This window comes from Bradyrhizobium sp. Kon56, from assembly GCF_055807635.1.
This window is the reverse complement of the sequence record NZ_JBVVOU010000017.1, coordinates 1-113,132: the sequence shown is the minus strand read 5'-3', so window position 1 is coordinate 113,132 and position 113,132 is coordinate 1. Positions and strand designations below refer to the sequence as shown.

Here is a 113,132-nt window from a genome sequence, read left to right as displayed (position 1 = left end):
CGTGCTTGATGGCGTCGACCGTTGGGCGCGGCTCGCGGATTCGGCGTCATGGCCCGACCGCGCGGCACGGGCGCGCGCGGAGTTCGACCTTGCCATCGTCAGCGTGCTGCTCGACGCCGGCGCGGGTGCGGCGTGGCGATACCGCGACGCGGTGACGGGACAGAGCATCGGCCGATCCGAGGGACTCGCGATTGCGAGCCTCGACATGTTCGCAAGCGGCCTTTTTTCCCACGATCCCCCCGCGCCCTTCAGGACCGATGCCGACGTGCTCGCGCGACTGCCACTCGCCGCGCTCACTTCGGCCTTTCAGGTGAGCGATGCCAATCCGCTGCTCGGGGTCGAGGGGCGGACCGATCTGCTGCGCCGCTTGGGCAAGCTGGTGGCGGAGCGGGCGGACGTGTTCGGCGCGCACGACACCCCGCGGCCGGGCGGTCTGTTCGATCACATCGCGGCGCAGGCGAAGGGCGGCGCGGTTCCCGCGCCCGCGATTCTCTCGGCGGTGCTGAATCAGCTCGGACCGATCTGGCCGTCGCGGCTGGAGCTTGCCGGGATTCCGCTCGGCGATTGCTGGCGCCACCCGGCGATCAAGGCCGATGACGCTACCGCGGGCCTCGTGCCCCTGCACAAGCTGTCGCAATGGCTGAGCTATTCGCTGATCGAGCCGCTGCAGCGCGCCGGCTTCGACGTAACCGACATCGACAGCCTGACCGGGCTTGCCGAATATCGCAATGGCGGGCTGTTCGTCGATCACGAGGTGCTGCGGCTGCGCGACGCCGCCGATGCCGAGCGCGCGCATGCGGTGGATTCCCTGCTCGTCGTCGAGTGGCGCGCGCTGACCGTGGCGCTGCTGGACCGGCTCGCCGAACTGGTCCGCGCCAAACTCGGGCGCACTCCTGAGACATTGCCGCTCGCCAGCATTCTCGAAGGCGGCACCTGGGCCGCGGGCCGCGCCATCGCCTTGGCGCGCCGGCCCGACGGTTCGCCGCCGCTCAAGGTGATCAGCGACGGCACGGTGTTCTAGTCTCTCGTTCGAGTTCGCGGAAACAGACCCCTCATCCGGCGCTTCGCGCCACCTTCTCCCACAAGGGGGAAGGGAGAAAGCAAGAGCATCCCGTCATGCAAGGCGTCACGATCGTCGATCATCCGTTGGTGCAGCACAAGCTGACCCTGGTGCGGGACAAATCGATCTCGACCAAATCGTTTCGAGAGCTGATCAAGGAGATCGGCATGCTGCTGTGCTACGAGGTGACGCGCGACCTGCCGCTCGCCGATACCGTTATCGAAACGCCGCTGGCGACGATGCATTCGGCCAAGATCGCGGGCAAGAAGCTGGTGTTCGTGCCGATGCTGCGCGCCGGCACCACTTTCGTCGACGGCATGATGGATTTGGTGCCGACCGCGCGCGTCGCCCATATTGGCCTCTACCGCGAGCCGCACAGCTTTGCCGCGGTCGAGTACTTCTTCAAATCGCCGTCCGATCTCAGCGAGCGCCTGGCGATCGTGGTGACGCCGGTGGTTGCGACCGCCAACACGACTGTGGCCGCAATCGACCGGCTGAAGGAGCGCGGCGCCAAGGATATTCGCCTCGCCTGTCTGATCGCCGCCCCAGAAGGGCTCGAACGGCTGCGCGGACTGCATCCCGACGTCCCGATCTGGACCGCCGCCGTGGACGAGGGTCTCGATGAGAACGGCTTTATCCTGCCGGGCCTCGGCGACGCCGGCGACCGCGCCTACGGGACGAGATAGGCGCCGGCTTGCAAACCGCGTCACGTTAGGAACAGGTTCGCTCGCGCAAGGTTTTCCTGCTCTACGATGGAGAGCACGATGACCTATCAGGATGACCGCAGGGCAGACAGAGCACGCCGCAACAGCCCGGTGGGCTGGGCGATCGGCGCGATCTTCGTGATCGCCGTGGTCGCTGCCGTCTTCTTCTACAATGGACGCGACGTCGGCCCGCAGACCACGACCTCCAATCCGAACAACGCGCCGAGCGTCACCACCGGATCGAATCCACCTGCTGCGCCCGCGAAGTGATGCGCTGAGGGCGGGCCGTCACACCTTGCCGCTGCCGCAGATCCCCTTCAGCGCCTGCCACTCCGCATCCGTGAGCAGCGGCGGGCCGCTGGCGGGGCGGTCTTCTTTCGTCATGCGCGCGAGGCGGTCCTCGGTCAGCGGATGGCTCGCCAGGATCGACGTGAGGCCGCCGCCTTCCTTGCCGGTGATGCGGAACATCAATTCGGCTGCAGGCTTAGGCGAACGGCCGAGCTTGTGCATGATCTCGATGGCAAACGTATCCGCAGCGGTCTCGGCCTCGCGCGAATAGGAAGCCTCAACCACGCCGCGCGAGGCGAAGATCACGGCGCTCGAGCCAGTGACGTCGCCGAACAACAGGCCGATCAGGAACGAGGTGCCGCCGTTGTAGATCAGGCCGCGCATGTTGTCGTAATGCTTGAGATGACCGAGCTCGTGGGCGAGGATGCCGGCGATCTCGTCGGCATTTTCGGCCTTGTCGAGCAGGCCCTTCAGCACGAACACCTTGCCGCCCGGCAGCGCGAACGCGTTCGGCACCGGGGTCGGCAGCACGCCCGCGGTCATGGAATCGTCGTCGAGGCCGGCGGCATCGCGCAGCCGATTGACGAGCTTGACGAAGGCCGCTTTCCCCGCCCCATCCTGGCACTCGCTGCGCCCGAAGATCGTCTTCACCTGAACCTCCGCCGCATCTCCAATGCGCCGCTCGATCGGTTTCGGCACCAGCGGCGCGAGGCGGTCGGCAGCGAGCGGCACGCCGAACAGCACGACGCAGACAATGGAGACGGCGGCAGCCATCGACCAGCCGACGATTTTTGCGACCCCGCGGCGCGAGGTCTGGTGCTCGTCGAGCCGCATGCAGCGCGCAGTCACGTCTGACGCGAGCAGAGCGTCGCGGATTTCCAGCCGGGCCAGCGGCGGAGCGGAAGCGCAGGCGAGCCGCAAGATGCCGGGCGGGCTATCGGCGCGGCGGATGTCGGCATAGGCCCACCGAACGGGCGTCGCACCCTCTTCGAGGATCTCGAGCGCGTCACCGAGCGTCAGCGCCACCTGGCGCCTGCGGCTCGACACGCCGTCGAAGAAGATCGTCGGCTTTGCGGATTGCGCCGGGACCTCTGTGGACAACTCACTCACAGCTCAGAATCCCGCGACATCGAGTCCATCGGCAAAGCCTTCGCCGAGCGCGCTGGCGAGCTCGGCGCTGCCGCGCACATCCGCCGCGGCTCCGATGTTGTGCACCTCGACAGTTTCCAGCACCTTGGCCCAGAGATCGCGCTGGAGATAGACCCGCATGACGATGTTGAGGGCGAGAGCGAGTGCGAAGTAGCCGATCACCATCATCACCAGCGTCGGGATGCTCTTGGCGGCATTGCCCGGCCCCAACGCCTGCTCGACCGAAAGACCGCTCAGCTTGACGACGAGCATGGTCGCTCCGCCGATATAGGCGGCGAAGATGGCCGAGAGCAGCATCCACCAGCCGATCACTTTCCAGTACAACGCGTAGAATGCGTTGTGCGGCAATTGCGAGGACAGGCTGACGTCGCCGATGCGGATACCGTCGAGCCACCAGCGCCACTCGCGCGCCTTGAACTCGGCATAGAAGAACGGCGCGAGCGGGAAGATCACCATCGCGATCGGGCTCAGCAGCCACAGCCACCAGCCGCGCTTGAAGAATGTCCAGCCGTCGCCTTCGAAATCGCCGCGTAAATCGCCGTAATGGGTGTGCCGCATCTTGTAGCGTTCGAGCGAGGCCTCGCGCCACGGCAATGCGAGCCCGAGCGTCAGGAACACGAGCAAGCCCCACAGCATGGCGCGGAACGAATAGGCCCAGCCCGATCCGTCCATCCAGAACCGCACGCCGCGCCAGACCGTGCGCGTCAGGCGATAGCGCCGCGCGCGAAAGATCGCAAACTGACCAAAGGCGTAGAAGCTGATGAACAGCGGCGTCGAGGCAAAGCCCTGCCAGCGTTCGAACTCGATACCGACAAGGAAGTAAGCGAGGTAGATCGGCACCAGGATCGCGAGCGCGAACAGGAAGCCGACCAGCAGCTCCTTGGCCCGCCCGGTATATTCGGCGGCGTCGCCATCAACCGCGGTGTTCGCCCACAGATGACGGCGGATGTCGGTGACGAGCCAGAACCGGTAGAAGCCGAAGGTGACGAGCTCGAGCAGGGCACCCTTGGTGACCAATTTGCGAAACTCGGTACGGATGCCGGTGAAATCGACCCGCGTGGGCGGCAGCGGCGGGGGTAAGGGTTCGGAGCCGATGGGGGCCCATTGCATGTCGTTCACGGCGGCAACCTCGGGGTGCGGACCTGGTTCGATCAAACTTATAGATCAGAGATTAGTCGATCCCCAAGATGGGCGGGTTCGATTTAGCTCGATTCCGGTCGATTTCTGGCACGATTCCACGGCCGAGGGCGTGCGCGAGATCACGTTGTTGGATCAATGGCCTCGTAGTCCGGATGGAGCGCAGCGCAATCCGGGACAGCGGCAGTGGCGGACCGAATCCCGGATTTCGCTCCGCTCCATCCGGGCTACATCACACCCATGTGGCAAAACTCGCCCTTGCTCCGGCGCAGACAACCGGCTGTAATTGCAAATCAAATACCGCAGCGCAGAATTCAACGAGAACGCGCGGTTGATGTCAGGGAGAGCGGTCATGCATGGGACCATCGAAAACGCGGCGAAGCTCGACGCGTTACGCGCACGCGCTACGTCACTGCCGCTGGAGCAGTTCGATCCGGGCGACCCAGAGCTGTTCAGGACCGATACGTTCTGGCCCTATTTCGATCGCCTGCGCCGCGAAGATCCCGTGCACTATTGCAAGGACTCGATGTTCGGGCCGTATTGGTCGGTGACGCGCTACAACGACATCATGGAGATCGAGACCAATCATTCGGTATTCTCCTCGGCCTCCTCGCTCGGCGGCATCACCATCCGCGACATCGATCCGGAACTGCGCCGCGAGAGCTTCATCTCGATGGACCCGCCGCGCCATGCGGCGCAGCGCAAGACCGTGGCGCCGATGTTCACGCCGACGCATCTGGACAATCTCGCGCTCAGCATCCGCCAGCGCTCGGCCGAGTGCCTGGACAATCTGCCCCGCGGCGAGGTGTTCGACTGGGTCGACCATGTCTCGATCGAGCTCACCACGCAGATGCTCGCGGTGCTGTTCGACTTTCCCTGGGAGGATCGCCGCAAGCTGACGCGCTGGTCGGACATCGCGACCACCATTCCCGGCCCCGACGGCCTCGTCGCCACCGAAGACGAGCGTCAGGCCGAGCTGACGGAATGCGCGGGCTATTTCACGCGACTGTGGAAGGAACGCATCGAACAGCCGCCGAAGAGCGACCTGTTGTCAATGATGGCGCATGGCGCCGCGACGCGCGACATGGACGCGAAGAACTTCCTCGGCAATCTCATCCTTCTGATCGTCGGCGGCAACGACACCACCCGCAACACCATGTCGGGCTCGCTCCACGCGCTGAGCCAGCACCCGGAGCAATATCGCAAGCTGCGCGAAAACCCAGCGCTTCTCGACAGCTTCGTGCCGGAAGTGATCCGCTGGCAGACGCCGCTGGCCCATATGCGGCGCACAGCGCTTGCGGACTTCGAGTTCCGCGGCAAGCAGATCAAGAAAGGTGACAAGGTCGTGATGTGGTACGTCTCGGGCAACCGCGACGCCGATGCGATCGAAAAGCCTTACGAATTCATCATTGACCGCGCGCGGCCGCGCACGCATCTCTCGTTCGGCTTCGGCATCCACCGCTGCGTCGGCTTGCGGCTTGCCGAACTCCAGCTCAAGATTATTTGGGAAGAGATCCTCAAGCGATTCGACCATATCGAGGTGGTCGGCGAACCCAAGCGGGTCTATTCGAGTTTCGTGAAGGGTCTTGAAACCTTGCCGGTGAAGATCGCGGCTTAGATTCGCAAAGATGAGTTCGACACGTCCACAAGGAAGCTGTGCCCCCTCTCCCGCACGCGGGAGAGGTTAAGCAAGCAACTGGAGCAAACCACCATGAACATCCAAGCGCCGGTTCAAGTGGACAAGGCCGAACGCATGCGCAGGGCGCGCGAGGAGGCCTATGCGACGCCGCTGGCGCAATTCCACCCGGGCGCGCCCAGGCTGTTCCAGGACGACACCCTGTGGCCGTGGTTCGAGCGGCTGCGCAAGGAAGAGCCGGTGCATTACTGCACCAATGCGCCGATCGAGCCGTATTGGTCGGTGGTGAAGTACAACGACATCATGCATGTCGACACCAATCACGGCCTGTTCTCCTCGGATTCAACGCTCGGTGGCATCGGGATCCGCGACGTGCCGGAAGGCTATGACTGGCCGAGCTTCATCGCCATGGACCAGCCGCGTCATTCGTCGCAGCGCAAGACGGTGTCGCCGATGTTCACGCCGACGCATCTGGACGAACTGGCGAAACTGATCCGCCAGCGCTCGCAGACCGTGCTCGACAATCTGCCGCGCAACGAGACCTTCAATTTCGTCGAGCGCGTCTCGATCGAGCTGACGACGCAGATGCTAGCCACCCTGTTCGACTTCCCCTGGGAAGAACGGCGCAAGCTGACGCGCTGGTCCGATGTCGCGACCGCGCTGCCCAAGAGCGGCATCGTGGCCTCGGCCGAAGAGCGCCGCCGCGAGATGGACGAATGCTACGCCTACATGTCCAAGCTCTGGAACGAGCGCGTCAACTCCGCGCCGCGCAACGACCTGCTGTCGCTGATGGCGCACAACGACGCCACGCGCTTCATGGACCCCGACAATCTCATGGGCAACATCATCCTGCTCATCGTCGGCGGCAACGACACCACGCGCAACACCATGACCGGCTCGGTGCTGGCATTGAACGAGAATCCGGAGCAGTACGACAGGCTGCGCGCCAACCCGGAACTGATCGATTCCATGGTGCCCGAAGTGATCCGCTGGCAGACCCCGCTCGCGCACATGCGGCGCACCGCGCTGCAGGACACTGAAGTCGGCGGCAAGCACATCAAGAAGGGCGACCGCGTCGTGATGTGGTACGTCTCCGGCAACCGCGACGAGGAGATGTTCGAGAAGCCGAACGAGTTCATCATCGACCGCCCGCGGCCGCGCACCCATCTCTCCTTCGGCTTCGGCATCCACCGCTGCGTCGGCATGCGCCTCGCCGAACTCCAGCTCAAGATCGTCTGGGAAGAGATGCTGAAGCGCTTCGACCGCATCGAGGTGGTCGGCGAGCCCAAGCGGATCTATTCGAGCTTCATCAAGGGATATGAGTCGCTGCCGGTGCGGATTCCGGGGTAGAGTGCTCGCTATACGGCAGGTGTTTCTCAACCTCAGCTGTCATGCTCCGCGACCCGGCTACGCCAAGGCTTCGCCGGGCTGAGGTCCAGGGGCGCCGAAGCTTTAGCGTAGGCGGCAAGCGGGGCATCCAGTATGCCGCGGCTTCTCGGCTCAAGCACTGCGGGCTCTGGAATACCGGATTTGCCCGCCTTCGCGGGCAATGACACCGAGGGTGGATTGAGAGCGGGCGACTCCACCCCAGCTATAAAATTCCGGCATGACAGCTCGTGCAACATGCGATGGGTCGCATACGGCCTTCTGTCCTAAACCGCACCGGCACATCTAACTCAACTTGATGTCCCACACGCCGTCCTTGCGGCAGGCGGCGACTTCCTCGCGCAGGAGGGCGGTGACGGCAACCGAGGCCGTCGAGACCGGACGGTCGATCGGAGAGGCGAATATGAGCTCGCGCGTCAACGGCTTCGAGACGACAGCCGTTTCCAGCCGCCCGTCCGCGACCTCGGCGTGGACGGACGAGGGCGGCAGCAGCGCGAAGCCGAGGCCTTCCTCGACGAGGCTCGTGAGCACGCGGAACGAATCCGCTTCGAGCTGGACGTTGAGCTTGATCTTGCGCTGGGCCGCCGCATGCTCGATCAGCGCACGGAGACCGTGGGAATGACTGGGCAGCACCAGCCGTTGCCGCAGCAGCCAGCCGACATCGACGCTCTTCTTGCGCGCGAGGCCACAACCGTGCGGACCCACCGCGACGATGTTGTCGCGCCCCAAGCTCTCCACGTTGAGATGCAGATCGGCGGAGCGGCCGTAGAGGATGGCGAGATCCATCTCGCCGCGATGCAGCCATTCGACGAGATGGCCGCTGTAGCTCTCGACGATGCGCAGCGAAATGCCGGGAAATTTTTCAACACAGCGCCGCGCGAAGCGCGCCGACAGCACGCAGCTCACTGTCGGGACCAGGCCGAGCACGACCTGGCCCGATGGCGGTCCCTTGGACGACTGGATGTCGTCGCGGATCTGGTCGATCTGCCGCACGATGCCGGAGGTGCGCGCCAGCAAGAGGCGGCCGGCATCCGTGAGCACCATGCCGCGGCCGTTGCGGGTGAACAATTCCGTGCGCAGCTCGTGTTCCAGGAGCTTGATCTGCCGGGAGAGCGCCGGCTGCGCCACGCGCAACGTGTCGGATGCCTTGGAGAGGCTGCCGAGTTCCGCCACGCAACTGAAGGTCCTGAGCTGACGGAAATCCATGCTTGCCAATCCTGGAAGGCTACTCCATACGCTATAGCAAATGAGCATAGGGGGCTGGCGTTGTTTTCACAACGCCAGAGGATCGGCCGGCGTTATCTTAACTGCCGCACATACGGGAAACCCCATGAGTGAAGAACACCAAACCGAAGATCACGCCGACATCCGCGAAGCCGTCGCAAAGCTGTGCGCGCAGTTTCCCGGCGAATACTGGCGCAAGCTCGACCGTGAGATGGACTACCCCAAGGCCTTCGTCGACGCGCTGACCGAGGCCGGTTATCTCTCGGTGCTGATCCCCGAGGAATATGGCGGCGCGGGCTTGAAGCTTTCAGCGGCCGCGGCGATCCTCGAAGAGATCCAGCGCGCGGGCTGCAACGGCGGCGGCTGCCACGCCCAGATGTACACGATGGGCACCGTGCTGCGGCACGGCAATGACGAGCAGAAGGCAAAATATCTGCCGAAGGTCGCGAGCGGCGAATTGCGGCTGCAGGCCTTCGGCGTCACCGAGCCGACCAGCGGCACCGACACCACTTCGCTGAAGACCTTTGCGCGCAAGGACGGCAATGCCGGTTACGTGGTCAACGGCCAGAAGATCTGGACCAGCCGCGCCGAACATTCCGACCTGATGCTCCTGCTGGCGCGGACCACGCCGAAGGACCAGGTCAAGAAGCGCACCGACGGCCTTTCGGTGTTCATCGTCGACATGCGCGAGGCCAAGAACAACGGCCTCGAGATTCGCCCGATCCGCACCATGATGAACCATGCCACCACCGAAGTGTTCTTTACCGACATGAAGGTGCCGGCGGAAAATCTGATCGGCGAAGAGGGCAAGGGCTTTCGCTACATCCTCTCCGGCATGAATGCCGAGCGCATTTTGATTGCTGCCGAATGCGTCGGCGACGCCAAATGGTTCATCGCCAAGGCCACCAGCTACGCCAAGGAGCGCAGCGTTTTCGGCCGGCCGATTGGCCAGAACCAAGGCATCCAGTTCCCGATCGCCAAGGCCTACGCCGCGATGCGCGCGGCCGAACTGATGGTGAAGGAAGCGACGCGCAAATACGAGGCCGGGCTCGACTGCGGCGCGGAGGCCAACATGGCCAAGATGCTCGCGGCCGATGCGTCCTGGGAAGCGGCGAATGCCTGCGTCCAGACCCATGGCGGCTTCGGCTTCGCCGAGGAGTACGACGTCGAGCGCAAATTCCGTGAGACGCGGCTCTATCAGGTCGCGCCGATCTCGACCAATCTCGTGCTGTCCTTCATCGCCGAGCACGTCCTCGGCATGCCCCGCTCGTACTGAGGCAGCCATCATGGGAGCACTTGACGGGATCAGGGTGATTGCGGTCGAGCAGGCGGTGGCGGCACCGTTCTGCTCGTCGCGGCTGGCGGATGCCGGCGCGGAAGTCATCAAGATCGAGCGGCCTGAAGGCGATTTCGCGCGTGGCTATGACGCGGCGGCCAAGGGCCAGAGCAGCTACTTCGTGTGGCTCAACCGCGGCAAGCAATCCGCGGTGGTCGATCTCGCCACCAAGGAAGGTTGCGCCGAACTGGAGCGACTGATCGCGAGCGCCGACGTGCTGATCCAGAACCTCAAGCCGGGCTCGATGGACAAGCTCGGCTTTTCGCGGGAGCGGCTCTTGAAGGATTATCCCAGGCTGATTTCGTGCACGATCACCGGCTATGGCGACGACGGCCCCTATGCGCACCGCAAGGCCTATGATCTCCTGATCCAGGCCGAGAGCGGCCTTGCCTCTATCACCGGCAATCCCGACGGCGCCTCGCGCGTCGGCATGTCCATCGTCGACGTCGCGACCGGCGCCACCGCGCATGCGGCGATCCTGGAGGCGCTGATCGGGCGCGGACGCACCGGCAAGGGCGCCGACATCCGCATCTCCATGTTCGACGTGATGGCGGACTGGTGCACCGTGCCGCTGCTCAATTCCGAAGCCGGTAATCCGCCCAAGCGCATGGGGCTGCGCCATCCCTCGATCGCACCCTATGGCGTGTTCACGTCCAGCGACGGCAAGGACATCCTGATCTCGATCCAGAGCGAGCGCGAATGGAAGACGCTTTGCGCAAAAGTGCTGGACCAGCCCGATCTGCCCGCCGATCCGCGCGTGGCCAATATGGTCGAGCGCGTGCGCAACCGCGACTTCACCGACAAGACGGTCGCAGATGCGTTCGGCAAGATGACGCGCGATGAGCTGCTGAAGCGGCTGTCCGACGCCGACATCGCCTTTGCCGAGGTCAACACCATGGCGGACCTCACCAAGCATCCGCATCTGCGCCGCATCGAGGTCGACACGCCGCAAGGACGCGTCAGCTATCCCGCGCCTGCGCCGATCATTGTCGGCGAGACGCGCAGCTATGGTGCTGTACCGGCGATCGGCGAACGACCGGCCAAGAAATCGTAACAACAAGCGCGAGGCGTCATGACCGAGAAGCTCGACATCGACCATCTCAGGCAATGGATCGGCCGCAGCGAAGAGGCAACCGACACCGTCACCGCGCAGCTCGTGAAGGGCCTGCGCGCGACGCTGTTCCAGGAGGTCGGCGCGCCCAAGCCGGGCGACGCGGCGCCGTTCACGGTGCATTGGTGCCTGGCGCAGCCGGTGTTTCCGATGTCGATGCTCGGCCCCGACGGCCACCCCACCCGCGGCGGCTTCCTGCCGCCGGTGCCGCTGCCGCGCCGGATGTGGGCCGGCGGCGAGATCGAGTTCCTGCAGCCGCTGCGCGTCGGCGACGAATCGACGCGGAGCTCGCGCATCGCGGACGTACAGGTGAAGACCGGCTCGACCGGCACGCTGTGCTTCGTCTCGGTCGAGCACAGCATCTCCTCGCCGCGCGGCATCGCCATCCGCGAGCGGCAGGACATCGTCTATCGCGAGATGACGACGGCGTCCGCGCCGGCAAAGGCGCCGCCTCCGCCGCCGAAGGCGCAGCATCGCCAGACGCATGTCTCCGATCCCGTGCTGCTGTTTCGTTATTCCGCGCTGACCTTCAACGGCCACCGCATCCATTACGACCGCGACTACGTCACCAAGGTCGAGGGATATCCGGGCCTGATCTTCCACGGGCCGCTGCAGGCAACGTTCATCATCGAGATGGCGGCGAAGCTGCACGGCGGCAAGCCGCCGAAGAGGTTTACTTATCGCGGGGTGCAACCGCTGTTCGAGGGCAGCGAGTTTTCCATCAACGCCAACGAGACCGCTGATGGCATGGAGCTGTGGACCGCGAACGCGGAGGGGCAGCCGACGATGAAGGGGACCGCGGTGTGGTGATACACTGCTGCTAGACCCTCACCCTGAGGAGCGAGGCCACCAGCCGGGCCTTCATCCTTCGAGACGCGCGAAGACGCGCTCCTCAGGATGAGGAATTAGAGGAACGGAAACCATGGCGAAGAACGGCAAGACCGGCAGCAAATCCGTCACCGTCAAGCAGGCGACGCTCGACCTGCTGCGCTCCTTCGGCATCAAGAAGGTATTCGGCAATCCCGGCTCGACCGAGCTGCCGTTCCTGAGCGACTGGCCCGACGACATCGACTACGTGCTCGCGCTTCAGGAAGCCTCCGCCGTCGGCATGGCCGACGGCTATGCGCAGGCGACGCGCAATGCCGGCTTCGTCAATCTGCATTCGGCCGCCGGCGTCGGCAACGCGCTGGGCAACATCTATACCGCGCATCGCAACCAGACGCCGCTGGTGATCACCGCGGGCCAGCAGGCACGCTCGATCCTCCCCTTGCAGGCGTTCCTGTATGCGGAGCGTGCGTCCGAATTCCCGAGGCCTTATGTGAAGTACAGCGTGGAGCCGGCGCGGCCCGAGGACGTTCCGGCCGCCATCGCGCGCGCCTATTACACCGCGATGCAGCCGCCATGCGGGCCGACCTTCGTCTCGATCCCGGTCGACGACTGGGCGCATGCGACGGCTCCCGTCGAAGCACGCAAGGTTAGTCGCGAGATCGGGCCCGAGGCTGACGCGATGAAGGCGCTGGTCACCGCGCTCGGCTCGGCCAAGCACCCTGCCCTCGTCGTCGGCCCCGGCGTCGATCGCGCCGGCGCTGTCGACCTGATGGTGCGCGTGGCCGAGAAGGCCAGGGCCAGCGTCTGGGTCAGCCCGTTTTCGGCGCGCTGCTCGTTCCCGGAACGTCATCCCCAGTTCGCGGGTTTCCTGCATGCCTCGCCGGCGCAATTGTCGGACGCGCTGCGCGAGCACGACCTCGTCGTCGTGATCGGCGCGCCCGTATTCACCTTCCACGTCGAAGGCCACGCCGCGATCTTCGATGGCGGCGCGACGATCTTCCAGATCACCGATGACCCCGATGCCGCGGCGGTGACGCCGGTCGGCACCAGCATCATCGCGACGATGAAGCCGGCGCTCGCAATGCTGCTCGACCTCTTGCCGGAGAGCAAGCGCGCGGCACCGAAGGGGCGAACGCTGCCGCCGGCGCCGCAAGCCGCCGATCCGTTGCCGGTCGAATTCCTGCTGCATTCGCTGTCGCAGGCGATGCCGGACGGCGCGTCGCTGGTCGAGGAAATCCCCTCGCACCGGCCGGCCATGCAAAAGTTCATGCCGATGCGCGGCCAGGACAGTTTTTACACCATGGCGAGCGGCGGCCTCGGCTACTCGCTGCCGGCCGCGGTCGGCATGGCGCTCGGCAAGCCGACGAGCCGCACGGTGTGCCTGATCGGTGACGGCTCGGCGATGTATTCGATCCAGGCGCTGTGGACCGCCGCGCAGCGCAAGCTGCCGCTCACGATCATCGTCATCAACAATTCCGGCTACGGCGCGATGCGCTCGTTCAGCCAGGTGATGCAGGTGAGGAACGTGCCGGGACTCGAGTTGCCGGGGATCGATTTCGTGCGGCTGGCCGAGGGCATGGGCTGCCATGCGGTGCGGGTGAGCAAGGCGGCCGAACTGGGCGAGGCGCTCAAGCGCGGGATGGCATTCGAAGGGACGAGCCTGGTGGAGGTGGTCGTGGATTCGGCGGTGCCGGTGCTGTACGGGCAGAAGCATTGAGGGCCGACGGTCGTCCTGGCGAAAGCCAGGACGACACCGGAGGTCGTGGCAGGCCCCTTCCTACGTCCCGAAATCTTCCCGCATCTTAGCCTGGATCTTGGCCATGCCGCCGATCCAACGGTCGTAATTCTCGGTCTTCTTGCGCATGTAGCCGAGCACCTGCGGGTGCGGCAGGATCAGGAACGTCTCCTGATCGAGACCGGCGAGCACGTCCTTGGCGACCTGCTCGGGCGAGAGGTCGCCGTCGCCGGATTGCGGGCCTTTGGGGATCGAACGCAGCATGTTGGTGTCCACGCCCTGCGGGCAGAGGATCGAGACACGGATGTTGTGCGCCTTGTGCGAGATCGCGAGATTTTCGGCAAAGCCGACCGCGGCATGCTTGGTGGTGGAGTAAGCCGGGCTGCCGACCTGCGACAGCAGGCCGGCGGCCGAGATCGTGTTAAGGAAATAGCCGCCGCCGCGCGCCTTCATGCGCGGGATCAGATGCCGCGCCGCATAGACATGCGCCATGACGTGGATCGCCCAGCTACGCTGCCAGGGCTCATCCGAGGCGCCGCCGGCATTGACCGACATCGGGTCGAAGCCGCCGCCGATGCCGGCATTGGAGCAGAACAATTCGATCGGGCCGAACTGACGCTCGGTCTCCTCGATGACGTGGGAAATATCCTTTTCCTGCGCGACATCGCATTTGAAGGCCGCGCCATCCACCGTGGCCGCGACCGCCCGCGCGTTGTCCGCGTCCATGTCGGCGACGACGACCTTGGCCGCACCCGCCTTGTGAAAGGCTTCGCACAGCGCCTTGCCGATGCCGTTGGCGCCGCCCGTGACGACCACGACCTTGCCGGTCACCTGCATGCGACGTCTCCTCTTGTCTTATACCGTTTTGGCTTATTGCGCTTCGCGGAGCTTGCTCAGCTCAACACGAGGTCGAGCACCGCGGTATAATGGCACGCCGCGCCGGCCAAGACAAAGCCGTGCCAGATCGCATTCTGGAAGCGCAGCCGCCGCCAGGCATGAAAGATCACGCCGAAGCTGTAGAGCAGTCCACCCGCAAGGACGAAGCCCAGCACCAGCGCAGGCAGCGCCTTGACCACGGAATCGTAGAGCATGATGCCGCTCCAGCCCATCGCTAGGTAGATCCCGACCGCAACGCGGTCGAACCGGCCGGGGTAGAGAAGTTTCAGCACGATGCCGAGGAGCGCCACGCACCAGACGCCGGCGAGCAGCACCAGCGCGAACCCACTGTCCTTCACCTCCAGGATGAACGGCGTGTAGGTCGCCGCGATCAGGAGATAGATCGCCGAATGGTCGAAGCGCCGCAGCAGCCATTTGGCCGGCGAGACTGGCCACAGATTATAGGTCGCCGACAACACCAGCATCGAAAGCAGGCCGGCGACGTAGATCGAGACGCCGACGATGTCGGTCGCGTCGGCAAAGAGCACCGTCAGCACCACCAGCACGGTCGCGGCAATGATGCCGCAGAGCACGCCGATCGCGTGGATCACGCCGTCGGCGATCAACTCGGCGCGGTCGTAATGCCAGCCGACCGCGTCGGCGGCTGCGTGGACGGAGGAGGATGCGAGCTGTTTCAATTGGAAGACGGTCATGGCAATCCGCAAGGTGAGTTAATACCCTCTTGTATGGGTGTTTCGGGATCGGCGCGTCGTTCAAACGGCTGATTTGCCGACAAAGACGGTGGAAGTATGAAGCTTGATTTTCCTCAGGCAGTTGCCACTTTTGTGATTAGTCCTTTTTGCCTATCCGCCCTCGCCCGGGATTCCCAACGTTCATATGGCATTTAGTTTCCAGGATATGATCGAGGAGGCGCGCCTGTCGGCTCGGGCGCTGATCGACTACGGCGAGCATTTCTTCAATCCGACGGTACGATTGGGGGTTACCGGCCTGTCCCGGGCCGGCAAGACGGTGTTCATTACCGCGCTGATCCACGGCCTCACCCGTGGCGGCCGGTTTCCGGTGTTCGAGGCCTATTCATCCGGGCGGATCGCGCGGGCGCATCTGGCGCCGCAGCCGGACGACGCGGTGCCGCGCTTTGCCTATGAGAGCCATCTGCGCGCGCTGATCGAGGAGCGGCGCTGGCCGAACTCGACTGTCGACATCAGCGAGCTCAGGCTCCTCATCGACTACCAGCGCCAGAACGGCGCCGACCGCACGCTGACGCTCGACATCGTCGACTATCCCGGCGAGTGGCTGCTCGACCTGCCGCTGCTTCAGAAGAGTTTTGAGCAATGGTCGGCCGAAAGTCTCGCCTTGTCACGCGAGGCGCCGCGCGTCCATCTTGCCGCGGATTGGCACGCGCATCTCGCAACGCTCAAGCCCGAGGCGCGCGAGGACGAGCAGGCGACGCTGACGGCCGCAAAGCTCTTCAGGGGCTATTTGCAAGGCTGCCGCGATGAGCGGTTTGCGATGAGCCTGCTGCCGCCCGGCCGCTTCCTGATGCCGGGCAATCTCGCCGACACACCGGCGCTGACCTTTGCGCCGCTCGACGTACCCGCGGGTGGCCAGGCGCCGGAGGGATCGCTGTGGGCGATGATGGTGCGCCGCTATGAGGCCTACAAGGACGTCGTGGTGCGGCCGTTCTTCCGCGATCATTTTGCCCGGCTCGATCGCCAGATCGTACTGGCCGACGCGCTCGCCGCGTTCAACGCCGGCCCCGAAGCGCTGCACGATCTCGAAGCCGCACTCGCGGGCATTCTCGACTGCTTCAACATCGGCCGCAGCACATTCCTCTCCGGCCTGTTCCGGCCGCGGATCGACCGCGTGCTGTTCGCGGCGACCAAGGCGGATCATCTGCATCATTCCAGCCATGACCGGCTCGAGGCCGTGCTGCGCCGCGCGGTCACCCGCGCCGTTGCGCGCGCGGAAAATACCGGTGCGGCGATCGACGTCGTCGCGCTCGCCGCCGTCCGCGCCACGCGCGAGGCGCAGGTCGCGCATGGCCGTGACAAATTGCCGTCGATCTTGGGAACGCCCGCCGCGGGCGAAAGCGCCGGCGGCGAATTCTTCGACGGCAGCACCGAGGTGGCAACCTTTCCGGGCGACCTGCCCTTGGATCCCGAGCCGTTGTTCAACGGCACCGACGCATTCCGCGGCCTCTCGACCGAGGCCGCCGGGAAGAGCGATTTTCGCTTCCTGCGCTTCCGTCCGCCGAAGCTCGAACGTGAGGGGGCCGACCACCCGGCGCTGCCTCACATCCGCCTCGACCGTGCCTTGCAGTTCCTGATCGGAGACAAATTGTCATGAACGACCGATCGAAGCCACGGCGACCGGCGACGTTCCGGCTCGACGACCCCGGCGTCGTCGTCACCGAGGCCGACGAGACGACCCGGCTCGGCCGTACCACCATCCAGATCACGCCGGAGCCCGATCCGGCGAATTTGCCGGTGCCAATCGCAGCGACGCTTCCGGCGCGGCGCGGCTTTCCCTGGGGCGCAATGTTCTGGTCCGGCGTTGCCGGGCTGACGCTGCTCGGGGTCGGGCTCGGCGTCGTCCGTCTGATCGAGGATCTGTTTGCGCGCAGCGACAGCCTCGGCTTCGTCGGACTGGCGCTTGCCTTCGTCACCGCGCTTGCGCTCGCGGTGGTGACCGGACGCGAGGCTTTCGGGCTGGCGCGGCTGGCAACGATCGAAAAGCTGCATCAGCGCGCAGCCGCTGTTCTTGCCAGCGACGATCGCAAGGAGAGCCGCATCATCGTGCAGGATCTGCTCAAGATCGCGCACCAGAACCCGCAGCTCGCGCGCGCCCGTGCCGCCCTGGAGAGCCACGCCGGCGAGATCATCGACGGCGCCGACATGATCCGGCTCGCCGAGCGCGAATTGATGTCGCCGCTGGACATCGAGGCGCGGCGGCTGGTGTCGTCAGCAGCGCAAAAAGTCTCGATCGTCACGGCGGTGAGCCCGCGAGCGGCGATCGACGTGATGTTCGTGTTCATCGTGTCGCTGCGCCTGATCCGCCAGCTCGCTTTCCTCTATGGCGGCCGGCCCGGCGCGCTCGGCATGATCCGCCTGCTCCGCCATGTCATCGCTCATCTCGCCATCACCGGCGGCATGGCGGCGAGCGACAGCCTGGTGCAGCAGATGCTCGGCCACGGCATTGCGGCGAAGCTGTCGCAGCGGCTGGGCGAAGGCATGCTAAATGGATTGCTGACGGCGCGGCTCGGCCTCGCCGCAATCGACGTCACACGACCGCTGCCGTTCGCCGCACTGCCGCCGCCGAAGCTGTCGGACCTCGCGACGGATCTGCTGCGGAAGAAGGACGAGGAAGAGTAGAACGCCATCTTGCGCGGCGGACTCGTTTTCCCCTCTCCCCTTGCGGGAGAGGGCGGCTCGCCGCAGAGCGGCGAGACGGGTGAGGGGTTCTCTCCGCGCGCGCCTCTCGCAGTCGTCTTAGCGGATAGAGACCCCTCATCCGGCGCTTCGCGCCACCTTCTCCCGCAAGGGGAGAAGGAAGAAGGCCGCCTTGCTAGGCGAGCGTACGCCGCTCAAACTCGCCCGCCAGCACGCGCCACCGGAACAGCGGCGAGTCTTTCGGCGGCGACAGCTCCGGGGTCCAGCCGGTGAGCTTTTCCAGCGTGTACGTGTCCATCACGAGACCGCGCCAGCGGCGCTCGACCTGACCGAGCGGCTCGCGCTTGGCGGGGATGTTCTCCCACAGTGATGAGCGATTGTCCGGCTCGCGCCCGACATAGATGCCGACGTGGCCCTTGATCCGGTCCATGCCCGGATCGCGAAAGTCCTGGAAGCGGCCGCGCTCGTTGATCTCGATCACCGGCACCCGGCCCCTGAACAGCCAGCGCATCATGGCATAGGTGCGGTAGTCCGTGGTGGCGATCCAGGTCGCGCCAGTCTCGTCCAATGCGGCCTGTGCGCGCGCGGCGACCTGCTCGTAACCGGACTCGGCACCGATCGGATCGATCTTGCCAAGTAAATTCCAGGGCGCGGCGACGTAGTAGAGGAACACGATGACGACAAAGGCGGTGCCGGAGACCACCGCCGTGTTGACCCAGAACAGCGACGATCTGATCATCCGCGCCGACCATTTTTCACGCGACAGCATGGTGAGGTTGACAGCGGCGGCGGCGAAACCGACCGGCCACATGAACATCGGCCAGGTGTCGCCGACGCGGAGGGTCAGCGATTTCCCCAGGAAATAGAGAAACGGCACCAGGACCGCGGTCGACAGCAAAATCGCGACCGGCTCGCGCGTGCTATAGCCGCGCCACGCCGTCAGCACCACCCCCGTCAGTACCACCGGCAGCATGACGAAGCCGACCAGTCCGAATTGCAGGCCGATGTAGTCGCCGAATGTGCGGAGCGAGATGCCGTAGCTGGTGGTGGCGCGCACACCCTGGAAGCGAATCGCGGCCCAGTCGTGCTGCACGTTCCAGATCAGGACCGGCGAGAACACGGCGATTGCGATCAGGACCGCGAGATAAGGATAGGGGCTGCGCAACCAGCGCCAGCGCCAATCCGGCACCAGCAGAAAGGCGGCAACCGCCGGTGCGAACATGATCACGGTAAATTTCGACAGCATCGCGAGCCCGGCGAACAGGCCGGCCGCGAGCCACCAGCGGCCGTCGCCGCCCTGCGCGAGCCGCACCAGGCACCACATCATTGCCACCGCAAACGGGATCATGGCGACATCGGGCGCGACCTTGGCCATCAGCAGTCCGTAATAGAGCGCGGCCTCCGGCATCAGCACCGCGAGCACGACGGCGCGCACATCATGAGTGAGGCGGCGGACGATGTCCGCGAGCAGGAGCTGCGTCACCAGCATCGCGACGATGCCGCCGAAGCGCACACCGAGTGTGGTGTCGCCGAAGATCGCAGTACCGAACCGGATCAGCCAGGCGATGCCGGGGGGATGATCCAGGAAGCTGAGCGCCGTCTCCTGCGACCAGGTCCAGTAATAGGCCTCGTCCGTGCGCAGCTCGATGGCCGAGGCGTAGACGATGCGCAGCAGCGTCATCGCGGCGATGATCGCCGCGGCCATGACGAGCGGCCGGCGCGCCGCGCCGGCGGGAAGCATCGTGATGTCGGGAGCTGTCCTCACGGCGGCGCTTTTCGCCAACCTGAGAGGGGGAGTCAATGTTGGGTACCGTCGTCCCGGATCCGCGTGCGCCCCCGGGGGTGCTTGTCCAGGACGACACGGAGATTGCGGCAGCTTGCCGCGCATGTGATCGGGCGCGCTATCCACCCCCGGAATTAAACGCGACGCTGGCTGTTCTCCTTCATGAACTGATACAACAGAATCATGGCCGCAACCGCATCCACACGATTTTCCGATCTTTCCCGCGCCATCAGCGTACGCCAGGTGCGGCTGGTTTGCGGTGTCATCCTGTTCGCCTATGTGGTCAGCCATTTCCTCAACCATGCGCTCGGCAACATCTCGGTCGATGCGATGGAGATCGGGGTCTACTACCACATGCTGTTCTGGCAGTTCCTGCCGGTTGCGATCGTGTTCTACACGGCGGCGCTCACGCATATGGGGCTCGGCATCTACGCGTTGTATCAGCGCCGGCAGTTCCGTTGGCGGACGGTCGAGCCGCTGCAGCTCGTGCTGGGCTTGAGCATCCCCGCGCTGGTCATGGCGCATGTGATCGGGGTGCGGCTCGGTCAGACGCTTTACGGACACCAAAAACTCTATCCGCAGGAACTCTATCTGTTCTTCGTCGCGTCGAACCGTATCTGGACCATGACGATCCTGCTGCTCATCGCCTGGGTGCACGGCTGCATCGGCATCTATTTCTGGCTTCGCCTCAAACCGTTCTTCACGCGCGCGGCGCCCTATCTGCTCGCGGCTGCCGTGCTGATCCCGACGCTGTCGCTGCTGGGTGTCTACCAGGGTGGCCGCAGCGTCGAGGTCGAGGCCGACGACGGGGAATGGCGGACGCACAATCTCACGCGCCGCCAGCTGGGCACCACGGCAGAGGCCGCGATGCTCGACCGCATCACCGGCGGCCTCACCGCCGGCTATCTCGGACTGCTCGCTTTGGCGCTGCTGGCGCGTGGCGCGCGCGCCCTGCGCGAGCGGCGCGGCGGCATGATCGCGCTGTCCTACGGCAACGGCAAGACGGTGCGCGTCCCCAAGGGCCTCTCCGTGCTGGAAGCGAGCCTGCGCCACAATGTGCCGCATGCCAGCGTCTGCGGCGGCCGCGCCCGCTGCTCGACCTGCCGCATCCGCATCATCGGCGATCATGGCGCCCTGCCCGAGCCGTCGCAGCGCGAGGCGTTCGTGCTCACCCGTGTCGGCACCAGTGACCCCTCGATCAGGCTGGCCTGCCAGCTGCGGCCGACGTCGGATCTCTCCTTCTTCCAGCTCTTCACCGCGCATACCCTTTCGGCGAACACAAAGGCCTCGACGCCTGCCAGAATCGGCCAGGAGCGCTATCTCGTCAGCCTGTTCGTGGATATGCGCGGCTCGACGCAGCTGGCCGAGAAGCGGCTGCCGTTCGACACCGTGTTCATCGTCAACCGCTTCCTCGGCGCCGTCTCGCAGGCTGTGATCGAGAATGGCGGCCAGCCGAACCAATTTGTCGGCGACGGCATGCTGGCGCTGTTCGGACTGAGCGCCGATCCGCAAACCGCCTGCCGGCAGGCGCTGAAGGCCGCCGCCGGCATCGCCAGGCATATCGATGAGCTCAACGAGCTCCTGTCCCACGATCTACGCCAGCCGATCCGCTTCGGCATCGGCATCCATGGCGGCGAGGTCATCATCGGTGACATCGGCTATCGCGATCACATCGTCTTCACGGCGCTGGGCGATGCTGTCAACGTCGCGGCCCGCCTCCAGGACATGACCAAGACGCTGGCCTGCGAAGCGATCGTCTCGGAGGAAGTCCGCCGGACCGCCGGCCTTTCCGACGATGCGCTGCCGCAGCAGGAGGTCGCGATCCGCGGCCGCGACGAACCGATGGCCGTGCGTGTGGTTGCGGACGCGAGGGAGCTGTCCGCGCTCGTCGATCGCGGCGAACGCGTCGCGGCGTAACACCGGCTTGCTGCAACGCAGCGGCATGGGCCTGCTGCGAAAGCACGAATTGACTTCATCTGAGTCGTTGCGACAGATGAGTGAGAGATCGCGGTGATGACCGTGATCCAACGAAAAGCTCCGGGAGGAGACCACATGTTCGATCGACGCGACCTGCTCAAAGGAGCGGGCCTTGCCGCTGTTGCGACTGCACTGAACTCGACCAAAGCGCTGGCACTCGACACCGTCGCCCTGCCCTTTGCCAATGGCGAACGGCCTTTGGTGAAATATCCGCAGAAGCGGCCGATGATCGGCCTGACCAGCCGCCCGCCGCAGCTCGAGACGCCCTTCGCGGTGTTCAACGACGGCCCGATCACGCCGAATAACGCGTTCTTCGTGCGCTATCACCTTTCCGACCTGCCCTACAATCTCGACCCCGACAAGTTCACCCTCGAGGTCAAGGGCAAGGTCGACAAGCCGCTCAAGCTGTCGCTGAAGGACATCCGGAAGATGAAGGCGACCGAGATCGTCGCCGTCAACCAGTGCTCCGGCAACAGCCGCGGCTTCCTGGATCCGCGCGTGGCCGGCGGCCAGCTCGCCAACGGCGCGATGGGCAATGCGCGCTGGCGCGGCGTGCCGCTGAAGGCCGTGCTGGCGATGGCGGGCGTGCAGAGCAGCGCCAAGCAGGTCACCTTCAACGGCATGGACGGTCCGGTCAGCGACAAAACGCCCGATTTCGTCAAGGCGCTCGATATCGATCACGCCAACGACGGCGAGGTGATGCTGGCCTATGGCATGAACGGCGAAGACCTGCCGTTCCTCAACGGCTTTCCGCTGCGCCTGATCGTGCCCGGCTATTTCGGCACCTATTGGGTCAAGCACCTCAACGAGATCACCGTCGTCGACAATGTCTATGACGGGTTCTGGATGAAGTCGGCCTATCGCATTCCGGACACGCCGAACAATGCGGTCGAGCCGGGCACCGCGCCGAAGGCGACGATCCCGATCAACCGCTTCACCATCCGTTCCTTCATCACCAGCGTCCCCGACGGAGCCAAGCTGAAAGCAGGCGGCACGACGCTGCGCGGCATCGCCTTCGACGGCGGCAAGGGTATCAAGGAGGTCGCGGTCTCCACCGACGGCGGCAAGACCTGGACCAACGCCAGGCTCGGCAAGGATCTTGGCAAATACTCATTCCGTGAATGGACGCTGCCGGTGAAGCTCGCGGCGGGCTCCTACGAGCTCAAGGTGCGCGCCACCGGCAATGGCGGCGAAACCCAGCCGGATACGCCGCGCTGGAATCCGGCGGGTTACTTGCGCAACGTCGTCGAAACCGTCCGCGTCACCGTGGCTTGAGGGGAATGATCATGCAGCGCACCGTTTTCCTCGCCATCACGCTCGCCCTCGCCGCCGTGGTGGGTTCGGCACTTGCAGCACCGGTCAATTACAAGACCCCCGATGAGGTCGCGGCGTTCAAGCCCGGGCCCAATCTCGAAGTCGTGCAGGGCAATTGCAGCGCCTGCCACTCCGCCGACTACATCAACACGCAGCCGCCGATGAAGGACAAGAAAGGTTTCTGGCAGGCCGAGGTGACCAAGATGATCAAGGTCTATGGCGCCCCCATCGACGATGCCGATGTCAGCAAGATCGTCGATTATCTGGCCGCGACTTATTGACGGATGGCGCGCGGCGCGCCGACCAAGTGACCGCGAAAAGGGCAAATCCGGCAAAAACGCCGCGAAGTTGAGCGGAATTCGCCGAAATGCCGATGTGGTTTGAGCTACCAAGCCAGCCACATTCCGCGTATCGTATTAGGACCGAACCGGCCGGTTGGCGGGGACTGGCGGTTCGAGATCTCGGAGGAAGACCCGCGGAGAAGTCGTGATGGCTAAAGGTACGGTCAAGTGGTTCAACCCGACGAAGGGTTATGGATTTATCCAGCCTGCGTCGGGCGGCAAGGATGTGTTCGTGCATATCTCGGCAGTGCAGAAAGCCGGTCTGTCGTCCCTGAACGAAGGACAGACGGTGGAATATGAAGAGATCGCAAACCGAGGCAAAAGCTCCGCAGAGAACCTCAAAGTATAAGCCCGCCGGCTTTTGCTAACTCCCGGATCAATCCGGGAGCCGGGCCAAGAAATTTTAGAAGACGGTCAGTGCACTCGACGACAGGCGTTGCGATTGCACACGGCAAGCTATTTGCCCGCGAAGACCGCCCATTGGACGCCACAGCAATGACAATCGCGACGGCACTTCGTTAGTCCACCGGCAATGGTGCGTCGCGCTTGATCTCCTCCATCACCGCATAGGTTCGCGTTTCGCGCACGCCGGGCATCGACAACAAGGTCTCGCCGAGGAAACGTCGATACGCAGCCATGTCTGCCAGCCGCGCCTTCACAAGATAGTCGAAGCCGCCGGCGACCATGTGACACTCCAGCACCTCGGGCGCGAGCTTCACCGCGCGGGCAAAACGCTCGAAATTGTCGGGCGTGGTCTTGTCGAGCAGCACTTCGACAAACACCAGGAGGCCGAGGCCGAGCCGGTGCGGGTTGAGCCGCGCGCCATAGCCCTCGATAAAGCCCTCTCGCTGCAAACGCTTCAGCCGTTCGCCGATCGAGGTCGGCGACAGCCCAATGCGCTCCGCGAGCTCGACATTGGCGATTCGCCCGTCCTGCTGCAAAATCGAGAGGATCTTCCGGTCGGTTCGATCTAATTCCATATTCCGTAAGGTCAAATGACTGGGCGGCTTCATTTTCTAAGCCGAATGAGCTAAATTGTCTATCGAGCTAAGGTAGCGTGGGCATTATCCTGAATTGAAGCCACAGGACACGCCATGCCGAACATTCCGCCTCCCTTCTCCGCCGCCTACGCGCCCGATGACGCCGATATCGCCGCGCGCCTTTTGCCGTCTGTGCATCTCGGCCCGCCGCAGGAGGCGCGGATCGATCGCACCGCGACGCGGCTGATCGAAGCCATCCGCAAGCGCGACGACCGGCTTGGTGGAGTCGAGGATATGCTGCGGGAATTTGCGCTCTCGACCAAGGAAGGGCTGGCCTTGATGGTGCTGGCCGAGGCCCTGTTGCGCGTGCCGGACGCGCGCACCGCCGACCAGTTCATCGAGGACAAGCTCGGCGAGGGCGACTTCATCCACCACGAGACCAAGTCCACCGCCTTCCTGGTCAACGCCTCGGCCTGGGCATTGGGCCTCTCGGCGCGGGTGATCCAGCCCGGCGAGACGCCCGACGGCACCATCGGCCGGCTGGTGAAGCGGCTGGGCGCACCCGCCGTGCGCACCGCCACGCGCCAGGCGATGCGGCTGATGGGCAATCATTTCGTGCTGGGGGAGACCATCGCGCAGGCCCTGGAGCGGGCCCAGCCGCGCTCCGGCGAGAGGGCGCGCTATTCCTTCGACATGCTCGGCGAAGGCGCCCGCACCGCCACCGATGCCAGGCGCTATTTCGACGCCTATGCCAGTGCCATCGAGACGATCGGCAAGGCGGCGGGTCACCATCCCCTGCCCGACCGGCCCGGCATCTCCGTCAAGCTCTCGGCGCTGCATCCGCGCTTCGAGGCGATCAGCCGCGACCGCGTGATGGCTGAGCTGGTGCCGCAATTGCTGGACCTGGCGCAACGCGCCAAGGCCCATGACCTCAATTTCACCGTCGATGCCGAGGAAGCCGATCGTCTGGAGTTGTCCCTCGACGTGATCGCGGCAACGCTCGCCGATCCCTCGCTTGCCGGTTGGGACGGATTTGGCCTCGCGATCCAGGCCTATCAGAAGCGCGCCGGCGACGTGATCGACTATGTCGATGCGCTCGCCCGGGCGCATGACCGCAAGCTGATGGTGCGGCTGGTCAAGGGCGCCTATTGGGACACCGAGATCAAGCGCGCGCAGGAGCGCGGGCTCGACGGCTATCCCGTGTTCACCCGCAAGGCGATGACGGATCTGAACTACGTCGCCTGCGCTCAAAAGCTTTTGAGTCTGCGGCCACGCATCTTCCCGCAATTCGCCACCCATAACGCGCTGAGCGTCGCGACCGTGCTGGAGCTTGCCGGTGCGAACGGCGGCTTCGAATTCCAGCGCCTGCACGGCATGGGCGAGGCGCTCTACGAGCAGCTCGCCAAGGATCACCCGGAGATCGCCTACCGCACCTACGCCCCGGTCGGCAGCCATCGCGACCTGCTCGCCTATCTGGTGCGGCGACTGTTGGAGAACGGTGCCAACTCCTCCTTCGTGGCGCAAGCGTCCGATTATCGCGTGCCGGTTACGGCGCTGTTGCAGCGCCCGGCGGATGCCATCGTCCGGCCGCAGCACGCGGCCCATCCCAAGATTCCGTTGCCGGCCGACCTGTTCGCGCCGGAGCGGCGCAATTCGCGCGGCGTCGAATTCGGCGCGCGCGCCGCGCTCGACCGGTTGCTGACGGAGGTCAAAGCCGAGACGATCGACCTCAAGCCGATCGCGGACGCAACGCCGGATCAGGCCAATGCGGCAGTGGCTGCGGCGCGCGCCGGCTTTGCCGCCTGGAGCCGGACACCCGCAGCCACGCGCGCGGCGGCGCTGGAGCAGGCCGCGCATCTTCTGGAGAACCGCGCGCCCCATTTCATAGCGCTGCTGCAACGCGAGGGCGGCAAGACGCTCGACGATGCGCTGTCGGAGCTGCGCGAGGCCACCGACTTCTGCCGCTATTATGCCGCGCAGGGTCGCAAGCTGTTCGGCAACGATGTGGCGATGCCGGGCCCGACCGGCGAGAGCAATGCGCTGGCCATGCGCGGCCGCGGCGTCTTCGTGGCGATCTCGCCATGGAATTTTCCGCTGGCGATCTTCCTCGGCCAGGTCACGGCGGCGCTGATGGCCGGCAACAGCGTGGTGGCCAAGCCCGCAGAGCAGACCCCGCGCATCGCGGTCGAGGCGGTGCGGCTGCTGCACGAGGCCGGCATCCCCGCAAGCGCGTTGCACCTCGTCACTGGCGACGGCCGCATCGGCGCCGCACTGGCCGCGCACCCCGATATCGGTGGAATCGTCTTCACCGGATCGACCGAGGTCGCGCGCAGCATCAACCGGGCGCTGGCAGCCAAGGACGGGCCGATCGTGCCGCTGATCGCGGAGACCGGCGGCATCAACACCATGATCGCGGATGCGACCGCGTTGCCAGAGCAGGTCGCGGACGACGTCGTCACCTCGGCGTTTCGTTCCGCCGGCCAGCGCTGCTCGGCGCTGCGGCTGCTGTTCGTGCAGGAGGACGTAGCCGACCGCATGATCGAGATGATCGCGGGCGCGGCGCGCGAGTTGAAGATCGGCGATCCAAGCGACGTCGCGACCCATATCGGGCCGGTGATCGATGTCGAGGCCAAGCAGCGCCTCGATGCGCACATCGCACGCATGAAGAGAGAGGCGCGGCTGCACTTTGCCGGCACCGCGCCGGAGGGCTGCTTCGTGGCGCCGCACATCTTCGAGCTTGGGGATGCCGGCCAGCTCACCGAGGAGGTGTTCGGCCCGATCCTCCACGTCGTGCGCTATCGTGCGGAAAATCTCGAACGCGTCCTGCAAGCGATCGAGCGCACCGGCTACGGGCTGACGCTCGGCATCCACTCCCGCATTGACGATACGATCGAGGCGATCGTCGACCGCGTCCAGATCGGCAACATCTACGTCAACCGCAACATGATCGGTGCCGTGGTTGGCGTGCAGCCGTTCGGCGGCAACGGCCTGTCCGGAACCGGCCCGAAAGCCGGCGGCCCGCACTACCTCGCGCGCTTTGCGACCGAGCAGACCGTGACGATCAACACCGCAGCAGCCGGCGGCAATGCTGCCCTGCTCGCAGGGGATGAGTGAGGCGCGGCGAGGAGCGTTGCATCCCGCCGAAACATCGGTCTAATGCTGCCGTGACGTGGCCCTCGCCAATTCCAGCGCGCGGGATACAACACGAGTGAGGGAGCAACGCCGCAATGGAAAAGGGCATTTTTGCAGGGCTCAAGGTGCTGGATTGCGCGAGTTTCATCGCAGCACCAGCGGCCGCGACCGTGCTGTCGGATTTCGGCGCCGATGTCGTCAAGATCGAGCCGCCCGGCGCCGGCGATCCCTACCGCAATCTGCCCAACATTCCGGGCTATCCGACCAGCGAGCACAATTTCGCCTGGCTGCTGGAGGCCCGCAACAAGAAGAGCATCGCGCTCGACCTCGCAAAGCCCGAGGCGCAGGCCGTGCTCTACAAGCTGGTCGAAGAGGCCGACGTCTTCATCACCAACATGCCGCCGCCGGTGCGCACCAAGCTCGGCATCACCTATGACCATCTCGCCCATCTCAATGATCGCCTGATCTACGCCTCGTTCACCGGTTATGGCGAGAAAGGCGAAGAGGCCAACAAGCCCGGCTTCGACAGCAACGCCTATTGGGCGCGCTCCGGCCTGATGGACCTCGTCCGCGCCGACACCGACACGACGCCAGCCCGCTCGGTCGCCGGCATGGGCGACCATCCCTGCGCCATGGCATTCTACGGCGCGATCGTCACCGCGCTGTACCAGCGCGAGAAGACCGGCAAGGGCTCGCACGTCGCCTCCAATCTGATGGCGAACGGCGTGTGGGCTGCGAGCGTGCTGGCGCAGGCAAAGCTCTGCGGCGCAAAATTCGCCGAGCGGCGGCCGCGCGAACGCGCATTGAACGCGGTCGCCAACCACTACCAGTGCAAGGACGGCCGCTGGCTGATCCTGTCGCTGCTGAGCGAGGAGAAACAGTTTCCAACGCTGGCCAGGTGTCTCGGCCGCGAAGATCTCATCACCGACCCGCGCTTTGCCACCAAACCCGACCGCCACGCGCGCTCCGTCGAGCTGATCAAGATCTTTGACGAGACCTTCGCGACCAGGGATCTCGCCGAATGGCGCAAGATCCTCGACGGCAACGGACTGGTGTTTGGCATTGTCGGCATTTTGGACGACATCCCGAACGACAAGCAGATGCTCGATAACGATGTGCTAGTGCCGTTCGAGAACGACACCATGCTCACCATCTCCAGCCCGATCTGGATCGACGGCGCCAAGAAAGTGCAGCCGCGCAAGCCGCCCGGCGTCGGCGAGCACAGTGACGAAATTTTGCGTGGCGCGGGATACGACGACGCCGCGATCAAGCAGCTGCGGTCGCAGGGGGCTGTGGGGTAAGAGAGGCGGCGGTGCTACATCCCACGCTGTCGTCCCTGCGAAGGCTGGGACCCATATCCCAGAGTGAGAGTTGTCGCGCAAAGCCGACAACTCCGAGTCCTCGCCAAACCACATTCGGTGGTTATGGGTCCCGGCCTTCGCCGGGACGACGACGTAGATCGTTTCAACAATCACAGTCATCGCGAGGTCCCATGCCCAGCTACCGCCTGCACTACTTCCCCGAATCCGGCAACAGCTACAAGCTGGCGCTGATGCTGACACTTTGCGGCGAGAGATTCGAGCCGGTCTGGACCGACTTTGTCGGCGGCGTCACGCGCACGCCGGAATGGCGCAAGAGCGTGAACGAGATGGGCGAGATTCCCGTGCTCGAAATCGACGGTGTGAAGATGACGCAGACCGCGCCGCTCCTGCTCAAGCTTGCCGAGCAGTTCGGGCGTTTCGGTGCCGAGACCGAGGAGGAAAAGTTCGAGCTGCTGCGCTGGCTGTTCTGGGACAACCACAAGCTCACCGGCTACATGGCGACCTACCGCTTCATGCGCGCCTTCACACAAAACAACGATCCGCAGGTGCTGAAACATTTTCGCCGGCGCCTCGAGGATTTTCTCGGCATTCTCGACGGTCATCTCCAGCACAATCAATTCGCGATCGGAACCAGGCCGACCGTCGCCGATATCTCGATGATGGCCTATCTGCACTATCCGAGCGACGAGCACGGCTTTGATTTCGCGGAAAGCTATCCCGCCATTCACGCCTGGCTTGGCCGCATGGCCGCGCTGCCCGGCTGGAGGCCGGCCTACGAGCTGCTGCCCGGCAAGCGGATGACGAATTACGCGAAGTGAGGGCGCCGACTACTTCAGCGCCAGCCAGCCGAGCGTGAACAGGATTCCGCCGATGATGACGACGACCGCGACCGCCCAGGTGCTGACGCGGATGCTGCCGGTAACCTGCTTGGCCTCTTCATTCTGCGCGATCTCGCGATTGCGCTCCTTGTTGGCTTCGCTGGAGTCCGTCATGGGTCATCCAAACCGGTTCGAGACAGCCTAACGCGTCTTGATGAAGCACATGCCGATGCGGCGCGAAGCCGCGGCAGCTTGACAGGTCAATCCTTTAGCACAGCTCCATGACGTAAAACTCCTGTCGGTCGATCGCGATCCCGCATTTTCCAGGGAACAATGCGCGCCCCAGCCGTCCTGATATTCGGTCCCCGCCAGCTCAGTGCTGCCGCGGGTCTGCGGCCGGCTGGCAAATCCACGTGAGAAATCAGGACGTTTGCCTGCGGCCATCGCGGTCAGGATGTCACGGCGGCGGACCTGGTCGCCAAGAAAATGCGGCGAGGCCGGCACGGTGGTCGAGTTGGACGGCTTGTCCGCAAGCCAATCAACGCCCGGGAAGTGAAAGCCGCCGATGCCGCGGGTCTGGTGGCAGCCGGCGCAGGTGACGTCATTGAGGCGGCGCTGGAAGCCCGCGACCGAGCGGACGTTCTGCATGTCCCCGCGCGCGGCAGCTTGCTTCAACGCACCAACAACGTCGTTGTCGGAGAAGACCGGCTCGCCCTGTCCCTCTCCGTTGCCCTCCCCTTGCACCATCCCGAACTCCGGCTGCAACGGAGAAGCATCGAGGCCGGCTGGCGTCGGCACGATTGCAGCCTTGGCCAGGAATTTCTCGGGGATCAGCACCGTACCGCGATCGAAGTCGCGAAGATGATCGGGCGCGAGCAGCCAATCCCTGAAGTCGCGCCGGAGATCATTGTCAGCGAGAATGCGGTCGCGGTCGATCTGGTTCTCCAGCGTCGATTCCTCAAACGTCTTCGAGGCGGCGTCGTACTTGAACACCTTGAGCAGATAGTCGGAGCGGAAATCGTGCAGCGCCGATTTCGCCGCAACTGAGATCTGAATGTTGGTCTCGATGCGATCGAGCATCGCATCGTAAGGGAAGAAGTCGCTGCCGATCAGCCCCTGCCAGTCGCCATTGCCGAGCCAGCGTCGCGCGACCTCGGCGCAGGTGATCGGCTTGCCGTTCCCGTCCATCTGGCGCACGTCGCGCGCCTTCATCACCAGATTGAGCGTCATCGGCAGCCGCGTGGCTGTCCTGCCGCCATCCGGTTTGGTCTCGAAACGCACAAGACGATAGATCAGCCTGATCTCGCCGCAGGAGTCTTCCGAGACATAGGCCCGGTCCATGCGGTTGACGATGCCGGCCAGCACGAAACGGGTGTCGCGGGATTTCAGATTGGCGCGATCGAACAATTGTACGTCGAAGCCCTCGCCGACGCCGATGGTCTCGGTCGGATATGCCGCCTTCTGCTGGGCGACGTAGCGATCGATCTCCGCCTCGATCGCGGGAGGAATCTCCTTGAGCTGCGACAACCACGAAAACATCAGATCGGTCGTCAGCGGAAAGTTCGCGTTCCGCTCCGGCCACAACAGGCGCGAGATCGTGAGCGCATCGTGCTGGTCGAGCTCGCGCAGGAGATCGGGATCGGTGATCGCCGTGCCGCGTGCCAGTTGCGCGTTCTCCGCGGCCAACAACGACACGATGCCGCCGAAAAATACGGCGGCGGCAACGAGAATTCGCAAGGCGCGGCTCATGCCTCAGGTAACACCGCGCAGGGACGGCTATTCAAGCAAAAAGGCGCTTCACATCGTGGTGAAGCGCCTTTTCGGAAATCGGATATGGGCCGCTCAGCGCGCGACGATCAGCCCCTTGCTGGTGACGACGACCCAGCGGCCGTCCTGACGGCGGATCGCATCGACACGGCCAACCCCTGGGATGGGGTCACCGGCATACACCTCGTAGAGGCCACCGCGGCCCTCGACCAGTGCGCCGCCGTTGGAGACGTCGCGCAGCACCCAGCCTTCGACCGTCGGCAACCGGCCGACCTCGGTCTTGGGTGCGACGGGAGCCGGCGCAGCTGCGGCGGTTGCAACCTGGGTCGGTGCGATCGAACCAGTGGTCTCCTTGGCGGGCACGGCGGCTGCGGCCTGGACGGGCGCCGCGGGCGGGGTGGCGCGGAGCTTGTCGACCGTCTCGGACAGCTTTGCGATCTTGGCCATTGGCTCGGCCTGCGCCTTCTCGAGCTTGTCGAGGCGGTCGTTGGTCCGGTTGAACTGGCCGAGGCCGGTCTTGGAGGTATGCTCGACGTTGGCTTTGAGCGCGACGACATCGGCATCAATCCGGGCGACCGAGGATTCCAGCGCGCTGGTGTCGGCAACCTGTGCCGGCGCGGAGCTTGCGAAGTGCATCATCCCTGCGGTCGCGAGCGCGCCGCTGATGGCGCCGACACTGGCTGCAATCGCCACTACCGCGGCCATCGCCGACAGGCGGCGCGCGCCGCCGCTCTCGCGCGGCTCGTCCGCCTTCACATGCGGCGCAAACTCCTCACGGTCCCAGGACCGCTCTGCGGGTGCCATGACGATGAGCTTGCCGGGCTTTGGCTCGGACTTGGTCTCGGCTTTGGGCTCAACCTGGGCCTCGAACTTCGGCACCTCGATCCGCGGCGGCTCAATCTCGATCGGATCAGGCTTGGGCGGCGCCTCGTGGTCAGGGGCAATCGAAGGGGCCTCGATTCCCGCAGACTCGACGGCCTGCGGCGCGGTCGCGGCGGCTTCGACGACGCTCGTCTGCTCACCGGTCGTTTGGGCAGCCTGCTCAGCCATTGGTTCGCTCACAGCTCAAATACTCCACTCTGGATTGACCTTTTGGTAACTTTCATTGCTTGCGAAATCCTTACTTCGGGACCCGCTTACCGAAATTTTAGGGAGTCATCCGGGGCCGAATTGGGCCGGGAACGTGGAACCGGTGTGGCGGGTATGAAGCAATTTGTAACCGGGCGAAGATGAACGGCCGCGCAACGGACAGGGTCTGCCGCCCCCACGTGGTCAACGACGGGCGTGGATGACGCCCGCTCTGTCCACATCACTGTCCGTCACATCAGCACCGGTGCATCCGGCAGCTCGTTGGGGTGCGGGCCGCTTGACGGAAAGTGCTTTGTCAGCTCCCGGGACACCGCCTCGATGCCGCCGATCACGCCGCGCTCGAACTGCCCCGACCTGAACTCGACTTCCATGGCGCGGCAGATGCTCTCCCAACGCTCGCCACCAACCTTCGCATCGATACCGCGGTCGGCGATGATCTCGACATCGCGGTCGGCGAGCAGGAGATAGATCAGGACACCATTGTTGTGCGCGGTGTCCCAGATGCGCAGTTGCGAGAACACGTCAAGCGCGCGCTCGCGCGCCGGCTGGTTGCGAAACAGCGGGCCGCCGTCGAGCGCGCCTTCCACCACGAAGCGGAGCTGGCCGGAATGGCTGGCTTCGCCGCGCTTGATCGCCTGCTCGATGCGGCCGAGCACGCCCTTCGGGAACACCTGCTTGGCACGCCAATGGTGCTGGAGCAGATGCCGGGTGATGCGCCTGATGCTCATGACCTACCAGCTCCCCGAGGCGCCGCCGCCGCCAAAACTGCCGCCACCACCGCTGAAGCCGCCGCTCGACGACGACCCGCTGCTCCAGCCGCCGGATGACGAGCCGCTCGACCACGAGCCACGACGCGAGGACCCCGTGCCCGATCCCGCCCCAAACAGATCGGCGATAAACGTCAGGACAGCGCCGAGCACACCGACGCCCAGTCCGATGACCGCTGAGCCGATCACGAACCAGGCGAGGACACCAACGATCGCTCCCGTTATTCCCGAACCGAACAGCCGCCCGAACATGGAGCGCAGGATGCCTCCGATGACCAGCGGGCCGAACAGCAGGAAGTAGAAAAGCGGCTCGACGTCGTTCCAATCGCCGAAATTCACGCTGCGCGAGGGCGTCGGCAGCGGCTCGCCGTCGATGACGCGGATCATGCGGTCGACGCCCGCCGTGATGCCGCCGGCGAAATCGCCGCTCCTGAATTTCGGCCTGATGGCTTCATCGATGATGCGCCGCGACGTGACGTCGGTGAGCGCGCCCTCGAGGCCGTAACCGACCTCGATGCGCAAATGCCGGTCGTTCTTGGCCACAACGAGGATGGCGCCGTCGTCGACCTTCTTGCGTCCGATCTTCCAGGCCTCCGCGACGCGGATCGCGAATTGCTCGATGGTCTCCGGGTCCGTCGTCGGCACGATCAGGACGGCGATCTGGCTGCCCTTGCGCATCTCGAAGTCCTGCAGCTTTTGCGACAGCGCGGCGATGTCGCCGCTGGAGAGCGTGCCGGTCTGATCGACCACGCGGCCGGTCAGTTGCGGCACGGCGACATCGGCTGAGGCGGGGAGCGCAAAGGTGAACAGGAGCGCGAAGACGAGGACGAATGCTGAGAAGCCCAAAACGGCACGCCACAACATCGTTGTCATCGCCCGCGAAGGCGGGCGATCCAGTATTCCAGAGGCAGCAGTGATTGAACCGTGAAGCCGCGGCGTACTGGATTCCCCGCTTTCGCGGGGAATGACGGTGGTGGGTGGGGCATGCATCGGGGTCGAAGGCACTTACTTCGACGGCGCGGGCGCCGGATTGAAATCGACCTTCGGCGCGGTCGAGATTTCCTTCTCGTTCGCGACCGTGAAGTTCGGCTTTTCCTTGTAGCCGAACATCATCGCCGTGACGTTGCTCGGGAACGAACGGATGGTGACGTTATAGTCCTGCACCGCCTTGATGTAGCGGTTGCGCGCCACCGTGATGCGGTTCTCGGTGCCTTCGAGCTGCGACATCAAATCCTTGAACAGCGCATCCGACTTGAGCTGGGGGTAGTTCTCGGTGACCACGAGCAGCCGCGACAGCGCGCCGGAGAGTTCGCCCTGGGCGGCCTGGAATTTCTGGAATGCGGCGGGATCGTTCAGCACCTCGGGCGTCGCCTGGATGCTGCCGACCTTGGCGCGGGCATTGGTGACGCCGAGCAGCACGTCCTTCTCCTGCTGCGCAAAACCCTTCACCGAGTTGACGAGGTTGGGCACGAGATCGGCGCGACGCTGATACTGGTTCACGACCTCGGACCAATTGGCCTTGATCTGCTCGTCCTCGCTCTGGATCGCGTTATAGCCGCAATTGGTGAGGCTCAACGAGGCCAGCGCCGCCAGCACGGTCAGGATCTTGCGCATCAAATTTCTCCCGGTGGAATCGGGCGCAAGCTACCAGATTGCGCGCGCGAGATGCCAGACATCTTGCGTCCCGGCCGTGGCCTGTGAAAAGCAGCCGATGTACGCAAGCCTCTTGCTTAATCCTGGCTGTAATAGTCAACTTGAGGGAACAATAATGCCAGGTCGGGAACGCCAGGGGAACGCGATGAGCTCGTTCGAGACCATCCTCGTGGAGAGGCCGGAGCCGGCGATTGCCCGGGTCGTGATGAACCGGCCCGACGCGCGCAACGCGCAGAACCTGCAAATGACCTACGATCTCAACGCCGCCTTCGACGAGGCGGTGCAGGACGACGCGGTCAAGGTGATCATTCTCGCCGGCAATGGTCCGCACTTCTCCTCAGGCCATGACCTGCGACCCGGCAGCAAGAATGAAGCGGGCGTGGATTTTCCGCCAATCGGAAATTGGGGCGGCTTCGCTGAATCAAATGCTCATGGCCGCTTCGCGCGCGAGCAGGAAATCTATCTCCAGATCACGCGGCGCTGGCGCAACCTCGCCAAGCCGACCATTGCAGAGGTGCACGGCAAATGCATCGCGGGCGGCCTGATGCTGGCCTGGGCCTGCGATCTCATCGTCGCCAGCGACGACGCGCAGTTCTGCGATCCCGTGGTCACCATGGGTGTCTGCGGCGTCGAATGGTTCGTGCATCCCTGGGAGCTCGGCCCGCGCAAGGCCAAGGAATTTCTGTTCACCGCCGATAGCTGGAGCGCGCAGGAGGCGCATCAACTCGGGATGGTCAACCGGGTCGTGCCGCGCGCAGAGCTGTCATCCGCCGTGCTGGCGCTGGCGCGCAAAATCGCGTCAAAACCGTCCTTTGCGCTGAAGCTGACCAAGGAAGCCGTGAATCGTTCGGTTGACGTGATGGGCCAACCGGCTGCAATCGACCAGGCCTTTGCGCTGCATCAGCTCTGTCACGCGCATAATCTTCAGGAATTCGGCATGATCGTCGATCCATCGGGCCTACACCCCTCCATCCGCAAGCCGCCGGCCGCCGCGGAGTAGACAGGATGGATCTCAATCTCAGCGACGAGCAACGCCTGCTGCGCGAAAGCGCGGAGCGCTTCGTGGCCGAAAGCTACGATGCCGATCACCGCCGCAAGATGGCGAACGATCCGCTCGGCTTCAGTCCGGCGGTGTGGAAACAATTCGCAGAACTGGGCTGGCTGGCGCTGCCGATCGCGGAGGAGTGTGGCGGGCTCGGCGGCAGCGCGGTCGAGATCGGCATTTTGATGGAAGCCTTCGGCCGCGGGCTTGTGTCGGAGCCGTATATCGCGTCGGTCGTGCTTGGCGCCGCGTTGATCGAGCGATGCGGCAGCATGGCGCAGAAGCAGGCCATCCTGCCGAAGATCGCGGACGGATCGTTGAAGCTCGCGCTCGCGCATTCCGAGCGCCCGGCGCGGTTCGATCTTGCTAGGGTCGCGACGACCGCGACCAAGACGGGCCAAGGTTGGCGCCTTGCCGGCAGCAAGATTGCCGTGCTCGATGGCCACGCCGCCGACGAGATCATCGTCTCCGCGCATATCCATGATCATCAGGGCTCCTCCGGCCGCATCGGCCTGTTCCTGGTGCCGGCGACAACTCCGAGTGTTGCGATCTCCGACTACGAGCGCCTCGGCGGCGGGCGGGCCTGCAACATCGAGCTGTCGGACGTGCAACTGCCGGAGGATGCCTTGCTCGGCAACGGGCATGACGCGCTGCCGGCAATCGAATGGGCTGTTGATCGCGCCATGGCTGCGCTTGGCGCCGAGGCCGTCGGCATCATGCAGGTACTGCTGGATACTACGCTGGAGTACACAAAAATCCGGAAGCAATTCGGCCGGCCGCTCGCCGCCAACCAGGTGATCCGCCACCGCCTTGCCGACATGGCGGTGCAGGTCGACGAAGCGCGCTCGATGGCGCTGCGCGCCGCGCTGAAGCTCGACGCCGATCCGGTCGAGCGCGCGCGGGCCGCGTCGGGCGCGAAGGCGAAGATCGGCAGATCTGCGCGCTTCGTCGGCGAGCAGTCGATCCAGCTTCACGGCGGCATGGGCGTCACCGAGGAGCTCGAGGTCGGCGCCTATTTCAAGCGGCTGGTCGCGTTCGACACGCTGTTCGGCGGCAGCGCCCACCATTATGGCCGCCACGCCCGGCTTGGCCGCGCCAGCGTGCCGGCCTGATACAAGGAGCGCATCATGGACCTGTCGTTCAATGCCGAGGAGCGCGCCTTCCAGGACGAGGTGCGCGGCTTCATTGCCAGAAACCTCACCGAGGAGATGAAGCGCGCGACGGCGCTGACGCCGTCGGTGTTCTCCGATCCCGATATCGGCATGGCCTGGCAGCGCACGCTGCACAAGCAAGGCTGGGGCGCGCCGGGCTGGCCGGTCGAGCATGGCGGGCCGGATTGGACCCCGGCGCAGCGCTGGATCTTCGAGACTGAAAGCGCGCGGGCCGGCGTGCCCAATGTCAATGTGATGGGCGTGAAGATGGTCGGGCCCGTCATCATCGGCTTCGGCTCGCCCGAGCAGAAGAACTTCTACCTGCCGCGCATTCTGTCCGGTGAGGATTATTGGTGCCAAGGCTATTCCGAGCCGGGCTCCGGCTCCGATCTCTCCTCGCTGAAGACGCGCGCGGTGCGCGATGGCGACGACTACGTCATCAACGGCACCAAGATCTGGACCACGCATGCCCACCACGCCAACCGCATGTTCGCGCTGGTGCGCACCAGCGACGGGCCACGGCAGCAGGACGGCATCAGCTTCATCCTGATCGACATGAAGACACCGGGCATCACGACGCGTCCTATCCTCACCATCGGCGGCGACCACGAGGTTAACCAGGTATTCTTCGACGACGTGCGCGTTCCCGTGGCGAACCGCGTCGGCGAGGAAGGCAAGGGCTGGACCTACGGCAAGTATCTGCTCGAGTTCGAGCGCGGCTCCGGCATCGCCTCGGCGAAGCTGCGCGAGGGGCTGAAGGCGATCGCGGAGCTTGCCGAGTCCGATCTGACGGGCCGCGCGATCGACAGTCCCGACATCGCGACGCGCATCTCCGAAGTCGAGGTCGACATCGACGCGCTGGAGATGACCGAGCTGCGCGTGCTGTCGGCGCTGCAGACCGGACAGAATCCCGGTGCGGTGTCGTCGATCCTGAAGCTGCGCAACAGCGAGATCCGCCAGGCCGTGACCCGGCTCGGCGCCGACGTGATCGGCCATGACGCCCTCGCGGTCGAGCCGATGCGCCCGCTCTACAAGCTCAACCACGAGCCGGCGATGCCGGAGGAGATGCTGACGGTGATGCCGGAATATCTCAACGGCCGCGCCTATACGATCTTCGGCGGCACCTCGGAGATCCAGCGCGATATTATTGCGAAGATGATGTTGGGGATCTGAGGGGCACTGGCGCTACATTCTCACTGTCGTCCCGGTCTCACTGTCGTCCCGGCGAAGGCCGGGACGACGAGTTGGATTTGTGGCGACAGCCAGCACGACAATGGCCGCTAACCGCCCACCTTCGCATCCCGGATCGCCTGCCAGATCTTCTGCGGCGTCAGGGGCGTGTTGAGCTGGGTGATGCCGAGCTCGGCGAGCGCATCCATCACGCCGTTGGTGACGCAAGGGGGGCCACCGATGGCGCCGGATTCGCCGCAGCCCTTGGCGCCGAGCGGATTGGTGCGACAGGGCGCGGAATCGTCGAGCGTCACCACGATCGGCGGAACGTCGTCGGCGCGCGGGATGCAGTAGTCCTGGTAGCTCGCGGTGAGCAGCTGTCCGTCGGCATCATAGGACACGCCCTCATACAGCGCCTGGCCGATACCCTGCGCCACACCGCCATGGATCTGTCCCGTCACCAGCATCGGGTTCACCGCGACACCGACGTCGTCGACCGTGGTGTAGCGCACGACCTTGGAGACGCCGGTCTCGGGATCGATTTCGACCTCGCAGATATGGGTGCCGTTCGGCCAGCTCGGACCGTCCACCTCGCCTTCGGAATCGACGCTGAGCTTTGCGCCGCCTTCTTTCTCGGCAATGTCGAACAGGCTGATGCGGCGGTCGGTGCCGACCACGGTGAGCATGCCGCCCTGATATTCAATGTCCTCGATCGAGGTCTCCAGCACGTTCGCCGCCTTCTCGCGCGCCTTCTGGATCAGATCGTTGGATGAGACCGCGACCGCCGTGCCGCCGACGAACAGCGAACGCGAGCCGACGCTGCCGAAGCCCGTCGCCAGATCGGTGTCGCCCTGGACCACGTCGATCTTGTCCATGGGGATGCCGAGCGTGTCGGAGATCATCTGGGTGTAGGTGGTCTGCAACCCCTGCCCCATCGCCATGGTGCCGGAATGCAGGACGACGCGGCCCTGCGCGGTCGCATGCAGGCTGACCTTCTCGGTGTGGGCGCGGCCGCCGGTCCATTCGATATAGGAGGTGAGCCCGCGGCCGTAGAGCAGGCCCTTCTTCTTCGCCGCCTTCTTGCGCGCGGCAAAGCCGTCCCAATCCGCAAGCTTCACGGCACGATCGAGCATGTGCGCGAAGGCGCCGGAATCGTAAACCTGCCCTGCAGCGTTGGTGTAGGGCAGTTGCGCCGGCTTGATGTAGTTGGCTTTCCGGATCGCGCGCGGGTCCATGCCGATTTTTCGCGCGGCCGCGTCGAACAGGCGCTCGACGATGAACACGGCCTCCGGGCGGCCCGCACCGCGATAAGCGCCGACCGGCGCGGTGTGGGTCATCACCGACTTCACCTCGAAATGTACCAGCGGCAAATCGTAGACGCCGGTCTGCACGAACGGCCCCAGCACCAGCGGGATGATGTTGGCCGCGCCTGAGGAATATGCGCCGGTGCAGCCGATCGAGCTGACGCGGTAGGCCAGCACCTTGCCCTTCTCGTCGAGCGCGAAGGAAGCTGTCGAGGTAAGATCGCGGCCGTGGGTGCCACCGACGAATTCGTCGGTGCGGTCGCCGCGCCAGCGGATCTTCCTGTTCAGCTTGGTTGCGGCATAGGCGACGATGCCGTCCTCGGGATAGAGGTTGGTCTTCTGGCCAAAGCCGCCGCCGATATCGCCGACCAGCACGCGAACGCTGTCCTTCGGACGCTTCAGCACGGCCTCGGCCAGCACGTCGCGGGTCGAGGCAGGCGTCTGCGACTGCACATGCAGCAGGAGGCGGCCGGACGTCTTGTCGATCTCGGCAATGGTCGAGCGCGGCTCCATCGCCGACGGCACCAGGCGCTGGCTGACGAGATCGAGCTCGACGGTATGCGCCGCCCTGGCAAAAGCCTCGTCCACCTTGGCGGCATCGCCGTAAGCCATCGCGCCGACGATGTTGTCGGGGGCCTCCGGCCACACCACGGGCGCGCCCGGCCTGACCGCCTCGACCGGATCGACCACCGCCGGCTGCACGTCATATTCGACCACGATCGCTTCGGCCGCGCCCTGCGCGTCGGCACGCGAGGAGGCCACCACGGCGGCCACGGCCTCGCCGGCATAGCGCACGACTTCGTGCGCCAGCAGGCGGCGTGGCGGCACCGTCATCGGCTTGCCGTCCGGGCGCTTGAAGATGCTCAAGGTCGGGATGACGCCGATGTCGTCCTTGACGAGGTCGGCGCCGGTATAGACCGCGGTCACGCCGGGCATCGCCGTGGCGGCGCTGGTGTCGATCGAGACGATCTTCGCGTGGGCATGCGGCGAGCGCAGCAGGTACAGCCACAGCGCGCCGTCTTCCGGCTTGTCGTCGATGAACTGCCCCTTCCCGGTGAGCAGTCGCTGGTCTTCCAAACGCTTGACGGGCTGCCCCGCTCCGAAACGCAAATTGCCGGGAAGAATGTTCATTCCACCATGTCCTTGAAACCTAGAAAACGACCGCGGCGGTTTTAGCCGATTTTGCAGTCGATACAACCGAGCCGCGGCGCATCTGCATTGCGTGCCACGCCCGCTTTGGCTGCAGATTGCCGGGTCAGGAGCGCTCGATGTCGATGATGCCCACATTGATGTCACGGGTGTCGGAGTCCCGCTTGACCGTGAGGCGAACGGTCTTACCGGCACCGGCCTGCTCGAGCGCATCAGTCAGGTCGGAGAGCCGCCGCACCGGCTTGCCTTCCACCGCGGTGATGATGTCTCCGACCGTTCCAGTCGACAAGTTGACACCGCGAATCCCCGCCTGTTCCGCAGGGCTGCCGGGGGCTGTCCGGACCACGATCACCCCTTGGACGCCAAGCCGCGTCGACACATCCTCGCTGGCGGCGACGATGCCGATGCCGGGCGTCGGCACGCGGCCATTGCGAATAAGCTCGGGGACAATCCGGTTCACGACGTCCACCGGCACCGCGAAACCGATGCCTGCATTCGAGCCGGACGGCGATATGATCGCAGTCGTGACGCCGATCAGCCGGCCGGCGGAGTCCAGCAGCGGCCCGCCTGAATTGCCCGGGTTGATTGCGGCATCCGTCTGGATGACATTGGCGATCTCCCGGCCGCCATGGGTCGGAAGCCTCCGCTTGAGGGCACTGATGATGCCGCTCGTCATCGACTGATCCAGCCCGAAAGGATTGCCGATCGCAAACGCGGATTGCCCGACTTTCAGGTCGGTCGAGCTGCCGAGAGCCACCTGCGGTGGAAGCTCGCGCACGCTGCGGATCCGCAGGACCGCAAGATCGTAATTGGGGGCGGTGCCGATCAGATCAACCCGAGCCACCTCTCCCGACGCAAAGCGCACCGCGATCTCGCCGCCATTGGCCACGACATGGTTGTTCGTGACGAGATGCCCGTCGCGGTCCCAGACAAATCCCGTGCCGGAAGCGCCGCCCTGCCCCTCCTCTCCCATGACAGGAGTAGCGGCCGATCTCACCGCAACCTGGACAACCGAGGGCGACACTCGTTCGAAGATGTCGATGGTGGCCCTTTCGGCCTCGGACAGCGGACCACGTTGCTCGACGGCGCGCGCGGAGGGGGTTGTCCATGGCGCATGCTGGACCTTCACGGCAGTTACCACGAGCAGCAGGGCGGCAAAAGCCGCCGCAATGATTGCGTAGCGACGATTCATCAGTGATCACCGTGTCGTATGCTGAAGACGATCTCTCGAATGCACATGCCGGGAGGTGACAGAGCCAGCTCACGCAGCAACGTCGAAAATGAATGGAAGTTTCTCGAATCGGGCAGCTAAGGACGGTTCCGCTGCCCGTGCCGGGGCCCATTGCCGCGTGACAAACCGCTACGCCAGCTCCCGCAATGCCGCTTCTACGACCTTGCGCGCATCGGCGGTGAGAGCGGCCTGCGGCGGGACAGGATCGCCGACGTCGTACCCCTGGATGGCCAAGCCGGCCTTGATGCAGGCCGCCAGGTTGAAGCGGGCAAAAGCTTCGTTGATGCGCCACAGCCTGCGCTGGAGCGCCATCGCCTCGTCCCAGCGGCCGGCCTTGCAGAGGTCGTAGAGCGCGACGCTCTGGCGCGGAATGATGCAGGCGGGGCCCGCCATCCAGCCGAGGCCGCCGATCAGCATCACCGCGGCCGGGATATGGGCGGAGGCGGAGAACACCCGCAAGGCATCGCCGCAGCGGTTCATGATCGAGAGCAGCCGGCCGGTGTTGGTCGAGGCGTCCTTGATGTAGCCGATGCGCGGATGTTCGGCGAGGCGCGCGATGATTTCGAGGGTGAGATCGGAGCGCTGGAATTGCGGATTGGTATAGATGACGACGGGGATGTCCACGGCATCCGCGATGGCGCGGAAATAGGATTCGATCTGGGCGTCGGCGAGCGGGAAATACGCTTCCAGGATCGCCAGAATGCCGTCGGCGCCGAGCTTCTGATACGCCTTCGCCTGCGCCACCGCATCTGCCGTCGAGGTGGAGGCGACGCCCGCGACAACAGGCACACGTCCCCTTGCCGCCTCGATCGTGGTTTGCACGACCGCGGTGCGTTGGGCGGCGTTGAGATAGGCGAACTCGCCGGTCGAGCCGAGCGGGGTCAGACCGTGGACGCCCGCGCCGATCAGATCGTCGCAGAGCTTTGCGAGGACGTTCGTCCGCACCGCGCCATCGGCAGCGACGGGAGAGACGAGATAAGGGAAGACGCCGCGAAAATCGGACATGTCAGGTGTGAATCCCGGAAACTGGCTAGCGCCTGACGGTCTTACCAACGCTCGTGCCGGCGATCAAATCCTGATCAGCCGCACCCGCGTGCCCCAGGGATCGATCGCCTCAACGCCGTCCGCTAGCGCCGTGACTTTCGCGCCGCCCTTGCGCAGGCGCTCTTCCTGTGCGGCGAGCAGATCCTGCTTAGCTGTCACCAGCGAGAACCAGGCGAGCCCCGTTGTCTGATCGTCGCGTTGGCCGGCGCCCTCGCTCTGCCATACGTTCATGCCGAGATGATGATGGTAGCGTCCCGACGACAGGAACGCGGCGCCGTTGCGGCTGCGGGTCGGGTCGAGTCCGATCGTGCCGTGGTAGAAATTCTGCGCCTGCGCGAGGTCGCCGACGCGCAGATGCATGTGGCCGATGCGCATTCCGTCCGGTGCCTTGGCATAATCAGGCACGCGCGTATTGGTCAGCGACAGCAGGTCGGGAATGTCGAGCTCGTCGGCCGCCATCTTCACGCTGCCTTCGCTCCACTGCCATTGCGAGGGATCGCGGTCGGCATAGACCTCGATGCCGTTGCCTTCGGGATCGTCGAGATAGACGGATTCGCTGACGAGATGATCGGCAAAGCCCGACAGCGGCACGCGATGCGAAGCGGCTGCTACCAGCCAGCGGGCCAAGTCCTTGCGGGTCGGCATCAGGAAGGCGGTGTGATAGAGGCCGGCGGCGTTGCGCGGCTCGATCTCGGCATCAGGACGGGCCTCCAGCACCAGCAGCGCGATGCCGGCCGTGCCGAGCTTGGCGGCGCTCGCCGAGCGTTCCATCACGGTGAGCCCGATCACGTCGCGGTAGTAGTTCGCAACCTTGTCGAGATTCTTCACCCGGAGCGTCACCATGCCGACGCGCATCGGCGTGCGGCTGGCATAGGTCGGACCGCGGCCCTGCGGTGTGCCCTCGGCGCGCGCCGCGCCCGCAGCCGCCATTGCGAGCGAGCTGGCGCCGGCGAGTTGAAGCAGGGTCCGGCGGGTAAGGTCGATGGTCATCAATCAGGGCTCGCAAAAAGGCTTGAGGCCGTACGGCACAAGGTCGAGCCGATTGCTACACGTTCCCGTGAGCGGCTCCAATCACATGTTCGTCGGCCGTGCTCTTACGGACCAGCTTCCCTGCTTATTTCCTGGCCATGCGGCCAGTTACGCGATCGCCCGCGACATCCCAGATTGAGGACAGCTTTACAGGAGCCTGCCATGACCGACTCAACTCCCCTGACTTCGCTGTCGTCCGCGCTCGCGGATATGGTGTCCCGCACCGCGCCGTCCGTCGTCGCCGTCCATTCGCATCGTTCCCGCGCCACCGGCTTCGTCTGGAAACCCGGCCTGATCGTCACCGCCGACGAGGCGCTGGCCGACGAGGGCGACGTCGAGATCGGCCTCCCCGACGGCAGCACCGCGGCCGCCACGATCGCCGGCCGCGACCATACGACGGATATCGCACTGCTGCGCGCCGATACGGCGATTGCCCCGGTCAAGCTGGCCACAATTGTGCCGCCCCTTGGCGCGTTGTCGGTCGTCGTCGCCACCAACCGCGATACGCCGAGCGCCGCGCTCGCGATGGTGTCGCAGTCCGGCAAGAGCTGGCGCTCCCTGCGCGGCGGCGACATCGACGCGCGGATCGAGCTCGACGTCCGCTTGCGCTCCAGCCAGCAGGGCGGCCTCGCGCTCGACGCATCGGGCGAAGCCTTCGGCATGGCCGTGCTCGGCCCGAGGCGTGTGCTGGTGATCCCGACAGCGACGATCGAGCGGGTCGCGGCCCAGTTAGAGGCGCGCGGCCGCATCGCACGCGGATATCTCGGCCTCGGGCTGCAGCCGGTCCGGCTCGACGACGGCGTCGGCGCGATGGTGATGAATGTCGACAAGGCCGGCCCTTCGGCGGCGGCCGGCATCCGCCAGGGCGACGTCATCGTCGCGGTCAACGACCAGAAGCTGTCCGGCGTGCGCGCGCTGTCGCGGACGCTGGGTCCGGCGAGCGTGGGCGCGGTGGTCGATATCGCGGCGCGCCGCGGCGGCGAGCCGGTCAGCTTCAAGGTCACGATCGGCGAGAGGCCGGCGGCGTGAGCGAGGACATCGCGCCCGAGATCGTGTTGGCTTTGGAGATCGACGATCCCGCCCTCGCCGATCGCCTGGCTGCTCTGCTCGGCAATATCGCCGGGCTTCGCCTCGCCGAACCCGGCGAGAAGGCCGCCGCGACGATTGTCACTCGCGATCCGCGCATCATGCCTGAGGACATTGCGCTGACGCAGCGTGAGCTCGACGTGCTGGCGTTGATGGCGGAAGGCGGCTCCAACAAGATGATCGCGCGTCAGCTCGGCATTTCCGTCCACACGGTGAAATTCCATGTCGGCTCGCTGCTCGACAAGCTTGACGCTACCGGCCGCACCGATGCGGTGGCACATGCGGCCCGCCGCGGCGTGATCGAGCTCTAGGTCGGGTGCGGCGGGAAGCTGAGCTGGACCGTCAGGCCCGGCGCGTTGTCGTGCAGGGCAATCTCGGCACCATGGAGGCGAGCGACCGCGGCGACCAGGCTTAAGCCAAGGCCGTTACCCGGGGTGTAGCGGCTCTGCTCGAGCCGGTAGAAGCGTTTGAACACGTGATCGCGCTGATCCGCCGGAATGCCCGGGCCGTCGTCGGCGATCGCGATCGTCGCACCGCCGTCGGTGCTGCTGCAGGTGACGGTCACCTGCCCGCCTTTGCAGCCGTGCTTGATCGCGTTGTCGACGAGATTGGCGATAGCGTCGAACAGCAGGTCGCGATCGCCAATAATCGCCACCTCGCGATCGCCGCCGAGGCTGAGCCGCGTCGCAACCTGTTCGGCGGCGGCATCGTAGAGCTCGACGACCTCGCCGGCGATTTCGGCGAGATTGAGGGTGCGAAACGCACTACGGCGGGCGCGGGTCTCGATCTCCGAGATGCGCGTGATGGAGGCGAACATGCCGAGCACGGCGTCGAGATCGGCGATGGTGTCACCGATCAGCGCCGCGTCGGCCTCGCCATTGCGCGAGGCGTGATAAGCCTTTTCCAGCCGACCCCGCATGCGCGTCAGCGGCGTACGCAAATCATGGGCGACGTTGTCGCTGACCTGCTTGACCTCTCCCATCAAAGTCTCGATGCGGTCGAGCATCTGGTTGAGGTTTTCGGCGACCCGGTCCCATTCGTCGTGACTGCCGCGCAAGGGAATGCGCTGGTCGAGGCCCGACATCATGATGGCGCGGCTGGTGGCGTTGATCTCCTCGATCCGCCCGACCGTGCGGCGCGTCACCAGCACCGCGGCGAGCCCGGCGAGCACCAGCATCAGCACGGCGACAGCGGCCATTGCGAGCTCGATCATCGCGGTGAAGCCGCTGTGGTCGCCGGCATCGCCGACACGGCTCTGCACATAGGCGATCGTGCCGAAATAGACATAGGCCATGATCGCCGCGACGATCAGCCCGAACGCCGCGATCGCGATCAGCGCAAGGCGGAAGGTCGAGGAGCGGAGCGTTTTAGCCAGGAGCACGGAGACAATATCCGATGCCGCGGATGGTGTGGATCAGCGGATAGGCCTGGGCATCATCGACCTTGCGACGGACGCGTCCGACATAGACGTCGATGATGTTGGTGGAGGGATCGAAATGCAGATCCCAGACATGCTGGAGCAGCATCGCACGCGAGACGACGCGGCCCTCGTTGCGGACCAGATATTCGAGTAATTGGAATTCCCGCGGCAACAGCGGAATCTTCCGGCCGCGGCGGCTCGCGCTGCGTGCGATCAGGTCGATGGCGAGATCGCCGACCCGCAGGATCGTCTCCTTGGCGACGGTGTCGCTGCGCCGGCCGAGTGCCTCCAGCCGCGCCAGCAATTCGGTGAAGGAGAACGGCTTGACGAGATAATCGTCGCCGCCGGCCCGCAAGCCGCGCACGCGGTCGTCGACCTCGCCAAGTGCGGAAATGATCAGGAACGGCGCGGCGATGCCGTCGTCGCGCAACTGGCGCATCACGCTGATGCCGTCGATATCGGGCAGCATGCGGTCGATGGTGATCACGGCATAGTCGCGCGCGGCGCCGTGGCTGAGCGCTTCGCGCCCGGTGGCGGCGAGATCGACGTCGTAGCCGGAAGTCGTCAGCTCCTCGACGAGCTGGCCTGCGGTTTCCGCGTCGTCCTCGACGACCAGAATGCGGCGGTGAGCTCCGGTCATGACAAACTCCGCGCGACGATCGCCACCAGACTATCCCGTTCCGGGGCTGAGCGGAACCGTCCGATGACGATCGCGACAATGGTGCGGTACGGCGATGCTAGTACCAAGAGTCTCCGCACACATTGACCCATTGCCACCCATAGGGCGTCAAGCTCCTGCGCCAGCAGCCGTCATAGTAGCCGGCATAGATGAAAGGTGCTCCGAAGAAGAAGCGATGGTGGTGCCGGAAGAAGGCATGGCGGCCGATGAAGGGCCTGCCGTGCCAGCCGGAGCCAGCGAAGCGCGGCCCGATCGCCGCATGCGCGAAACGTGCACCGCCAAAGCCCGGGCCGCCGAAACGGGCGCCGCCCATGCCGCCGACGCGCATACCACCGAAGCCACCGGTGTGCATGCCGCCGCCGAAGCCTCCCGTGTGCATGCCGCCGCCACCGAAATGCCCACCACCGCCGAATCCGCCATGACCGCCACCGCCACCGCCACCGCCTCTGGCAAGCACCGGTGAAGCGAGCGCCATCACCGCTGCGATCGTCACCGCGGTGAGGCCTTTGAGAATCCTGTTGTCCATCGAAGCATCCTCCGTGCTGCGCGACAATATTCTGCCGCGCGAGGAGGATCAGATGAGAGGAAGGGACAGGCGCCTTCAACTTACAAACGCGCCAGATTCTGACGCGGAAGTTAGGGAGACGCTGCTCTCTCACTCGCTCGCCCCGTTCTTGCGGGGAGAGGGTGGGGTGAGAGCGGGGAGAGGTTAGAAGCTACGCCCGCTTGCCGCCGTTTTTCTCGGCCGCGCGGCGCAGCGCTTCGGCGAGCGCACCGCCGCCGGAAGACTCCTGCTGGCGCGGGGCCGACGACGTCATGCGGGACGGGTTACGTGAGCTGTTATCCCGCTGCATGCCGGGCGCGTCCTTCTTGGCGCCGACCTCGTCGTCGAGCCGTAGTGTCAACGAGATACGCTTGCGCGCGACCTCGAAGTCTAGCACCTTCACTTTGACGATGTCGCCGGGCTTCACCACTTCACGCGGATCCTTGATGTAGGTCTTGGACATCGCCGAGATGTGCACGAGGCCGTCCTGGTGCACGCCGATATCGACGAAGGCGCCGAACGCCGCGACGTTGGTTACGGTGCCCTCGAGGATCATGCCCTTCTTGAGGTGCTTGATCTCCTCGACGCCGTCCATGAACACAGCTGCCTTGAAGGCCGGACGCGGGTCGCGACCGGGCTTCTCGAGCTCGCGCAGGATGTCGGTGACGGTCGGCAGACCAAACGTCTCGTCCACGAAGTCTTTCGGCTTCAGCGTGCGAACGATGTCGCTGCTGCCGATCAGCGCCTTGATGTCGCTCTTGGTGGCGCTGAGAATCCGGCGCACCACCGGATAGGCTTCCGGATGCACACCGGAGGCGTCGAGCGGGTCCTCGCCGCCGAGGATGCGCAGGAAGCCCGCGCACTGCTCGAACGCCTTGGGGCCGAGCCGCGGCACGTCCTTCAACGCCTTGCGCGACTTGAACGGCCCGTTGGCGTCGCGGTGTGCCACGATGCTCGAGGCGAGGCCGGAGCCGACGCCCGACACGCGCGCGAGCAGCGGAGCGGACGCGGTGTTGACGTCGACGCCGACGGCGTTCACGCAGTCTTCGACCACGGCGTCGAGGGATTTGGCGAGCTTGGCCTGGCCTAGGTCGTGCTGGTACTGGCCGACGCCGATCGCCTTGGGTTCGATCTTGACGAGCTCGGCGAGAGGATCCTGGAGCCGCCGCGCGATTGACACCGCGCCGCGCAGGGTGACGTCGAGGCCCGGCAACTCCTCCGAGGCGAACGCCGAGGCCGAATAAACCGACGCGCCGGCTTCCGACACCACGATCTTGGTCATCTTCAAGTCGGGCAGGCCCTTGACGAGGTCGGCCGCGAGCTTGTCGGTCTCGCGCGAGGCGGTGCCGTTGCCGATCGCGATCAGCTCGACACGATGTTTCAGCGCGAGCTTGCCGAGGATCGCAAGCGCCTCGTTCCACTGCCGCTGCGGCTCGTGCGGATAGATCACGGCGGTATCCACCACCTTGCCGGTCGCGTCGGTGACGGCGACCTTGACCCCGGTGCGGAAGCCGGGATCGAGACCCATGGTGACGCGGGTGCCGGCGGGCGCCGCGAGCAGCAAGTCGCGCAGATTCGAGGCGAACACGCGCACGGCTTCTGTCTCGGCCGCATTCCACAGCCGCATGCGCAGGTCGATGTTGAGATGCACCTGGATCTTGGTGCGCCAGGCCCAGCGCACGGTATCGATCATCCAGCGGTCGCCGGCGCGCTTAAGGTCGGCGATGCCGAACCGCTTCATGATCTTCAGTTCATAGACGCTCGGCACGCCGGGCGGCGATGGTTCGGCCTCGGCCTGGATCTGGAGATCGAGGATTTCTTCTTTCTCGCCGCGGAACATTGCGAGGATTCGGTGCGAGGGCAGCTTGGTCAGCGGCTCGGAGAACTCGAAATAGTCGGCAAACTTTTCGCCCTCGGTTTTCTTGCCGTCGCGCACCTTGGAGGTCATGCGCGCATTAGTCCACACCTCCTCGCGAAGCGCGCCGATCAGGTCGGCGTCTTCGTCGAATCGCTCGACCAGGATGGCGCGGGCGCCATCGAGTGCCGCAGCGGCATCGGCAACGCCCTTCTCGGGATTGACGAAGGCTTCAGCGACCACCTTCGGATCGTTGTTGGGCTCGGCCATGAGCTGAAAGGCGAGCGGCTCGAGCCCGGCTTCCTTGGCGATCTCGGCCTTGGTGCGGCGCTTCGGCTTAAACGGCAGATAGATGTCTTCGAGGCGCGCCTTGCTGTCGGCAGCGAGAATGGAGGCCTCCAGCGCGGCATCGAGCTTGCCCTGCTCGCGGACCGATTCGAGGATGGCCTTGCGGCGGTCCTCGAGCTCGCGCAGGTAACCCAGGCGCTCCTCCAGCGTGCGCAATTGCGCGTCGTCGAGCGCACCGGTCGCTTCCTTGCGGTAGCGGGCGATGAAGGGAACCGTGGCGCCGCCGTCGAGCAGCGCCACTGTCGCCTCGACCTGCTCCGCCCGAACCCCAAGCTCCTGCGCAATTTTCTGGTTGATATTTGCCACGCGAGAACCCCTCTATCCAAGCACGCATCGCGGAGGCGAACCACCGGCTGCGGGACGCCGCTTATGGACCAATCAGGGTTGATTCATCAAGGTGCGGCGGACGACCGTCGACAAGGGATTTTTTGTCGAAGCGATGCGATCTCGCCACAATCGTGGGTGCTACGCAGACGGCGCACGTCCTGCTGTCGTCCTGGCTTTCGCCAGGACGACAATGGGGATTGCCTCGACACCTTGACAGGCGCCCCGGTTCAGCGGCTGTTTTGTCTGCCGGACTCCTGAACTTCATGTGAGGATTATAATGCGGACGACATCGGTCGGCGTCTTCAAGGTCGCCACCAGAGGCCCCGGCGACGTCTCCGGATTGATGAGCATGATCGGCTCCGGCGCGATCGATCCGGCATCCATCCTGGCGATCCTCGGCAAGACCGAAGGCAATGGCGGCGTCAATGACTTTACCCGGGAATATGCCGTTGCCGCGCTGTGCACGGCGCTGGCGCCGCAGCTCGGGCTGTCGCCGCAGGAGGTCGAGCAACGCATCGCCTTCGTGATGTCGGGCGGCACCGAGGGCGTGCTCAGCCCGCACATCACGGTGTTCACGCGCCAGGACATTCTACAGCGCCCGGCAGGCCTCTCCGGCAAGCGCCTGAGCATCGGCATGGCGCACACGCGGGATTTTCTCCCTGAAGAGCTCGGCCGCTCCGCTCAGATCACGGAGACAGCCAAGGCCGTGAAGGCCGCGATGGCGGATGCCGGGATCGCCGATCCCGCCGACGTCCATTTCGTGCAGATCAAATGCCCGCTGCTCACCAGCGAGCGCGTCGAAGCGGCGAATGCGCGCGGTCACAAGACAGCGACGACCAGCGCCTACAGTTCGATGGCCTATTCGCGCGGCGCTTCCGCGCTCGGCGTTGCGGTCGCGCTCGGCGAGATCGCAACCGGCGTTCGTGATGAGGACGTGCTGCGACGCTACGATCTGTTCTCGAACGTCGCCTCGACCTCGTCCGGGATCGAGCTCATGTATAACGTCGTCATCGTGCTCGGCAATTCGATGTCCTCGACGAGCGAATTCGAGATCGGGCATGCCGTGATGAGCGATGCGATCGACGCCGCCGCGGTGCTTGCGGCGCTGGAGAGCGTTGGGCTCCGTGCCGGGCAACAGACGCCGACCGGCAGCAAGCTTGTCAACATCTTCGCTAAGGCCGAGGCCTCCCCTGATGGCAGCGTGCGCGGCTTCCGCCACACCATGCTCGAAGATACCGATATCAGCTCGACACGCCACGCCCGGGCTGCCGTTGGCGGGTTGATTGCCGGCCTCGCCGGCACTGGTGCGGTCTACGTCTCCGGCGGCGCCGAGCATCAGGGCCCAGCCGGCGGCGGGCCGGTCGCGGTGATCGCAAAGTTCTCCAATTGATGCGCGCGCATGCAATTCGGGATTACCTCTCCATCCGGCGCAACCCTGCCCTTCGCGCCGCTCAGTTGATTAAAGTGTTCCTGTGCGAAACTAAGATGGCGGCGCACGAAGAGGTTTGGATCGCATGACTTTCCCGATGAGCTGGAACGAATGGGCGCAGCACGATGGCGTGGGGCTGGCCGCGCGCGTCCGCAAGGGCGAGCTCACGGCAAAGGAGTTGGCGCGCCAGGCCGCCGCGGGCGTCGCCAAGGTCAATCCGGCACTGTCGGGCGTGGTCGAGCTGTTCGATGACGTGATCGCCGATCCGGCCAAGGACGGCGCCAATCTCGCCGGCCCGTTCGCAGGCCTGCCCTTCCTGGTGAAGGACCTCGGCCCGACCATGAAGGGCCGGCTCCAGGAGATGGGCTCGCTGTTAATGCGCGGCAATCGCGCCAGCGCCGACACGTTCCTGACCGGCAAATTCCGCCAGGCCGGACTGAACCTGATCGGACGCACCACGACACCGGAGTTCGGCGTCTGCAGCTCGGCCGACAATCCGGCCGTCTATGTCACGCGCAATCCCTGGGACACCGACTACACCACCTGCGGCTCGTCGGCCGGCAGCGCCGCAATGGTCGCGGCCGGCGTGGTGCCGATCGCACACGCGACTGACGGCGGCGGCTCGATCCGCATTCCCGCCGGCGTCAACGGCAATATCGGCTTGAAAGTCTCGCGCGGCGTGTTCTCGCTCGCACCGCACATGTCCGATCTCACCGGCCTCGTCTCGATCCAGGGCTGCCAGTCGCGCTCGGTGCGCGACACCGCCGCCTTCGTCGATCATGCAAGGGGAGCGGCGCCCGGCGAATTCATGCCGTTCTGGACCACAGCGCAGCCCTATTCCGAGATGATCAAGCGCGATCCGTCAAAGCTTCGTATCGCGCTGTCGCACACCTGGGGCGACTACACCGCGACGCCCGAGATCGCGGCCGAGCTGGCGAAGGCCGGCCGCTTCCTCGAAGGCCTCGGCCATCACGTCGACTACGCCCTGCCCGAACTCGACTTCCGCGCCGCGTTCGAGGCGCAGACCACCTGCTACATCTCGAATTTTGCCGTGGTGATCTCCAACATGCTCGCCGCGCGCGGACTGGAACGGCCGCCGGAAGATCTCATCGAACCCATGAATATCCGGATCTGGGAAGCCGGCCGGCATACGAGCTTCGCCGAGCGGGCGAAGATGCAAGGCGTGTTCAACACGACCTCGCGCGCCTTCGGCGCCTTCTTCGAGCAGTGGGACGTGATCCTGACCCCGGTCACGGCGCTGCCGACGCCGAAGGTCGGCACCCGGGAATATCTCACCATCTCCGACAACCCCGACGTGCTCGACTGGTTCGGCAATCTTTGGCGCTTCTTCGCCTTCACGCCGCTCGCCAATCTCTGCGGCATGCCGGCGATCTCGATGCCGATGGCCACGCAGGACCACGGCCTGCCGCTCGGCATCCAGGCGATTGCGAAACAGGCCAATGACGGCCTCCTGCTGCAACTCGCCGCCCAGATCGAGCGCGCGCTCGACGGCAAGTGGAACGACGGCAGGAAGCCGAAGGTGCATGTGAGCTGAGCGAGTTGATCGCATTAACTTGCGATCCGCGAACGGCCTCAGTTCTTCACCGAGGGAATTTCCTCCGACCGGGGCTGCTGCTGGCCCTGCTGGTACATTGCCAGCGCCTTTTCGAGCGCTTCGCGCAGAGCCAGCGCCGCGGCCACGCTGCAACGCAGATGCGCGGTCTGGACCACGTCAACCCTGACGGCGGCGCCGACCGGCATCAGAAGGTTCGCCGCAAGCTCGATTTGAATCGCGCCGTTGTGGTGGCCGAAGCAGGATGCACCGTCGAAATAGATGATCGGCGCCCGCTCCGAGCTCGATGTCGAAATGATGACGGGCCCCTGGCTGGTGGCGGGCGTTTCGGGATCGGCCATGGGCACTCCTTACGGCTGGTCGAACGAACGAGGCGCCCACCATCGTTGCTTCGGCCCGCCCTGTCGAGGCCAAACCGCCCCCGGCACCCGCCGTGGGACGCGCATCCGGGGTTTTGCGCCGCGCCCGCCACTGGTCTAGAACGTCCTCATGTCCAGCTCACCGACCACACTTTCGTTCGAGGACCTCGCCGAGGCGATCAAGGGTCGCCGCTCCGATTACGGCCAGATCAGCGGGCTCCAGCTCGACCGCTTCGCACCGCGCGAAGCCTGGTCCAGCCTGCCCTACCGGCCGGTCTTTGTCGGTGACACCGAGACCGGCGTCCTGCATGGCGGGGTCGTCACCGCGATGCTGGACGAGAGTTGCGGCATGGCCGTGCAACTCGCGTTGGACGGCACAAGCGCGATCGCGACGCTCGATCTGCGCATCGACTATCAGAAGCCGGCAACGCCGGGCCTCGACATCAAGGCGCATTCGGTCTGCTACCGCACCACGCGATCGATCGCCTTCGTGCGCTCCACCGCCTATCAGGAGTCCGAGGACGATCCGGTCGCAACCGCGACAGCATGTTTCATGATCGGCGCCAACCGCACCAACATGCTCGCGGACCGCAGGATGGACTCGCGCAACATTCCGACGCTGGAGACGCCGGACGATCCGGAAGGCCCGTTCGCCAACAGTCCGTTCGCGCGCTGCCTCGGCATTCGCGTCAACGACGACGGCACACTGACGATGCCGTTCTCGCCAAAGATCATCGGCAACCCGATTCTGCCTGCGATCCATGGCGGCATGACCGGCGCGTTTCTCGAAACCACCGCGATCTTCGGAGTGGCCCGTGAACTCGGCGCCACCGCACTGCCCAAGCCGATCGGACTGACCGTCAACTATCTGCGCTCCGGCCGCGCGCTCGACACGTTCGCCAACGTCTCGATCGTGAAACAGGGCCGGCGCATCGTCGCCTTCGAGGCACGGGCCTGGCAGGACGATGCGAACAAGCCGATCGCCACGGCCTTTGGCCATTTCATGCTGCGGCCGACGCCCGGAAACGACGAGGAATAGGCGCATTTTCCCTTGACGGCCAAGGTCTGGGCCACAACGATAGCATGTTCCCGCGAGAGGTATTGGGTTGCGGCATCCGCTCGACATCATCGCCATGTTCGCCGCGCTCTGGCTGCTGGCCGCGATGGTGCTCGACGCGCTGACGCCGAAGGAGCTGACGACGGTGATGATTGGCATCGCCATCGGACCCGCCGTCGTCATCACAGCCGTGTTCTACTATCTGCGCTGCCCGCGCACCGATTTCGCCGTGATGTTCGCCGCGCTCTGGCTGATCTCCGACATCGGCATTGCGTTCATCTCGCCGGCGCAGCTGCCGCATTTCGTGATCGCGCTCGGCTTCGTACCGGCGCTGCTGATCGGCATCGTGCTGCACTGGCAACGCTTCCAGCGCCGCCATGAGCGGCTGCCCGTGCCGTCGGTCAAGCGGGGTTAGCGCGGCAGCAAATTGGTCTTGGCGAGATCGACGACCTCGTCGCCGCGTCCGTTCATCACGGCGCGCAAGACCCAGAGGCTGAAGCCCTTGATCTGTTCGGGCGTGATGGTCGGCGGCATCGACAGCTCCTGCTTGGCGGTGACCACATCGAGCAGCGCCGGTCCGTTGTGAGCCAGCATGTCCTTCACCGCGCCCGGGAGCTCGCCGGGATCCTCGACCCGCCTTGCGAAGATACCCATCGCGCGCGCCATCGCCGCGAAGTCCGGATTCTCCAGATCGACATTGGTGTCGACGAAACCGGCCGCCTTCATCTCCAGTGCGACGAAGCCGAGCACGCCGTTGTTGAAGATGACCACCTTCACCGGCAGCTTCATCTGCGTCAGCGTGATCAGATCGCCCATCAGCATGGTGAAGCCGCCGTCGCCGGAGAGCGAGATCACCTGGCGGCCGGGCTGCGCGGCCTGCGCGCCGATCGCCTGCGGCATGGCGTTGGCCATCGAGCCGTGCACGAACGAGCCGATCAGCCGGCGGCGTCCGTTCATCTCGAGATAGCGCGCGGCCCACACCGTCGGCGTGCCGACATCGGCGGTGAACACCGCATCATCGCTCGCATGGTCGCTGATGACCTTTGCCAGGTATTGCGGATGGATTGGTTTGCTGCCCGGCGTGCCCTTGGCGAGCGAGTCGAGGCCTTCGCGCGCCTTCTTGTAATGCGCGATCGCATCGTCGAGGTGCTTGCGCTGCGTCTTGGATTTCAGAAGCGGCAGCAGCGCCTCGAGGGTGAGCTTGACGTCGCCGACGAGGCCGAGATCGATCTTGCAGCGGCGCCCGAGATTTTCCGGACGGATGTCGATCTGCGCGATCTTGGCATCGGTCGGGAAGAACTGCTTGTAGGGAAAATCGGTCCCGAGCATCACCAGCGCGTCGCAGGCGTGCATGGCAGCATAGCCGGAGGAGAAGCCGATGAAGCCGGTCATGCCGACGTCGTAGGGATTGTCGTATTCGACATGCTCCTTTCCGCCCAGCGCATGCACGATCGGGCTCTTCAAGGCTTCCGCAAGCTGCATCAGCGGCGCATGCGCGCCGGTGCAGCCGCGACCGCAAAACAGGGTGATGCGCTCGGCGCCGTTCAAGAGGTCCGCGAGTGCCTTCAGTTCATCGGCCTGCGGCATAACCTTCGGCGCCGACAGCGCAAGGCCACGCGCCGTCGACAGCGCGCGCTTGGGTGGGCTGCGGAACGCGACGTCGCCCGGCATGGCGACAACGGCGACGCCGCGCATGCCGACCGCCGCGCGGATCGCGTTTTCCAGCACGTAGGGAAGCTGACTCGGATCGGAGACCAGCTCGCAATAATGGCTGCACTCGCGGAACAGGTTTTGCGGATGCGTCTCCTGGAAATAGCCGCTGCCGATCTCGGCGGTCGGAATTTGCGCGGCGATCGCCAGCACGGGAACGCGGCTGCGATGGGCGTCGAACAGGCCGTTGATCAGATGCAGATTGCCGGGACCACACGAGCCCGCGCACACCGCAAGGCTGCCCGTCATTTCCGCTTCCCCGGCGGCGGCGAAGGCCGCGACCTCCTCGTGCCGGACATGGATCCATTCGATCGTGCCGCGCCGCCGCAGCGCTTCGGTCAGCGCATTCAGACTGTCGCCGACGATGCCGTAGATGCGCTTGACGCCAGCCTGTTCGAGCGTTGCCACGAACAGATCGGCTACATTGTTGATCGCCATGTCGGTCTCCTGATCTCGCTGGTGCAGCAAGATAGGATAACGTGCGACCGTGACGACATCACGGCTTGTTTATTGCCGCTTCAGTCTTTCGCAATCGCCCGATCGTAGGCCGCGATCGTCAATTTTGCGCGAGCCGCAACGTCCGTTACCGTCATGCCGGGCTTGTAGAGGTTGGAGCCCAGCCCGAACGCCGTCACGCCACCCTCGATGTACTCCGCGAAATTCTGGTCGGAGACGCCGCCGACGGCGGCGATCATCACGCCGGCCGGCAGCACGGCGCGGATCGCGGCGATGCCGGACGCGCCGAGCACGCTTGCCGGAAAGAACTTCAGGCCAGAGGCGCCGGAGCGCGCGGCCAGCAGCGCCTCGGTCGGCGAAAACACGCCCGGCAACGTGACCATGGCGTATTGGTGCGCACGCGTGAGCACCTGCGTATCGACATTCGGCGAGACCATCAGCTTGCCGCCGACATCGTTGAGCCGATCGACATCCGCTGTGGTCAGCACCGTGCCGGCGCCGATCAGCACGCCGGCCGGCGCGAGCTTGACGGCGGTGGCGATGGAGCGGAACGGATCGGGCGAGTTTAGCGGGATCTCGATCGCGGTCATGCCGGCCTCGATCAGCACGCCGACGATGGCCTGCGTTTCCTCGGGCTTCACGCCGCGCAGGATCGCAAGCAGTGGCCGCTTCATCGCCGGAAAGGGAACGCTCATTTCAACAGTCCTCTCATTTCGTCCAGATCGCGGCAGCCGCCATCGACAGACCGCGGCGGACCGCTTCATCGGCATCGACGGGGTTCACGGTGACCGACAACGCATCGAAAGCCAACGTGTACAGCATCGCGAGCCGCCCCGAGGCAATCAACGTAATGCCTGCTTTCGGCACGGCGCCGGAGAGCCCGGCGGCCAGCTCGATGCCGATCAAAGTGCCCGACAGCGTTTCGCGCGCCGCGGCCGGTGTGCTCCCGAACAGAAGCTGACGCGAGCGCGCGCCGAACAGAAAATTGGCCGCGAACGACGGCGCCTCATACGCAGCTCTCACCGCCGCCTTGAAGCTCGCGACGTCCTCGGCGTCTTCGGCGCCTGCGACCGCAAGCGACAAGATCGTCTCGCGCGACACAACGCTGAAGAGCTCGCCGGTCATGAAGGTGGAGAAATGCGCGATCGTATCGTCCTTCAGGCGTACCCATTTCGAATGCGTGCCGGGCATGCAGACCAGCGCCTCACCTGCGGCATCGAGACCAAGCGCGCCGAGCAGCTGTGTCTCCTCGCCGCGCATCACGTCCGGCGCTCTTGTATCGCGCTGCGCGATACCCGGCAGGATGCGGATATCGCGTGCTTCGCCCGGCACGTGCGCGGCCTGCTCCAGGACGGCCGCGAGCGGCGCGGGTGTATCGACATATCCGGCTTCGACCCAGCCCGTCTTGGCGCCGGCCATGCCGCAGACCAGAACCGGCAGATGAGCTGGTGCTTCGACGGCGGCAAGATGGGATTGCAGCACGGCCGCGAAGCCGGTCTTTGCCGCCGCCAGCATGCCCTCGCCGCTGCGGCGTTCGGCCAGCACTACGCCGGTACGATCGATCAACCAGAGCCGGAAGCTGCTGGTGCCCCAGTCCACCGCGACGTAAGCGGGTTCGGTCATCTCGGTTCTCGTCCTCGTCTCACCGGCAAGACGCCGTCTCGCGACAATGAGACGACGGCCCGCAAATTCGCCACGGGATATCGGCTATTGCCGCCGCAAACCAGCGTTTTCTCGCGGGACTGAGCCGCTGTAGCGCTGGCACACCGCTTGCGGAGCGGTGGCACACCGCTTGCTCAAGCAACCCTGCTCACGTCCGTGAACCGCGCAATAAGACGCGTCAACATCAGATGAGGAAACCCATGGAGATCGGCTATTTCACGATGCCTTCGCACCCGCCGGAGTGCGGCCTGAAGGAAGGGAACGACTGGGACCTGCAGGTCATGCGCTGGCTCGACGAGCTCGGCTATCAGGAGGCCTGGGTCGGCGAGCACCATACCGCGCCCTGGGAACCCAATCCCACGCCCGATCTGCTGATCGCGCAGGCGCTGATGCAGACCAAGAATATCCGTATCGGGCCGGGCGGCTTCCTGCTGCCCTATCACCACCCGGCCGAGCTCGCCAACCGCGTCGCCATGCTCGATCACCTCTCGGGAGGTCGGCTCAATTTCGGCGTCGCGGCGAGCGGCCTGCCGAGCGACTGGGCCATGTTCAATGTCGACGGCATGAGCGGACAGAACCGCGACATGACGCGCGAGGCGCTGGAGATCATTCTGAAGATGTGGAGCGATCCCGCGCCCTGGACCTACAAGGGCAAATTCTGGACGGTGACCAAGCCGGACACGATGTTCGACTTCTTGAAACCCCACATCAAGCCGTTGCAGACGCCGCACCCGCCGATCGGCGTCGCTGGGCTCTCGAAGAACTCGGACACGCTGAAGCTCGCCGGCGAGCGCGGCTTCATTCCAATGAGCCTCAACCTGAACCCGGCCTATGTCGGCAGTCATTGGGATTCGGTTGTAGCCGGTGCCGCCAAGACCGGGCGCAAGCCGGACCGGGCCGATTGGCGGCTGGTGCGCGAGGTGTTCGTCGCCGATACCGACGAGGAAGCGTGGCGGCTCTCGACCGGCGACATGATGGGCCGGATGATGGGCGAGTACTTCCTGCCGCTGCTCGGCCATTTCGGCTTCAAGGACTATCTGAAGCACGCGCCCGACGTGCCCGATAGCGACGTCACCGTCGAATATTGCGCCAAGCGGAACTGGATCGTCGGCTCGCCAGCGACCGTCGCCGAGAAAATCGAGAAGATCTACGAGGAGGTCGGCGGCTTCGGCGTGCTGCTGGTGTTCGGCTTCGACTACAAGCACAAGGCTGAAGCCTGGCATCACTCGCTGTCGCTGCTGAAGAACGAGGTGATGCCGCGCCTGAAGCATCTCGGCTCCGCGAAGAAGGCGGCTTGACCCGACGCGGGTGCGGCGCGATCGTGCCGCACCCACATCCATTTCGGAGATTTCCGCGTGACGGTGGACGCCAGTGCTTTCGACGCTAAGAATTTCAAGCAGGCGATGCGCCAGTGCGCCGGCGCGGTCGCGCTGGTGACGGTCGGCGCCGAGCACGGCAAGCGCACGGGGCTGACGGTGACCTCGGCCTGCTCACTGTCGGACTCGCCACCATCCCTGATCGTGTGCGTCAACCGCAACGCCAGTGCGCACGCGCGCATCCGCGAGGAAGGCGCGTTCGCGATCAACTTCCTGCACGAGGACCACGCCCTCCTGGCGCTTACCTTCAGTGGCCAGAAGGGCGTCAATGGCGACGACCGTTTTGCGTTCGGGGAGTGGACGCGTGGGGTGACCGGCGCGCCGGTGCTGAGCGATGCGGTCGCCGCATTCGACTGCGTGCTGGCGCAGGAATTCGAGACCAAGACGCATTCGATCTTCGTCGGCGAGGTGCGCGGCGCATCGCATTCCGACGGGGCGGCGCCGCTCGTGTATCTGCGCAGCAGCTTCCACGCCCCGCGCGAAATCCGCGGCACCGTGACAGTCGGCGACCTCGACTCGCGACATCTGAGCTGGAGCGATTTTTCGTAGAGAGCGGCGGCAGGCTCGCTGCCGCTCCCGTCTCCCCTTGCGGGAGAAGGTGGCGCGAAGCCCCGGATGAGGGGTATCTCTCCGCGGACTCAGAAGCAAGAGAGTCAAGTGCGGAGAGATACCCCTCGCCCGTCTCGCCGCGTTCGCGGCGAGCCGCCCTCTCCCGCAAGGGGAGAGGGAAGAAAGATCGCTACTGCGTCGTCTCGATCTTCAACTGCTTGATCTTGCGATACAGCGTGGCGCGGCTCAGCTTCAGCGCGCGCGCTGTTTCCGTCACGCGGCCGCCGTGTTTGCGCAAGGCTTCGACGATCGCCGCGCGCTCCGCCGCTGCGAGATCCGGCTCCGCCCTTCCACCAAACGGCGGCAGATCGAGGTCGGCATCGGTGATGACGTCGTCCTCCGCCGTGCAGCCGGCGAGCCGCAGCACATGCCGAAGCTGGCGCATGTTGCCGGGATAGGGATAGGCCGCGAGCCGCGCCCAGGCCTCGTCCGAGAGCGAGCAATTCGGCGCCTCCTCGTGAGCGATCTGGCGGATGACGTCGTCGCGGTCGGCGCGCTCGCGCAAGGCCGGCAGCCGCACCTCCATGCCGCGCAGACGGAAATATAGGTCGGTGCGGAAGGCGCCCTCCTCGGCCATGCGGCCGAGATCGCGATGGGTGGCGCTGATCAGGCGAATGTCGACCGGCACGGGCTTCAGCGCGCCGAGCGGCCAGACTTCGCGGTTCTCCAGCACCCGTAGCAGCCGCGTCTGCAGCGCGATCGGCATGTCGCCGATCTCGTCGAGGAACAGCGTGCCGCCGTCTGCCTGCACGATCAGGCCCTTCGAGCCGTCGCGGCGTGCGCCGGTGAAGGCGCCGGCCTCGTAGCCGAACAGCTCGGCATCGATCAGGCTTTCCGGCATCGCCGCGCAGTTCAGCGCGACATAGTTGTGGCGCGCGCGATTGCCGGCTGCGTGAATGGCACGGGCGAACACATCCTTGCCGACGCCGGTCTCGCCATGCAGCAGCACCGGCAGATTGCGATCGCCGATGCTTCTAAGTCGCTTCACGCTCCTGATCAGGCTGGGATCGCGTCCGGCGAGCCGCTGCAGCGCATCGAAGCGATCGACCGGTGCATCGCGGCGCGGCGCGAGCGGACGGGTCGAGGCCCTCGCCCGCAGCGGCGGCGCGACATGGCCGTGCCCTAGTGAACTGCCATCGGCCCGGCGCAGTTCGACGAGATCGTCTGCGTCGCGCGCGGCGGGATGGTCGAATTTGACATAGCGCGACAGATCGATGCCGGCTGCGATCAAGCCGTCGGTGAGACCCAGCAGTGCGCGCGCCGAACGGCAGGCGCCGACGATGCGGCGATCGTCGTCATAGGCGAGCAGGCCGCCGCCGCCGTCGCCCGGCACGGTCGCGATCCAGGCGTTGCGGAAATGACTGCGGAAGATCGCGCCCTCCATGCGCCGCGTTGCCTCCATCGTCACCGCGAGCGCAAGCTGATGCGCGGTGCGTTCGAGGTCCTCGCGGCAGGAGGTGATGTTCACGGCGCCTGCGAGCCGTCCCGCCTGGTCAAACAGCGGCGTCACGGCGCAGGAAAACATGTGCCACTGCGCGCGAAAATGCTCGTCGCGATGCACCAGGATCGGCTTCTGCTCGGCGAGCGCGGTGCCGAGCCCATTGGTGCCTTCGGAGGCCTCGGAAAAATTCGAGCCTGTGTAGATCTTCCAGTCCATGAATAGTCGTGCGTCGGCCTCGCCGGGCAGGCGGCTGAACAGCATGGTTGCGTTCACGTCTGCCAGGTTGACGCAATAACCGGCACCGCGCAGTACCCGGGCGAGGTCGTCGAGCTCCGGTGTTGCAAGCCGGATCGTCTCCTCCATGGGTTCGGCGACGTGACGGATCTCGGCTTCGGTGAGCGTCTGCGGCGGCCCCTGACGGCCGGGATCGAGCTTGTGGCTGACCAGGCAGCGCCGCCAGGAATTGGCAATGCGCGAAGAGGCATCGACGTCGGCCAAGCGGTCTATAACCTGATTGGCGACGGACAAGACACGGGCGACATGGTTCGAGGCCGAAAGGCTGGCCATCGCGGACGTCTCCACCCTGCATTATTGTGCAAAGTCTGGCACCGCAGGCGGGGATGTCAATCGGGAACCGGGAACGCGGCGAAGCGCAATCAGAATTGCTGCACCGCCCTCACCACGTATCAATACAGGGCCGCTTCTTCCCAGTCCGCGCCGGCGGCTTCGGCACCGAGCGCAGGCCCGCCATGATCCAGCGCCTGGTCTCGGCGGGGTCGATGACGTTGTCGATCTCGAACACGGAGGCGATCGAGACCGCCTTGCCGTTGGCATAGAGCTCGGCGACCTTGTTGCGATAGTAAGTCTCGCGCTCGACGGGGTCGGCGATCGCCTCCATCTCCTTGCGGAAGCCGAGGCGGACGTAACCCTCCAGGCCCATGCCGCCGAACTCGCCGGTCGGCCAGGCCGCGGTGAAGAATGAGGCGTGGAAGCCACCGCCAATCATCGACTGTGCACCCAGCCCATAGCCCTTGCGCAGCACGATGCCGAACAACGGCACAGTCAGGCTCGCGCCTGTCACGAACATGCGCGAGACGTGGCGCACGATTGCCGTCTTCTCGGCTTCCGGACCGACCATGAAGCCGGGCGTGTCGCACAGCGAGACGATCGGCAGATCGAAGGCGTCGCAGAGCTGGAGGAAGCGCGCGGCCTTGTCGCCGGCATCGGCGTCGATCGCACCGCCGAGATGCCGCGGATTGTTGGCGATCAGGCCGAACGGCTTGCCCTCGACACGGATCAACGCCGTGATCATGCCGACACCGTAGTCGCGGCGCAGCTCCAGCACGGACTCCTTGTCCGCGACGAGGTCGATCACGCTGCGGATGTCGTAGACGCGCAGGCGGTTCTCGGGGATCGCGCGGCGCAGCAGGCGCTGGTCGGCGGCCTGCCAGTCCGTCACCGCACCCTGGAAATAGGATAGGTATTTTTGCGCAACGGATGTTGCCTCTTCTTCGTCCTCGACGAGGATGTCGATCACGCCGTTCGGCGACTGGAACGTAACAGGACCGACCTCGGCCGGGTGATAGACACCGAGCCCGCCGCCTTCGATCATCGCGGGGCCCCCCATGCCGATCGAGGCGTTTTTGGTTGCGATGATGACATCGCAGCAGCCGAGCATCGCGGCATTACCGGCGAAGCAATAGCCGGAGACGATGCCGATAACCGGCACCAGACCCGAGAGCCTTGCGAACTGCACGAAGGACGGACCATCAAGCCCGGTCATGCCGAGCCGGTCGGTATCGCCGGGGCGGCCGCCGCCGCCCTCGGCATAGAACACCAGCGGCACGCGCCAGTCTTCCGCGAGCGTCAGCATGCGGTCGATCTTCTTGTGGTTCATGTGGCCTTGCGTGCCCGCGAGCACGGTGTAGTCGTAGGCCACGACGATGCAGCGCCCGCCTTCGGGACCGAACTTCTCGGCGTTCACGGTCGCGACGCCCATGACGAGGCCGTCGGCCGGCGTGTTCTTGACGAGATCGTCGAGCTTGCGCCGGCGCCGCTGCGCCGCAATCGCAAGGCTGCCGTACTCCATGAACGAGTCGTCGTCGACGAGCTGCGCGACATTCTCGCGCGCGGTGCGCTGATTGGTGTTGCGGCGGCGCTCGACGGAGGCAGGGCGATTTTCGTCGAGCGTGTTGGCCTGGCGGGCGATCAGTTCGGCGAGATCAGGACGGATGTGGTCGAGATCGACATCGGTTTCCGTTGCCGACGCGTCCGCCGCAACGTCGAGCGGCTCCAGATACATGATCGGCTCGCCATGCATCAGCGTGATACCGTCGCCGGCGAGTAGCTTCGTGACGCGGCCGCCCTGCTCGGCCATGACCAGATGTTCCATTTTCATGGATTCGATCACGGCGAGCTGCTGGCCCGGGCGCACGACCTCGCCTTCCTTCACCTGAATAGTGACAATGGTCCCCTGCAAGGGTGCCGCGACCATCACTGTGCCTTCGGGCACGGTCTGTGCCGTATGCGCCTCGGTGCCGGGACCGCCGTTTCGCTCCGTCGCTGCAAAATAAAGTGGTTTGGCCGCGCCATCCGCGGCTTCGACGAGCTTGCCCATGTTGCAATCGATGAAGTCGGTCGCGATGCGGTTGGACCTGAAGTCGGGATGCGCCAGCACCGCCTGGAGGAAGGCGATGTTGGTGATGACGCCGTCGATCCGAAACTCGCGCAAGGCGCGCGAAGCCTTGGCGACCACGTCGTGCCAGGCTTCACCGGGCGTATGCACGATGACCTTTGCCAGCAGCGAGTCGAAGGCGGCGCTGGTCTTGTAGCCGGCATAACCGAAACTATCGACGCGGACGCCGGGGCCCGACGGCGGTTCGAACACGGCGAGCACGCCGCCGGTCGGGTGCGTCGCGCCTAGCTCGTCCAGTGTCTCCATGTTGACGCGGAGCTGCATGGCATAGCCGCGCGGTTTCGGGATCGAGCCTTGCGCCAGGCCGAGCGAGGCAAGCGAGGCACCGGCGGCGACCGCGAGCTGGGCGCGGACGAGATCGAGGCCGAGCACCTCTTCCGTCACGGTGTGCTCGACCTGAAGCCGCGGGTTGGCCTCGATGAAGGCAAAACTGTCTTCGGCGGCACCGTCGACCAGGAACTCGAACGTGCCGAGATTGTCGTACGACGCGGCCACGGCGAGTTGCTTCGCCGCCGCGATGATACGGCCACGCAAGCCGTCGCTGAGCGACGGGCTCGGCGCCACCTCGATCAGCTTCTGGTGTCGGCGCTGAATGGTGCATTCGCGCTCCCAGAGGTGGGAGATCGCGCCGTCGCGATCGCCGATGATCTGCACCTCGATATGGCGCGCCTGCCGGATCAACCGCTCGGCATAGACGCCGTCGAAGCCGAACGCGGCCTTGGCCTCGGACTGGCAGCGCGCATAGGCCTCCGCGAGATCGGCAGCGCGCTCGACCACGCGCATGCCGCGCCCGCCGCCGCCGGCCATTGCCTTGATCACGATTGCCGCGTTGCTGCCGAGCGAGGTGAAGAACGCCGCGATGTCCTCCAGCGAGGACGGCCCGCTGGTGCCGGCGATGATCGGGACGCCGCAGCGCTTTGCCAGTTGCCGTGCCGCCACCTTGTCGCCGAACAACTCGAGCGCCGCGGCCCGGGGCCCGACGAAGGCGATGCCTGCATCGGCGCAGGCCTTCGCGAACGCAGCGTTCTCGCTGAGGAAGCCGTAGCCGGGATGCACGGCGTCGCAGCCTGCGCTCTTCGCCGCCTTGACCACGGCCTCGATGTCGAGATAGGCCCGCGCGCCGCGACCGGGGATTTCGACGGCCTCGTCGGCAACCCGCACATGCAGCGACATCGCATCGTCCGCGGGATGGATCGCGACCGTCGCGATGCCGGAATCGGCTGCGGCGCGCGCGATGCGGATGGCGATCTCGCCGCGATTGGCGATCAGGAGCTTCTTGAACGACATGCAGCGTCTCCATGCCCGCGTGCCCAAGCGCGGGTCGGCAGGTCCCATGGTTCTGCTTCGTCACTTTAACCGAGGCCGTCAAGGGCAAGAACGCGGTCCCGACGACCGTTCCCGCGGGCCGGAATTTCAATCGGTCGCGCGCGCCGTGATGAGGCGAATAATCCGCGCCACGGCAGACGGGATCGGCGCGATGATCGGCACGGTGAACATCGGCTGAAGCTCGCACGCAGCTTCGCCCAGCGGGCCGCCACCGATGATGACCGCCTCCGCGCCATCCTGTGCGATGCAGGCCTCGACCGCGCCGGCAAGCGCCGCACGCAATCGCGCCGGATCGCCCATCAGGTCTTGCGGATCGCCTTTGGCGAAGCGGGCGCCGGTATAACGCGATCGCAACCCCAGCGCGTCCGGCACGGCGTCGATCTTCGATTCCAGCAGCGGCGTCGTGGTCGCCACGCCGAAGCGACGGCCGTTCTCGGCGGCTGCCAGCATGGAGGACTGACCGATACCGACCGCGGGCCGTTTAACCGCGGCTTTGATCCCGGCCAACCCGGGATCGCCGAACGCCGCGACGATGATGCCGTCGCATGCATGCCGGTTCGACTGCGCGATCTCCAGAACTTCGATGGAAGCTGCATCCAGCGCATCCGGCGTCACGATCATTTGCGGCGCGCGCGTTGCGGTCGCGCCGTCGATGTCGAAGCCGTCCACGGCGGCCGACCTCGCGATGGCGACCATCATCTCAGTGGTCGCCACAGAACTGTTCGGATTGATCAGGAGAATGCGCGCGCTCATTCTCCTGCTATACTAGGCCGCCCGTACCCCCGCAACGAAAGCACTGACCTCGTCTTCCAGCGATTGCAGCTTCTGCGACAGCCGGCCGCTCGATTGCAGCACGAGGCCGGCGGCCTGGCCGGTCTCCGCCGTCGCGTCGGTCACACCCGAGATGTTCTGCGAAACCTGGTCGGTGCCGGAGGCGGCCTCCCGTACGCTGTGCGCGATCGCCGCCGTCGCGGCGCCCTGCTCCTCGACGGCTGCGGCGATCGACGAGGAAATTTCGTTGACCTCCATGATGGTCTTGCGAATGCTGTCGATGTTGCCGACCACCTGGTTGGTCTCGGCCTGGATCGCCGATATCTGCGCGCCGATCTCGTCGGTCGCCTTCGCGGTCTGGCTCGCCAGCGACTTCACTTCGCTTGCCACCACTGCAAAACCCTTGCCGGCCTCGCCGGCGCGCGCCGCCTCGATGGTGGCGTTGAGCGCGAGCAGATTGGTCTGCGAGGCGATCTGGTTGATGAGGTCGATGACCTCGCCGATCTTGTGCGCGGCTGCAGCAAGTCCCTGCACGGTGTCGTTGGTGCGTTGACCGTCGGCGGCGGCCTTGTCGGCCACGCTTGCAGCCTGCGCGACGCGCTGGCTGATCTCGGCGATCGAGGACGACAGCTGCCCGGCGGCGGAGGCCACCGTCTGCACGTTGCTCGAGGCCTGCTGGCAGGCGGTGGCGACGAGGCTCGCACGGTCGGTCGCCTTGTCGGCGGTCTCGGACATGCCCTGCGCGGCCTGCTGCATCGCGCGCGCCTCCTTGAACACGTCGCGGACGACGGCTTGAACGTTCGCTTCGAACTTGCCGGCGAGGTCGGTCATCGTCTTGCGCTTCTCCTCGTCGGCCTTCTGCTTCGTCTCCTGCTGTTCGGCGTGCATGCGGCCGACCGCCGACGCATTGTCCTTGAACACGGCGAGCGCCTTGGCGAGCCCGCCGATCTCGTCGCGACGATCGGTATGGGGCACGTCGAACGCGCTGTCGCCGGCGGCGAGGCGGTCGGTCAGTGCCGTGATCTTCGCCAGCGGCCGGGTCACGCTGCGGCCGATCACGAAGGAGGCGCCGAGCACGAGCACGAACACGACCAGGCACACCAGGGCGAAGGTCATCGCATTCTGGCGGAAAACGGCGTCGACGTCGTCGAGATAGATCCCGGTGCCGATGATCCAGCCCCAGGGCGCAAAGCCCTTCACATAGGAGATTTTCCCGACCGGCTGGTCGAAGCCGGGCTTCGGCCAGAGGTAGCTGTAGAAGCCCGCGCCCTGCTTTTTGACGACGTCGACGAAGCCGACGAACAGCGCGTTGCCGGACGGATCCTTCATCCCGGAGAGATCCTTGCCGTCGAGTTCGGGCTTGATCGGATGCATGACCATCTTGGGGGTCATGTCGTTCAGCCAGAAATACTCGACCTTGTCGTAGCGCAGGCTCTTGATCTCCGCGATCGCGCCGGCCTGGGCCTGCTCGCGCGGGAGTTTTCCTTCGCTCTCGAGCTTCTGGTAGTGCGCCAGGATGCCGTAGCCGACGTCGACCAAGTGCTGCGTCTTGGCCTGACGATCGGCGATCATCTGCGCGCGCAAGGTCGAAAGCGCGATCGGCGCCAGCGCGATCATGCCAAGGAGGCTGATGCCGACAATCAGGACCAGCTTGAAACTGATGCGGGAGAAAAACATTGGTGCTCGCAAGATTTGGAAGGCTGATATGCCAGTTTATCCCGCGCCCCTTAGCAAAGCTTTAAGCATTCGGGTTCCCCCACCCCGCAAAACTCCATGCATCCTACCGGCATGCCGCAGACGGCTCGCAGGCTCGCGAGGCTGGCTGCATCCGAGATGCGAACTCTTCAAAACTAGAAGACCTCGACATCGCCCCTCCGAGCGTTGACTTGCAGGGGGCTCTGACGGAACGATCGGCGCAGATCATCGGCGCCAGCCGGGGCATGGGCGCAGCCGGAGGCCAGAGGCTCAATGCACCAATCGACATCGACAGGGTCTCTCGACCTTCCGGCGCTGAGCGCAGCGGAGCGGCTCTTCATTTGGGGATTTCGGGCCAAGGCGCGCAGCGGAAGCGCCGTTCCGACCGCGGCCGACATCCAGCAAGTGACGACCATTTTGGCGTGGGCGACGCCGTGCCTTCGCTGGAATCCATCATCGAGATCTTTGCCTGCACGGCGCATACGGCCATCGCGGTGCACTGCCCGACCTGCCCCCGCATGTCCGACAGCGAGCACAGCATGTTACGGGCGATCGCGGCCGCGCAGAAAGAGCGCGACGATATCGCGCGCGAGCAGTTCGAATGCTGGCTGCCGCCAGTCGGCGCCGATTGGGCTCTCGCACCCGTGCGGGGGCTTGCAACGATCTTCCGCATGGCGGGTCTCATCCTGCCCGACCGGCACGTTCCGTCTTTGGACCATGACCAGACGATGGCGATGAAGAGCTGGCTGGTCGGAAGCCCCACGTTGCACTGACCGGGATCGCGCATGATGCAGGATAGTTGCGGCTCTGTGCCTGCCACGGAAGCCGGCGAGGCGCGGCTCTGTCCGCTTCAGGCCGCGCTTGCGACGCGGCCTGACGTCGAGAGCTACGATGATTTTGGCCGCGTCACGCTCTCGCTGTTCCGGTTCATCGCTGCCGCCTATACGACCGGCGCGTCCGATTGCTGGGAGGCGGCCTATCGCTTTGCCGACGAGGCGCCTGGCATCACCGACAGCCCGCTGCTGGTCGCACGCGTTGCCGCGCTCGTCAGAATCCTGCGCAGCGGCCGGCCCTGCCAATTGTGCTTCATGCCGCCGTCGTGCCGACGCCTGTCGAAGGACGAGGCGGAATTGATGCGACTGCTGGCGGTGGCACGCGGCAAGCAGCCGGGCGAGCTCCAAACTGTCGTCTGCCAGTTCGTCGGCAACGAGAACGAGACCGTGACGACGCGGGCGGTCAACGCGCTCGCGGTCTGCTGACACCTAGCCGCCCTTCCTGCCGAGCACGAGATCGATGGTGTGGGACGCGATCTTGCGCAGCTGCGCCTCGTCGCCGAAGGCACGTTCGAGCACGGCGAGGCCGCGCGTCACCGTGATGATGTGCAGCGCCGCGGCCGCGGAATTGCCGTTGAATTCACCGCGCGCCGCACCTGCCGACAACGTCTCCTGAACCAGAACGGTGATGCGCGAGATGAGGTTCGCGAAGGCCTGCCGCGCCTCCTCGTCCAGCCCCTCGCCTTCGGCCGCGCCGAGCTCCATCAGCCCGCGCGTCGTCGGGCATCCGCGCGGCGGCGTGCCGGCGCGGAAGTTGCTGATGGTCAGGTCGAAGAACGCGGTGAGGCGCTTTCGCAATGAGCCCGCGCCGAGCGCCTTTTGCAGCGCAAGGAGATAATCGGCCGCATAGCGCTCATAGGCCTGCAGGAACAGCGCCTCCTTGGTGCCGAAGGCGTTGTAGAGGCTGCCGCGCTGGACACCGGCGTCGCGCGCGATGTCCGACAGCGAGGTGCCGCGCACGCCCTTGCGCCAGAACTGGTCGAAGGCGATACGCAGGACATCGTCGTGGTCGAACTCGCGCGGCCTCAAGCTTTGCCCCTATCAAGCATATTTGACACGATGTCAAAAACATGATTTCTTGACGCCGCGTCAAAAACAAACTGGGGCCGATGCGCCCTTTCGTCAATGAGGATTTCGCGATGCCTCTCCTCCACATCTCGATGCGCGCCGGAAAGCCGGAAGCTTACCGGAAGGCAATCCTCGACGGCCTCTACCGCGCCATGCGTGAGGCCCTGAACGTCCCTGAAGGCGACGAGTTCATGACCATCAGCGAGCATTCGCCCGCGAACTTCCGCTGCGGCAATGCCTACAGCGTCACGCGCAGCGACGATGCCGTGCTGATCCAGATCACCGTGTTCGCCTCGCGCACCCCCGAGCAGAAGAAGGCCCTGTACCGGCGGATCGCGGACCTGCTCGGCGAAAACCCGGGCCTCCGCCCCGAGGACGTGTTCGTCAACGTCCTCGATGCGCCCGCGGAGAACTGGTCCGTTGGAAATGGCATCGCGCAATTCGCCTGAAGCGGCAGCTTCACCGATCCGCAACGCAGGTCTCCATGATCCCGTCGAGCTCCGCCTTCGAGAGCACGCCTAGCTCGACGATGAAGACAATCCGCGCGCACGGCACGCCCGGCGTCGGCGCTTCGCCTGGGGCCAGCGTGGCGCGGCCGGCGGCGAATTGAAACACCATCTGGCGCCCCGGCTGCTCGACGGTCTCGAACAGGCCTTTTGCCCGCGCGAGTTTTGGCGCCAGTCGGCCGATCGCCTGCTGCAGGCGGGCCAGCGAAAGTGGCTGGTTCGAGGTCCAGCTCAGCGTTTCGAAGCGTTGCTCTGCCGGACGTTTCGGTCCGGATTTGCGCGGCGCGGGCGCACGATCGACGGTCGCGGGAAACAGCAGCGCGGACGGAATTTCGCCTTGCTGCGCATCGACGACCACGGCAGGAACGCGCTGCGCGCGGATTGCCTCGCGCATCCGCCCGCCCGCACCCTCATCCGCCAGATCCAGCTTGCTCAGCGCCACGATGTCGGCGACGCGCAGCTGCGAACGGTGCAGCGCGTCGTCGAGAGCGGCCGGCGGTGTCGCCGTGTCCATCACGCAGAGCACCGTTTCCAACGGCGCTTCGCGCAGGATCACGGGATCCATCAAATTGCGGACGATCTCGGCGGGATCGGCGACGCCGCTGGTCTCGATGACGATGTATTCCGGCTTCGGATCACGCCGCAGCAGCGTCGCAAGCGTGCGCAGCAGGTCGCCTTCGAGCGAGCAGCAGATGCAGCCATTGGCGAGGCTGACCACGCCGTCGCTCGCGCCCGCGATCAGCTCGGCATCGATGTTGATCGCACCGAAATCGTTGACCACAGCGGCGATCCGCCGCCCCTCCGCATGCGCCAGCAGATGGTTCACGACAGTGGTCTTGCCGGCCCCCAGAAAGCCCGTCACCAGGAGAATGGGGACCGGCATGTCTCAGCTCCCGACGACGGGACGGCGCACGGGACGGCCGGGCCGCACCGCGACGTCCAGCACACCATCTGTGATTAACGGCTGGCCGCTGACGATCAGATGCCGCACGCCTTCGGAGGGACGGTTCATCGCCGTGAAGGTCGCGCGGTCCGAGAGCTTCTCGTAGTCGAACACGACGATGTCGGCATCGGCATCCTTCGCGAGCCGACCTTTTGCGCGCATCGCGGGCGTGCTCTGCGACAGGATCTCCGCCGGGATCAGCGCGCATTTGCGCACGCCTTCGAGCAGCGACACGGTCTTGCGCTCGCGCACCCATTCGCGGATGAATTTCGTGAAGCAGCCCGCCGAGCGCGGATGCGAGGTGGCGTCATCCGGCAGCGGCCAGGCATCGCCGGTGTAGGTCTTGCCGTCCGACGTCGTCCACGGCATCGCGTCGGAGGCGATCGCGCCGCCGGGATAGAGCACCGACATGTCGAGGAGGTCGCGGTGATGCGCATTGTTCTCGGTGTCGAGGATGTGCCACAGCACCAGCGAGGACGGCTCTTCCGCCTGCGCCTTCAGGAGCTCCTCGCGATCGCCGAAGCGATGGCCGTCGGTGACCCGCTGCACGGAATCGTAACCGGTGCCGTTGCGCTCGACGAATTCGGGGTCGCTGAAGAAGGCGGCCGCCAGCACGGTCGAGCCGGTGCCGTAGGGATAGGCCTCGACCGTGATGGGCAGGCCCTGCGCCTGCGCTTTCGCGATCAGCACGCGGCAGCGCTCGACGTCGGTCTTGCTCGACGAGTTGAAATGGCAGATGTGCATGTGCGCGCCGGTGGCTCCGGCATAGCCGATCAGGCGGATATAGGCTTCCGCCGCGCTCTCGGGATCGATGCGCGACATGTAGGCGACATGGGTGAAGGTCGGCACGTCCTGCGCGGCCGCGAGCTGGCAGACCGCGGTCAGCTCCTGCACGCCGGCGCCCGGCGCATAGGCGTTCAAGATCCCGATGCCGATGCCGCCCTCGTTCAGGCCGCGCGAAAGGCGCTCGAGGATGCCGGCAACCTCCGCATCGCTCGCCACGTTGTCCATCCAGCGGCGATCGCGCATGGCGTTGCCGAACGCCTCCAGCGAGCTCTCCGCATTGGAGCCCGTCATCGCGCCAATACGCGCGAAAGCCCAATTGGTGGCCGCGCCGTAGTTCAACACGCGCCCCTTCCGCGCCTGGCGCTCATACCAGGACCCGACCGGCAGCACGCCCGCTTCGAGATCGAGCGTCGTCGTGACGCCGTCGAACGCCTGCATCCGATCCGCGGGGAGCGACTGGCCATGCGCGTGCAGGTCGATGAAGCCGGGGGCGACCACGAGCCCGGTCGCGTCGATTGTCCGCTCGGCGCTTCCGAGCGAGGCGCCAACCGCGGCGATCCTGCCGTCCACGACCGCCACATCCCCGATGGCGTCCATTCCGCTGGCGGGATCCACCACCCGGCCGCCAGAGATCACCAAGCCGCTCATGTCAAAATTCCTCCGCGCTGAATTCGCATCAAGGCAGATTCCGGGAGGGACGACCACCTCCACCGATGCCGACGCATCATGCTCGCAAGGAAGCTCGAAAGGGAGGCTCGAAAGGGAGGTCAGTTTGCATGCGGGTCGCGGACACGCGCTCGCAGCCTCGCGGCATGTTTTGCCCGAGCTATGCTTCTCGCTTCACCCCCTCGAAAAGAAAGGGCGCAGGGAAGACCGGGCGCCGGCTGGCACCCATAAAAACCCCCATGCGAACTGATTGCACACGCAATGCACAGGGGAGACACAGGGCAGCCGAGACCAGGCCTTCCCTGCGCGATGGTTTGACGGCCTATGCCGCGCTCTCCCCGGAGACGAGTTCCTTCTTGCCTCCGTCACCTCCGCGAAATGCACGGCACCGCGCCGGTTGACGCGATGACGCCTTCGCAAAGGCTTGACCGTAGCAACGACGGCCAAGACCACACGGTTTCGCCGTACGCAGGCATCCTGCTTCGCCCAAGCTTCGCAGGACATGGCCCTGCTTCGCCAGAGGCTTCGCGAGGTTTGAGCGCCGTCCGTCGATGCGGTTCGTGCCATGCTCACGAGGTTCATCTCGCCCTGCACGCACAAGCCCGCCTTTAACGCCGCCCGCGTCCACCGCAACTCCCAACCCGCGTTCGTGACGACGTACGACCGCCCCTTTTGTGGGCTGGGATGGCCGACACATACGATATTTCCGAATTTCGGTAAACTGGAATATTTTTGCGGAGAGGGATTGACTTGCGTTTGCGGCTGTTTCGCTCTACCGGCGGAGACGATGGACTGCACGACCATGCAATGGACCGCAGAGCAGCTCCGCCGTCTTCTCGCCCCCATTGTCATTCAGAGATGTAGCGGGGCGCTACGGTGGGCAAAGTTCCCAAAGGTTTCGTGTGATCGCTCGACGTCTCCTGCAACGCGACCCTCGTCATTCTATTTCGCGCCGCGCTCTCCTCGGCGGATTTATGTCGGCGGGGACCGCCCTCGCGCTTGGCGGATGCGCCGGCTTGGGTGCGACCGGGGCGCGTTTCGACGCGTCATCGCTATCCCTTGACCCCACATTGCTCGTCACCACCACGCGCAAGCCGGTGAACGGCGGTCGCACGAAGCCATGGTTCGGGCCGGAGCGCGCGACGACCATGACAATCGCGCGGGCGAAGCTGGGGGCGCCGGACGAGAGCCGCCTTTCTCTGGCCTCGGTTGGACTTGGCGATTGGCGCCTTGACCGGGTCGAACCGGTGTCGGCCGACGTTGGCGATCTCGTTGCGCAGGCCGGCGGAGGAGACGTGCTGATCTATGTGCACGGCTTCAAGCAGACGTTCGAGACGGCGGTGCTGGATGGCGCCCATCTCTCCGATGGGATCAAGTTCCGCGGCCGGACCATGGTGTTCTCCTGGCCCTCCAAGGCAGGACTGTTCGACTATGCCTATGACCGCGACAGTGCGATGTGGTCCCGCGACGAGTTCGAGCGCGTGCTCTCCACACTCGTGTCGGCGCCAGGCACCGGCCGCGTGAACATCGTTGCGCACAGCATGGGAACCATGCTGTCGCTCGAAAGCCTGCGTCAGCTCTATGCGCGATACGGCGACACAGTGACGAGCAAGATCGGCGCCGTGGTGTTTGCCGCGCCCGATATCGACATGGACGTGTTCTCGTCAGCGATCCAGCGCATCGGTCCGCTTGCGGGCAAAATCACCGTGATCGCCGCGACGAACGATCGCGCACTGGCGTTGTCGGGACAGATCGCAGGTGGAATGACCAGGGTCGGCGCCGCCGAAAAAGCCGTCATCGCGCGCCTCGGCGTACGCGTGGTCGATGCGTCAGCGGAAGGCTGGGGCATCATCAACCACGATCTTTTTCTGTCGAATGCCGAAGTGCAGCGGGTGATCCGCCGCTCGATCGACGGCACGATCGCTTAGGAGAGCGCCTGCGCCAGGTCTCGCTAGAAGCTTGCTCGTGCGCACGAAATGGTTGGGTTTTGCAGTGTCGCACGCGAATGCCGCACCCTGGTTGATTTATATCGGCTGTGCGGCAGCACACTGGTGCGGTAGCTGTTCAATTTTAGATCGGCCGCCTCTGACTCGAACCGGCTTACGGAGGCCGGCGCCCGTTCAGCCAAATGAGCGAACGACTGAGTAACGATCCAGACTTCTTTGTCGTCAACAATGATCAGGCGATCGTGGAGTTGGCGAGGCGATGTTAGGCGCGTCTCTAGCGGCCGATTTTGAAATTGGCTCTGCCAACGCTCGACGGCCGGCTTGAGGGACGACTTCACATAGAACGGATCGGCGAGAACCTTAAGCAGAACATTTTCCGCCGCGAGCGGTGCAAAATCACGCAACAGCTTCTCGTCAGAATAAGGATCGACAATGAATAACTCAGTCTCGCTGAGCTGAAAACTCGAGCGATGGCCGCGAGTGCATCAAACGCGTTGCCGGCCGGAATATAGGCCCCTTGTAAGTTAGGAGGCGATTGTGACTCTACACGCGCAAACGTTCGAAAGAGAATGCTAGCCACTTTAGAGACCGCTTGTCCGTGCCTATAGGAGTTCGATTCCCCGATAACCGCATCCATCGCGAGTACGACGCCCGCTGCATCGAGCGACGATCCGGCGGCTTCAACATAGCCGCGGCTCGACCGAGCCACATTCGCCCTGCCGGGGTGTTGGATGCCGAACCGTGAAAGTTCGGCATGGTATCGATCAGGTTGCGTAGTTCGAAAATTACTCGCTCGATTTCCACTCGGCAAAATCCGGCAGGGGATGAACGGAGAACGTACGCTGTCCCACTCTATTCGGGGTGGCACGATGGCTTGAAAAAATCGAAGGAAATCAATGCAAAATTCGAAAAATGGCGCTCCCTAGGGGAATCGAACCCCTGTTTCAGCCTTGAGAGGGCCGCGTCCTAACCGCTAGACGAAGGGAGCGTTGAGGGAGAGGACATAGCCTCGAATTTTGCCGGCGGCAAGCGGGGATCGCGGGGTTTCAAACGCCCAATCGGCGTCGTCCTGGCGAAGGCCAGGACCCATTACCCCGTATGCGGATGGTTAAGGCATATCGGAACGACGATCTCGTTCGTGCAACCGGATTCGGTGGTTATGGGTCCTGGCCTTCGCCAGGACGACGATGGCGGCGAGTTCCGGGGCGCGCCTCACGGCTCATTGGCGAATTTCAGCTTTCCAGCCGGCTTCAACGTGTGGGCGTCGAAGGTGCGGATCTCGGTGACGCCGCCGATGTCGATCGTGATCACGAGCCGGTCGCCGGCGACGCCACTCGAGACGATTTTGGCGCCCTTCGGGAGAGTCGCGGTGACGTCGCCTGCCGGCTCTGGCGCCCTTCCCTCGGACTTGAAAAGGCGGTAGCCCACCGCGATCAGCACGGCGCAGATTGCCAGCGCCGTGGTCAACCCCGCGATCAGCATCATCCGCCGCACCCGCGCGAACAGCGCGGCCTGCTCGGGGCTCGGTTCGGGAACAACGGTATCAGACGTCGTCATGGAAAATTCTGGCTCTGCGCAAAGGTTGGAGGTTGTCGTCGAAGGCTCCGAGGGCTCGACCCGGCTCGACCGCGTGCTGGCGCTGCACCTTGCCGAGCTATCGCGATCGAGGCTGAAAGCCCTGATTTTGGCGGGCGCGGTGAGCCTCAGGGACGCCGCGATCCGGGACCCCGCTTATCACGTCGCCTCCGGCGATACGATCACAATCGACGTGCCGGAAGCGGCTGCGCCGGAGCCGAAAGGCGAGGATATCGCCCTCGACATCGTGTTCGAGGACGACGACATCGTCGTCCTCAACAAGCCGAAGGGGCTGGTGGTGCATCCCGCGGCGGGCCACGAGACCGGTACGCTGGTCAATGCGCTGATCGCCCATTGCGGCGGCTCGCTCTCCGGCATCGGCGGGGTGCGCCGGCCCGGCATCGTGCACCGGCTGGACAAGGACACCACCGGGTTGATGGTGGTCGCCAAGAACGACCTCGCGCATGCCTCGCTCACCGCGCAATTCGCCGATCACGGCCGTACCGGGCCGATGCGGCGCGGCTACATGGCCTTCGCCTGGGGGCTGCCGGGCCGCCATCGCGGCACCGTGGACGCGCCGATCGACCGTCACCCGCATGCGCGCGAGAAAATGGCGGTGCGCCAAGGCGGCCGCGAGGCCGTGACGCATTGGGAGCTTCTGGAGAGTTTTGCCGGACGCGACGGCAAGCCGATCGCGACGCTGCTCGCCTGCGAACTCGAGACCGGACGCACCCATCAGATCCGCGTCCACCTCGCCCATATCGGCCACCCCCTGATGGGCGACGCCGTCTACGGCCCGCATTTCAAGACCAAGGCGAACCAGCTGGGCCCCGAGTCGCAGGCCGCCCTCGCCGCGCTGGGGCGGCAGGCGCTGCACGCCTACCTGCTGGTATTGAAGCACCCGAGGACTGGAGAATTACTTCACTGGGAGACGCCTCTGCCGGAGGATTTGCTTCTCCTTCAGGGGGCCCTCAAAGCGGCGCTATGACGCAGGTCGCTTCAGAAATGCTTTACATTACAAAAAGTTATAGCTGCCACACGGGGACGTGACGTCAGCAATCCTTCCCTTTTTGCCTTCCGATGGAGTATATTGCGCTTGCGTTGAAGACCAACGCGGAACATCGCAGCACCGATCGGCTTTAACCAAGCGGTCGTCTGCCTGGCCCGCCGCTATCGGGGGCCTGAACCTGTTTGGAGGGCGCACTATGGCCCGTACAGCTACCCTGCCGGTCCTTAATGGCGAATCCGGCCTTTCCCGTTACCTCGGCGAAATCCGCAAGTTTCCGATGCTGGAACCCCAGCAGGAATACATGCTCGCCAAGCGTTGGCGCGAGCACGATGATCGCGACGCCGCGCACCAACTCGTCACCAGCCATCTCCGTCTCGTAGCCAAGATCGCCATGGGCTATCGCGGCTACGGCCTGCCGATCTCCGAGGTCGTCTCGGAAGGCAATGTCGGCCTGATGCAGGCGGTGAAGCGGTTCGAGCCCGAGAAGGGCTTCCGTCTCGCAACCTACGCGATGTGGTGGATCAAGGCGTCGATTCAAGAGTACATCCTGCGTTCGTGGTCGCTCGTGAAGATGGGCACCACCGCGAACCAGAAGAAGCTGTTCTTCAACTTGCGCAAGGCGAAGAGCAAGATTTCCGCTCTGGACGAAGGCGATCTCCGCCCCGACCAGGTGGCCATCATTGCCAAGCGTCTCGGCGTCACGGCTCAGGACGTGGTCGACATGAACCGCCGCCTCGGTGGCGACGCGTCGCTCAACGCTCCGATCCGCGACGACGGCGAAGCCGGCGAATGGCAGGACTGGCTGGTCGACAATTCGCCCAACCAGGAAGCCATGCTGGCCGAGCACGAGGAGTATGATCACCGTCGTGACGCCCTGAACGGCGCCATGGGCGTGCTTAACCCGCGCGAACGCCGCATCTTCGAGGCCCGCCGGCTCGCCGATGAGCCGATGACGCTGGAAGACCTTGCCGCCGAGTTCGGCGTGTCGCGCGAGCGCGTCCGCCAGATCGAGGTCCGCGCGTTCGAGAAGGTGCAGTCCGCGGTCAAGGGCACGATCGCAAAGGCCGAACAGGCCGCCCTGGAAGCCGCGCTCTAAGCGCGAGGTTTTGGCGCCAGAGATTGGCGGATCGACAAGAGACAGAAAGCCGGCGGCAACGCCGGCTTTTTTGTTTGCGTGTGAGGCGCAGCATGTTCGCGGGGACGCGGACCAGGCATCTTGAACCCGCGCTGCCGGTCGACCGACCAAAGGGATCGGGCCGACAGCATCAAGAGAACGGACACGCACCGTGTCGATCATCCTGCAATCCACCGTGGGCGGCTTCTCCGCCCAGTTCATGCGCAAGCTGCCGCTGGTCGAGCAGGCGATGCGCGAGCACGGGCTCGAGCCGTCAGAGTTCGTGATCTCGAAGGACTATGCCTCGACCGCGACGATCCCGCTGATGGGTCCGTTCTTCTTCAATTACAGCGTCTATTTCGGCGAGGAGACATTCACCGTCACCGAGCCGAACGACATGGTGTTCCTGGATTACTTCTTCAAACGGGTGCTGGCAGCGGACGGTCCGCCGGAGGTGCCGCGGCGGCCGGGCTTGATCCGGCGGCTGTTCGGGTGGATGTCGGAGCCGGTGTGATTGATCTTCCCCTCTCCCCTTGCGGGAGAGGGTGGCTCGCCGCGATAGCGGCGAGACGGGTGAGGGGTTGTCTCCGCGAGCACGTCTCTCACATCGTCATTCCCGGAGACAACCCCTCATCCGGCGCTTCGCGCCACCTTCTCCCGCAAGGGGAGAAGGGAAGAGCGCATCGTCGGCGCCTCGCTCACTCCCCCATGTCCGCGCCAGCGTCGCAAGCCAGCAGCCTTCGCAATAGCGGGCATCCTTGTAGTCGATCCAGTTGTGCGCATAGACGTGGTCGAGCGGGATGCCGTAGCGCGCGCGCAGGATTTGGACGAGGATCTTCCACGCCGCGACCTGCGCCGCGGTCGGTCCCGTGGTGACGTCGGGATAGTTGCCGGCGAACTCGACGCCGATCGAATTGTCGCGCACCACCTGGCGGTAGGTCGGCTTGTTGTCGATGTACTTGTTGTCGTTGCGGTTGGCGCCGTCGCCATGGGTCGGCACCAGGTTTTCCGCGACCGCCCAATAGACGGTGCCGTCGGTCTCGACCCACAATGTGACGCCGCGACGCGTGGGATTCTTCGTTTGCATCTGGGCGCCGCCGCGCGCCGAGCCTGCCGGTCCCTCGGTCTGGTGCACGATGATGTTGCGCCAGGCTTTTGCGTTGCCGACATCGCCCCATGGCGCCAGCCACACCATCTTCAGGCCGGGAATGTCGGGCGTGCCGGAGGCGCGCGCGAGCTTTGCGAGCTCGGCGTCGGTCGCAGCGGCAGGTGCGATCAGAATGAGGGCGGCGAGAACGGCCGCGAGCAGGCGAGAGATCATCATGCGGGTCCAATGCGGACCTGACGTTAGCACGCCCTTACGCGAATTTGCGCAAGGCCTCGCCTGAACCGATCGGGTCAGGCATCAGCGGTGGCGCCGGATCGTGGACGGCAAAGTCGTTCTTGCCGTTCTTCTTGGCCGCATAGAGGGCGTGGTCGGCATGCGCGATCAGGCGGTCCGGAAACTGGCCGACGCCGCGGTCCCACTGCGCCACCCCGATCGAGATCGCAATCGGAATGTCGATGCCGGTGCAGCTGACGGCATCTTGGCGGCAGACCTCGAGCACGCGGCGGGCGATCGCAGCCGCCTCGCGCAAGGTCGACGACGGCAGCACGACGCAGAATTCGTCGCCGCCGGTGCGGGCGAGCATGTCGCCGGGCCTCAAGCGCGTCTGCGCCATCAGGGTGAAGTGCTGGAGGCAGGCATCGCCCGCGGCATGGCCATGGGTGTCGTTGATGGTCTTGAAGCCGTCGAGATCGATGACCAGCAGCGAGAACGGCTCGCTGCTGCGCTCCGAGCGGGCGCATTCTTCGCTCAGCCGCTGCAACAGATGCCGCCGGTTGGCGACGCCGGTGAGATCGTCGAGTAGCGCGAGGTCGGCGACCTCGTTGCGCAAGCTGTCCATCGCCATCAGCAGGAAGCCGAAATTGAGCGTCATGGACAGGAACAAGAGACCCAGCACCATGACGCCATGAGCCTGGCCGCCGGCGCTTGCCGAGAAATCGCCGCCGAGCAGATTGCCCACCGTGCGGACGACGAGGATCGCGATAATGGCGAGGATGACGATGCCGGACAGCCGGGCGCCCGGACTGACGCGGCCTTCCGGCGGCGACAGCAACAGACGCAGCGCCAGCACCAGCGGCACGGCCTGACCGAGCGTGTAGCAGAGCATGCGCAGCTGCATGTTGTCGAAGCCGACCACGAAGAACACGACGCCGGCGAGGCTTAAGCCTGCTGTTGCGATCATGACGCGCCATGAGACGGGCCGGTGATAGAAGCGTTGAATGCCCATGGCGGCAAGGCAGCTCGCCGCGATGACGCCGGCGGCGCCAAGCAGGAGCGGCAACGGAGACGCGACGAACAGGCGCAGCAGGGCCGTCATCGCACCGGTCGCGCCGATAAAGGACGATGCCATCCAGAACCGCGCGGCCGCGAATTTCGGATAGGTGCGCATCACGTAGGCCCAGATCAGGCCGAGCGCCAGGAAGTTGACGACGAACACGGTCCAGAGTGTCGGCACGTTCAGCATGGCGCACGCGGCGCGCGCAGCGTCGCGCCCTCCGTCCCTGCCAGCTGACCGTCCATGATCCCGTCCCCGTTTTCTTGGGGGGACAATGCCGCCGCTGCGCTTAACGGAGTCTCACTGCGATCCGCGAAAGCATGACTTTGGTTTTGGATTCATGAACGGCTGGCGCATTGTCGGATCGTTAGGCATGCCGGCGACGCGGATTCGTGAGCCAAAATCACCCGAAAATGCATCTGAGCTGTGGATAACGCGATGACACGGATGTGACAGCGCGGGGCAGAAGCGCGCGAATCTGCTGAGCTTGTCATCGAGGATGTTGCGAGGCTGGCCCTCCGCCGAGCATCCCTCGTGTCGCGTTTCACCATTAACCCTGAAGAGGATCCTATGGCTAAGAAAGCGAAGAAGGCGAAGAAGGCGACGAAGAAGAAGGCCAAGAAGGCAGCGAAGAAGAAGTAGCGAGGCTTCTTATTCTTTGCCCGGGTGGAGCACGCTCCGCCCGGGCGTCGGGTGGGAGTTCTGAGTTGGAAGATGGCGGGCGCAAGGCCCGCTTTTTTATTGGCTGGAGAAGCTATCGCTCCGCGAACGCCAGCTTGGCGCCGAGCGCGGCGAAGCCGGCGGCAAAACTCCGGCGCAGCCAGGCCATGACAGGCGGGCGGGAGATGACGCGCTCGCGCACCGATGCCGCACAGAGGCCGTAGACCACGAACACCGCAAACGTCATTGCCATGAAGGCGCCGCTCAATTCCAGCATTCGCGCCAGCACATGGGCTTCGTCCGCGGCGATGAACTGCGGCAGGAAAGCCAGGAAGAAGATCGACAGTTTTGGATTGAGGATGTTGATCAGGAAGCCGGTCACGATCACCCGACCGACCGAACGCTCGCGGATCTCGCCGTCGACTGCCAGCGCCCCGGTCTCGCGCAGCGCCTGCCAGGACATGTAGAGCAGATAGGCGACACCGCACCATTTCAGCGCGGCGAAGGCGAGCGCGCTGGTGTGGAGCACGGCGGCGAGCCCCAGCATCGCGGCCGTCATGTGCGGCACGATTCCGAGGGTGCAGCCGAAGGCAGCGGCGATGCTCGCGCGCGAGCCGCGGGTCAGCGCGGCCGCCAGCGTGTAGAGCACGCCGGTGCCGGGCGAGGCGACGACGATCAGCGAGGTGAGCAGGAAGGACAAGGTCATGGACCGACCTTATCACCGCGCCGCGGACCACGAAAGCCGGCCTGCCGGATCGACCCTCAGGACAGCTGCGCGATCTCGGCCTCGCGGAGCACGTCGAGCGGCGCCCATGGCTTAGCCCAGAACTTCGCGCCGTTCGGCAAGGCCTGCATCAAGGGCCGGCCGGAGGTGACGACGACGTCGAGCTTCGGGTTGCGGTCCTTGGCGACATGCGCGAGCTCGACGCCGTTCATGCGGCCGGCAAGCTGAACGTCGGTCATCATCAGGCAGAGCGCGCCGGCGCTCTTCTCCAGCACAAGCTCGGCCGCCTCGGCGCTCTCGCATTGAATGACGTCGTAGCCGCTTTCTTCGAGAAGAAGACTGAGCATCTCCCTCTGCATGAGGTCGTCTTCCACGATCAGTGCGGTGGCTCGAAACGGCTTTGCTTGTCCCATCGGCGGCTCCCAATGCTGCCTGTCTTCATCAAGTAACGTAGGTTAAGGAGGGAACCGCCATGCGGTTCGGTTCCAATATGAAAAAATGTAAATCATAGTTCCGCTCAAGTGGCTCGACGGGGGATCATCATGACTGCAATCCGCGGCGCCGCCGCTATCACCGGAGCGGCAAGCGGCATCGGCCGCGCACTGGCGATCGAGCTTGCGCGGCGCGGCTGCGATCTCGCGCTCGCCGATCGCGACGAGCCCGGGCTGAAGACGCTCGCGGCCGAGATCGGCGCCGCAAGCAAGCTCAGCCTGCATCGCGTCGATGTCAGCGAGCCCGACGACATCGCGCAATTCGCGCGTGAGGCGGCCACCGCGCATCCCGCACTTGGCATCGTCGTCAACAATGCCGGCGTTGCACTGATGGGATCGTTCGAGGAGATCGACCAGGCGCAGATGGACTGGCTGTTCGACATCAATTTCTGGGGCGTGGTGCACGGCACGCGCGCCTTCCTGCCGCATCTGAAGACGTTGGGCGAGGCACACATCGTCAATTTGTCCTCGATCTTCGGCATCATCGCCCCGCCGGGACAGTCGGCCTATGCCGCGGCGAAATTCGCGGTGCGCGGCTTTTCCGAGAGCGTGCGGCACGAGCTGGCCATGGCGGGCAGCCCTGTCAGGCTGTCGGTCGTGCATCCTGGCGGCGTCGCCACCGCCATCGCCCGCAACTCGCGCACCGGGGTCGGCGTCACCGACAACGCACGCCGGTCGCAATCGATCGAGCGGTTCGAGAACGCGGCAAGGACCACGCCCCGGGACGCCGCGCTGCGCATCATCAAGGGCATCGAGAGAAACGAGCCGCGCATCCTGATCGGCAACGACGCCCGCTTCATGGATCTCCTGCAGCGCTTCCGCCCGGCAACGTACTGGGCGCCGTTGCAGCGCAAGCTGGAGAGGATGGCGAAGGGGACGGAGTGAGGGGCGCCGTCGAATTAAACCGTCGTCCTGGCGAGCGTTCACGGACCTCTCCGTTGTCACTCCCCGCGAAGGCGGGGAATCCAGTACGCAGCAGCCTCTCCGTATTCTCGCGCGGTCTCTGGAATACTGGATCGCCCGCCTTCGCGGGGCGATGACACCAAGTATGTGCGCGAGTGCTCCGTCTCTTTGGCTCCCCTCACTGCCCCGCCAGCCGATCGGCAAAATACCCGATCGTCTTGCGATAGATCACCGCCCTGTTCCATTCGCGCATGGCCTCGAAATTGGCGGTGCCTTCGCCGTAGGGCTGGCCCATCTTGAAGCCGCTGGTGTGGAGCAGGTTCGCGGTCGAGGCGAGCACGTCGGGGACGCTGTGGCGGAGATCGACGTGGCCGTCGCCGTCGAAATCGACGCCGTACTTGATGTAGGAGGACGGCAGGAACTGGGTCTGGCCGATCTCGCCGGCATAGGCGCCGATCAGGTCGCGCAGCGGCAGGTCACCGCGCTGCACGATCTTCAGCGCCGCGAGCAGCTCGCCCTGGAATAGCTCGGTGCGGCGGCAGTCATGCGCGAGCGTCGCCAGCGTGCGGACCACCGGCAGCTTGCCGATGTCGCCCTTGCCGAAATCGCTCTCCAGCCCCCAGATCGCAACCAGGATATAGCGGGGCACGCCGAACTGCTGCTCGATGCGTGAGAGCAGCGCGGCATGGCGCTGCAACAGCGCCTTGCCGCCATTGATGCGGCCGGGGCCGACGCGGGTCGAGACATACTGCTCGAAGCTCTTGTTGAAGGTGTAGCGCTGGCGCCGGTCGAAGGCGAGCACCGCGCCGTCCTGCTGCACGCCGCTGAGCGCCGCGCTGGTCACGCTCGCCGAGACGCCGGCGGCCTGCGCTTCCGAGGCCATGCTGGCGACAAAGCTGTTGAAGTCGCCGCCGCAGCGCGCGGCTTGCGCCGATCCGCCGGCCAGACAGGCGATGAAGGCGATGGCCAAGGCGTATTTCGACATTCGGATGAATCCTACAGGGAATGGGCGGGAGAGCGGCGCGCGATCATGCCCGGGAACCAGATTCGCGTCAAAGCGGCAAATCCTCACCAGAACCAATCGCATCCTGGCTCGACGAATGAAGTCCGATGTCGCGACCACTGCATATCTCATGCGCTCGCTGCGGCATCGCAGCGCCAACGATTTGCCTTGCCACGGCATGGCGCCGATATAATATTCTATTCTAGGTTGTCGCCCCGCCAGCCCCGGGCGACGCTGAAGACCAAAATAAACGGCGGGCTTCGCGGCCCGCCGTTTGTTGAGGCAAGGGTGAGGCAAGGATCTCCTAAGGAGCGCATCGGGTTTTACGAAGCGTTGGACGCTTCCGCCCGACATCGAGGCGCCTCGTAAATGGGTTCGTCGATCGATCGCGCAGCTGGTTCTGCCGCTGCAGGGCCCCGCGCCCAGCCACCGGAAACCTGCCAAAGTCATTTGACTATGGCCCCCTGATCGACGAAAAGCCGGCCATGGCCAAAAAACCCGGAACCAATCCCAAGGGCGAATTCGCCTTTTTCAACGTCTTCTATGAAGACGGCTCACAACGCTCCAACCGGCGCGTGCCCGCCGAATTGCTCGGCGGCCTCGACGGCGACGAGCCGGCCCGCGCCTATATCATGGAGCAGGACCGCGAGATCGCCGAAAAATCCGGCCGCCCGGCGCTTGAGATCAAGAACCTCGAGCGGGTCGGCGCGAAGAAGAAATAGGTCGACCCAGGCAGGCGCTCACCAGCGCCCGCTCCGCCTGTTCCAGGCAAACAGCAGATCGGCAAACCGATCATAGAAGAACCGGGTGAACGGCAGCGCCACGCGATTGCCGAACAACCCCGCAAGCCACCCCTCCCCCGGGGTCAGCGTCCACAGCGCAATCGCGACATCCGCACCGACGATGAGTTGGCCGGCCTCGTCGGTGGCATGCAGGCGGCGCCTGATGTCGTCGAGTGTGGCGCCAAAGCGCGCCAGCGCATCGGGTTGCTCGTTGATATCCCTGAATTCGATTGTGCCCGCGCGCACCAACGCCAACAGCTTGTTGCGCTGCCAGTCGATGCCGGCATCGCAGACGGGGCAGCGGGTGTTGTACCAGACGGTGAGGTGAGCCGGCATCATCGAAGCATAGATGTCGATCCTTGCGACGTCGAGGCTGGAGCCATCCACCCGGAATTCCAGAATCGATGCGCCTCTCTCGTCGGGTGTATATTCGATTGGAAAAGCATGAGCCTCTTTGGGCTGAACGCTGTCGAACTAGGCGTGAACGAAACCGGCGGGCTTTCGCCCGCCGTTCTTGTTTCAACAGCCAAGTGGCGGCGTTTGAACTAGTTATCCAGGAACGACCGCAGCTTCCGCGACCTTGACGGGTGCTTCAGCTTGCGCAGCGCCTTCGCTTCGATCTGACGAATACGCTCTCTCGTCACCGAGAACTGCTGGCCGACTTCTTCCAGCGTATGGTCGGTGTTCATGCCGATGCCGAAGCGCATGCGCAGCACGCGCTCTTCGCGCGGGGTGAGCGAGGCCAGCACGCGCGTGGTGGTTTCGCGCAGGTTCGACTGGATCGCGGCGTCGATCGGCAGGATCGCGTTCTTGTCCTCGATGAAATCGCCGAGGTGTGAATCCTCTTCGTCACCGACGGGCGTCTCCAGCGACAACGGCTCCTTGGCGATCTTGAGGACTTTTCGCACTTTCTCCAGCGGCATGCCGAGCTTTTCGGCCAATTCCTCAGGAGTGGGCTCGCGGCCGATCTCGTTGAGCATCTGCCGCGAGGTGCGCACGATCTTGTTGATCGTCTCGATCATGTGCACGGGGATGCGGATGGTGCGCGCCTGGTCGGCGATCGAGCGGGTGATCGCCTGCCGGATCCACCACGTGGCGTAGGTCGAGAACTTGTAGCCGCGGCGATACTCGAACTTGTCGACCGCCTTCATCAGACCGATGTTGCCTTCCTGGATCAGGTCGAGGAACTGCAGGCCGCGGTTGGTGTATTTCTTGGCGATCGAGATCACGAGACGGAGGTTGGCTTCCACCATCTCCTTCTTGGCCTGGCGGGCTTCGCGCTCGCCCTTCTGCACCGAGTGCACGATCTTGCGGAACTCGATGATCTCCAGGCCGGTCAGCGCAGCTAACTGATGCACCTCGTGGCGGAGGTCCTTGATGCGGTCCTTCTCGTGATGGACGAAGTTCTTCCAGCCCTTGGCCGACAGCTTCGAGACACGGTTGAGCCAGCGCGGATCGAGCTCCGAGCCGGTGTAGTTGCGCAGGAAGTCTTCGCGCGCGACGCCATGGCTGTCGGCAAGGCGCATCAGGCGGCCCTCATGGGAGACGAGGCGCTTGTTGATGTCGTAGAGCTGCTCGACGAGACTGTCGATACGCGCCTGGTTCAGGCGCAGCGACTTCACCTCGACGATGATCTCGTCCTTGAGCTTGCGGTATTTGCGCTCCTGGTGCGGCGAGAGCGAGGGCCCGTGCGAGGTGCTCTCGAGCTGGTTCTGGATGTCCTGCTCTTGCAGCTTGCGCAGCTTCTTGTAGCTGTCGGCGATCTTGTCGAAGATCTCGACGACCTTCGGCTTGAGCTCGGCCTCGATCGCCGCAAGCGACATCTGGTTCTCGAACTCGTCGTCCTCGTCCATGTCGGCTTCGGCGGCGGATTCCGCCGGATCCTTCGCGGCGTCGCCGGCATTGCCGGGCGCAGGCGCGGCGCGGAACGGGGTCGGCGCCGGCGGTGCGGCCGGCGGCGCGACATGCGCGGGCGCGGCGCCGGTGGCCTGGCCGCCTTCGGCCGTCGCTTCACCGGTCTCGCCGTTCGGACCGGCGATCATCGCATTGTTCATGCCGGCCTTGGCATCGGGCCCGGCATAGGTGGCTTCGAGATCGATGATGTCACGAAGGAAGATTTTTCCTTCGTTGAGCTCGTCGCGCCAGATGATGATGGCCTGGAAGGTCAGCGGGCTTTCGCACAGCCCTGCGATCATCGCCTCGCGGCCGGCCTCGATGCGCTTCGCAATCGCGATTTCGCCTTCGCGCGACAGCAGCTCGACGGTGCCCATCTCGCGCAGATACATGCGCACGGGATCATCGGTGCGCTCGCCCGGCTCGCTCTTCTTGACCTCGGTGACGGCCTTCTGGGTGACTTCGACCAGTTCGTTGTCGGTCTCGTCCTCGCCGCTCTCGTCCTTGTCCTCCTCGCCTTCGCTATCGTCGGCTTCGGTGACGTTGATGCCCATGTCCGAGAGCATGGACATGATGTCCTCGATCTGCTCGGGAGAGGTCTGGTCGGACGGCAAAACTTCGTTGAGCTGATCGAAGGTCACGAAGCCGCGCTTCTTGGCCTGCTTGATCATCTTCTTCACGGCCGCGTCGGACAGATCGAGCAACGGCGAGGGCGCGTCCTGGGAGTCCTTCTCCGGCGCGTCCGCTGCCTTGTCGTCTTTTTCCTTGTCCTTCGCCTGCAGCGTCTTTGCCTTGGTGGCCATCCATTGCTCCTAAACGCGTTTCACACAGACGTTCGCCGCGCCCGCGCAAAATCACTTGAACCTGTTGCTCGATGCTCTCGCTTCGTCAGATCTCGACACGGAAAGGGCGGCGCGGACCTCTTGTCGCCACCCCCGACCTTTCACTCGCCGGATTTGCCTAACGCTTCGTAGAGCCTCTTTGTCGCAGCGGATACAGGTGTAGTGCCAACAGCAATTGCGCGGATTCATTCCTGACGCGTCTGTTCTGCCTGCGGCCGCCTGGTGGCCAAAGTGCTACAAGACCGTTAAGCCTCGATTAACCCTGTTTTTGCCGCCAAACCTCGGATTTGGCGAGTCTTTTAGCGGTTCCGGTCCCGGCCGTCCGCATGATTCTTTCATCACACGCTCTTCTGGAACCGGCCCGACAGCTCGCCAAAACCCTCGATCAGGGCCTCGGTGCCGTCGACTTCGCCTATCCGAGCCTTGACGTCGCGCAGCCACGCCATGTTGGCCTCGCTGGGATCATCCCCCAAGGCCAGCTCGGCGTCTTTCAGCTCTCTAAGTAGTGAATGGTACTGCCGATGCAAGGCGACCAGCTGATGCCAGGTGGAGAGAACGTCGTCCCGTGCGGCGCCCTCACGGGCGCCCCACACCGCCGCGGTCGTGATACCGCTCTCAACCCTTTGAAGAGCCTGCGAAAATCCGCCCTTCTCGAGATCGCTGCGCATCTTCTCGGCGAGCTCGCCGGGGTCCGGCGAATGGTGATGGTCGTTGGCAAAGGCGGCGATGATGCCGGCCCGGAGCTTATGGACCTCGGGATGGGCGAGCTCCAGGGCCGCGACTTCCTCGAGATGATCGTGCAGCAGCCAGGGGTGATTGATCAGGATTTGCAGGATCAGGGCCTCCCGGCGGGAGATGGCGCTGCGCTGGCCGCGCATGATCGGGCTTGCCGCGAGCTGCGCGCTCGCCGCCTGGTAGGGTCCGGAGGGCAGCTGGATGGGCCCGGGTGGGCCGCGGCGGCCTCCAAATCCCTGACCGCCGAATCGATTCGCGCCTCCCCCACCGCGGGGCTGGAACTGACGGCCGGCCGAGCCGGGGCGGAAATTGCCACGGCCGCCGCCGAAGCCGCCGCGTGCGCCTTCGGGGGCAAAGGCGCGCTGAAGCCGCTCGGCAAGATCCTGCCGGTAATAGCGCCGCACCACCTCGTCGCGGATGCCGTTGGAGAGCTCCTTGATGCGCGCCTCTAGCGCGGCGCGGCGCTCGGGCGTGGCGAAATTGCCGCCTTCGAGCTCGCGCGACCAGATCATCTCGGCGAGCGGACGCGCCGCCGCGATCACCTCCTCGATCGCGCCACGACCGCCGGAGCGCACGAGATCGTCGGGGTCCTGCCCTTCCGGCAGCAGGGCGAAGCGCAGACTCTTGCCGGGCGCGAGGAAGGGTAAGGCGAGATCCGCGGCACGATAAGCGGCTTTCTGGCCGGCGCGGTCGCCGTCGAAGCAGAGGATCGGCTCGTCCGCCATTTTCCAGAGCAGCGCGAGCTGGTTTTCAGTGAGCGCGGTGCCGAGCGGCGCCACGCTGCCGGCAAAGCCCGCGGTGACCATGGCGATGACGTCGACATAGCCTTCGACCACGATGAGGGGGCTGCCGTCATGGGTGGCTTTGCGCGCGGTCTGGTGGTTGTACAGATTGTCGCCCTTGTGGAAGAGCGGCGTCTCCGGCGAGTTCAGGTACTTGGCCGGAACGTCCTTCTCCAGCGCGCGCCCGCCGAAGGCGATGACGCGGCCGCGCAGATCCATGATCGGAAACATCACGCGATCGCGGAAGCGATCATAGGGCACCGGGATGTCGTTGCCGGCCACCAGCATGCCGGTTTCGACCATGTCGTCGACGGAGACGCCGAGCTTGCCGAGATGCTCTTTCAGCGCAAAGCGATCAGGTGGCGCATAGCCCAGCCGAAACTGCAATTGCGTCGCCGGCGAGATCGCGCGGTCGGCGAGATAGCCGCGCGCCTTGGCGCCGACGCGCGAGGCCAGCGTCTCGGCAAAGAACTTGGCGGCGAGATCCATGACGTCATGCAGCGAGCGGCGCCGCTGCTCCTGACGCGCCGCATCCGGCGTCACCGCTGGCAGCGGCAGGCCCGCCATATTGGCGAGCCGCTCCACGGCCTCCGCGAACGGCAGGCCGTCGGTCTCCATCATGAAGCTGATGATGTCGCCGTGCTTGCCGGAGGAGAAGTCGTGGTAAAAGCCCTTCTGGTCGTTGACGTAGAAGGACGGCGTCTTTTCCTGCTGGAACGGCGACAGCCCCTTCCACTCTCGCCCCGCCTTCTTCAGTTTGACGCGCTTGCCCACGACTTCGGAGACCGAAAGCCGGGCCCGAAGCTCGTCGAGGAATTGGGGCGTGAAGCGCATCAGGTTGATTTCTGGGGTGAGTCGGGCGTTTTGCCAACGAATAGGCATATAAGGATGCCCCCGGGAAATACGATGCACTTAGGGCTTCTCCCGGCTATTCACAGGTCGAAGATTCGACGGAAAGCTTGAACCCGGCCCGGTTCCACGCTTCCATGGGGGCCATGTTCAGGACCTTCCGAGGCGGCCAGAGCGGGGGTTGGCGCATCACCTCGATTTCGCCGGTGACGGGCGAGCCCCTCGCCTTCATGCCAACGCTGTCGGTCACCGACAGCGAGGCCATCGCGTTGCCGCTGGTGCCCTCGCGCAATGCTTGGCGCCTGGTCGGTGTCGCGAGCAGCTTGCGCTACACCGAGCGCCCGGAGAAGCAGCAGCTCACTGCCGTGCAGGCCGGCCTCGGCCGGCTGGAAGCAACCAGTGGGGCGCTGATCCCGATCCGCAAGTCGCAGGCCTGGTGGGATCTGACCCAGGAAGAGCGCCGCAGGATCTTCGAGGACAAGTCGCATCACATCGCGAACAGCCTGCGCTTCCTGCCTGCGATTGCGCGGCAGCTCTATCATTGCCGCGACCTCGGCGGGCCCTTCGACTTCCTGACCTGGTTCGAATTCGCGCCTGCGCACGCCTCGCTGTTCGAGGAGCTGGTCGCGATGCTCAGGCGAACCGAGGAGTGGAGTTATGTCGAGCGCGAGGTCGACGTGCGCGCAGTGAAGGAAGTGCTGTCGGGCTAGAGCCCAAGAAAGCGGCCGGATTCGATGCGCGGCAGATCGGTGACGGGCCAGTTGTAGATGTAAGTCCAGGCCGGTGCCGTCACCCCGTCTGCACCTGTCACGTCGACCAGCTGGCGCAGATATTCGGTCGGCTCCGGAAAGCCCTCGCCGCAGGCCTCGTACATGTCGAGCTCGCGCAAGAGTTCGTCGGGCACGCGCAGGTGAAAGAGTTCGCCGTGGGCGCGGTCGGACGGCACATCGGAGAGCAGCAGCCCCGGATAATGCGTCACCAGAACGAGCCGGCCGCGGCAGGTCGCTTCACCCAGAAAATCCGCGTGGCCCGCAAGCAACCGCGCCATCGGATGGTCGAAGCCGCGCATCAGCGTGCCGTAGACGAAGAGACGATTGGAGGTCATGGCCTTCTATAACCATCAATCGGCAGCGTGCAAATCGCAGCGGATCTACAAAACCTCCGCCTCGAGTGTCTCGCCGCTGCATTGCTCGTCCGACACCACCCTGATGGTCACGTCCATGGCGTCGAACGCGCCGGCAGGGCCGATATAGACGCCGTGCAGCGGGATTGCCTGGCGCGGATCGCGGGCGACCGCGACGCGGATGAGGTCGCGGGTGCCGACGATGCCGTTGGTCGGATCGAACTCGATCCAGCCCGCGCTGGGCAGGTAGACCTGGACCCAGGCATGCGTCGAACCGCCGCCGACATGGCGCTGCTCGATATCCTCCGGCAGGAAGATGTAGCCGGAGACGAATCGTGCGGCGATTCCGAGATGACGCAGCGCCTCGATCATGAACAGAGCGTAGTCGCGGCAGGTTCCGCTACCGGACTGCAAGGTGTCGAGCGGATGCTGCGTGCCCAGCTCGTGGCGCTTGCGGTACTTGAACCGCTCGCGGATACCGTGGGTCATGCCGCTCAGGATCTTGAAGGTCGGCGTCGGCGCGTCCTCGTCGAGAAAGCCGCGCGCCCATTCCGCGATCTCGCCATCGGGATCGGTATATTGCGGCGTGATGTAGTGGACGAGGTCGGGAAACTCCTCATCGTCATACGCGAAAGGATAGAAATAGGCCGAGTCGTCCGGCGTCAGCGCGAACTCCTCGACCGGATTGTGCTCGACGGTGACGTGCCAGTCGAAGATCAGCGCGTCCGCGCGCTCGTCGAAATTCGCGATCGCGACGGAATTGCCGAACACGTCGTGGATCCAGTGCAGCGACATCGGCTCGGGCGATATCTCGAGCCTGGAGTCGAGCACGCGCAGATCATGCCCGTCGCGCGGCCGCAGCATGATCCTGTGTTCGCCGAACGCCACGGGGCGGGTGTAGCGATATTCGGTCTTGTGATGAATCGTCAGCAACGGCATCGTCAGGCAATCATGGTGATGTCGGGCGGACCAATCTATAGCAATCCCGCCCGATTCTTCGGGGTGACTGCTGTTTCATTAGGCAATCAGGATGGCTTTAGACACAATCGGGGCGACCAATCAACTCCTCAGCGAGGGTGACGTCCCCCCGGTGCACGAGGTGAATGCGCAAGGGACATCGCCTTTTTTGCTCACCTCGGACCACTACGGAAGGGTCCTGCCGGCTGCGCTTGGCGATCTTGGCGTCGCCGAGAACGAGCTGACGCGGCATATCGCCTGGGACATCGGCATTGGGGGCGTCGCCGACCGGCTGGCAGAGATGCTGGGCGCACATCTGATCGCCCAGCGCTATTCGCGGCTGGTGATCGACTGCAACCGCCCGCCCGCCGCCGTGAGCTCGATTCCCCTGATTTCCGAAGCAACCGCGATCCCGCGCAACGAGGGAATTTCGGAGCAGGAGCGCAAAGCGCGCCGCCGCGAGATTTTCGAGCCCTATCACCGGCATATCCATGCCGCGATCGACCGCCGCGTGCACGACAAGCGGCCGACGGTGCTGGTGTCGCTGCACAGCTTCACGCCCGTTTACGCCGGCGTCGCGCGTCCCTGGCACATCGGCGCGCTCTACAATCGCGACACCGTGCTGCCGCAGCTGCTGCTCAGGCATCTCCGCAGCGAGAGCGATCTCGTCGTGGGCGACAACGAGCCCTATGCGGTGAACGACCTCACCGACTACACCATCCCCGTGCACGGCGAAGCTCGCGGCCTCGTCAATACCGGCATTGAGATCCGCCAGGATCTGATCGCCGACCAGTCTGGCCAGCAACAATGGGCCGAGCGGCTGGCGCGGATTTTTGCAGAGATCGAGGTTGAACTGCGGGCGGAAAGGCTGGTCGATTAGCCCGACGGCGGTTATTTCGCCCTGGTCAGCGCCAGCCAGATGCCGCCGCCGATCATGAAGCCGCCGGAGATGCGCGACATCATGCGGGTGCGGCGAGCCGAGAAGAACTTCCGGGCCCGCCCCGCGGCGATGGCGTAGAGCGCGTCCGTCATCACCGCAGTGACCATGAAGGTGGCTCCCAGCAGCGCGACCTGCGGGAAGTGGTCGCGGTTCATGTCCATGAACTGCGGGATGAAGGCGCCGAAGAACACCAGCACCTTCGGGTTCGACAGCAGCACCAGGAAACCTTGCAGGAAGAATCCGCCGCGCGGCGGCGCCGGCGGCTCATCCACATTGACGCCCTCGACCGGCGCCCAGATCAGCTTGATGCCGAGCCAGACCAGATAGGCGGCGCCGGCAAAGCGCACCCAGTCGAACCAATACCCCATGGTCGCCATCAGCGAGGTCAGTCCGACCGCGACGATGCCGATGACGATGGCGAGGCCGGCCTGCGCACCGGCCACATTGGTCAGCGCCGCGCGCGTGCCGTGGCGCAGCCCGTTGGCGATAACGAGGGTGACGATCGGCCCCGGCAACAGCGCGAGCGCGATGCAGGCGGCAAGGAAGGCGAGATAGGCTTGCAGAGACATCATGGGGAGGACTCGCTGGGAGCGGTTTGCGGCATTAATGCATGGCGAGGGCGGGAACGGAAGTCACGACCTTGCGCTTGACATGCAATCATTTGGTTGCCTATTACCGCCGCCATGGATGAGGTCTTCAAAGCGCTCGCCGATGCGTCACGACGGTCGCTGCTCGACAGACTTCACGCCAGGAACGGCCAGACGCTGAACGAACTCTGTGAAGGCCTCGCGATGACGCGCCAGGCCGTGACCAAGCACCTTGCCATTCTGGAAGAGGCCAATCTGGTCACGACCATCAGGCACGGCCGCGAGAAGCTGCACTATCTCAATCCGGTTCCGATCCATCAGATCGGCGAACGCTGGATCAAGAAATTCGAGCGCGGCAAGCTCGCCGCACTCGGCGAGTTGAAACGCCAGTTGGAGAAGCGTGATGAGTAAGCCGCAATTCGTCTATGTCACCTACATCGAGACAACGCCAACGAGGCTGTGGGAGGCGCTGACATCGAGCGAGTTCACCAAGCAATACTGGTTCGGCGCCGAGGTCAGGTCCGACTGGAAAATCGGCTCCCCTTTCGCGCTGCTGCTGGACGGCGAGACCACCGATTCCGGCGAGATCCTCGAAGCCGATCCGCCGCGGCGGCTGTCTTACAGCTTCAAGCACCAAAAATACGAGGAGCTGCGCGGTGAGCCGATCTCGCGGGTGGTCTTTACCATCGAACCGTTCGGCTCGCTCGTGCGTTTGACGGTGCTGCATGACGGCTTCGTCGAAGGCGGCAAATATTTCGGCGCCGTTTCCAACGGGTGGCCGGCGATCCTGTCCGGGCTCAAGAGCCTGCTGGAAAGCGGCAAGGTGCTGGCCATTCCGCACGCAGCCCTCAACAAGGGATTCGATGCAAGATGAACCTCGATCGGTTCAAGCCGCTCACCGTCTACACGATTTACATCGCCGCGACGCCGGACCAGGTGTGGGAGGCGCTGACCTCCGCCGAGTTCAGCCGCCAATATTTTTCCGGCTTTGCGGTCGAGATGGAGCCAAGACTCGGCGGCAAATTCGTCGTGCGCGCGCCTGATGGCTCGGAACACATTTCGGGCGATGTGTTCGAATACGATCCGCCGAACAAGCTGACGGTGACGTGGAACGTCAACTGGCCCGACCTCGTCGCAAAGCTCGGCGCGACGCTTGTCACTTACGAGATTGAACAAGCCGGCGAGGCCGTCCGCCTCACCGTGAGCGAACGCCACGACCGCCCGCTCAGCGACGACATCCTTTCCGGCGGCCGCACCGGCTGGCCCGCAATCCTGTCGGGGCTGAAGAGCCTGCTGGAAACGGGCAAGGCGCCGCAGATCAAGATGGCGCCGCCGGCGCAGATGCTGGAAGCGTTGAAGGCGATGGGTATCAAGACGCCGTAGCGGGCGAACTCCGTGTCGTCATCGCTTCTTCTTCACCGGAGGCGGATTGATTTCGTCGATCTTGCGACTGCAATCCGCTTCCGAGTCGTGCGGGCCCGAGACAAAGGTCCCACTGACCTTGATCGCGTACCAGCCCGACTCGACGCCGAGCCGGAGCGCTTCTTCTGTCTTGACGTGCCGTGGCGAGAGAGCTTGCATCGGTTGAGTTTGCATCGGGTGCTTTCGGTTGGCGTTCGATCTCATGATCGATCGCGGTGAAACCTTCAGGTGTCCGCGGCACGCGCCTGCCGCGTCCAACTCACCGCTGGAGTGGGCAATATGCGCGACGACCGCTGTTACGACGTCGCTACGAGTCGGCTCCGCCGCTGCGAGGGAATGAGGCGCTTCACGTCGCGCGAATAGTCGTGGCGCTGCATAGGCGCAGAAACGACAGATCTTTCGACATTCCCGCACCGTGCGCGCAATCGCCGCAATTAGCTATCATTTTCTCGCCCGTGCCGCACTTTTGAGGCGCCAATTGCCGCCCGCGACCGAATAAGCCGTCAAAGCCTTGTGATCGGCCGCTTCGTAGCCATGTTACGAGCTTAGCCAAGGGAAAATCGTATGAAGCTCCGCGTCGGGTTTGAGATGCTGTACGAATTCCCGCAGCCCACGCCTATGATCATGGTGCTGGGCACGCACTTCACCCGCGCCTCCGATGTCATCGTGCCCGACCTGCTGACCACCAGACCCTCGGTGCCGATCACTCCCTATCGCGACCTCTTCGGCAATTGGTGCAGCCGCATCGTGGCGCCGGCTGGCGCCTTTCGCCTTGCCGGCGACGGCGTCGTGAGCGACAGCGGCCTGCCCGATCCAGTGTTCCCGAACGCGGCTCAGCACGCCGTCGAGGCGCTGCCGACCGACACGCTCGTCTATCTGCTCGGCAGTCGCTACTGCGAGACCGATCGCCTGTCGGATATCGCATGGAAGTTGTTCGAGCACACGCCGCCCGGCTGGGCGCGGGTCCAGGCCATCTGCGATTTCGTTCATCGTCACATCGCCTTCGGCTATGAGCACGCGCGCGCGACCAAGACGGCGCGGGAAGCCTACGACGAAGGCAAGGGCGTGTGCCGCGACTATGCTCATCTTGCCATCGCGTTCTGCCGCTGCATGAACATCCCGGCGCGTTACTGCACCGGTTATCTCAGTGACATCGGCACGCCGAAGCCCTGGGCCGTGGGAGATTTCGCCGGCTGGTTTGAGGCTTATCTCGGCGGAAGCTGGCACATGTTCGATCCGCGCAACAACACGCCGCGGATCGGTCGCGTGTTGATCGCACAAGGACGCGATGCCGCGGACGTCCCGATCACCCAAACCTTCGGTCCGAATACCCTTGTCAATTTCAAGGTATGGACCGACGAGGTTGCCTGATGACAGACAGCAGCGTTGCACTCAGCGCCGATGAATTTGCGTCCTTGGCCGAGATCGGCAAGGGCAAGGCGCAAGGCGAAATCCCGCAAGCGCACGGCGAGCGCCTGACCAACCTCGGTTATGCAATCAGGCGCCTCGGCGAACTCGAACTGACCTCATCCGGCGAACGCCGGCTGGCAACCGGCGAATAGCTCGCTGCCGTTGCGTCCGGCTTCCCGCTACGCCACCGGCACCACAATCCGCCGATAAAGATGCCAGGTCGCGTGCCCGAGCACGGGCAGCGTCACCACCAGCCCCAGAAAATACGGCAGCGCCGAGACGATCAGGACCATCACGATCACCGCGGCCCAGCCAATCATCGGCAGCGGGCTGACCACGACCGCGCGCACGCTTGTCACCATCGCCGTGACGAAATCGACCTCGCGGTCGAGCAGCAGCGGAAACGACACGACCGTCAGCGAAAACAGGATCAGCGACAGCACCGCGCCGACCGCGTTGCCGATGCCGAGGAACAGCAGGCCCTCGTTCGTGGTCAGCACCACCGTCATGAACTCCTGCAGGCTCGAGAACGAGGCATGCAGGCCAAGCAGCAGCGCGATCAGAAGCCGCACCTGATACATCCAGACCACGAACACGAACAGCGTGACGAAGGCCATCCAGCCGATCTCGCTGCGCGCGCGCACAGCCGACCAGATCGCGCCGAGCGAGACGGGCTCGCCGCGCTCGCGACGGCGGCTGACTTCATAGAGCCCGATCGCCACGAATGGCCCGAGCAGCGCGAAGCCGGCGGCCAGCGGATAGACCAGATAGACCATGCCGAACGCAGTGAAGCACAGCATGATGGCGATGCCGCCGGCGGCGTAGAGCGTACCGAAGCAGAGGCCGTAAAGCGGCAGCGCCTGGAAATCCCGCAGGCCTTCGACCAGCGCCTCGGCGATGTCGGTCGCCGCGACGGGACGCACCACCGGGTCGACCTTGCCCGAAATGGACATCAGCTTCCTCCTCGTTCGCCGGCGCGATCTCCGTCGCACGCGGATTGACTCGATCTTAGCGTCCCCGCGGCAGGTGCGCACGCGCGAGTTGTTGGCTGGACGACAGTATCCCGAAGCCGCCGGCGCAGACCCGGGAAAACCACCGCGCCGACGGCGCGCGTCCTTCGGGAAGCTCATCCGTCCTGCCCGCGGCTCGAAATCTTTCCCCGTCGGGGACTTTTTCGACCCGATGCCTATGGACTGAGCGGCGGGTGGTGCCGCAAATTGAGTCTTTGAACGAGCGCGATGACTCGAATGGACCGTCCGACCGATGAGCTTGCGTACCCGACTACTGATACTCGTCATCGCGGCCATGCTGGTGCCGGCGAGCCTCGTCGGGCTGCGTTTCGTGCAGAACCGGAGCAGTGAAGTCAACGCCGCCCTGGCCAATCTGTCGGCCTCGGCCGACGACATTGCGAGCGATCTGGGTGGGAAGATTCAGGGCACCGCTCAGCTTCACTATGGTCTGGCCCGCGCGCGCGACCTCGACACGCGCGACAAGGCGGCGTGCTCGGCGTTTCTGTCGGACGTGCGCGAGGAATACCCTCAGTTCACGGGAATCCTGACCATCGATCCGGACGGCAGCCTGTTCTGCGACTCGCTGCGGACCAACCGCACCCTCGATCTGAGGGATCGCGCCTATTTCAAGCAGGCCCTGGTCTCGCGCAACGTCGTGGTTGAGCCGGTATTCGGCCGGCTGACCGGAATATCGGTGCTCCAGATCGCATATCCGGTGCGATCGGAGGCGGGCGCGCTGAAGCTGGTGCTGCTTGCCTCGTTCAACCTGCGCAAATTCGCCGAGTATCACCACAAGCGGCTGCTCGCCGAGAAGGATATTCTGCTCATCGACGGCAAGGGCACCGTTCTCGTCGCTCCCTCGGGAGCCGGCTGGACCGCGCCCGTGGGCGCGTCGATCGCGGGATCCGACCTGCTCGGCTTCGCGACGGCTCCCGATCAAAAGGCATTTCAGGAAGTGACCGATCGCGACGGCCGCACGCAGGTCTGGGCCGTCGCCCACTCACCTTCGATCCGTGATGCCGGCCTCTACATCCTGGTCGGACGGTCCAAGGACGGATTGGTCGCGGCGGCGAATCGCCGGCTCTATGAGGATATGGCGATCCTCGCGGTGGCCTTGCTGCTGCTGCTGGCCGGCGTATGGATCCTCGCGACCGTGAGCGTCGGGCGCCAGGTCGGGCGGCTCGCCAACATGGCGAAGAGACTCGGGCTCGGCGATCTCAACGCGCGAATTCCTCCTCCCCATCCGCGCGGCGAGCTGGGCGGATTGATGACCCTGCTCAACGACACTGCCGAATCGCTTGAGCAGCAACGGGCGGCCATCGCGGACCTCAACCAGAAGCTCAGCCAATCCCAGAAGATGGAGGCCATGGGTCAGCTCACCGGCGGTGTGGCGCATGACTTCAACAATCTCCTCACCGTCATTCTCGGCAATTCGGAGCACCTTGCCGACAGGCTGGCGGGGAACAAGGAGTTGCACCGGATCGCCGGCGACATCGCGACAGCTGCCGAACGCGGCTCCGACCTGACGCGGAGCCTGCTCGCCTTCGCGCGCAAGCAGCCCCTGAGGCCGCGAGACATCGACATCGGCGAAAAGATTAAGGAGGTGGAGCACTTGTTGCGCCGCCCCTTGGGCGAGCACATCGAATGCACCTTCGCGCTCGCACCGGACCTGTGGTTGATCAGCGTCGATCCCGGCCAGCTCACGACTGCGCTGCTCAATCTCGTGCTCAACGCGCGCGATGTCATGCAGTTGGGCGGCAGGCTGACCATCGAGGCGCGCAACGTCTCGCTCGGTGAATCCGACTTGGACATCAATGGCGAACCGCGACCAGGCGACTATGTCATGGTGGCCGTGATCGACACCGGCAGCGGCATGACCGCCGAGGTGGCGAGCCGGGCGTTCGAGCCGTTCTTCACCACCAAGGAGGTCGGCAAGGGGACCGGGCTCGGCCTGAGCATGGTCTACGGTTTTGTGCGGCAGTCCGGCGGGCTGGTGCAGATGCAGTCCGCACCGAGACAAGGCAGCATTGTCAGGCTGTTCTTTCCCGCCTGGCAACACCGCCAAACGAGGACGCCTCACCCGCCGAAGGGATCGTCACGCGCGAAGGAAGCGAGACCATTCTCGTCGTCGAAGACAACGACATGGTTCGGACTTATGTCGAAAGCGAGCTGAAGACGCTCGGCTATCGCGTCATCACGGCCGCGAGCGGCCCGGCGGCGCTCGACTTGTTGCGCCAGTCCGGGGATATCGACCTGCTGTTCACCGACGTCGTGATGCCCGGCGGCATGTTCGGGCCGGAGCTTGCCCGGCAAGCAATCCAGCTGCGACCCGGGCTCAAGGTGCTCTTCACCTCCGGCTACAGCCAAAATCCGGTCTCGGCGCCCGACGCAATCGGCGATGCCCGCATCCTGACCAAGCCGTTCCGGCGGCGAGACCTCGCCGCCATGCTGCGATCTGCGCTGTCGACGCCGTCGCGGTAGTCAGGAGCGCGACGCGAGGAGAAGCGCCGCACCCAGATTGGCCACGAACAAGGCCGCGTCGATGACGAAGATCCTGAGCATCGGGCCTTTCAACACGGGCCAATAAGCGACCCCGACGCGTCCTCCGCGCAGCAGGACCGGAAGGTTGTAGGCGAACTGGCTGAAATGGCAGGCGGCAAAGAACAGGAACAGCACCAGCTGCGCTTCGACCGGCTGGAAGAAGACCGGACGGGCTGCCAGAAGGTAGAGCGACAGAAGGCCGATCGGCAGATTGATGCCGCCAAGGAATGCCACGCTGGCCGACAATGTCGGCGCGATCGGATTGGTGCGCTCTTCCCGCGGCAGGAGAATCTTCAGTGTATTGGCTTGCGCAATGCTGAACTGGATGAAGGCGCCGCCGAACCAGAGCGCGTTGAGGAGCAGCACGATATCCGAAAGACGCATGGCGGAGCCCTCCCACGGCTCGTTGGCCAGGAAAGTGGCAAAGCCCGCTCCTCATGTCAACCATGTTGACTTCAGGAATCGTCAGTTGGTGTCGGCGATCGCCTCCATCACGCCCATCCACGCAGCCGCACCTGTCGCTCCGACGCGATCGAACGCCTCGCGCAGCACCTTGCGCTCGTGGTCCGATGCGCGCTGCTCGATGCGCTGCCCCGCGGCCGTCAGGCGCAGCAGCTTCGAGCGATGCTGCTCGGGCGAGCGTTTTGAGGTCAGGAGCTTGCGCTCAAGCAACAAATTGAGCGGCCGGTTCAGGGCCTGCTTGGAAATGCCGAGGATCTCGATCAGCGAGCCGATCGCGATATCGGGCCGGCGCGCCACCACGTAGAGGATGCGATGGTGCGGGCGCGACAGTCCTTGCTTGGCGAGATATGCGTCGGCTTCGAGTGTCATGCCGCGCCAGCCGTAATACATGAGCTCCAGCGCCGCATCGAGTTCGCTCAGCTTCGCAAGTGAAGCGCGGTGAAGCCCCGCGGCTTGAGACGTCTTTGCCATTGCAGGAAGCTAACCCCTCGTCCGCAGCTCGCGCCGCAGCACCTTTCCGGTGGCGGTCATTGGAAGTGTCTCCGCGAACTCCACGAACCGTGGGTATTCGTGGGCGGCGAGTTGCACCTTGACGAACTCCTGGATCTCGCGCGCGAGTGCGTCGCTGGCGGCAAAGCCCGGGCGCAGCACGATCCAGGCCTTGATCGATTCAGTGCGGATCGGATCGGGAATGCCGACCACCGCCGCCATCGCCACCGCCGGGTGCTTCATCAGCGTGTGCTCGATTTCGGACGGGCCGACACGATAGCCGGCGGTGGTGATGACGTCGTCCTCGCGGCTGACGTACCAGAAGTAACCGTCCTCGTCCTGCACCCCGAGATCGCCGGTGAGCAGGAACTCGCCGGCATATTTCTTCGACGTTGCCTCCGGATTGCGCCAGTATTCGAGCATCGTGCAAGGACAGGGTTGGCGCACCCCGATGATGCCGCGCTGGCCACGTGGCTGCTCCTCGCCTCTGTCATTGACGATGCGGACGTCGAAACCCGGCGTCGCCTTGCCCATCGAACCGGGGCGGATCGGAAACAGATTCGCGTTGCTGCCGATCACGAGATTGCATTCGGTCTGGCCAAACACTTCGTGCGCGTCGACGCCGAAGGTCTCGCGCACCCAGCCGAGCAGCTCGCCGCCGAGGGACTCGCCGCCGGTAAAGATGCTGCGCAGCTTGATGCCGGAATGCGTCACGCCGGCCTGCCGCATCAGCTTCAGCGCGGTCGGCGGCAGGAACACATTACGCACGCCGAGATCGGCCATCATCTGCATCGCCGCTTGCGGCTCGAACTTTCGCGCGCGGTGACCGACCAGGGGAATGCCGTGGTACCAGAACGCGAACAGGCCGTTGATGAGGCCGCCGATCCAGGCCCAGTCCGCCGGCGTCCACATCAGATCGCCGGGGCGCGGCAGGAAGTTGTGGCACATCTCGACATTGGGGAGATGTCCGAGCACGACGCGGTGGGCGTGCAGCGCGCCCTTCGGATTGCCCGTCGTGCCCGAGGTGTAGATGATCAGCGCGGGATCGTCAGCAGACGTGTCCACCAGCCTGAAGTCGGGCGATGCAGCCTTGACCGAATTCCAGAACGATGTCGTACCCGCCGGCGTTCGTTCGCCAACGATGTAGACCTTCTTCAGCTCCGGCAGACGGTCGCGAATCTTCGAAAGCTTCTCCCAGCCACCCTCGTCGGTGACGATCGCCCTCGCTTGCGAGTTCGACAGGCGGAATTCCAGCGCGTCTTCGCCGAACAATGCGAACAGCGGAATGGAGATCATCGCCGAACGGAACGCGGCCATGTGCGCGATCGGCAGCTCCAGCGACTGCGACAGGAACACCGCGACGCGGTCGCCGCGGACAAGGCCATCCGCCCTCAGCACATTGGCGAAGCGGCGCGACATCTCCGCGACATCGTCGAAGGATGTGCGCGTGATGGCGCCGTTCTCATCGAGATAGACCAGCGCCAGCCGGCCGGTGCCGTCGGCGTGGCGATCGCAGCAGGCCTCCGCCAGGTTGAAGCGCGCCGGGATCTCCCAGCGGAAATTGCCGTAGAGTTCGTCATAGGTGCTGGCTTCGGTGAGCATGGTCGTTTCCCGGCAGCGTCGTCTGACCGGACTTGTCCCGGCCATCCACGTTCTTGTTTGACCTGAGTTTAAGGGCGCGGATGCCCGGGACAAGTCCGGGCCTGACGGAGAATGCGTCTCAGCGCACCGTCCGGAAGAACTTTCTGACCTCGCCGACATACAGCTCCGGCTGCTCGAATGCGGCGAAATGGCCGCCCTTCTCCATCTCGCTCCAATGCGTGATGTTGCGGAAGTTCGGCTCCATCCAGCGCCGCACCGGCGTGATGATCTCCCTGGGAAAGACAGCCACGCCCGTCGGCACCTTGACGACCGGCGTGGTCCGGCGCTTGCCAAAGCTTTCCCAATAGAGCCGCGCCGACGAGGTCGCGGTCTCCGTCGCCCAGTAGAGCATGACGTGGTCGAGCAGCTCGTCCTTGGTGAAGATGTTCTCGGGATGACCGTTGCAATCGGTCCAGGCCCAGAATTTTTCCAGAATCCAGGCCGCCTGCCCGCTCGGCGAATCCGTCAAGCCGTAGCCGAGTGTCTGCGGCCGCGTCGATTGCTGCTTCGAATAGCCGGAGTCGAGGTCGACGTAATGCTTGAGGCCGGCGAGCGCGCGCTTCTCTTCCGGCGTCGGTTCGCCCTCGACTTTCGGCGCGGCGTTGAAGGCGAGCGTGACGTGAATGCCGGCGCAATGCTCGGCGTCCTGCATGCCAAGCGAGGTCGTCACTGCCGAGCCCCAGTCGCCGCCCTGCGCGCCGTATCTGGTATAGCCGAGCCGGTCCATCAGCTGGGCCCAGGTCGCGGCGATACGATCGACGCCCCAGCCGGTGGTCTTGGGTTTGCCGGAAAAGCCAAAGCCCGGCAGCGACGGGCAGACAACGTGGAAGGCATCGGCAGGATTGCCGCCATGCGCGACAGGATCGACCAAGGGCGCGATCACCTTCTGGAATTCGACGATCGAGCCGGGCCAGCCATGGGTGATGATCAGCGGCAGTGCCGACGGCTCCTTCGAGCGCACACACAGGAAGTGGATGTCGAGCCCGTCGATCTCGGTGGTGAACTGCTCGAAGCAGTTGAGTTTTGCTTCGCGCGCGCGCCAGTCGTAGCCATCAGCCCAATAGGTGCAGATTTCCTGGATCCATGCCAGCGGCGCGCCCTGGCTCCAATCATCGACCAGCTCCGCCTCCGGCCAGCGCGTGCGGGCGAGGCGCGATTTGAGGTCGGTGAGGACGTCGTCGCTGATGGCGATGCGGAACGGCTTGATGGCGGTCATGGGAGAGGCCCTGCTCATCGGAGGTTCTCGTCATGGCCGGGCTCGTCCCGGCCATCCACGTTCTTTCTCTCCATTTTGAAGAACGTGGATGCCCGGCACAAGGCCGGGCGTGACCAGGATGATAGCCTGTCAGCTCCTGGCAAACCTTCGGCGCGGCCGCCTAGCCCGTCAGAGCAGCCTTCACCAAACCAGAGGCCTTGCCGAAATCCATCTGGCCGGCGTACTTGGTCTTCAACACGGCGATCACCTTGCCCATGTCCTTCATGCCGGCGGCGCCGGTCTCGGCGATCGCGTCCGAGATCACCTTCTTGACTTCGTCATCCGACATCTGCTTCGGCAAGTACGCGGAGATCACCGCGATCTCGTCGCGCTCCTGCGCGGCGAGTTCGGCACGGCCGCCCTTCTCGTAGAGCTCAACCGATTCCTGGCGCTGCTTGATCATCTTCTGAAACACGCCGAGCAAGTCCGCGTCCGAGAGCGGCGGCTTGCCGTTGCCGCGCGCCTCGATGTCGGCGTTCTTGATGGTCGAGTTGACCATGCGCAGCGTGGACAGCTTGCGCTCTTCCTTGGCCTTCATGGCCTCCTTGACCGCATTGTTGATGTCGTCGCGCAGCATGATCGTGATCCCCTAGACTATCCGACGCCTGATCTAGGCCGTTCGCAGCCCGGAGACAACCGGGGTTCCCAGCCATTCGACCAGCGCCTGCACCGTCGCCGCAGGCTGCTCCGGTTGCGGCAGGTGTCCGCAATTCTCCAGAACGACGAGCCTTGCGCCGGCAATGCCCTCCGCCATCTCCTTCGAGAATGCGTTGGGAATCGTGTTGTCCTGATCGCCCGTCAGCACCAATGTCGGGCATTTGATCGTCGCAAGCGTCGGCCGTGAATCCACCCGCGCGATGATCGCGGTCTGCTGCCGCAGATAGCCTTCGACGCCGACGTCATCGCCCTGCTCGTGTACGAGCTGGCGAATGCCTGCATCGTCGCGGCGCGACGGATGCACCAGTTCGGGAAACATCTCCTCGCGCGCGGCACGCAGCTCCCCGCGCCGGGCCAGCTCCATCAGGCCGCGGCGGCGTGCGGTCGCCTCCTCCGTGTCGGGCCGCGCCTGAGTGTTGATCAGCGCGAGCCTGGCCACCCGCTCGGGCGCCTGGCGCATGATCTCGAGGGCGATGTAGCCGCCCATGGAATGGCCGGCGAGCGCGAAGCGCGGCGGCGCCTCGCTCAGCACCCGCCGGGCGATCGCCGCCATGCTGTCATCGCGAATATGGTTGGCGACCATCACCGGGCCGAACTGCCACAGCGACGGGATCACCGGTGCATAGATCCGGGCCGAGGAGGCTAATCCCGGAACCAGCAGAATCGGCGTCGTCTGGTCCATTATTGCCTCCCGAGCCCCGGAATTTGCCGGAAATTATGCTGCGGAGCTTAGGGGCCCAAGCCGACCTGTCAAATATGCAAAAACGCATGTGAATCGGCGCATCTCCGCTTTGACGGCAGCGCCCGCGGGGACTATGAACCGGGCTCATGACACAACATGATAACGATCACGCTTGGCCGGACCACAAACCGACCGCGCTGTTGGTGCTTGCCGACGGCACGGTGCTCGAAGGCTTTGGCCTCGGCGCCGAAGGCCAAGCCGTCGGCGAGGTCTGCTTCAACACCGCGATGACCGGCTATGAGGAGATCCTCACCGATCCCTCCTATGCCGGCCAGCTCATCACCTTCACGTTCCCGCATATCGGCAATGTCGGCACTAACGACGACGACATCGAGACGGTGAACATGGCCGCGACGCCCGGCGCGCGCGGCGTGATCCTGCGCACCGCGATCACCGATCCCTCGAACTATCGCGCCACCAAGCACCTCGACCAGTGGCTGAAGGCGCGCGGCATCATCGGCCTCTCCGGCATCGACACCCGTGCGCTGACCGCGCTGATCCGCAACAAGGGCATGCCCAACGCCGTAATCGCGCACGCCAGGGACGGCGAGTTCGACCTGCACGGCTTGAAGGAAGAAGCGCGCGAATGGCCCGGCCTCGAGGGCATGGACCTGGTGCCAATGGTCACCTCAGGCCAGCGCTTCACCTGGGACGAGACGCCCTGGCTCTGGGACAAGGGCTTTGGCCGCCAGGACAAGCCTGAGTTCAACGTGGTCGCCATCGATTACGGCATCAAGCGCAACATTCTGCGCCTGCTCGCCGGCGTCGGCTGCAAGGTAACGGTGGTGCCGGCAACGACGTCGTCCGAGGATATCCTGGCGATGAAGCCGGATGGCGTGTTCCTGTCGAACGGTCCCGGCGATCCGGCCGCGACCGGCAAATATGCCGTGCCCGTGATCCAGGACGTGATCAAGTCGGGCACGCCGACATTCGGAATTTGCCTTGGCCATCAGATGCTCGGCCTCGCCGTCGGCGCCAAGACCAAGAAGATGCACCAGGGCCATCACGGCGCCAATCATCCCGTGAAGGACGAGACCACCGGCAAGGTCGAGATCACCTCGATGAACCACGGCTTTGCCGTCGACGAGAGCACCCTGCCGACGGGCGCGACGCAGACCCACATCTCGCTGTTCGACGGCTCCAATTGCGGCATCCAGCTCGACGGCAAGCCGGTGTTCTCGGTGCAGTACCACCCCGAGGCCTCACCGGGTCCGCGCGACTCGCACTATCTGTTCCAGCGCTTTGCCGATCTGATGCGGCAGAACAAGAGCGTGTAGGGCGCGCGCTCTCCTGCAACTGCTTTGACGACATCGAGCCCGGGCCTTCGCCCGGGCTCTTGTCGTTCCGGGCGCAGCGCAGCGCGAACCCGGAATGACAGCGGAACGAGGAACGCCGCTTAACTCCCTTCGTTGATCACTGCTACGCTCACGCAGGAGCCTCTTATGTCTGTCGTCCGCGACAATGCCGAGCCGCTCGCCATCGTATTTGAGGATGACGGGCTCGTGCCCAACAATATCCTCCCCTTCCTGGTCTACCAGGCCGCGGTGAAGCTCGATTCCAGACAGCCGGAAGAGACGATCGAACGCTTGTTCGAAGCGAACGGCTGGGGCGGCACGTGGCGCAATGGCGTGTTCGATTATCTGCATTATCACGCAACGGTGCACGAGGTGCTCGGCGTTGCGCGTGGCAGCGCGCGCGTCCGCTTCGGCGGCGACCACGGCCAGGAGCTGGAGATCAAGGCCGGCGACGTCGCGATCCTGCCCGCCGGCACAGGTCACCAACGCATCAAGGCCAGCGCGGATTTCTGCGTGATCGGCGCCTATCCGCCGGGCGTGAAGATGGAGGTCACCCGCGCAACACCGGAGAACCACGCCAAGGCGCTGAAGACGATTCCAAACGTCGCGCGGCCGCCGGCCGATCCGGTGACGGGCAAGAACGGGGCGTTGATGCGGTTGTGGCGGTAGCTACAAAGACGGTGCAGTAGGGTGGGCAAAGCGAAGCCTGCCCACCAAACAGTTTGAACTGCGGAGAGATAGTGGGCACGGCGCGCGAAGAGCGCGCCTTTGGCCACCCTACGACAGTGTGCCCCTACGCCTCGTTCGCGCCTTCCTGTCTTGTGGCTTCGAACAGGAACCAGGTGCGGCGCTCGGTCTCGTCGATGAAGTTCTCGAGGATGCTGGCGCTGGCGACGTCGCCGGCGTCGTCGCAGACCTCGTGCGCCTTGCGCATTGCGGCGGCGACATGCTTGTTGTCCTGCATCAGCTCGCGCAGCATCTCGCGCGGCGGGACATAGTCTTCGTTGTTGTCCTTGATGGTCTGGAGCTTGGCGATCTGCCCGATCGATTTCAGCGTGGTGCCGCCGATCTTGCGGACGCGCTCGGCGAGCTGGTCGGTGGTGGCGAAGATCTGGTCGGACTGCTCGTCGAGCAGCAGATGATAGTCGCGGAAATGCCGGCCGCTGATGTGCCAGTGGAAATTCTTGGTCTTCAGATACAGCGCGAACGCGTCGGCCAGAAGCACGTTGAGTGCCTCCGAAACCTTGTTGACCGCCTGGGACGACAGATCGGTGGGCGTGTCGAGGTCGGGCGAGACCTTTTGTGGAGCTTTGCTCACGGGAAACCTTCCTGTTAGGACGCAGACATTGACGGCGCGCCGCCGCACCCCTAACGCAGGCGGGCAGCGCCGGTTCCTGCAACGGAACCGTTTGGCCGGGGCCCTCGACGACCATGGACGATTGGATCGATTATTACGACTCGACGCACACGATCTATGTCAGCAAGCTGCATCGCGACTTGCACTTCCAGATCATCGCGCGGGACATCATCGGCTACATCTCTTCGCCCGAGGCGACCGTGCTCGACTATGCCTGCGGCGAGGCGCTGTCGGCGAGCCAGGTCGCGGCGGCCTGCGGCAAGCTGATCCTCGCCGAGCCTGCGCCCGGCGTGCGCGGCCGGTTGATCGCGCGGTTTGCCCCGAACACGAAAATTCGCGTCCGCTCGCTCGACGATGTGCGCAAGATGCAGGAGCAGTCGATCGATCTCGTCGTAATGAACTCGGTCGCGCAATACATGACGCCGGACGAGCTCGACGCCGCGCTCCTCAACTTCTCCCGTATCCTGAAGCCCTCGGGCAAGCTCGTGCTGGGCGATATCCTCCAGCCCAATGTCGGCATGTTCAGGGACGTCACAGCGCTGCTCAGCTTCGGCCTGCGTCACGGCTTTTTGAAAGATGCGCTGATCGGGCTGATCAGCACCGCACTGTCGGATTACCGCCAGCTGCGCACGCGCATCGGGCTACAGCGCTACAGTGAGGAGGAGATCACCGCCAAGCTCAAGGCAGCCGGCTTCGCGGTCCAGCGCGCTCACCGCAATATCGGCCACAATAGCTGGCGCATGACGTTCGTCGCGCGGCCGCCGCTGGTCCGTTGAGCTTGGTGGATCCGTTAAGCATAACGTCTGCCTGAGGTGGCTTGTCGCACCCCGATCGGTAATGATCGCCGCGGCCCGGTGGCGGAAGTGTCTACGCGAGGGCGATGCATCGCTCTTTATCCTGGTTCAAATCCAGGCCGGGTCTCCACGCTTCGCCCCTCACGGGGCTACGCATGGCGCAGCCACGCGAGACCCGCAGGGGCGAAGCGTGTCCGGCGCAGCTGGAGCGAAGCGCAAGCGTAGAGGGACTGGCCGCCCAATCCTCAATCAGCCTCAACCACTTCACATTCCGACACAAGCCGCAGCCGGTCGGCATCCTTTGCCGCGGAGGTGATGACGGCATCGAGCAGGCCCGGAAAGCGTGCGTCCAGATCCTCGCGGCGCAGACGCACGAAGCGGTTGGTGCCGGCGACGCGGGTCTGCATCAGGCCGCATTCGCGCAGCTTGGCGAAGTGATAGGCAAGATTCGACTTGCCGCTGAGCCCGTTGAAATCGCCACAGCACAGCTCGCCGCTGACACGTTCCTGCTGCGCGAGCTGGTACACGATCGCCAATCTGATCGGATCGCTCAGGCAATCCAGAACCATCGGCAGTTCGATCTGCTCGCGGGTGGGGTGGGGTGGGGTGCGGCTCATGGTCCAAAGATCATAGCGAAATGGCCTGGATGTTCAATAGTTCTTGAACCAATTGACTCCTGACCCGGTCCCATCAATAGTTCAATAAACGTTGAACATAGGGATTTCTCGGATGAGCGTATTCTGGTTGGCCCTGGCAGCCTTTGCGATCGGCACGGAAGGCTTTGTCATTGCTGGGCTTTTGCCGTCGATCGCCACGGACCTGGCGATTTCCGTCCCCGCCGCCGGCCAGTTGGTCACAGCCTACGCCCTCACCTATGCGGTCGGCTCGCCGATCCTGGCGGTGACACTGAACAATATCGACCGCCGCACCGTGCTGGCCCTGGCGCTATCGACCTTCATCGCCGGAAACCTCGCGGCGATGGTGGCGTCGAATTACGCCCTGCTGCTGGCCTCGCGCATGCTGATGGCGCTGGGCTCCGGGCTGTGCATGCCGACCGCGCTGGCCGTATCCGTGGCCGTCGCCGCGCCGGAGCGACGCGGCCGCGCGGTGGCGCTGGTCACCTCGGGCCTCACGGTTGCGACCGTCATCGGCGTTCCCCTCGGCAATCTCGTCGGCAGCCTGCTCGGCTGGCGCGCGACCTTTGCCATGGTCGCCCTGATCGGCGCCGTTGCGCTCGCCGGCCTCCTGCTCGGTCTGCCCCGCGGCCTGCCACGCAACACGGCCTCGCTCAGCGATCGGCTGGCAGTGGCGCGTCACCGCAATGTCCTGACGGCGCTTCTGATCACGATTTTATGGGCGCTCGGTGGCTTCACCGTCTTCACCTATTTCGCGGTCCCGCTGCGCGGCCTTGGATTCGATGCGTCGCAGATCAGCCTCGCGCTGCTGGTGTTCGGCGGCGCCGCCGCGATCGGGAACATGCTCGGTGGCGTCATGGCCGACCGGCTCGGCACGCTCGCCACAGCAGGTCTCGGACTTGCCGGCATGGCCAGCGCGCTGATCCTGCATTCGCTGATCCTGAAGCTGATGCCGGGACAGGCGCATTATGCGGTGCTGGGCGCGATCTTCCTCTGGGGCATCTCGGGATGGGCGTTCTACCCGGCCCAGGTCGCCAGCATCATCCGGATCGAGCCACAGGCCTCGATGATCGCGCTCTCGCTCAACGCCTCGGCCATGTATCTCGGCTTTGCGATCGGCGGTGCCTTGGGCGGCGCCGTGCTTGCGGCGTGGAGCCCCGCCGATCTCGGCTGGGTCGGCGGATTAAGCGTTTCGGCGGCTCTTCTGGTCCATCTCGCCCGCGGTTGGCAGGCCCGGCCAAAACCGGTCAAAATTGCCGGTTGATGGGCGTTTTTCGGGGTTTCGCCGCCCGGAAAACTGGTCTAAGACCCACCCCGCGCGCGAGGGGGGACCACCGCGCTCTCGGCCAAAGGGACGCGCAGCAGGCGCGCCCTTTTTTTGTGCCCAAATTCCACTTCGGCGAGAGTTGATGCCCAAACGTACAGACATCACCACCATCCTGATCATCGGCGCCGGTCCCATCGTGATCGGCCAGGCCTGCGAGTTCGACTATTCGGGCACCCAGGCGGTGAAGACGCTGAAGGAAGAGGGCTATCGCATCGTCCTCGTCAATTCCAATCCGGCCACCATCATGACCGATCCGGAATTGGCTGATGCGACCTATATCGAGCCGATCACGCCAGAGATCGTCGCGAAAATCATCGAGAAGGAACGTCACGTCATTCCCGGCGGCTTCGCGCTGCTGCCGACCATGGGCGGACAGACCGCGCTGAACTGCGCGCTGTCGCTGCGCCAGCAAGGCACGCTCGACAAGTTCGACGTCGAGATGATCGGGGCCACCGCGGACGCGATCGACAAGGCCGAGGACCGCCAGCTGTTCCGCGAGGCCATGACCAAGATCGGGCTCGAGACGCCTAAGTCGCGGCTCGCCAACGCCTCCGCCCTGAAGAAGTCCTTCCGCGACAAGTACCAGGCCGAACGCGCCAAGGCATCGGGCGCTGCACTCGAAGAGCTCGAGCGGCAATGGACACTCGGCGAAAGCGACCGCCGCAAGCGCTACCAGGAATATGCGCTTGGCCAGGCGCTGATGGCGCTGTCCGAGATCGGCCTGCCCGCGATCATCCGCCCCTCCTTCACCATGGGCGGCACCGGCGGTGGCATTGCCTACAACAAGGAAGAGTTCCTCGACATCATCGAGCGCGGCCTGGATGCGTCTCCCACCAACGAAGTGCTGATCGAAGAATCCGTGCTCGGCTGGAAAGAGTACGAGATGGAGGTGGTGCGCGACAAGAACGACAATTGCATCATCGTCTGCTCGATCGAGAACCTCGATCCGATGGGCGTTCACACCGGCGATTCCATCACGGTGGCGCCGGCGCTGACGCTGACCGACAAGGAATACCAGATCATGCGCGACGCCTCGCTGGCGGTGCTGCGCGAGATCGGCGTCGAGACCGGCGGCTCCAACGTGCAGTTCGGCGTCAATCCCGAGGACGGCCGCATGGTCGTCATCGAGATGAACCCGCGCGTGTCGCGTTCCTCCGCCCTGGCTTCGAAAGCCACCGGCTTTCCGATCGCAAAGGTCGCCGCCAAGCTTGCGGTCGGCTACACGCTCGACGAAATCGCCAACGACATCACCGGCGGCGCCACGCCGGCCTCGTTCGAGCCGACGATCGACTATGTCGTCACCAAGGTGCCGCGTTTCGCTTTCGAGAAATTCCCCGGTGCCTCCACCACGCTGACTACGTCGATGAAGTCGGTCGGCGAAGTCATGGCGATCGGCCGCACCTTCCAGGAAAGCCTTCAGAAAGCATTGCGCGGGCTCGAGACCGGCCTCACCGGACTTGACGAGATCGAGATCGAAGGCCTCGGCCGCGACGACGACAAGAATGCGATCCGCGCTGCGCTGGGCACGCCGACACCGAACCGGCTGCTCCAGGTCGCGCAGGCGATGCGGCTCGGCTGGTCGGACGAGGAGATCTTCAATTCCTGCAAGATCGATCCGTGGTTCCTCAGCGAGATG

Annotated in this window: 105 protein-coding genes, 1 tRNA gene and 1 pseudogene (1 of these 107 running past the window's edge); 51 read left to right on the top strand and 56 right to left on the bottom strand. The window is 64.9% G+C overall.

All coding sequences use genetic code 11. The features are described from left to right. From AC0L3B_RS25005 to AC0L3B_RS24995, 3 genes are all read left to right on the top strand, one after another. A protein-coding gene (locus AC0L3B_RS25005; protein WP_473381170.1) for a URC4/urg3 family protein crosses the window boundary here: on the top strand, nt 1-1,021 show its 3' portion. It extends 218 nt beyond the left edge of the window; the window shows 1,021 of its 1,239 coding nt (coding positions 219-1,239); the start codon falls outside the window, past its left edge; its stop codon occupies nt 1,019-1,021. Between the two features lie 95 nt (nt 1,022-1,116). After that, nucleotides 1,117-1,746, top strand: coding sequence for a uracil phosphoribosyltransferase (gene upp / locus AC0L3B_RS25000; RefSeq protein WP_456653419.1), 630 nt, complete (start codon nt 1,117-1,119; stop codon nt 1,744-1,746). A gap of 78 nt (nt 1,747-1,824) precedes the next feature. Then, the gene (locus tag AC0L3B_RS24995) at nt 1,825-2,034 is read left to right on the top strand and encodes a hypothetical protein (protein WP_026232575.1); all 210 of its coding nucleotides are present in this window, start codon (nt 1,825-1,827) and stop codon (nt 2,032-2,034) included. Nucleotides 2,035-2,052: 18 nt separating this feature from the next. Here the strand turns inward: AC0L3B_RS24995 and AC0L3B_RS24990 are convergent, their stop codons facing one another. Then, complete coding sequence (locus AC0L3B_RS24990) at nt 2,053-3,162, bottom strand: M48 family metallopeptidase (protein ID WP_473381169.1); 1,110 nt, start codon at nt 3,160-3,162, stop codon at nt 2,053-2,055. Nucleotides 3,163-3,165: 3 nt separating this feature from the next. Continuing rightward, nucleotides 3,166-4,311, bottom strand: coding sequence for a YjgN family protein (locus AC0L3B_RS24985; RefSeq protein ID WP_204514001.1), 1,146 nt, complete (start codon nt 4,309-4,311; stop codon nt 3,166-3,168). Between the two features lie 379 nt (nt 4,312-4,690). Here AC0L3B_RS24985 and AC0L3B_RS24980 point away from each other — a divergent pair, with 379 nt between their 5' ends. Next, nucleotides 4,691-5,956, top strand: a complete 1,266-nt coding sequence (locus AC0L3B_RS24980; RefSeq protein WP_018453688.1) for a cytochrome P450 — start codon at nt 4,691-4,693, stop codon at nt 5,954-5,956. 93 nt (nt 5,957-6,049) lie between these two features. Then, entirely contained in the window at nt 6,050-7,324 is a 1,275-nt protein-coding gene (locus AC0L3B_RS24975) for a cytochrome P450 (protein WP_018453687.1), read from the top strand. A gap of 321 nt (nt 7,325-7,645) precedes the next feature. Here the strand turns inward: AC0L3B_RS24975 and AC0L3B_RS24970 are convergent, their stop codons facing one another. After that, nucleotides 7,646-8,566, bottom strand: coding sequence for a LysR substrate-binding domain-containing protein (locus AC0L3B_RS24970; RefSeq protein WP_247489388.1), 921 nt, complete (start codon nt 8,564-8,566; stop codon nt 7,646-7,648). Nucleotides 8,567-8,690: 124 nt separating this feature from the next. Between AC0L3B_RS24970 and AC0L3B_RS24965 the strand changes: the two genes are divergently transcribed. The 4 genes from AC0L3B_RS24965 to mdlC all read left to right on the top strand — a co-directional run bounded on the left by AC0L3B_RS24965 (nt 8,691) and on the right by mdlC (nt 13,576). Next, nucleotides 8,691-9,860 carry an acyl-CoA dehydrogenase family protein gene (locus tag AC0L3B_RS24965; RefSeq protein WP_473381168.1) on the top strand — a complete coding sequence of 390 codons (1,170 nt, stop codon included), beginning with the start codon at nt 8,691-8,693 and terminating at the stop codon, nt 9,858-9,860. Nucleotides 9,861-9,870: 10 nt separating this feature from the next. Further along, nucleotides 9,871-10,974, top strand: a complete 1,104-nt coding sequence (locus tag AC0L3B_RS24960; RefSeq protein WP_377829247.1) for a CaiB/BaiF CoA transferase family protein — start codon at nt 9,871-9,873, stop codon at nt 10,972-10,974. A gap of 18 nt (nt 10,975-10,992) precedes the next feature. After that, complete coding sequence (locus AC0L3B_RS24955; RefSeq protein WP_204512288.1) at nt 10,993-11,841, top strand: HTD2 family dehydratase; 849 nt, start codon at nt 10,993-10,995, stop codon at nt 11,839-11,841. Between the two features lie 112 nt (nt 11,842-11,953). Further along, nucleotides 11,954-13,576 carry a benzoylformate decarboxylase gene (mdlC, locus tag AC0L3B_RS24950; RefSeq protein WP_473381167.1) on the top strand — a complete coding sequence of 541 codons (1,623 nt, stop codon included), beginning with the start codon at nt 11,954-11,956 and terminating at the stop codon, nt 13,574-13,576. A 60-nt stretch (nt 13,577-13,636) separates the two neighbouring features. On the opposite strand, the gene AC0L3B_RS24945 is transcribed toward mdlC, so the two are convergent. Continuing rightward, entirely contained in the window at nt 13,637-14,431 is a 795-nt protein-coding gene (locus tag AC0L3B_RS24945; protein WP_018453681.1) for an SDR family oxidoreductase, read from the bottom strand. Nucleotides 14,432-14,487: 56 nt separating this feature from the next. Continuing rightward, nucleotides 14,488-15,183: a PAQR family membrane homeostasis protein TrhA gene (gene trhA / locus AC0L3B_RS24940; RefSeq protein ID WP_018453680.1), complete on the bottom strand. Its 696-nt coding sequence runs from the start codon at nt 15,181-15,183 to the stop codon at nt 14,488-14,490. Nucleotides 15,184-15,367: 184 nt separating this feature from the next. Here trhA and AC0L3B_RS24935 point away from each other — a divergent pair, with 184 nt between their 5' ends. Then, nucleotides 15,368-16,837: a YcjX family GTP-binding protein gene (locus AC0L3B_RS24935; protein ID WP_204512291.1), complete on the top strand. Its 1,470-nt coding sequence runs from the start codon at nt 15,368-15,370 to the stop codon at nt 16,835-16,837. Further along, entirely contained in the window at nt 16,834-17,862 is a 1,029-nt protein-coding gene (locus AC0L3B_RS24930; protein ID WP_247489379.1) for a YcjF family protein, read from the top strand. The genes AC0L3B_RS24935 and AC0L3B_RS24930 overlap by 4 nt, the downstream gene beginning before the upstream one ends. A gap of 193 nt (nt 17,863-18,055) precedes the next feature. Here AC0L3B_RS24930 and AC0L3B_RS24925 read toward each other — a convergent pair whose 3' ends face one another. Beyond that, complete coding sequence (locus tag AC0L3B_RS24925) at nt 18,056-19,621, bottom strand: glycosyltransferase family 39 protein (protein WP_368509069.1); 1,566 nt, start codon at nt 19,619-19,621, stop codon at nt 18,056-18,058. 225 nt (nt 19,622-19,846) lie between these two features. Here AC0L3B_RS24925 and AC0L3B_RS24920 point away from each other — a divergent pair, with 225 nt between their 5' ends. From AC0L3B_RS24920 to AC0L3B_RS24905, 4 genes are all read left to right on the top strand, one after another. Further along, complete coding sequence (locus tag AC0L3B_RS24920; RefSeq protein WP_473381166.1) at nt 19,847-21,580, top strand: adenylate/guanylate cyclase domain-containing protein; 1,734 nt, start codon at nt 19,847-19,849, stop codon at nt 21,578-21,580. A 135-nt stretch (nt 21,581-21,715) separates the two neighbouring features. Then, nucleotides 21,716-22,915, top strand: a complete 1,200-nt coding sequence (gene sorA / locus AC0L3B_RS24915; RefSeq protein WP_473381165.1) for a SorA family sulfite dehydrogenase catalytic subunit — start codon at nt 21,716-21,718, stop codon at nt 22,913-22,915. An 11-nt stretch (nt 22,916-22,926) separates the two neighbouring features. Further along, complete coding sequence (gene sorB / locus AC0L3B_RS24910; protein WP_085384418.1) at nt 22,927-23,235, top strand: SorB family sulfite dehydrogenase c-type cytochrome subunit; 309 nt, start codon at nt 22,927-22,929, stop codon at nt 23,233-23,235. Nucleotides 23,236-23,443: 208 nt separating this feature from the next. Further along, nucleotides 23,444-23,644: a cold-shock protein gene (locus AC0L3B_RS24905; RefSeq protein WP_007596519.1), complete on the top strand. Its 201-nt coding sequence runs from the start codon at nt 23,444-23,446 to the stop codon at nt 23,642-23,644. 169 nt (nt 23,645-23,813) lie between these two features. On the opposite strand, the gene AC0L3B_RS24900 is transcribed toward AC0L3B_RS24905, so the two are convergent. Continuing rightward, nucleotides 23,814-24,275, bottom strand: a complete 462-nt coding sequence (locus tag AC0L3B_RS24900; RefSeq protein WP_018453673.1) for an Lrp/AsnC ligand binding domain-containing protein — start codon at nt 24,273-24,275, stop codon at nt 23,814-23,816. 114 nt (nt 24,276-24,389) lie between these two features. Between AC0L3B_RS24900 and putA the strand changes: the two genes are divergently transcribed. The 3 genes from putA to AC0L3B_RS24885 all read left to right on the top strand — a co-directional run bounded on the left by putA (nt 24,390) and on the right by AC0L3B_RS24885 (nt 29,547). Further along, nucleotides 24,390-27,389, top strand: coding sequence for a bifunctional proline dehydrogenase/L-glutamate gamma-semialdehyde dehydrogenase PutA (gene putA / locus AC0L3B_RS24895; protein ID WP_473381164.1), 3,000 nt, complete (start codon nt 24,390-24,392; stop codon nt 27,387-27,389). A 113-nt stretch (nt 27,390-27,502) separates the two neighbouring features. After that, entirely contained in the window at nt 27,503-28,708 is a 1,206-nt protein-coding gene (locus tag AC0L3B_RS24890) for a CaiB/BaiF CoA transferase family protein (RefSeq protein ID WP_473381163.1), read from the top strand. Nucleotides 28,709-28,899: 191 nt separating this feature from the next. Further along, nucleotides 28,900-29,547 carry a glutathione S-transferase family protein gene (locus tag AC0L3B_RS24885; RefSeq protein WP_085349571.1) on the top strand — a complete coding sequence of 216 codons (648 nt, stop codon included), beginning with the start codon at nt 28,900-28,902 and terminating at the stop codon, nt 29,545-29,547. A gap of 9 nt (nt 29,548-29,556) precedes the next feature. On the opposite strand, the gene AC0L3B_RS24880 is transcribed toward AC0L3B_RS24885, so the two are convergent. The 6 genes from AC0L3B_RS24880 to AC0L3B_RS24855 all read right to left on the bottom strand — a co-directional run bounded on the left by AC0L3B_RS24880 (nt 29,557) and on the right by AC0L3B_RS24855 (nt 34,784). Next, complete coding sequence (locus AC0L3B_RS24880; protein WP_007596528.1) at nt 29,557-29,721, bottom strand: hypothetical protein; 165 nt, start codon at nt 29,719-29,721, stop codon at nt 29,557-29,559. Between the two features lie 27 nt (nt 29,722-29,748). Next, nucleotides 29,749-31,296, bottom strand: a complete 1,548-nt coding sequence (locus AC0L3B_RS24875) for a hypothetical protein (protein WP_473381162.1) — start codon at nt 31,294-31,296, stop codon at nt 29,749-29,751. A 93-nt stretch (nt 31,297-31,389) separates the two neighbouring features. Beyond that, entirely contained in the window at nt 31,390-32,364 is a 975-nt protein-coding gene (locus AC0L3B_RS24870) for a hypothetical protein (RefSeq protein ID WP_018453668.1), read from the bottom strand. Between the two features lie 269 nt (nt 32,365-32,633). Continuing rightward, nucleotides 32,634-33,131, bottom strand: a complete 498-nt coding sequence (locus tag AC0L3B_RS24865) for a TPM domain-containing protein (protein WP_018453667.1) — start codon at nt 33,129-33,131, stop codon at nt 32,634-32,636. A 3-nt stretch (nt 33,132-33,134) separates the two neighbouring features. Further along, entirely contained in the window at nt 33,135-34,043 is a 909-nt protein-coding gene (locus tag AC0L3B_RS24860; protein ID WP_473381161.1) for a TPM domain-containing protein, read from the bottom strand. Nucleotides 34,044-34,175: 132 nt separating this feature from the next. After that, entirely contained in the window at nt 34,176-34,784 is a 609-nt protein-coding gene (locus AC0L3B_RS24855; RefSeq protein WP_018453665.1) for a LemA family protein, read from the bottom strand. A 184-nt stretch (nt 34,785-34,968) separates the two neighbouring features. Between AC0L3B_RS24855 and AC0L3B_RS24850 the strand changes: the two genes are divergently transcribed. From AC0L3B_RS24850 to AC0L3B_RS24840, 3 genes are read left to right on the top strand one after another with little or no spacing between them, the layout of a single operon-like run. After that, a complete protein-coding gene (locus AC0L3B_RS24850; protein ID WP_473381160.1) occupies nt 34,969-35,823 on the top strand; it encodes an enoyl-CoA hydratase in 855 nt (284 codons plus the stop codon). Nucleotides 35,824-35,828: 5 nt separating this feature from the next. Continuing rightward, nucleotides 35,829-36,977: an acyl-CoA dehydrogenase family protein gene (locus tag AC0L3B_RS24845; protein ID WP_473381159.1), complete on the top strand. Its 1,149-nt coding sequence runs from the start codon at nt 35,829-35,831 to the stop codon at nt 36,975-36,977. Nucleotides 36,978-36,992: 15 nt separating this feature from the next. Continuing rightward, nucleotides 36,993-38,189 carry an acyl-CoA dehydrogenase family protein gene (locus AC0L3B_RS24840; protein ID WP_247489370.1) on the top strand — a complete coding sequence of 399 codons (1,197 nt, stop codon included), beginning with the start codon at nt 36,993-36,995 and terminating at the stop codon, nt 38,187-38,189. A 107-nt stretch (nt 38,190-38,296) separates the two neighbouring features. On the opposite strand, the gene AC0L3B_RS24835 is transcribed toward AC0L3B_RS24840, so the two are convergent. From AC0L3B_RS24835 to AC0L3B_RS24820, 4 genes are all read right to left on the bottom strand, one after another. Continuing rightward, nucleotides 38,297-40,621 carry a xanthine dehydrogenase family protein molybdopterin-binding subunit gene (locus AC0L3B_RS24835; RefSeq protein ID WP_085349579.1) on the bottom strand — a complete coding sequence of 775 codons (2,325 nt, stop codon included), beginning with the start codon at nt 40,619-40,621 and terminating at the stop codon, nt 38,297-38,299. A 124-nt stretch (nt 40,622-40,745) separates the two neighbouring features. Beyond that, nucleotides 40,746-41,831, bottom strand: a complete 1,086-nt coding sequence (locus tag AC0L3B_RS24830) for a S1C family serine protease (RefSeq protein WP_018453660.1) — start codon at nt 41,829-41,831, stop codon at nt 40,746-40,748. 168 nt (nt 41,832-41,999) lie between these two features. Continuing rightward, on the bottom strand, nt 42,000-42,875 hold the full coding sequence (locus tag AC0L3B_RS24825) for a dihydrodipicolinate synthase family protein (protein WP_018453659.1): 876 nt from the start codon (nt 42,873-42,875) through the stop codon (nt 42,000-42,002). Between the two features lie 63 nt (nt 42,876-42,938). Next, on the bottom strand, nt 42,939-43,904 hold the full coding sequence (locus AC0L3B_RS24820) for a VOC family protein (RefSeq protein WP_456653408.1): 966 nt from the start codon (nt 43,902-43,904) through the stop codon (nt 42,939-42,941). Between the two features lie 201 nt (nt 43,905-44,105). On the opposite strand from AC0L3B_RS24820, the gene AC0L3B_RS24815 reads away from it, so the two are divergent. Continuing rightward, on the top strand, nt 44,106-44,972 hold the full coding sequence (locus AC0L3B_RS24815) for a S1C family serine protease (protein WP_018453657.1): 867 nt from the start codon (nt 44,106-44,108) through the stop codon (nt 44,970-44,972). Then, a complete protein-coding gene (locus AC0L3B_RS24810) occupies nt 44,969-45,340 on the top strand; it encodes a response regulator transcription factor (RefSeq protein WP_007614569.1) in 372 nt (123 codons plus the stop codon). The genes AC0L3B_RS24815 and AC0L3B_RS24810 overlap by 4 nt, the downstream gene beginning before the upstream one ends. Here the strand turns inward: AC0L3B_RS24810 and AC0L3B_RS24805 are convergent. The 4 genes from AC0L3B_RS24805 to AC0L3B_RS24790 form a co-directional block, all read right to left on the bottom strand. Further along, complete coding sequence (locus AC0L3B_RS24805) at nt 45,337-46,410, bottom strand: sensor histidine kinase (protein ID WP_018453655.1); 1,074 nt, start codon at nt 46,408-46,410, stop codon at nt 45,337-45,339. The two genes, AC0L3B_RS24810 and AC0L3B_RS24805, sit on opposite strands and share 4 nt — an antisense overlap. Next, a complete protein-coding gene (locus AC0L3B_RS24800) occupies nt 46,397-47,089 on the bottom strand; it encodes a response regulator transcription factor (RefSeq protein WP_018453654.1) in 693 nt (230 codons plus the stop codon). The genes AC0L3B_RS24805 and AC0L3B_RS24800 overlap by 14 nt, the downstream gene beginning before the upstream one ends. Before the next feature lie 97 nt (nt 47,090-47,186). After that, complete coding sequence (locus AC0L3B_RS24795) at nt 47,187-47,654, bottom strand: hypothetical protein (protein ID WP_456653406.1); 468 nt, start codon at nt 47,652-47,654, stop codon at nt 47,187-47,189. A gap of 190 nt (nt 47,655-47,844) precedes the next feature. Further along, nucleotides 47,845-50,181, bottom strand: coding sequence for a Tex family protein (locus AC0L3B_RS24790; protein ID WP_377791920.1), 2,337 nt, complete (start codon nt 50,179-50,181; stop codon nt 47,845-47,847). A gap of 298 nt (nt 50,182-50,479) precedes the next feature. On the opposite strand from AC0L3B_RS24790, the gene atzD reads away from it, so the two are divergent. Beyond that, on the top strand, nt 50,480-51,592 hold the full coding sequence (gene atzD / locus AC0L3B_RS24785) for a cyanuric acid amidohydrolase (protein WP_085349583.1): 1,113 nt from the start codon (nt 50,480-50,482) through the stop codon (nt 51,590-51,592). Between the two features lie 124 nt (nt 51,593-51,716). Next, a complete protein-coding gene (locus tag AC0L3B_RS24780) occupies nt 51,717-53,186 on the top strand; it encodes an amidase (protein WP_018453649.1) in 1,470 nt (489 codons plus the stop codon). A 38-nt stretch (nt 53,187-53,224) separates the two neighbouring features. Here the strand turns inward: AC0L3B_RS24780 and AC0L3B_RS24775 are convergent, their stop codons facing one another. Beyond that, nucleotides 53,225-53,545: a hypothetical protein gene (locus AC0L3B_RS24775; protein WP_018453648.1), complete on the bottom strand. Its 321-nt coding sequence runs from the start codon at nt 53,543-53,545 to the stop codon at nt 53,225-53,227. 148 nt (nt 53,546-53,693) lie between these two features. Here AC0L3B_RS24775 and AC0L3B_RS24770 point away from each other — a divergent pair, with 148 nt between their 5' ends. Together AC0L3B_RS24770 and AC0L3B_RS24765 are read left to right on the top strand one after the other, a co-directional pair. Next, nucleotides 53,694-54,602 carry a PaaI family thioesterase gene (locus AC0L3B_RS24770; RefSeq protein WP_018453647.1) on the top strand — a complete coding sequence of 303 codons (909 nt, stop codon included), beginning with the start codon at nt 53,694-53,696 and terminating at the stop codon, nt 54,600-54,602. 67 nt (nt 54,603-54,669) lie between these two features. Further along, entirely contained in the window at nt 54,670-55,035 is a 366-nt protein-coding gene (locus AC0L3B_RS24765) for a hypothetical protein (protein ID WP_018453646.1), read from the top strand. Here the strand turns inward: AC0L3B_RS24765 and poxB are convergent. The 3 genes from poxB to AC0L3B_RS24750 all read right to left on the bottom strand — a co-directional run bounded on the left by poxB (nt 55,032) and on the right by AC0L3B_RS24750 (nt 58,409). Next, nucleotides 55,032-56,768 carry a ubiquinone-dependent pyruvate dehydrogenase gene (gene poxB / locus AC0L3B_RS24760; RefSeq protein WP_473381158.1) on the bottom strand — a complete coding sequence of 579 codons (1,737 nt, stop codon included), beginning with the start codon at nt 56,766-56,768 and terminating at the stop codon, nt 55,032-55,034. The two genes, AC0L3B_RS24765 and poxB, sit on opposite strands and share 4 nt — an antisense overlap. 80 nt (nt 56,769-56,848) lie before the next feature. Next, nucleotides 56,849-57,481: a 2-dehydro-3-deoxy-6-phosphogalactonate aldolase gene (locus AC0L3B_RS24755; RefSeq protein ID WP_204512306.1), complete on the bottom strand. Its 633-nt coding sequence runs from the start codon at nt 57,479-57,481 to the stop codon at nt 56,849-56,851. A gap of 13 nt (nt 57,482-57,494) precedes the next feature. Continuing rightward, nucleotides 57,495-58,409: a 2-dehydro-3-deoxygalactonokinase gene (locus AC0L3B_RS24750; RefSeq protein ID WP_018453643.1), complete on the bottom strand. Its 915-nt coding sequence runs from the start codon at nt 58,407-58,409 to the stop codon at nt 57,495-57,497. Nucleotides 58,410-58,648: 239 nt separating this feature from the next. On the opposite strand from AC0L3B_RS24750, the gene AC0L3B_RS24745 reads away from it, so the two are divergent. Next, nucleotides 58,649-59,746 carry an LLM class flavin-dependent oxidoreductase gene (locus tag AC0L3B_RS24745; RefSeq protein WP_018453642.1) on the top strand — a complete coding sequence of 366 codons (1,098 nt, stop codon included), beginning with the start codon at nt 58,649-58,651 and terminating at the stop codon, nt 59,744-59,746. A 57-nt stretch (nt 59,747-59,803) separates the two neighbouring features. Beyond that, nucleotides 59,804-60,373, top strand: a complete 570-nt coding sequence (locus AC0L3B_RS24740; RefSeq protein WP_204512308.1) for a flavin reductase family protein — start codon at nt 59,804-59,806, stop codon at nt 60,371-60,373. A gap of 190 nt (nt 60,374-60,563) precedes the next feature. On the opposite strand, the gene AC0L3B_RS24735 is transcribed toward AC0L3B_RS24740, so the two are convergent. The 4 genes from AC0L3B_RS24735 to AC0L3B_RS24720 form a co-directional block, all read right to left on the bottom strand. Next, nucleotides 60,564-62,441 (bottom strand): sigma-54-dependent Fis family transcriptional regulator, encoded by a 1,878-nt coding sequence (locus AC0L3B_RS24735; RefSeq protein WP_247296133.1) that lies wholly within the window; start codon nt 62,439-62,441, stop codon nt 60,564-60,566. 109 nt (nt 62,442-62,550) lie between these two features. Beyond that, the gene (locus AC0L3B_RS24730) at nt 62,551-65,856 is read right to left on the bottom strand and encodes an acetyl-CoA carboxylase family protein (protein ID WP_247296135.1); all 3,306 of its coding nucleotides are present in this window, start codon (nt 65,854-65,856) and stop codon (nt 62,551-62,553) included. A gap of 126 nt (nt 65,857-65,982) precedes the next feature. Next, the gene (locus AC0L3B_RS24725; protein ID WP_247296136.1) at nt 65,983-66,648 is read right to left on the bottom strand and encodes an aspartate/glutamate racemase family protein; all 666 of its coding nucleotides are present in this window, start codon (nt 66,646-66,648) and stop codon (nt 65,983-65,985) included. Between the two features lie 12 nt (nt 66,649-66,660). Then, nucleotides 66,661-68,343, bottom strand: a complete 1,683-nt coding sequence (locus AC0L3B_RS24720) for a methyl-accepting chemotaxis protein (protein WP_018453637.1) — start codon at nt 68,341-68,343, stop codon at nt 66,661-66,663. Between the two features lie 440 nt (nt 68,344-68,783). Here AC0L3B_RS24720 and AC0L3B_RS24715 point away from each other — a divergent pair, with 440 nt between their 5' ends. Beyond that, nucleotides 68,784-69,134, top strand: coding sequence for a hypothetical protein (locus AC0L3B_RS24715; protein ID WP_018453636.1), 351 nt, complete (start codon nt 68,784-68,786; stop codon nt 69,132-69,134). A gap of 12 nt (nt 69,135-69,146) precedes the next feature. Further along, nucleotides 69,147-69,620, top strand: a complete 474-nt coding sequence (locus tag AC0L3B_RS24710; RefSeq protein ID WP_247296140.1) for a hypothetical protein — start codon at nt 69,147-69,149, stop codon at nt 69,618-69,620. 3 nt (nt 69,621-69,623) lie between these two features. On the opposite strand, the gene AC0L3B_RS24705 is transcribed toward AC0L3B_RS24710, so the two are convergent. Further along, nucleotides 69,624-70,223 (bottom strand): TetR/AcrR family transcriptional regulator, encoded by a 600-nt coding sequence (locus AC0L3B_RS24705; protein ID WP_247296142.1) that lies wholly within the window; start codon nt 70,221-70,223, stop codon nt 69,624-69,626. 110 nt (nt 70,224-70,333) lie between these two features. Between AC0L3B_RS24705 and AC0L3B_RS24700 the strand changes: the two genes are divergently transcribed. Continuing rightward, entirely contained in the window at nt 70,334-70,711 is a 378-nt protein-coding gene (locus tag AC0L3B_RS24700; RefSeq protein ID WP_473381157.1) for a tautomerase family protein, read from the top strand. A 10-nt stretch (nt 70,712-70,721) separates the two neighbouring features. Here the strand turns inward: AC0L3B_RS24700 and AC0L3B_RS24695 are convergent, their stop codons facing one another. Both AC0L3B_RS24695 and AC0L3B_RS24690 read right to left on the bottom strand, forming a co-directional pair. After that, nucleotides 70,722-71,651 (bottom strand): CobW family GTP-binding protein, encoded by a 930-nt coding sequence (locus AC0L3B_RS24695; RefSeq protein WP_473381156.1) that lies wholly within the window; start codon nt 71,649-71,651, stop codon nt 70,722-70,724. Nucleotides 71,652-71,654: 3 nt separating this feature from the next. Beyond that, nucleotides 71,655-73,145, bottom strand: coding sequence for an amidohydrolase family protein (locus AC0L3B_RS24690; RefSeq protein WP_473381155.1), 1,491 nt, complete (start codon nt 73,143-73,145; stop codon nt 71,655-71,657). Nucleotides 73,146-74,137: 992 nt separating this feature from the next. Between AC0L3B_RS24690 and AC0L3B_RS24685 the strand changes: the two genes are divergently transcribed. Beyond that, nucleotides 74,138-75,091, top strand: coding sequence for an alpha/beta hydrolase (locus AC0L3B_RS24685; protein WP_085384409.1), 954 nt, complete (start codon nt 74,138-74,140; stop codon nt 75,089-75,091). 23 nt (nt 75,092-75,114) lie between these two features. Here AC0L3B_RS24685 and AC0L3B_RS24680 read toward each other — a convergent pair whose 3' ends face one another. The 3 genes from AC0L3B_RS24680 to AC0L3B_RS24670 form a co-directional block, all read right to left on the bottom strand. After that, nucleotides 75,115-75,513, bottom strand: coding sequence for a hypothetical protein (locus AC0L3B_RS24680; RefSeq protein WP_473381154.1), 399 nt, complete (start codon nt 75,511-75,513; stop codon nt 75,115-75,117). Nucleotides 75,514-76,022: 509 nt separating this feature from the next. Beyond that, nucleotides 76,023-76,097: transfer RNA gene (locus AC0L3B_RS24675), tRNA-Glu, on the bottom strand. 224 nt (nt 76,098-76,321) lie between these two features. Continuing rightward, complete coding sequence (locus AC0L3B_RS24670) at nt 76,322-76,666, bottom strand: hypothetical protein (protein ID WP_473381153.1); 345 nt, start codon at nt 76,664-76,666, stop codon at nt 76,322-76,324. Here AC0L3B_RS24670 and AC0L3B_RS24665 point away from each other — a divergent pair. The 3 genes from AC0L3B_RS24665 (at nt 76,665) to AC0L3B_RS24655 (ending at nt 79,321) form a co-directional block, all read left to right on the top strand. After that, nucleotides 76,665-77,672 (top strand): RluA family pseudouridine synthase, encoded by a 1,008-nt coding sequence (locus AC0L3B_RS24665; RefSeq protein ID WP_473381152.1) that lies wholly within the window; start codon nt 76,665-76,667, stop codon nt 77,670-77,672. The genes AC0L3B_RS24670 and AC0L3B_RS24665 overlap by 2 nt on opposite strands. 217 nt (nt 77,673-77,889) lie before the next feature. Continuing rightward, nucleotides 77,890-78,789 carry an RNA polymerase sigma factor RpoH gene (rpoH, locus tag AC0L3B_RS24660; protein WP_007596598.1) on the top strand — a complete coding sequence of 300 codons (900 nt, stop codon included), beginning with the start codon at nt 77,890-77,892 and terminating at the stop codon, nt 78,787-78,789. A gap of 190 nt (nt 78,790-78,979) precedes the next feature. Then, on the top strand, nt 78,980-79,321 hold the full coding sequence (locus AC0L3B_RS24655; RefSeq protein WP_473381151.1) for a hypothetical protein: 342 nt from the start codon (nt 78,980-78,982) through the stop codon (nt 79,319-79,321). A gap of 96 nt (nt 79,322-79,417) precedes the next feature. On the opposite strand, the gene AC0L3B_RS24650 is transcribed toward AC0L3B_RS24655, so the two are convergent. The 4 genes from AC0L3B_RS24650 to AC0L3B_RS24635 all read right to left on the bottom strand — a co-directional run bounded on the left by AC0L3B_RS24650 (nt 79,418) and on the right by AC0L3B_RS24635 (nt 82,985). Next, the gene (locus AC0L3B_RS24650) at nt 79,418-80,131 is read right to left on the bottom strand and encodes a peptidoglycan recognition protein family protein (RefSeq protein WP_473381150.1); all 714 of its coding nucleotides are present in this window, start codon (nt 80,129-80,131) and stop codon (nt 79,418-79,420) included. A 34-nt stretch (nt 80,132-80,165) separates the two neighbouring features. Beyond that, nucleotides 80,166-81,377 (bottom strand): GGDEF domain-containing protein, encoded by a 1,212-nt coding sequence (locus AC0L3B_RS24645; RefSeq protein WP_085360511.1) that lies wholly within the window; start codon nt 81,375-81,377, stop codon nt 80,166-80,168. A 565-nt stretch (nt 81,378-81,942) separates the two neighbouring features. Next, nucleotides 81,943-82,554, bottom strand: a complete 612-nt coding sequence (locus AC0L3B_RS24640) for a LysE family translocator (RefSeq protein ID WP_473381149.1) — start codon at nt 82,552-82,554, stop codon at nt 81,943-81,945. Between the two features lie 56 nt (nt 82,555-82,610). Next, complete coding sequence (locus AC0L3B_RS24635; protein ID WP_018453620.1) at nt 82,611-82,985, bottom strand: response regulator; 375 nt, start codon at nt 82,983-82,985, stop codon at nt 82,611-82,613. Nucleotides 82,986-83,114: 129 nt separating this feature from the next. Here AC0L3B_RS24635 and AC0L3B_RS24630 point away from each other — a divergent pair, with 129 nt between their 5' ends. Then, complete coding sequence (locus AC0L3B_RS24630) at nt 83,115-83,948, top strand: SDR family NAD(P)-dependent oxidoreductase (RefSeq protein WP_085360515.1); 834 nt, start codon at nt 83,115-83,117, stop codon at nt 83,946-83,948. 196 nt (nt 83,949-84,144) lie between these two features. On the opposite strand, the gene AC0L3B_RS24625 is transcribed toward AC0L3B_RS24630, so the two are convergent. Further along, nucleotides 84,145-84,951: a lytic murein transglycosylase gene (locus AC0L3B_RS24625; protein WP_085360517.1), complete on the bottom strand. Its 807-nt coding sequence runs from the start codon at nt 84,949-84,951 to the stop codon at nt 84,145-84,147. Nucleotides 84,952-85,454: 503 nt separating this feature from the next. Between AC0L3B_RS24625 and AC0L3B_RS24620 the strand changes: the two genes are divergently transcribed. After that, nucleotides 85,455-85,691 (top strand): hypothetical protein, encoded by a 237-nt coding sequence (locus tag AC0L3B_RS24620; RefSeq protein WP_007614643.1) that lies wholly within the window; start codon nt 85,455-85,457, stop codon nt 85,689-85,691. Nucleotides 85,692-85,709: 18 nt separating this feature from the next. Here the strand turns inward: AC0L3B_RS24620 and AC0L3B_RS24615 are convergent, their stop codons facing one another. From AC0L3B_RS24615 to dnaG, 3 genes are all read right to left on the bottom strand, one after another. Further along, nucleotides 85,710-86,090, bottom strand: coding sequence for a thiol-disulfide oxidoreductase DCC family protein (locus tag AC0L3B_RS24615; RefSeq protein WP_371258501.1), 381 nt, complete (start codon nt 86,088-86,090; stop codon nt 85,710-85,712). Nucleotides 86,091-86,296: 206 nt separating this feature from the next. Further along, the gene (gene rpoD / locus AC0L3B_RS24610) at nt 86,297-88,447 is read right to left on the bottom strand and encodes an RNA polymerase sigma factor RpoD (RefSeq protein WP_018453615.1); all 2,151 of its coding nucleotides are present in this window, start codon (nt 88,445-88,447) and stop codon (nt 86,297-86,299) included. A 377-nt stretch (nt 88,448-88,824) separates the two neighbouring features. Continuing rightward, nucleotides 88,825-90,837, bottom strand: coding sequence for a DNA primase (gene dnaG / locus AC0L3B_RS24605; protein WP_247296168.1), 2,013 nt, complete (start codon nt 90,835-90,837; stop codon nt 88,825-88,827). A gap of 161 nt (nt 90,838-90,998) precedes the next feature. Between dnaG and AC0L3B_RS24600 the strand changes: the two genes are divergently transcribed. Next, nucleotides 90,999-91,562 (top strand): chlorite dismutase family protein, encoded by a 564-nt coding sequence (locus AC0L3B_RS24600; RefSeq protein WP_018453613.1) that lies wholly within the window; start codon nt 90,999-91,001, stop codon nt 91,560-91,562. On the opposite strand, the gene AC0L3B_RS24595 is transcribed toward AC0L3B_RS24600, so the two are convergent. Both AC0L3B_RS24595 and AC0L3B_RS24590 read right to left on the bottom strand, forming a co-directional pair. After that, nucleotides 91,559-91,957, bottom strand: coding sequence for a gamma-glutamylcyclotransferase family protein (locus AC0L3B_RS24595; RefSeq protein WP_247296171.1), 399 nt, complete (start codon nt 91,955-91,957; stop codon nt 91,559-91,561). The genes AC0L3B_RS24600 and AC0L3B_RS24595 overlap by 4 nt on opposite strands. 45 nt (nt 91,958-92,002) lie before the next feature. Beyond that, a complete protein-coding gene (locus tag AC0L3B_RS24590; RefSeq protein WP_018453611.1) occupies nt 92,003-92,914 on the bottom strand; it encodes a transglutaminase family protein in 912 nt (303 codons plus the stop codon). A gap of 91 nt (nt 92,915-93,005) precedes the next feature. Here AC0L3B_RS24590 and AC0L3B_RS24585 point away from each other — a divergent pair, with 91 nt between their 5' ends. After that, complete coding sequence (locus AC0L3B_RS24585; protein WP_247296173.1) at nt 93,006-93,812, top strand: N-formylglutamate amidohydrolase; 807 nt, start codon at nt 93,006-93,008, stop codon at nt 93,810-93,812. An 11-nt stretch (nt 93,813-93,823) separates the two neighbouring features. On the opposite strand, the gene AC0L3B_RS24580 is transcribed toward AC0L3B_RS24585, so the two are convergent. Further along, entirely contained in the window at nt 93,824-94,444 is a 621-nt protein-coding gene (locus AC0L3B_RS24580; protein ID WP_085384410.1) for a LysE family translocator, read from the bottom strand. A gap of 111 nt (nt 94,445-94,555) precedes the next feature. Here AC0L3B_RS24580 and AC0L3B_RS24575 point away from each other — a divergent pair, with 111 nt between their 5' ends. From AC0L3B_RS24575 to AC0L3B_RS24565, 3 genes are read left to right on the top strand one after another with little or no spacing between them, the layout of a single operon-like run. Then, nucleotides 94,556-94,870 carry an ArsR/SmtB family transcription factor gene (locus tag AC0L3B_RS24575; RefSeq protein ID WP_007614659.1) on the top strand — a complete coding sequence of 105 codons (315 nt, stop codon included), beginning with the start codon at nt 94,556-94,558 and terminating at the stop codon, nt 94,868-94,870. Continuing rightward, nucleotides 94,863-95,333 (top strand): SRPBCC family protein, encoded by a 471-nt coding sequence (locus AC0L3B_RS24570; protein ID WP_204512327.1) that lies wholly within the window; start codon nt 94,863-94,865, stop codon nt 95,331-95,333. Before AC0L3B_RS24575 ends, AC0L3B_RS24570 begins: the two co-directional genes overlap by 8 nt. After that, complete coding sequence (locus AC0L3B_RS24565) at nt 95,330-95,842, top strand: SRPBCC family protein (RefSeq protein ID WP_247361000.1); 513 nt, start codon at nt 95,330-95,332, stop codon at nt 95,840-95,842. The genes AC0L3B_RS24570 and AC0L3B_RS24565 overlap by 4 nt, the downstream gene beginning before the upstream one ends. A gap of 18 nt (nt 95,843-95,860) precedes the next feature. Here the strand turns inward: AC0L3B_RS24565 and AC0L3B_RS24560 are convergent, their stop codons facing one another. Next, entirely contained in the window at nt 95,861-96,085 is a 225-nt protein-coding gene (locus AC0L3B_RS24560) for a hypothetical protein (protein WP_007614662.1), read from the bottom strand. Nucleotides 96,086-96,445: 360 nt separating this feature from the next. Here AC0L3B_RS24560 and AC0L3B_RS24555 point away from each other — a divergent pair, with 360 nt between their 5' ends. After that, entirely contained in the window at nt 96,446-97,252 is an 807-nt protein-coding gene (locus tag AC0L3B_RS24555) for a transglutaminase-like domain-containing protein (protein ID WP_018453605.1), read from the top strand. After that, nucleotides 97,252-97,443: a hypothetical protein gene (locus AC0L3B_RS24550; protein ID WP_018453604.1), complete on the top strand. Its 192-nt coding sequence runs from the start codon at nt 97,252-97,254 to the stop codon at nt 97,441-97,443. The genes AC0L3B_RS24555 and AC0L3B_RS24550 overlap by 1 nt, the downstream gene beginning before the upstream one ends. Before the next feature lie 27 nt (nt 97,444-97,470). On the opposite strand, the gene AC0L3B_RS24545 is transcribed toward AC0L3B_RS24550, so the two are convergent. Next, nucleotides 97,471-98,244: a DUF2189 domain-containing protein gene (locus AC0L3B_RS24545; RefSeq protein WP_473381148.1), complete on the bottom strand. Its 774-nt coding sequence runs from the start codon at nt 98,242-98,244 to the stop codon at nt 97,471-97,473. Between the two features lie 310 nt (nt 98,245-98,554). Here AC0L3B_RS24545 and AC0L3B_RS24540 point away from each other — a divergent pair. Then, nucleotides 98,555-100,782: pseudogene (locus tag AC0L3B_RS24540) on the top strand (ATP-binding protein). Here AC0L3B_RS24540 and AC0L3B_RS24535 read toward each other — a convergent pair. From AC0L3B_RS24535 to AC0L3B_RS24510, 6 genes are all read right to left on the bottom strand, one after another. Further along, the gene (locus AC0L3B_RS24535) at nt 100,783-101,226 is read right to left on the bottom strand and encodes a hypothetical protein (RefSeq protein WP_018453601.1); all 444 of its coding nucleotides are present in this window, start codon (nt 101,224-101,226) and stop codon (nt 100,783-100,785) included. Nucleotides 101,227-101,307: 81 nt separating this feature from the next. Beyond that, the gene (locus tag AC0L3B_RS24530) at nt 101,308-101,775 is read right to left on the bottom strand and encodes a MarR family winged helix-turn-helix transcriptional regulator (protein WP_018453600.1); all 468 of its coding nucleotides are present in this window, start codon (nt 101,773-101,775) and stop codon (nt 101,308-101,310) included. Between the two features lie 9 nt (nt 101,776-101,784). Beyond that, nucleotides 101,785-103,395, bottom strand: a complete 1,611-nt coding sequence (locus AC0L3B_RS24525) for an acyl-CoA synthetase (protein WP_204512330.1) — start codon at nt 103,393-103,395, stop codon at nt 101,785-101,787. Between the two features lie 118 nt (nt 103,396-103,513). Then, entirely contained in the window at nt 103,514-104,650 is a 1,137-nt protein-coding gene (locus tag AC0L3B_RS24520) for an epoxide hydrolase family protein (RefSeq protein ID WP_473381186.1), read from the bottom strand. A gap of 160 nt (nt 104,651-104,810) precedes the next feature. Continuing rightward, nucleotides 104,811-105,266 carry a GatB/YqeY domain-containing protein gene (locus tag AC0L3B_RS24515; RefSeq protein ID WP_473381147.1) on the bottom strand — a complete coding sequence of 152 codons (456 nt, stop codon included), beginning with the start codon at nt 105,264-105,266 and terminating at the stop codon, nt 104,811-104,813. Nucleotides 105,267-105,299: 33 nt separating this feature from the next. Then, nucleotides 105,300-106,028: an alpha/beta fold hydrolase gene (locus tag AC0L3B_RS24510; protein ID WP_085349616.1), complete on the bottom strand. Its 729-nt coding sequence runs from the start codon at nt 106,026-106,028 to the stop codon at nt 105,300-105,302. A gap of 146 nt (nt 106,029-106,174) precedes the next feature. Here AC0L3B_RS24510 and carA point away from each other — a divergent pair, with 146 nt between their 5' ends. Further along, nucleotides 106,175-107,365: a glutamine-hydrolyzing carbamoyl-phosphate synthase small subunit gene (carA, locus tag AC0L3B_RS24505; RefSeq protein WP_026232561.1), complete on the top strand. Its 1,191-nt coding sequence runs from the start codon at nt 106,175-106,177 to the stop codon at nt 107,363-107,365. A 165-nt stretch (nt 107,366-107,530) separates the two neighbouring features. Next, complete coding sequence (locus AC0L3B_RS24500; protein WP_085349617.1) at nt 107,531-108,052, top strand: hypothetical protein; 522 nt, start codon at nt 107,531-107,533, stop codon at nt 108,050-108,052. 124 nt (nt 108,053-108,176) lie between these two features. Here the strand turns inward: AC0L3B_RS24500 and AC0L3B_RS24495 are convergent, their stop codons facing one another. Then, nucleotides 108,177-108,701: a Dps family protein gene (locus AC0L3B_RS24495; protein ID WP_007596666.1), complete on the bottom strand. Its 525-nt coding sequence runs from the start codon at nt 108,699-108,701 to the stop codon at nt 108,177-108,179. A 113-nt stretch (nt 108,702-108,814) separates the two neighbouring features. Between AC0L3B_RS24495 and AC0L3B_RS24490 the strand changes: the two genes are divergently transcribed. Then, entirely contained in the window at nt 108,815-109,516 is a 702-nt protein-coding gene (locus AC0L3B_RS24490) for a class I SAM-dependent methyltransferase (RefSeq protein WP_085360537.1), read from the top strand. 263 nt (nt 109,517-109,779) lie between these two features. Here AC0L3B_RS24490 and AC0L3B_RS24485 read toward each other — a convergent pair whose 3' ends face one another. Further along, nucleotides 109,780-110,151, bottom strand: coding sequence for an ArsR/SmtB family transcription factor (locus tag AC0L3B_RS24485; RefSeq protein WP_063993885.1), 372 nt, complete (start codon nt 110,149-110,151; stop codon nt 109,780-109,782). Between the two features lie 112 nt (nt 110,152-110,263). Between AC0L3B_RS24485 and AC0L3B_RS24480 the strand changes: the two genes are divergently transcribed. Then, a complete protein-coding gene (locus AC0L3B_RS24480; protein ID WP_473381146.1) occupies nt 110,264-111,433 on the top strand; it encodes an MFS transporter in 1,170 nt (389 codons plus the stop codon). Between the two features lie 145 nt (nt 111,434-111,578). Continuing rightward, on the top strand, nt 111,579-113,132 hold a 1,554-nt coding region (gene carB / locus AC0L3B_RS24475), incomplete at its 3' end, for a carbamoyl-phosphate synthase large subunit (protein WP_473381145.1).

Coding starts and splice junctions, on each gene's coding strand:
- upp (WP_456653419.1), top strand. CDS start 1,117: ATGCAAGGCGTCACGATCGTCGATCATCCGTTGGTGCAGCACAAGCTG.
- AC0L3B_RS24995 (WP_026232575.1), top strand. CDS start 1,825: ATGACCTATCAGGATGACCGCAGGGCAGACAGAGCACGCCGCAACAGC.
- AC0L3B_RS24985 (WP_204514001.1), bottom strand. CDS start 4,311: ATGCAATGGGCCCCCATCGGCTCCGAACCCTTACCCCCGCCGCTGCCG.
- AC0L3B_RS24980 (WP_018453688.1), top strand. CDS start 4,691: ATGCATGGGACCATCGAAAACGCGGCGAAGCTCGACGCGTTACGCGCA.
- AC0L3B_RS24975 (WP_018453687.1), top strand. CDS start 6,050: ATGAACATCCAAGCGCCGGTTCAAGTGGACAAGGCCGAACGCATGCGC.
- AC0L3B_RS24970 (WP_247489388.1), bottom strand. CDS start 8,566: ATGGATTTCCGTCAGCTCAGGACCTTCAGTTGCGTGGCGGAACTCGGC.
- AC0L3B_RS24965 (WP_473381168.1), top strand. CDS start 8,691: ATGAGTGAAGAACACCAAACCGAAGATCACGCCGACATCCGCGAAGCC.
- AC0L3B_RS24960 (WP_377829247.1), top strand. CDS start 9,871: ATGGGAGCACTTGACGGGATCAGGGTGATTGCGGTCGAGCAGGCGGTG.
- AC0L3B_RS24955 (WP_204512288.1), top strand. CDS start 10,993: ATGACCGAGAAGCTCGACATCGACCATCTCAGGCAATGGATCGGCCGC.
- mdlC (WP_473381167.1), top strand. CDS start 11,954: ATGGCGAAGAACGGCAAGACCGGCAGCAAATCCGTCACCGTCAAGCAG.
- AC0L3B_RS24945 (WP_018453681.1), bottom strand. CDS start 14,431: ATGCAGGTGACCGGCAAGGTCGTGGTCGTCACGGGCGGCGCCAACGGC.
- trhA (WP_018453680.1), bottom strand. CDS start 15,183: ATGACCGTCTTCCAATTGAAACAGCTCGCATCCTCCTCCGTCCACGCA.
- AC0L3B_RS24935 (WP_204512291.1), top strand. CDS start 15,368: ATGGCATTTAGTTTCCAGGATATGATCGAGGAGGCGCGCCTGTCGGCT.
- AC0L3B_RS24930 (WP_247489379.1), top strand. CDS start 16,834: ATGAACGACCGATCGAAGCCACGGCGACCGGCGACGTTCCGGCTCGAC.
- AC0L3B_RS24925 (WP_368509069.1), bottom strand. CDS start 19,621: ATGCTTCCCGCCGGCGCGGCGCGCCGGCCGCTCGTCATGGCCGCGGCG.
- AC0L3B_RS24920 (WP_473381166.1), top strand. CDS start 19,847: ATGGCCGCAACCGCATCCACACGATTTTCCGATCTTTCCCGCGCCATC.
- sorA (WP_473381165.1), top strand. CDS start 21,716: ATGTTCGATCGACGCGACCTGCTCAAAGGAGCGGGCCTTGCCGCTGTT.
- sorB (WP_085384418.1), top strand. CDS start 22,927: ATGCAGCGCACCGTTTTCCTCGCCATCACGCTCGCCCTCGCCGCCGTG.
- AC0L3B_RS24905 (WP_007596519.1), top strand. CDS start 23,444: ATGGCTAAAGGTACGGTCAAGTGGTTCAACCCGACGAAGGGTTATGGA.
- AC0L3B_RS24900 (WP_018453673.1), bottom strand. CDS start 24,275: ATGGAATTAGATCGAACCGACCGGAAGATCCTCTCGATTTTGCAGCAG.
- putA (WP_473381164.1), top strand. CDS start 24,390: ATGCCGAACATTCCGCCTCCCTTCTCCGCCGCCTACGCGCCCGATGAC.
- AC0L3B_RS24890 (WP_473381163.1), top strand. CDS start 27,503: ATGGAAAAGGGCATTTTTGCAGGGCTCAAGGTGCTGGATTGCGCGAGT.
- AC0L3B_RS24885 (WP_085349571.1), top strand. CDS start 28,900: ATGCCCAGCTACCGCCTGCACTACTTCCCCGAATCCGGCAACAGCTAC.
- AC0L3B_RS24880 (WP_007596528.1), bottom strand. CDS start 29,721: ATGACGGACTCCAGCGAAGCCAACAAGGAGCGCAATCGCGAGATCGCG.
- AC0L3B_RS24875 (WP_473381162.1), bottom strand. CDS start 31,296: ATGAGCCGCGCCTTGCGAATTCTCGTTGCCGCCGCCGTATTTTTCGGC.
- AC0L3B_RS24870 (WP_018453668.1), bottom strand. CDS start 32,364: ATGGCTGAGCAGGCTGCCCAAACGACCGGTGAGCAGACGAGCGTCGTC.
- AC0L3B_RS24865 (WP_018453667.1), bottom strand. CDS start 33,131: ATGAGCATCAGGCGCATCACCCGGCATCTGCTCCAGCACCATTGGCGT.
- AC0L3B_RS24860 (WP_473381161.1), bottom strand. CDS start 34,043: ATGACAACGATGTTGTGGCGTGCCGTTTTGGGCTTCTCAGCATTCGTC.
- AC0L3B_RS24855 (WP_018453665.1), bottom strand. CDS start 34,784: ATGCGCAAGATCCTGACCGTGCTGGCGGCGCTGGCCTCGTTGAGCCTC.
- AC0L3B_RS24850 (WP_473381160.1), top strand. CDS start 34,969: ATGAGCTCGTTCGAGACCATCCTCGTGGAGAGGCCGGAGCCGGCGATT.
- AC0L3B_RS24845 (WP_473381159.1), top strand. CDS start 35,829: ATGGATCTCAATCTCAGCGACGAGCAACGCCTGCTGCGCGAAAGCGCG.
- AC0L3B_RS24840 (WP_247489370.1), top strand. CDS start 36,993: ATGGACCTGTCGTTCAATGCCGAGGAGCGCGCCTTCCAGGACGAGGTG.
- AC0L3B_RS24835 (WP_085349579.1), bottom strand. CDS start 40,621: ATGAACATTCTTCCCGGCAATTTGCGTTTCGGAGCGGGGCAGCCCGTC.
- AC0L3B_RS24830 (WP_018453660.1), bottom strand. CDS start 41,831: ATGAATCGTCGCTACGCAATCATTGCGGCGGCTTTTGCCGCCCTGCTG.
- AC0L3B_RS24825 (WP_018453659.1), bottom strand. CDS start 42,875: ATGTCCGATTTTCGCGGCGTCTTCCCTTATCTCGTCTCTCCCGTCGCT.
- AC0L3B_RS24820 (WP_456653408.1), bottom strand. CDS start 43,904: ATGACCATCGACCTTACCCGCCGGACCCTGCTTCAACTCGCCGGCGCC.
- AC0L3B_RS24815 (WP_018453657.1), top strand. CDS start 44,106: ATGACCGACTCAACTCCCCTGACTTCGCTGTCGTCCGCGCTCGCGGAT.
- AC0L3B_RS24800 (WP_018453654.1), bottom strand. CDS start 47,089: ATGACCGGAGCTCACCGCCGCATTCTGGTCGTCGAGGACGACGCGGAA.
- AC0L3B_RS24795 (WP_456653406.1), bottom strand. CDS start 47,654: ATGGACAACAGGATTCTCAAAGGCCTCACCGCGGTGACGATCGCAGCG.
- atzD (WP_085349583.1), top strand. CDS start 50,480: ATGCGGACGACATCGGTCGGCGTCTTCAAGGTCGCCACCAGAGGCCCC.
- AC0L3B_RS24780 (WP_018453649.1), top strand. CDS start 51,717: ATGACTTTCCCGATGAGCTGGAACGAATGGGCGCAGCACGATGGCGTG.
- AC0L3B_RS24775 (WP_018453648.1), bottom strand. CDS start 53,545: ATGGCCGATCCCGAAACGCCCGCCACCAGCCAGGGGCCCGTCATCATT.
- AC0L3B_RS24770 (WP_018453647.1), top strand. CDS start 53,694: ATGTCCAGCTCACCGACCACACTTTCGTTCGAGGACCTCGCCGAGGCG.
- poxB (WP_473381158.1), bottom strand. CDS start 56,768: ATGGCGATCAACAATGTAGCCGATCTGTTCGTGGCAACGCTCGAACAG.
- AC0L3B_RS24755 (WP_204512306.1), bottom strand. CDS start 57,481: ATGAGCGTTCCCTTTCCGGCGATGAAGCGGCCACTGCTTGCGATCCTG.
- AC0L3B_RS24750 (WP_018453643.1), bottom strand. CDS start 58,409: ATGACCGAACCCGCTTACGTCGCGGTGGACTGGGGCACCAGCAGCTTC.
- AC0L3B_RS24745 (WP_018453642.1), top strand. CDS start 58,649: ATGGAGATCGGCTATTTCACGATGCCTTCGCACCCGCCGGAGTGCGGC.
- AC0L3B_RS24735 (WP_247296133.1), bottom strand. CDS start 62,441: ATGGCCAGCCTTTCGGCCTCGAACCATGTCGCCCGTGTCTTGTCCGTC.
- AC0L3B_RS24730 (WP_247296135.1), bottom strand. CDS start 65,856: ATGTCGTTCAAGAAGCTCCTGATCGCCAATCGCGGCGAGATCGCCATC.
- AC0L3B_RS24725 (WP_247296136.1), bottom strand. CDS start 66,648: ATGAGCGCGCGCATTCTCCTGATCAATCCGAACAGTTCTGTGGCGACC.
- AC0L3B_RS24720 (WP_018453637.1), bottom strand. CDS start 68,343: ATGTTTTTCTCCCGCATCAGTTTCAAGCTGGTCCTGATTGTCGGCATC.
- AC0L3B_RS24710 (WP_247296140.1), top strand. CDS start 69,147: ATGATGCAGGATAGTTGCGGCTCTGTGCCTGCCACGGAAGCCGGCGAG.
- AC0L3B_RS24700 (WP_473381157.1), top strand. CDS start 70,334: ATGCCTCTCCTCCACATCTCGATGCGCGCCGGAAAGCCGGAAGCTTAC.
- AC0L3B_RS24695 (WP_473381156.1), bottom strand. CDS start 71,651: ATGCCGGTCCCCATTCTCCTGGTGACGGGCTTTCTGGGGGCCGGCAAG.
- AC0L3B_RS24690 (WP_473381155.1), bottom strand. CDS start 73,145: ATGAGCGGCTTGGTGATCTCTGGCGGCCGGGTGGTGGATCCCGCCAGC.
- AC0L3B_RS24685 (WP_085384409.1), top strand. CDS start 74,138: ATGTCGGCGGGGACCGCCCTCGCGCTTGGCGGATGCGCCGGCTTGGGT.
- AC0L3B_RS24665 (WP_473381152.1), top strand. CDS start 76,665: ATGGAAAATTCTGGCTCTGCGCAAAGGTTGGAGGTTGTCGTCGAAGGC.
- AC0L3B_RS24670 (WP_473381153.1), bottom strand. CDS start 76,666: ATGACGACGTCTGATACCGTTGTTCCCGAACCGAGCCCCGAGCAGGCC.
- rpoH (WP_007596598.1), top strand. CDS start 77,890: ATGGCCCGTACAGCTACCCTGCCGGTCCTTAATGGCGAATCCGGCCTT.
- AC0L3B_RS24650 (WP_473381150.1), bottom strand. CDS start 80,131: ATGATGATCTCTCGCCTGCTCGCGGCCGTTCTCGCCGCCCTCATTCTG.
- AC0L3B_RS24645 (WP_085360511.1), bottom strand. CDS start 81,377: ATGCTGAACGTGCCGACACTCTGGACCGTGTTCGTCGTCAACTTCCTG.
- AC0L3B_RS24640 (WP_473381149.1), bottom strand. CDS start 82,554: ATGACCTTGTCCTTCCTGCTCACCTCGCTGATCGTCGTCGCCTCGCCC.
- AC0L3B_RS24635 (WP_018453620.1), bottom strand. CDS start 82,985: ATGGGACAAGCAAAGCCGTTTCGAGCCACCGCACTGATCGTGGAAGAC.
- AC0L3B_RS24630 (WP_085360515.1), top strand. CDS start 83,115: ATGACTGCAATCCGCGGCGCCGCCGCTATCACCGGAGCGGCAAGCGGC.
- AC0L3B_RS24625 (WP_085360517.1), bottom strand. CDS start 84,951: ATGTCGAAATACGCCTTGGCCATCGCCTTCATCGCCTGTCTGGCCGGC.
- AC0L3B_RS24620 (WP_007614643.1), top strand. CDS start 85,455: ATGGCCAAAAAACCCGGAACCAATCCCAAGGGCGAATTCGCCTTTTTC.
- AC0L3B_RS24615 (WP_371258501.1), bottom strand. CDS start 86,090: ATGATGCCGGCTCACCTCACCGTCTGGTACAACACCCGCTGCCCCGTC.
- rpoD (WP_018453615.1), bottom strand. CDS start 88,447: ATGGCCACCAAGGCAAAGACGCTGCAGGCGAAGGACAAGGAAAAAGAC.
- dnaG (WP_247296168.1), bottom strand. CDS start 90,837: ATGCGCTTCACGCCCCAATTCCTCGACGAGCTTCGGGCCCGGCTTTCG.
- AC0L3B_RS24600 (WP_018453613.1), top strand. CDS start 90,999: ATGTTCAGGACCTTCCGAGGCGGCCAGAGCGGGGGTTGGCGCATCACC.
- AC0L3B_RS24595 (WP_247296171.1), bottom strand. CDS start 91,957: ATGACCTCCAATCGTCTCTTCGTCTACGGCACGCTGATGCGCGGCTTC.
- AC0L3B_RS24590 (WP_018453611.1), bottom strand. CDS start 92,914: ATGCCGTTGCTGACGATTCATCACAAGACCGAATATCGCTACACCCGC.
- AC0L3B_RS24585 (WP_247296173.1), top strand. CDS start 93,006: ATGGCTTTAGACACAATCGGGGCGACCAATCAACTCCTCAGCGAGGGT.
- AC0L3B_RS24580 (WP_085384410.1), bottom strand. CDS start 94,444: ATGATGTCTCTGCAAGCCTATCTCGCCTTCCTTGCCGCCTGCATCGCG.
- AC0L3B_RS24575 (WP_007614659.1), top strand. CDS start 94,556: ATGGATGAGGTCTTCAAAGCGCTCGCCGATGCGTCACGACGGTCGCTG.
- AC0L3B_RS24570 (WP_204512327.1), top strand. CDS start 94,863: ATGAGTAAGCCGCAATTCGTCTATGTCACCTACATCGAGACAACGCCA.
- AC0L3B_RS24565 (WP_247361000.1), top strand. CDS start 95,330: ATGAACCTCGATCGGTTCAAGCCGCTCACCGTCTACACGATTTACATC.
- AC0L3B_RS24560 (WP_007614662.1), bottom strand. CDS start 96,085: ATGAGATCGAACGCCAACCGAAAGCACCCGATGCAAACTCAACCGATG.
- AC0L3B_RS24555 (WP_018453605.1), top strand. CDS start 96,446: ATGAAGCTCCGCGTCGGGTTTGAGATGCTGTACGAATTCCCGCAGCCC.
- AC0L3B_RS24550 (WP_018453604.1), top strand. CDS start 97,252: ATGACAGACAGCAGCGTTGCACTCAGCGCCGATGAATTTGCGTCCTTG.
- AC0L3B_RS24545 (WP_473381148.1), bottom strand. CDS start 98,244: ATGTCCATTTCGGGCAAGGTCGACCCGGTGGTGCGTCCCGTCGCGGCG.
- AC0L3B_RS24535 (WP_018453601.1), bottom strand. CDS start 101,226: ATGCGTCTTTCGGATATCGTGCTGCTCCTCAACGCGCTCTGGTTCGGC.
- AC0L3B_RS24530 (WP_018453600.1), bottom strand. CDS start 101,775: ATGGCAAAGACGTCTCAAGCCGCGGGGCTTCACCGCGCTTCACTTGCG.
- AC0L3B_RS24525 (WP_204512330.1), bottom strand. CDS start 103,395: ATGCTCACCGAAGCCAGCACCTATGACGAACTCTACGGCAATTTCCGC.
- AC0L3B_RS24520 (WP_473381186.1), bottom strand. CDS start 104,650: ATGACCGCCATCAAGCCGTTCCGCATCGCCATCAGCGACGACGTCCTC.
- AC0L3B_RS24515 (WP_473381147.1), bottom strand. CDS start 105,266: ATGCTGCGCGACGACATCAACAATGCGGTCAAGGAGGCCATGAAGGCC.
- AC0L3B_RS24510 (WP_085349616.1), bottom strand. CDS start 106,028: ATGGACCAGACGACGCCGATTCTGCTGGTTCCGGGATTAGCCTCCTCG.
- carA (WP_026232561.1), top strand. CDS start 106,175: ATGACACAACATGATAACGATCACGCTTGGCCGGACCACAAACCGACC.
- AC0L3B_RS24500 (WP_085349617.1), top strand. CDS start 107,531: ATGTCTGTCGTCCGCGACAATGCCGAGCCGCTCGCCATCGTATTTGAG.
- AC0L3B_RS24490 (WP_085360537.1), top strand. CDS start 108,815: ATGGACGATTGGATCGATTATTACGACTCGACGCACACGATCTATGTC.
- AC0L3B_RS24485 (WP_063993885.1), bottom strand. CDS start 110,151: ATGAGCCGCACCCCACCCCACCCCACCCGCGAGCAGATCGAACTGCCG.
- AC0L3B_RS24480 (WP_473381146.1), top strand. CDS start 110,264: ATGAGCGTATTCTGGTTGGCCCTGGCAGCCTTTGCGATCGGCACGGAA.